Annotated in this window: 93 protein-coding genes, 5 tRNA genes and 2 pseudogenes; 54 read left to right on the top strand and 46 right to left on the bottom strand. The window is 37.1% G+C overall.

Translation table 11 applies throughout. From position 1 onward, the window contains the following. From ABJH90_RS04605 to ABJH90_RS04585, 5 genes and pseudogenes are all read right to left on the bottom strand, one after another. Positions 1-2,233 (bottom strand): annotated as a pseudogene (locus ABJH90_RS04605) (hypothetical protein); the annotation flags it as partial. 271 nt (positions 2,234-2,504) lie between these two features. Next, entirely contained in the window at positions 2,505-3,653 is a 1,149-nt protein-coding gene (locus ABJH90_RS04600; RefSeq protein WP_348136988.1) for a gliding motility-associated C-terminal domain-containing protein, read from the bottom strand. A gap of 1 nt (position 3,654) precedes the next feature. Then, positions 3,655-6,858: a hypothetical protein gene (locus ABJH90_RS04595; protein ID WP_348136986.1), complete on the bottom strand. Its 3,204-nt coding sequence runs from the start codon at positions 6,856-6,858 to the stop codon at positions 3,655-3,657. A 478-nt stretch (positions 6,859-7,336) separates the two neighbouring features. Then, the gene (locus tag ABJH90_RS04590; protein ID WP_348136984.1) at positions 7,337-8,485 is read right to left on the bottom strand and encodes a gliding motility-associated C-terminal domain-containing protein; all 1,149 of its coding nucleotides are present in this window, start codon (positions 8,483-8,485) and stop codon (positions 7,337-7,339) included. Further along, the gene (locus ABJH90_RS04585; RefSeq protein WP_348136982.1) at positions 8,482-12,249 is read right to left on the bottom strand and encodes a hypothetical protein; all 3,768 of its coding nucleotides are present in this window, start codon (positions 12,247-12,249) and stop codon (positions 8,482-8,484) included. The genes ABJH90_RS04590 and ABJH90_RS04585 overlap by 4 nt, the downstream gene beginning before the upstream one ends. Before the next feature lie 379 nt (positions 12,250-12,628). Between ABJH90_RS04585 and ABJH90_RS04580 the strand changes: the two genes are divergently transcribed. From ABJH90_RS04580 to ABJH90_RS04555, 6 genes are all read left to right on the top strand, one after another. Next, complete coding sequence (locus tag ABJH90_RS04580; protein WP_348136980.1) at positions 12,629-13,381, top strand: carboxypeptidase-like regulatory domain-containing protein; 753 nt, start codon at positions 12,629-12,631, stop codon at positions 13,379-13,381. Further along, positions 13,368-14,147 (top strand): carboxypeptidase-like regulatory domain-containing protein, encoded by a 780-nt coding sequence (locus ABJH90_RS04575; protein WP_348136978.1) that lies wholly within the window; start codon positions 13,368-13,370, stop codon positions 14,145-14,147. Before ABJH90_RS04580 ends, ABJH90_RS04575 begins: the two co-directional genes overlap by 14 nt. A gap of 36 nt (positions 14,148-14,183) precedes the next feature. Continuing rightward, the gene (locus tag ABJH90_RS04570) at positions 14,184-14,705 is read left to right on the top strand and encodes a DUF6702 family protein (RefSeq protein WP_348136976.1); all 522 of its coding nucleotides are present in this window, start codon (positions 14,184-14,186) and stop codon (positions 14,703-14,705) included. Between the two features lie 63 nt (positions 14,706-14,768). Continuing rightward, a complete protein-coding gene (locus ABJH90_RS04565; protein ID WP_348136974.1) occupies positions 14,769-17,078 on the top strand; it encodes a M1 family metallopeptidase in 2,310 nt (769 codons plus the stop codon). 87 nt (positions 17,079-17,165) lie between these two features. Beyond that, positions 17,166-17,447: a twin-arginine translocase TatA/TatE family subunit gene (locus ABJH90_RS04560; protein ID WP_348136972.1), complete on the top strand. Its 282-nt coding sequence runs from the start codon at positions 17,166-17,168 to the stop codon at positions 17,445-17,447. An 8-nt stretch (positions 17,448-17,455) separates the two neighbouring features. After that, entirely contained in the window at positions 17,456-18,016 is a 561-nt protein-coding gene (locus tag ABJH90_RS04555) for a phosphatase PAP2 family protein (protein WP_348136970.1), read from the top strand. Here the strand turns inward: ABJH90_RS04555 and ABJH90_RS04550 are convergent. Next, positions 17,994-18,635: an O-methyltransferase gene (locus ABJH90_RS04550; RefSeq protein ID WP_348136968.1), complete on the bottom strand. Its 642-nt coding sequence runs from the start codon at positions 18,633-18,635 to the stop codon at positions 17,994-17,996. The genes ABJH90_RS04555 and ABJH90_RS04550 overlap by 23 nt on opposite strands. 58 nt (positions 18,636-18,693) lie before the next feature. Here ABJH90_RS04550 and ABJH90_RS04545 point away from each other — a divergent pair, with 58 nt between their 5' ends. The 4 genes from ABJH90_RS04545 to ABJH90_RS04530 all read left to right on the top strand — a co-directional run bounded on the left by ABJH90_RS04545 (position 18,694) and on the right by ABJH90_RS04530 (position 22,156). Beyond that, positions 18,694-19,152, top strand: a complete 459-nt coding sequence (locus ABJH90_RS04545; protein WP_348136966.1) for a GNAT family N-acetyltransferase — start codon at positions 18,694-18,696, stop codon at positions 19,150-19,152. 65 nt (positions 19,153-19,217) lie between these two features. Beyond that, positions 19,218-20,498, top strand: a complete 1,281-nt coding sequence (kynU, locus tag ABJH90_RS04540) for a kynureninase (protein WP_348136964.1) — start codon at positions 19,218-19,220, stop codon at positions 20,496-20,498. 67 nt (positions 20,499-20,565) lie between these two features. Then, complete coding sequence (locus ABJH90_RS04535; protein ID WP_348136962.1) at positions 20,566-20,970, top strand: VOC family protein; 405 nt, start codon at positions 20,566-20,568, stop codon at positions 20,968-20,970. A gap of 34 nt (positions 20,971-21,004) precedes the next feature. Beyond that, positions 21,005-22,156, top strand: coding sequence for an MFS transporter (locus ABJH90_RS04530; RefSeq protein WP_348136960.1), 1,152 nt, complete (start codon positions 21,005-21,007; stop codon positions 22,154-22,156). Between the two features lie 14 nt (positions 22,157-22,170). Here ABJH90_RS04530 and ABJH90_RS04525 read toward each other — a convergent pair whose 3' ends face one another. Further along, entirely contained in the window at positions 22,171-22,845 is a 675-nt protein-coding gene (locus ABJH90_RS04525; RefSeq protein WP_348136958.1) for a hypothetical protein, read from the bottom strand. Positions 22,846-22,964: 119 nt separating this feature from the next. On the opposite strand from ABJH90_RS04525, the gene ABJH90_RS04520 reads away from it, so the two are divergent. Beyond that, positions 22,965-23,513, top strand: a complete 549-nt coding sequence (locus ABJH90_RS04520) for an ATP-dependent Clp protease proteolytic subunit (protein WP_348136956.1) — start codon at positions 22,965-22,967, stop codon at positions 23,511-23,513. A 315-nt stretch (positions 23,514-23,828) separates the two neighbouring features. Next, on the top strand, positions 23,829-25,178 hold the full coding sequence (locus ABJH90_RS04515; RefSeq protein ID WP_348136954.1) for an NAD(P)/FAD-dependent oxidoreductase: 1,350 nt from the start codon (positions 23,829-23,831) through the stop codon (positions 25,176-25,178). Between the two features lie 13 nt (positions 25,179-25,191). Here ABJH90_RS04515 and ABJH90_RS04510 read toward each other — a convergent pair whose 3' ends face one another. The 3 genes from ABJH90_RS04510 to ABJH90_RS04500 form a co-directional block, all read right to left on the bottom strand. Next, a complete protein-coding gene (locus ABJH90_RS04510; RefSeq protein ID WP_348136952.1) occupies positions 25,192-25,551 on the bottom strand; it encodes a DUF4174 domain-containing protein in 360 nt (119 codons plus the stop codon). Positions 25,552-25,675: 124 nt separating this feature from the next. Then, the gene (locus tag ABJH90_RS04505; protein ID WP_348136950.1) at positions 25,676-26,455 is read right to left on the bottom strand and encodes a C4-type zinc ribbon domain-containing protein; all 780 of its coding nucleotides are present in this window, start codon (positions 26,453-26,455) and stop codon (positions 25,676-25,678) included. 2 nt (positions 26,456-26,457) lie between these two features. Continuing rightward, positions 26,458-27,552 (bottom strand): Nif3-like dinuclear metal center hexameric protein, encoded by a 1,095-nt coding sequence (locus tag ABJH90_RS04500; protein WP_348136948.1) that lies wholly within the window; start codon positions 27,550-27,552, stop codon positions 26,458-26,460. 217 nt (positions 27,553-27,769) lie between these two features. Here ABJH90_RS04500 and lpxK point away from each other — a divergent pair, with 217 nt between their 5' ends. Continuing rightward, the gene (gene lpxK, locus ABJH90_RS04495; RefSeq protein ID WP_348136946.1) at positions 27,770-28,768 is read left to right on the top strand and encodes a tetraacyldisaccharide 4'-kinase; all 999 of its coding nucleotides are present in this window, start codon (positions 27,770-27,772) and stop codon (positions 28,766-28,768) included. Here the strand turns inward: lpxK and ABJH90_RS04490 are convergent. The 8 genes from ABJH90_RS04490 to ABJH90_RS04455 all read right to left on the bottom strand — a co-directional run bounded on the left by ABJH90_RS04490 (position 28,757) and on the right by ABJH90_RS04455 (position 36,956). Next, on the bottom strand, positions 28,757-30,922 hold the full coding sequence (locus ABJH90_RS04490) for a response regulator (RefSeq protein ID WP_348136944.1): 2,166 nt from the start codon (positions 30,920-30,922) through the stop codon (positions 28,757-28,759). The genes lpxK and ABJH90_RS04490 overlap by 12 nt on opposite strands. A 416-nt stretch (positions 30,923-31,338) precedes the next feature. Further along, on the bottom strand, positions 31,339-32,214 hold the full coding sequence (gene lipA / locus ABJH90_RS04485) for a lipoyl synthase (protein WP_348136942.1): 876 nt from the start codon (positions 32,212-32,214) through the stop codon (positions 31,339-31,341). 93 nt (positions 32,215-32,307) lie between these two features. Continuing rightward, a complete protein-coding gene (locus ABJH90_RS04480; RefSeq protein ID WP_348136940.1) occupies positions 32,308-32,874 on the bottom strand; it encodes a sigma-70 family RNA polymerase sigma factor in 567 nt (188 codons plus the stop codon). 37 nt (positions 32,875-32,911) lie between these two features. After that, positions 32,912-33,121, bottom strand: a complete 210-nt coding sequence (locus ABJH90_RS04475; protein WP_348136938.1) for a membrane or secreted protein — start codon at positions 33,119-33,121, stop codon at positions 32,912-32,914. Between the two features lie 73 nt (positions 33,122-33,194). Beyond that, positions 33,195-33,953, bottom strand: a complete 759-nt coding sequence (locus ABJH90_RS04470; RefSeq protein WP_348136936.1) for an anti-sigma factor — start codon at positions 33,951-33,953, stop codon at positions 33,195-33,197. Then, positions 33,950-34,516 (bottom strand): RNA polymerase sigma factor, encoded by a 567-nt coding sequence (locus ABJH90_RS04465; RefSeq protein WP_348136934.1) that lies wholly within the window; start codon positions 34,514-34,516, stop codon positions 33,950-33,952. Before ABJH90_RS04465 ends, ABJH90_RS04470 begins: the two co-directional genes overlap by 4 nt. Before the next feature lie 233 nt (positions 34,517-34,749). After that, positions 34,750-35,766, bottom strand: coding sequence for a UDP-N-acetylmuramate dehydrogenase (murB, locus tag ABJH90_RS04460; RefSeq protein WP_348136932.1), 1,017 nt, complete (start codon positions 35,764-35,766; stop codon positions 34,750-34,752). Further along, positions 35,763-36,956: a pyridoxal phosphate-dependent aminotransferase gene (locus ABJH90_RS04455; RefSeq protein ID WP_348136930.1), complete on the bottom strand. Its 1,194-nt coding sequence runs from the start codon at positions 36,954-36,956 to the stop codon at positions 35,763-35,765. Before ABJH90_RS04455 ends, murB begins: the two co-directional genes overlap by 4 nt. 152 nt (positions 36,957-37,108) lie before the next feature. Between ABJH90_RS04455 and ABJH90_RS04450 the strand changes: the two genes are divergently transcribed. After that, positions 37,109-38,446 (top strand): aspartyl protease family protein, encoded by a 1,338-nt coding sequence (locus ABJH90_RS04450; RefSeq protein WP_348136928.1) that lies wholly within the window; start codon positions 37,109-37,111, stop codon positions 38,444-38,446. Between the two features lie 49 nt (positions 38,447-38,495). Here ABJH90_RS04450 and ABJH90_RS04445 read toward each other — a convergent pair whose 3' ends face one another. Beyond that, positions 38,496-38,882, bottom strand: coding sequence for a DUF1573 domain-containing protein (locus ABJH90_RS04445; protein ID WP_348136926.1), 387 nt, complete (start codon positions 38,880-38,882; stop codon positions 38,496-38,498). Between the two features lie 202 nt (positions 38,883-39,084). On the opposite strand from ABJH90_RS04445, the gene ABJH90_RS04440 reads away from it, so the two are divergent. From ABJH90_RS04440 to ABJH90_RS04425, 4 genes are all read left to right on the top strand, one after another. Continuing rightward, positions 39,085-41,721, top strand: a complete 2,637-nt coding sequence (locus tag ABJH90_RS04440) for a valine--tRNA ligase (RefSeq protein ID WP_348136924.1) — start codon at positions 39,085-39,087, stop codon at positions 41,719-41,721. A 77-nt stretch (positions 41,722-41,798) separates the two neighbouring features. Further along, positions 41,799-42,392 carry a hypothetical protein gene (locus tag ABJH90_RS04435; RefSeq protein ID WP_348136923.1) on the top strand — a complete coding sequence of 198 codons (594 nt, stop codon included), beginning with the start codon at positions 41,799-41,801 and terminating at the stop codon, positions 42,390-42,392. A 173-nt stretch (positions 42,393-42,565) separates the two neighbouring features. Further along, positions 42,566-43,834: a sterol desaturase family protein gene (locus tag ABJH90_RS04430; protein WP_348136921.1), complete on the top strand. Its 1,269-nt coding sequence runs from the start codon at positions 42,566-42,568 to the stop codon at positions 43,832-43,834. Between the two features lie 9 nt (positions 43,835-43,843). Continuing rightward, entirely contained in the window at positions 43,844-44,611 is a 768-nt protein-coding gene (locus ABJH90_RS04425; protein WP_348136919.1) for a creatininase family protein, read from the top strand. Positions 44,612-44,617: 6 nt separating this feature from the next. Here ABJH90_RS04425 and ABJH90_RS04420 read toward each other — a convergent pair whose 3' ends face one another. The 6 genes from ABJH90_RS04420 to rsfS are packed head-to-tail and all read right to left on the bottom strand — an operon-like array spanning position 44,618 to position 49,385. Beyond that, positions 44,618-44,884, bottom strand: coding sequence for an acyl-CoA-binding protein (locus ABJH90_RS04420; RefSeq protein WP_348136917.1), 267 nt, complete (start codon positions 44,882-44,884; stop codon positions 44,618-44,620). Continuing rightward, positions 44,874-45,542, bottom strand: coding sequence for a phosphatidylserine decarboxylase family protein (locus tag ABJH90_RS04415; RefSeq protein ID WP_348136915.1), 669 nt, complete (start codon positions 45,540-45,542; stop codon positions 44,874-44,876). Before ABJH90_RS04415 ends, ABJH90_RS04420 begins: the two co-directional genes overlap by 11 nt. Continuing rightward, positions 45,532-46,335, bottom strand: a complete 804-nt coding sequence (locus tag ABJH90_RS04410) for a phosphatidate cytidylyltransferase (RefSeq protein ID WP_348136913.1) — start codon at positions 46,333-46,335, stop codon at positions 45,532-45,534. The genes ABJH90_RS04415 and ABJH90_RS04410 overlap by 11 nt, the downstream gene beginning before the upstream one ends. A gap of 1 nt (position 46,336) precedes the next feature. Beyond that, a complete protein-coding gene (locus ABJH90_RS04405) occupies positions 46,337-46,948 on the bottom strand; it encodes an LUD domain-containing protein (protein ID WP_348136911.1) in 612 nt (203 codons plus the stop codon). Positions 46,949-47,006: 58 nt separating this feature from the next. After that, positions 47,007-48,998: an ATP-dependent zinc metalloprotease FtsH gene (ftsH, locus tag ABJH90_RS04400; RefSeq protein ID WP_348136909.1), complete on the bottom strand. Its 1,992-nt coding sequence runs from the start codon at positions 48,996-48,998 to the stop codon at positions 47,007-47,009. Positions 48,999-49,007: 9 nt separating this feature from the next. Beyond that, positions 49,008-49,385 carry a ribosome silencing factor gene (rsfS, locus tag ABJH90_RS04395; protein WP_348136907.1) on the bottom strand — a complete coding sequence of 126 codons (378 nt, stop codon included), beginning with the start codon at positions 49,383-49,385 and terminating at the stop codon, positions 49,008-49,010. Between the two features lie 94 nt (positions 49,386-49,479). Here rsfS and ABJH90_RS04390 point away from each other — a divergent pair, with 94 nt between their 5' ends. Beyond that, positions 49,480-50,211: a biotin--[acetyl-CoA-carboxylase] ligase gene (locus ABJH90_RS04390; RefSeq protein ID WP_348136905.1), complete on the top strand. Its 732-nt coding sequence runs from the start codon at positions 49,480-49,482 to the stop codon at positions 50,209-50,211. 30 nt (positions 50,212-50,241) lie between these two features. Here ABJH90_RS04390 and ABJH90_RS04385 read toward each other — a convergent pair whose 3' ends face one another. Both ABJH90_RS04385 and pyrE read right to left on the bottom strand, forming a co-directional pair. Next, positions 50,242-50,634, bottom strand: a complete 393-nt coding sequence (locus ABJH90_RS04385; RefSeq protein ID WP_348136903.1) for an SRPBCC family protein — start codon at positions 50,632-50,634, stop codon at positions 50,242-50,244. Between the two features lie 4 nt (positions 50,635-50,638). Beyond that, a complete protein-coding gene (gene pyrE / locus ABJH90_RS04380; RefSeq protein WP_348136901.1) occupies positions 50,639-51,280 on the bottom strand; it encodes an orotate phosphoribosyltransferase in 642 nt (213 codons plus the stop codon). Between the two features lie 7 nt (positions 51,281-51,287). On the opposite strand from pyrE, the gene ABJH90_RS04375 reads away from it, so the two are divergent. Next, entirely contained in the window at positions 51,288-51,875 is a 588-nt protein-coding gene (locus tag ABJH90_RS04375) for an NUDIX domain-containing protein (protein ID WP_348136899.1), read from the top strand. Positions 51,876-52,034: 159 nt separating this feature from the next. On the opposite strand, the gene ABJH90_RS04370 is transcribed toward ABJH90_RS04375, so the two are convergent. The 4 genes from ABJH90_RS04370 to ABJH90_RS04355 form a co-directional block, all read right to left on the bottom strand. Then, positions 52,035-52,439 (bottom strand): response regulator, encoded by a 405-nt coding sequence (locus ABJH90_RS04370; protein WP_348136897.1) that lies wholly within the window; start codon positions 52,437-52,439, stop codon positions 52,035-52,037. Further along, positions 52,426-55,083, bottom strand: a complete 2,658-nt coding sequence (locus ABJH90_RS04365; protein ID WP_348136896.1) for a PAS domain S-box protein — start codon at positions 55,081-55,083, stop codon at positions 52,426-52,428. The genes ABJH90_RS04370 and ABJH90_RS04365 overlap by 14 nt, the downstream gene beginning before the upstream one ends. Before the next feature lie 189 nt (positions 55,084-55,272). Further along, positions 55,273-55,728: a pantetheine-phosphate adenylyltransferase gene (gene coaD / locus ABJH90_RS04360; protein ID WP_348136894.1), complete on the bottom strand. Its 456-nt coding sequence runs from the start codon at positions 55,726-55,728 to the stop codon at positions 55,273-55,275. A 35-nt stretch (positions 55,729-55,763) separates the two neighbouring features. Then, positions 55,764-56,738, bottom strand: coding sequence for a D-alanine--D-alanine ligase (locus tag ABJH90_RS04355; protein ID WP_348136892.1), 975 nt, complete (start codon positions 56,736-56,738; stop codon positions 55,764-55,766). 111 nt (positions 56,739-56,849) lie between these two features. On the opposite strand from ABJH90_RS04355, the gene ABJH90_RS04350 reads away from it, so the two are divergent. The 4 genes from ABJH90_RS04350 (at position 56,850) to ABJH90_RS04335 (ending at position 59,748) form a co-directional block, all read left to right on the top strand. Continuing rightward, positions 56,850-57,437 carry a PASTA domain-containing protein gene (locus ABJH90_RS04350; protein WP_348136890.1) on the top strand — a complete coding sequence of 196 codons (588 nt, stop codon included), beginning with the start codon at positions 56,850-56,852 and terminating at the stop codon, positions 57,435-57,437. A gap of 3 nt (positions 57,438-57,440) precedes the next feature. Beyond that, positions 57,441-58,466: an RluA family pseudouridine synthase gene (locus ABJH90_RS04345; RefSeq protein WP_348136888.1), complete on the top strand. Its 1,026-nt coding sequence runs from the start codon at positions 57,441-57,443 to the stop codon at positions 58,464-58,466. A gap of 97 nt (positions 58,467-58,563) precedes the next feature. Then, the gene (gene yaaA, locus ABJH90_RS04340; protein WP_348136886.1) at positions 58,564-59,325 is read left to right on the top strand and encodes a peroxide stress protein YaaA; all 762 of its coding nucleotides are present in this window, start codon (positions 58,564-58,566) and stop codon (positions 59,323-59,325) included. Between the two features lie 57 nt (positions 59,326-59,382). Beyond that, complete coding sequence (locus tag ABJH90_RS04335; protein ID WP_348136884.1) at positions 59,383-59,748, top strand: hypothetical protein; 366 nt, start codon at positions 59,383-59,385, stop codon at positions 59,746-59,748. Here ABJH90_RS04335 and ABJH90_RS04330 read toward each other — a convergent pair. Continuing rightward, a complete protein-coding gene (locus ABJH90_RS04330) occupies positions 59,745-59,873 on the bottom strand; it encodes a 30S ribosomal protein THX (RefSeq protein ID WP_348137957.1) in 129 nt (42 codons plus the stop codon). The two genes, ABJH90_RS04335 and ABJH90_RS04330, sit on opposite strands and share 4 nt — an antisense overlap. 132 nt (positions 59,874-60,005) lie before the next feature. On the opposite strand from ABJH90_RS04330, the gene ABJH90_RS04325 reads away from it, so the two are divergent. Continuing rightward, a complete protein-coding gene (locus ABJH90_RS04325) occupies positions 60,006-60,674 on the top strand; it encodes a uracil-DNA glycosylase family protein (RefSeq protein WP_348136882.1) in 669 nt (222 codons plus the stop codon). 265 nt (positions 60,675-60,939) lie between these two features. Continuing rightward, positions 60,940-63,486, top strand: coding sequence for a phosphoenolpyruvate carboxylase (locus ABJH90_RS04320; protein WP_348136880.1), 2,547 nt, complete (start codon positions 60,940-60,942; stop codon positions 63,484-63,486). Between the two features lie 77 nt (positions 63,487-63,563). Here the strand turns inward: ABJH90_RS04320 and ABJH90_RS04315 are convergent, their stop codons facing one another. From ABJH90_RS04315 to ABJH90_RS04255, 13 genes are all read right to left on the bottom strand, one after another. Further along, a complete protein-coding gene (locus tag ABJH90_RS04315) occupies positions 63,564-65,057 on the bottom strand; it encodes a M20/M25/M40 family metallo-hydrolase (protein ID WP_348136878.1) in 1,494 nt (497 codons plus the stop codon). Positions 65,058-65,097: 40 nt separating this feature from the next. Next, positions 65,098-65,322 (bottom strand): hypothetical protein, encoded by a 225-nt coding sequence (locus ABJH90_RS04310; protein ID WP_348136876.1) that lies wholly within the window; start codon positions 65,320-65,322, stop codon positions 65,098-65,100. Further along, positions 65,319-66,092, bottom strand: a complete 774-nt coding sequence (trpA, locus tag ABJH90_RS04305; protein WP_348136874.1) for a tryptophan synthase subunit alpha — start codon at positions 66,090-66,092, stop codon at positions 65,319-65,321. The genes ABJH90_RS04310 and trpA overlap by 4 nt, the downstream gene beginning before the upstream one ends. A gap of 14 nt (positions 66,093-66,106) precedes the next feature. After that, complete coding sequence (gene trpB, locus ABJH90_RS04300) at positions 66,107-67,288, bottom strand: tryptophan synthase subunit beta (RefSeq protein WP_348136872.1); 1,182 nt, start codon at positions 67,286-67,288, stop codon at positions 66,107-66,109. 13 nt (positions 67,289-67,301) lie between these two features. Continuing rightward, positions 67,302-67,943, bottom strand: a complete 642-nt coding sequence (locus tag ABJH90_RS04295) for a phosphoribosylanthranilate isomerase (RefSeq protein ID WP_348136870.1) — start codon at positions 67,941-67,943, stop codon at positions 67,302-67,304. Beyond that, positions 67,940-68,725: an indole-3-glycerol phosphate synthase TrpC gene (gene trpC, locus ABJH90_RS04290; RefSeq protein ID WP_348136868.1), complete on the bottom strand. Its 786-nt coding sequence runs from the start codon at positions 68,723-68,725 to the stop codon at positions 67,940-67,942. Before trpC ends, ABJH90_RS04295 begins: the two co-directional genes overlap by 4 nt. Beyond that, entirely contained in the window at positions 68,725-69,717 is a 993-nt protein-coding gene (gene trpD / locus ABJH90_RS04285; protein WP_348136866.1) for an anthranilate phosphoribosyltransferase, read from the bottom strand. The genes trpC and trpD overlap by 1 nt, the downstream gene beginning before the upstream one ends. 37 nt (positions 69,718-69,754) lie before the next feature. After that, the gene (locus ABJH90_RS04280; protein ID WP_348136864.1) at positions 69,755-70,318 is read right to left on the bottom strand and encodes an aminodeoxychorismate/anthranilate synthase component II; all 564 of its coding nucleotides are present in this window, start codon (positions 70,316-70,318) and stop codon (positions 69,755-69,757) included. Positions 70,319-70,338: 20 nt separating this feature from the next. Further along, entirely contained in the window at positions 70,339-71,736 is a 1,398-nt protein-coding gene (locus ABJH90_RS04275) for an anthranilate synthase component I family protein (RefSeq protein ID WP_348136862.1), read from the bottom strand. Positions 71,737-71,999: 263 nt separating this feature from the next. Beyond that, a complete protein-coding gene (locus ABJH90_RS04270) occupies positions 72,000-73,541 on the bottom strand; it encodes an aryl-sulfate sulfotransferase (protein WP_348136860.1) in 1,542 nt (513 codons plus the stop codon). Positions 73,542-73,760: 219 nt separating this feature from the next. Then, complete coding sequence (locus ABJH90_RS04265) at positions 73,761-74,339, bottom strand: YceI family protein (RefSeq protein ID WP_348136858.1); 579 nt, start codon at positions 74,337-74,339, stop codon at positions 73,761-73,763. 45 nt (positions 74,340-74,384) lie between these two features. Further along, the gene (locus ABJH90_RS04260; RefSeq protein WP_348136856.1) at positions 74,385-75,017 is read right to left on the bottom strand and encodes an NAD(P)H-dependent oxidoreductase; all 633 of its coding nucleotides are present in this window, start codon (positions 75,015-75,017) and stop codon (positions 74,385-74,387) included. Positions 75,018-75,025: 8 nt separating this feature from the next. Continuing rightward, complete coding sequence (locus ABJH90_RS04255) at positions 75,026-75,472, bottom strand: MarR family transcriptional regulator (protein WP_348136854.1); 447 nt, start codon at positions 75,470-75,472, stop codon at positions 75,026-75,028. Positions 75,473-75,606: 134 nt separating this feature from the next. On the opposite strand from ABJH90_RS04255, the gene ABJH90_RS04250 reads away from it, so the two are divergent. The 27 genes from ABJH90_RS04250 (at position 75,607) to ABJH90_RS04120 (ending at position 98,825) form a co-directional block, all read left to right on the top strand. Continuing rightward, a complete protein-coding gene (locus ABJH90_RS04250) occupies positions 75,607-76,146 on the top strand; it encodes a TlpA disulfide reductase family protein (RefSeq protein ID WP_348136852.1) in 540 nt (179 codons plus the stop codon). A gap of 10 nt (positions 76,147-76,156) precedes the next feature. Further along, positions 76,157-76,771, top strand: coding sequence for a thioredoxin family protein (locus tag ABJH90_RS04245; protein ID WP_348136850.1), 615 nt, complete (start codon positions 76,157-76,159; stop codon positions 76,769-76,771). A gap of 58 nt (positions 76,772-76,829) precedes the next feature. After that, positions 76,830-77,138 carry a rhodanese-like domain-containing protein gene (locus ABJH90_RS04240; protein ID WP_348136848.1) on the top strand — a complete coding sequence of 103 codons (309 nt, stop codon included), beginning with the start codon at positions 76,830-76,832 and terminating at the stop codon, positions 77,136-77,138. Positions 77,139-77,196: 58 nt separating this feature from the next. Next, entirely contained in the window at positions 77,197-78,477 is a 1,281-nt protein-coding gene (locus tag ABJH90_RS04235) for a DUF2851 family protein (protein WP_348136846.1), read from the top strand. Positions 78,478-78,489: 12 nt separating this feature from the next. Continuing rightward, positions 78,490-78,717 carry a PspC domain-containing protein gene (locus tag ABJH90_RS04230; protein ID WP_348136844.1) on the top strand — a complete coding sequence of 76 codons (228 nt, stop codon included), beginning with the start codon at positions 78,490-78,492 and terminating at the stop codon, positions 78,715-78,717. 2 nt (positions 78,718-78,719) lie between these two features. Then, positions 78,720-79,727 (top strand): NAD-binding protein, encoded by a 1,008-nt coding sequence (locus ABJH90_RS04225; RefSeq protein WP_348136842.1) that lies wholly within the window; start codon positions 78,720-78,722, stop codon positions 79,725-79,727. Positions 79,728-79,815: 88 nt separating this feature from the next. Further along, complete coding sequence (locus ABJH90_RS04220) at positions 79,816-81,426, top strand: alanine/glycine:cation symporter family protein (protein ID WP_348136840.1); 1,611 nt, start codon at positions 79,816-79,818, stop codon at positions 81,424-81,426. Positions 81,427-81,434: 8 nt separating this feature from the next. Further along, complete coding sequence (locus ABJH90_RS04215) at positions 81,435-82,304, top strand: helix-hairpin-helix domain-containing protein (protein WP_348136838.1); 870 nt, start codon at positions 81,435-81,437, stop codon at positions 82,302-82,304. Between the two features lie 36 nt (positions 82,305-82,340). After that, positions 82,341-83,480 (top strand): acyl-CoA dehydrogenase family protein, encoded by a 1,140-nt coding sequence (locus tag ABJH90_RS04210; RefSeq protein WP_348137955.1) that lies wholly within the window; start codon positions 82,341-82,343, stop codon positions 83,478-83,480. Positions 83,481-83,551: 71 nt separating this feature from the next. Next, entirely contained in the window at positions 83,552-83,746 is a 195-nt protein-coding gene (gene rpsU, locus ABJH90_RS04205; RefSeq protein WP_019671394.1) for a 30S ribosomal protein S21, read from the top strand. Positions 83,747-83,834: 88 nt separating this feature from the next. After that, entirely contained in the window at positions 83,835-84,725 is an 891-nt protein-coding gene (locus ABJH90_RS04200) for a tyrosine-type recombinase/integrase (protein WP_348136836.1), read from the top strand. Between the two features lie 42 nt (positions 84,726-84,767). Next, a complete protein-coding gene (raiA, locus tag ABJH90_RS04195) occupies positions 84,768-85,085 on the top strand; it encodes a ribosome-associated translation inhibitor RaiA (protein ID WP_348136834.1) in 318 nt (105 codons plus the stop codon). An 86-nt stretch (positions 85,086-85,171) separates the two neighbouring features. Beyond that, positions 85,172-85,245 (top strand) — tRNA-Thr (locus tag ABJH90_RS04190). 24 nt (positions 85,246-85,269) lie between these two features. Beyond that, a tRNA-Tyr gene (locus tag ABJH90_RS04185) sits at positions 85,270-85,351 on the top strand. Between the two features lie 138 nt (positions 85,352-85,489). Next, positions 85,490-85,562 (top strand) — tRNA-Gly (locus ABJH90_RS04180). A gap of 84 nt (positions 85,563-85,646) precedes the next feature. Further along, positions 85,647-85,718: transfer RNA gene (locus ABJH90_RS04175), tRNA-Thr, on the top strand. A 60-nt stretch (positions 85,719-85,778) separates the two neighbouring features. Beyond that, the gene (gene tuf, locus ABJH90_RS04170; protein ID WP_348136832.1) at positions 85,779-86,966 is read left to right on the top strand and encodes an elongation factor Tu; all 1,188 of its coding nucleotides are present in this window, start codon (positions 85,779-85,781) and stop codon (positions 86,964-86,966) included. Between the two features lie 66 nt (positions 86,967-87,032). Beyond that, positions 87,033-87,105, top strand: a tRNA-Trp gene (locus ABJH90_RS04165). Positions 87,106-87,215: 110 nt separating this feature from the next. Continuing rightward, positions 87,216-87,404 (top strand): preprotein translocase subunit SecE, encoded by a 189-nt coding sequence (secE, locus tag ABJH90_RS04160; RefSeq protein ID WP_348136830.1) that lies wholly within the window; start codon positions 87,216-87,218, stop codon positions 87,402-87,404. Between the two features lie 11 nt (positions 87,405-87,415). Further along, on the top strand, positions 87,416-87,967 hold the full coding sequence (gene nusG, locus ABJH90_RS04155) for a transcription termination/antitermination protein NusG (protein WP_348136828.1): 552 nt from the start codon (positions 87,416-87,418) through the stop codon (positions 87,965-87,967). 71 nt (positions 87,968-88,038) lie between these two features. Continuing rightward, positions 88,039-88,476 carry a 50S ribosomal protein L11 gene (gene rplK, locus ABJH90_RS04150; protein ID WP_348136826.1) on the top strand — a complete coding sequence of 146 codons (438 nt, stop codon included), beginning with the start codon at positions 88,039-88,041 and terminating at the stop codon, positions 88,474-88,476. Positions 88,477-88,497: 21 nt separating this feature from the next. Then, positions 88,498-89,187 (top strand): 50S ribosomal protein L1, encoded by a 690-nt coding sequence (rplA, locus tag ABJH90_RS04145; protein WP_348136824.1) that lies wholly within the window; start codon positions 88,498-88,500, stop codon positions 89,185-89,187. A gap of 19 nt (positions 89,188-89,206) precedes the next feature. After that, complete coding sequence (gene rplJ, locus ABJH90_RS04140; protein WP_348136822.1) at positions 89,207-89,722, top strand: 50S ribosomal protein L10; 516 nt, start codon at positions 89,207-89,209, stop codon at positions 89,720-89,722. Between the two features lie 53 nt (positions 89,723-89,775). Next, complete coding sequence (gene rplL / locus ABJH90_RS04135) at positions 89,776-90,159, top strand: 50S ribosomal protein L7/L12 (RefSeq protein WP_348136820.1); 384 nt, start codon at positions 89,776-89,778, stop codon at positions 90,157-90,159. 132 nt (positions 90,160-90,291) lie between these two features. After that, the gene (gene rpoB, locus ABJH90_RS04130; RefSeq protein ID WP_348136818.1) at positions 90,292-94,101 is read left to right on the top strand and encodes a DNA-directed RNA polymerase subunit beta; all 3,810 of its coding nucleotides are present in this window, start codon (positions 90,292-90,294) and stop codon (positions 94,099-94,101) included. A gap of 43 nt (positions 94,102-94,144) precedes the next feature. Continuing rightward, a complete protein-coding gene (gene rpoC, locus ABJH90_RS04125; protein ID WP_348136816.1) occupies positions 94,145-98,443 on the top strand; it encodes a DNA-directed RNA polymerase subunit beta' in 4,299 nt (1,432 codons plus the stop codon). A 70-nt stretch (positions 98,444-98,513) separates the two neighbouring features. Then, entirely contained in the window at positions 98,514-98,825 is a 312-nt protein-coding gene (locus ABJH90_RS04120; protein WP_348136814.1) for a DUF3467 domain-containing protein, read from the top strand. Between the two features lie 57 nt (positions 98,826-98,882). Here ABJH90_RS04120 and ABJH90_RS04115 read toward each other — a convergent pair whose 3' ends face one another. Then, a complete protein-coding gene (locus ABJH90_RS04115) occupies positions 98,883-100,472 on the bottom strand; it encodes a peptide chain release factor 3 (RefSeq protein ID WP_348136812.1) in 1,590 nt (529 codons plus the stop codon). A 412-nt stretch (positions 100,473-100,884) separates the two neighbouring features. Between ABJH90_RS04115 and ABJH90_RS04110 the strand changes: the two are divergent. Further along, positions 100,885-103,329, top strand: a pseudogene (locus ABJH90_RS04110) (gliding motility-associated C-terminal domain-containing protein); the annotation flags it as partial.

The raw sequence follows: 103,329 nt of genomic DNA, 5'->3' as shown, positions 1-103,329 counted from the left end.
CTGTTAATCCTATGGGTCCTTGCGGTCCAACTGCTCCGTCAGCACCATCTGTTCCGTTTGTTCCTGGTATTCCTTGAGGTCCCTGAGGTCCGATTGCACCATCTGCTCCATCAGCACCTGCTGGTCCTGTTAACCCTATGGGTCCTTGCGGTCCAACTGCACCATCCGCACCATCTGTTCCTGTTAATCCTATGGGTCCCTGAGGTCCGACTGCACCGTCAGCGCCGTTAGCACCGTCAGCTCCTGCTGGTCCTGTTAAACCTATGGGTCCTTGCGGTCCGACTGCTCCGTCAGCACCATCTGTTCCGTTTGTTCCCGGTATTCCTTGTGGTCCAACTGCACCGTCAGCTCCTGCTGGTCCTGTGAGTCCTATTGGTCCCTGAGGTCCGACTGCTCCGTCAGCGCCATCTGCACCTGCCGGTCCTGTCAATCCTATGGGTCCCTGTGGCCCGACTGCTCCGTCAGCACCATTTGTTCCGTTTGTTCCTGGTATTCCTTGTGGTCCAACTGCACCGTCAGCTCCTGCCGGTCCTGTAAGTCCTATGGGTCCTTGAGGTCCAATTGCGCCATCAGCACCGTCAGCTCCTGCTGGTCCTGTGAGTCCTATGGGTCCCTGAGGTCCGATTGCACCATCCGCACCATCTGTTCCTGTTAATCCTATGGGTCCTTGCGGTCCAACTGCTCCGTCAGCACCATCTGTTCCGTTTGTTCCTGGTATTCCTTGAGGTCCCTGAGGTCCGATTGCACCATCTGCTCCATCAGCACCATCTGTTCCGTTTGTTCCCGGTATTCCTTGCGGTCCAACTGCGCCGTCAGCACCTGCTGGTCCTGTGAGTCCTATTGGTCCCTGAGGTCCGACTGCGCCATCAGCACCGTCAGCACCATCTGTTCCTGTTAATCCTATGGGTCCCTGAGGTCCGACTGCACCGTCAGCGCCATCTGCACCTGCCGGTCCTGTTAAACCTATGGGTCCTTGCGGTCCGATTGCACCATCTGCTCCATCAGCACCATCTGTTCCGTTTGTTCCAGGTAACCCCTGTGGCCCTTGTGCACCATCAGCGCCGTCTGTTCCGTTTGTTCCAGGTAATCCCTGAGGTCCTTGAGCGCCATCAGCGCCGTCTGTTCCGTTTGTTCCTGGTATACCTTGAGGTCCTTGCGGCCCGACTGCACCATCTGCACCGTCAGCTCCTGCTGGTCCTGTGAGTCCTATGGGTCCCAGTGGCCCGACTGCACCGTCTGCACCGTCAACACCATCTGTTCCATTTGTTCCCGGTATTCCTTGCGGCCCGACTGCACCATCCGCACCATCTGTTCCTGTTAATCCTATGGTTCCTTGCGGTCCAACTGCTCCATCAGCTCCCGCTGGTCCAACTGCACCGTCAACACCGTCAGCTCCTACTGGTCCTGTGAGTCCTATGGGTCCTTGTGGCCCGACTGCTCCGTCAGCACCATCTGTTCCGTTTGTTCCCGGTATTCCTTGTGGTCCTTGAGGCCCAATTGCTCCATCAGCACCCGCTGGTCCAACTGCTCCGTCAGCGCCATTAGCACCGTCAGCTCCCGCTGGTCCTGTTAATCCTATTGGTCCTTGAGGTCCGATTGCACCATCTGCTCCATCAGCACCATCTGTTCCGTTTGTTCCTGGTATTCCTTGCGGTCCAACTGCGCCATCCGCACCGTCTGCACCGTCTAATCCGTTTGTTCCCGGTATTCCTTGCGGTCCAACTGCACCGTCAGCTCCCGCTGGTCCTGTTAAACCTATGGGTCCCTGAGGTCCGACTGCTCCGTCAGCACCATCTGTTCCGTTTGTTCCTGGTATTCCTTGCGGTCCAACTGCTCCATCAGCACCTGCTGGTCCGACTGGCCCTGTTAGATCTGAAGAAGTAAAAGATGTTCCATCTGAATAATTTATAGTAAAAGTTCCATTTCCATTATCAACAAAAGTAAAAGTACCTGGAGTTGAACCGGATCCGTTACAGAGGTCATTCCATTGTGTACCATTGTACAAGAAGACGCATTGGTTATCTATATTGTATACCAGGGCACCTCGCAATGGCGTAATGCTTTGCATTTGAAGAGTAGTAAGTCGGGTAAGAACAAAAGCCTTATTGCTGCTTTCCAGCTCAAGTATGGAAGCTGCATCTATGCTATTGGGATTTTCACCTATTTTTACCTGTGCTGTTGCCAATGTTGAAGACGCAACTAACAGTGCAAAAAGCAATTTTTTTAGGTTCATTTTATTAAGATTTGGGCCAAAATCAATAATTCAATGTAAAAATAGCCCTAAGATGAGGACCTGGATAGAAAATGTTGTGTAGTTCTATAAATGTGTGGTGAAAATAGTAAGCGCCGTTTATAAGCGGAGAATATGGCCCTTTATCGACTTTCTAAAGATTTCAGAATTATCGACCCAATTACAAAAAACCCGATAAGATACTATTGGATATTACGGGGTATCCGGAAATATGAATTGCTTAACATAATTTATTTTCCTTAATGCCTGCAAATCAATCAAAAGCCAGATAAAAGTATCCCTGATACTTAAGGTTAAGATCCTTTAAATCAATAAGATAGAAGTAAACTCCCTCGGGTAAGTGATTATTGTTTTGGTTAATATTTCGATTTGGAATTCCTTGAAATTCATTTTGGTAATTGGTTTTTTCATAAACTAAATGACCAGACCTATTGAATACCTTAAATTCATTATTTGGCGATTGCCCCATAATTTTTAAACTAAAAAAATCATTTATTCCATCCCCATTTGGTGTTAAGGCATAGTTGCCAGGTTCGTTGGCTTTTGTATTAAACAAAAATCCCAAAGTAAAGATTTCATAATCATTGGCGTTAAAAATATTGGAAGTGACAGTCCCTTCCTCGGTATTCCCTTCATAATTAGCATTTCCCAAATTATCCCATTGTTCATTTTTCTTGCTCCAGCCTGCAACTGTGACACTTTCTATGCCGTCAACAGAAGCTTCCAGGTTAGTACCGGAGTTCCAATTAAGAGATATTTGAATCCTGCCTGTAGTTGTCAAATTCCAGAATTCCTGAGAATTTATACCTCCTAAACTGCTATCCCTATTGCTACTATTAAAACCTTGGGCAAAACTTCTGGGATAATCAGGGTTTTCAAAAAAGTAAGCGCATTTTGCCAGGAAAACATCATCGATAAATTGTATTTGAAGTGGCCTTAAAATATCATCATAACCCACAGGAAAACTAAATATCTTTTGCCCTTCAACGCCCACCTGACCGTCAATCTTTGAAAGATTTGCTACACCTTCATAATCCGCTTTGGCAGAAAACTTTGTATAGATATTTTTATTAGCTCTGGAAGAGATAATATTTCCATATATAATACCAAGTGAGTTATCTATATTGATAGGAAGTTCCAGATACAGATTGTTTTCAGCTGCCAATTCCAGATCATAAAATGTTGGACTAAAAGCTCCTGAAATATAAAGAGACTCTGTGTCCTGATAAAACCCAATTAGCCCTGAATTTCTGTCAAAACTGCCGTCGTTAGTAAAATCTGTATGGAAGCCCACATGACCTTTGGAATGCAGTTGCAAATTTCCATAATTATGCACTCCCACCTGTCCAATAAGGACTTGGCTAATTAGAGCAAGTAGTATGAATAATCGTATTGGAGACATATTATTGGATGTTTATTTGCTGCCAATTGGTACCGTCACTTTGTAGCCAAATAGCTTTATTCTTGTTTAAACCATCGTTTTGAGACCCCTTATTACATATATATTTTGTGGTTGTCTTGTTATTCCCTTTGCTGATATTTTTTAACACATAGATTCTCCCAGGACAACTACTGGCTGAAGGAAGACTAATATTGAGGTTTTGTTCTTTCATAACTAAGGTATAATCATTTTCATCTAAGGTTGTACTTGTGGTAGTAGTCCTTATTGGTGCCGCAATTGCCCCGCCAACATGTAATGTGGATGTAGGGGAGGGAGTCCTTATACCAATATTTCCATTAGTAAAAGCCAGGTTTTGATTATTTATGTTGTAAGTTCTGTTTTCTTCTTCCTGCCTAATATCAATGGAACCTAAGGTTGTATTATCATCCAGATCAACTCCGGGAGGACCTTGTGGTCCTTCAGGACCATCAGCACCTGTAAGTCCGGTTAATCCTATAGGCCCTTGCGGACCAGTTTCACCGGTATCACCTGTGTCTCCTTTATCACCCTTAGGTCCTTGTATGCCATCTGCCCCTGCTGGTCCGGTTAACCCTGTAGGTCCTTGTGGACCCATTGCACCGTCTACTCCGTTGGCGCCTGCTGGTCCCTGCGGACCGATATCACCTGTATCTCCTTTTACACCAATAGCGCCTTTAGCAGCCGTAGCTCCGGCCGGACCGGTTAATCCAATTGGACCTTGAGGACCAGTTTCTCCGGTATCACCTTTATCTCCTTTTTCACCTTTAGGACCTATTTCTCCGGGATCTCCTTTATCACCCTTAGGTCCTTGTTCCCCATTAACGCCATCTACACCATCCGCCCCTGTAAGTCCGGTTATTCCTATAGGTCCTTGTTCTCCTTGTTCTCCTTGAAGTCCTTGTGAACCGGTTTCACCGGTATCACCTTTATCACCCTGTATTCCTTGTGGTCCTTCAGGACCATCCGTACCTGTAATTCCGGTTAATCCTATAGGTCCTTGTGGACCAGTTTCACCGGTATCTCCTTTAGGACCTTGTTCACCTGCGGTACCATCAGCTCCTGCGGGACCCGTTTCACCGGTATCGCCTTTAGGACCTTGTTCACCATTAATTCCATCAGCTCCTGCGGGTCCTTGCGAACCAGTTTCACCTTGGACACCCTGTTCGCCTGTTTCACCTGTATCTCCTTTAGGTCCTTGTTCACCATTAATTCCATCAACTCCTGCGGGTCCTTGCGAACCAGTTTCACCTTGTATCCCCTGTTCGCCCTGGTCACCTTTTATACCTTGTGGGCCTGTATCTCCTATAGGTCCTTGAGCACCGTCGGCTCCTTGTGGACCAATTTCACCAGTATCACCTTTAGATCCCTGCGGACCAGTTTCACCTGTATCGCCTTTTGGTCCTTGTTCACCATTAATACCATCAGCTCCGTCAGCACCTGCTGGTCCTGTGAGCCCTATCGGTCCTTGCGATCCTGTTTCACCTTGGATACCCTGTTCGCCCTGGTCACCTTTTATACCTTGTGGACCAGTTTCACCTGTATCTCCTTTAGGTCCTTGTTCACCATTAATTCCATCAGCTCCGTCAGCGCCATCCACTCCTGCGGGACCTTGTGGTCCGGTTTCTCCAGCTAAGCCTTGTGGTCCTTCAGGACCATCAGCACCTACGAGGCCGGTTATTCCTATAGGTCCTTGTTCTCCTTGTTCGCCCTTTTCTCCTTGAAGTCCTTGTGGCCCCGTTTCACCTATTTCTCCTTTTTCACCATTTTCACCCTGAATTCCTTGTGGTCCCATATCCCCTGTTTCACCTGTAGGACCTTGTTCACCGTTAACGCCATCTACACCATCGGCACCTGCGGTACCATCAGCTCCTGCGGGACCAGTTTCACCGGTATCGCCTTTAGGACCTTGTTCACCATTAATTCCATCAGCTCCTGCGACTCCTATTGGACCTTGTGGTCCGATTTCACCTTGTATCCCCTGTTCGCCTGTTTCACCTGTATCTCCTTTAGGTCCTTGTCCACCATCGATTCCGTCGGTTCCTGCTGGTCCTGTGAATCCAATTGGTCCTTGTTGACCAGTAGCCCCGGTTTCTCCAGCTGAACCTTGCGGTCCTGCATCCCCAGTATCTCCTTTTTCACCTTGGATACCCTGTTCGCCCTGATCACCTTTTATACCTTGCGGACCTGTATCTCCTATGGGTCCTGTTGCTCCATCTGTACCATCCGCACCTGTAAGTCCAGTTTCGCCGGTATCACCTTTATCACCCTGTATTCCTTGTTCGCCCTTTTCTCCTTTAAGTCCTTGTGGCCCCGTTTCACCTTTTGGTCCTTGTGGTCCAACTGCGCCATCAACTCCATCAGCACCTGCGAGGCCGGTTATTCCTATAGGTCCTTGTTCTCCTTGTTCGCCCTTTTCTCCTTGAAGTCCTTGCGGACCAGTTTCACCGGTATCACCTTTATCACCCTGTATTCCTTGTGGTCCTTCAGGACCATCAGCACCTGCGAGGCCGGTTAATCCTATAGGTCCTTGCGGACCAGTTTCACCGGTATCACCAGGCTCTCCTTTCTCTCCTTTAGGTCCTTGTTCACCATTCGAACCTTTAGCTGCACTAGCCCCTGCGGGTCCTATAGGCCCAATGAGTCCCTGTGGCCCGGTATCTCCTTTGTCGCCCTTTATTCCTTGCGGTCCTTGTGGTCCCGTTTCACCAGTATCTCCTATATCTCCCTTTTCACCTTTGGGTCCCTGAGCTCCGTCAGCACCATTATTTCCATTAGTACCTGCGGGTCCTGTTAATTGCTCCTGGTCTGTCTCTCCTCTTTCGCCGATATTCTGACCATAAGTAAATGAAGATCCATCAGAATCTATAATGGTGAAAGTACCATTTCCATTATCTGTAAAAGAAATATTTGAATCATTAGAATTACCGCATAGGCTGCGCCAGGCTTTTCCATCATATTGATATACGCATGAAGTATCTGTATTATAAACCAATGCCCCGGCTAAGGGTTTGATCTTTTGCATCAGAGAAGTATTGACACGGGAAAGTACCAATGCTTTATTCCTGCTTTCCAATTCTAAGAGTGAAGCCCCATCAATCTCGTCAGGATTGTCACCTACTTTTAATTGTGCAAAACCTACATTAACCAGTAAGAACAGAAAAATAAAGGATAAGATATTTAATTTCATAGGGGTAAAATTTTCGGGCCATTTAAATGACTAAAGCTTGACTGATAACCTAGCGAGATTATAGTATTTGAAAATCATTGCAGGAACCCCAAAATATTTTAAAGGATAATTAGTCTGTCCATTCCGTTTATAATCAAATTCTATATCAGAATAGTGAAATACAAGACTAAAATCTTTACCAAATGTTGTTTGATAGGGTAACATTTAACTGCATTTAAAAAGTTTTCAAACTGATCTTAATATTGCATGGTTATGCTAATAAATATCTGGTTAAGCTACTTGAAGTAGCCAGAAAGGCGAAATTAAGGTTGTAAAAATGTAGGAAAATAGTGTAAACCACAGTAATTATGTGGTGACAAAAAAGTAAGTGAATACATAATTAGCAATTCAATTATGTATTTGTGCCGATGATTTTTAACACTTTATCGGTAAAATGAGGTTAATTTTGTTATTTGGACTTGAAGATAGTTTCCGAAATTTATTCACGATCTAAATATAAAAACCCCTGATAATTAAAACCCAAATCATCAAGAGAGATTACATAGAAATAAACACCTTCAGGCAGGCCTTGTTCCCGGTTAATTACCAGATTATCTATATTTGAAATACCTCCAAATTGATTCGTGTAATTGGTCATTTCAAAGACCTTCAAACCATTTCGGTCATAAATCTGAATGCTATTGTTAGGACTTAATTCCATTTCTTCAATTACCAAAACATCATTTATGCCGTCTCCGTTAGGGGAAACAAAATAGTTGTCCAGAGTTAAAATATCCTCTGGTTCGGCCAGACTTCCAAAGGTGATCACCTCAAAGTCATCCGGGACAAAGGTTTCAGAACTTATAAATCCGTTTGTAAGATCGCCGCCAATTGCAGCATTCCCGAGCGGAAGCCATCTGCCGGCCTGTTTATTCCACCCCATAATGGTAACCTCATTAATTTCGGTAGCCAGAGAGGCCATGTCGCTTCTACTGTTCCAGCTAAGTGAGATGGTAGAAGGCACATTGCCTTCCATACGCCAAAATTCCCGGTTACTTATCGCATTGATTGTTCTTGGTTTAAGGGCCGTATCGAAACCAGGAAAAGTTGAAGGATTATTGGGATCTTCATAAAAATATGCACATCTGGCAAAGGCATTTGGACTGTCTGAATTAAGGATCAAAGGCCTTAATTGTTGTGAATCTCCTACCGGAAATGTAAAACTTTGTTGATCAGTGATGGTAGTGTAGCCATCAATTTTAGAACCATCCCCAGAGCCCACGTAAAAGGCATCCCGGATAAAATTGTAATAAATATCTACCGAATTTCTAGGTGTTATAAAGTCGCCCACTACAAAGTTGGTATTATTGGTTACATTGATAGAAGTATTGAGTTGCACCCCCAGGTCATTTGCAATTTCGGTATCAAAAAAGATAGGCGCAAAAGCCCCGGTAACGGAGATCAGGGAACTGCCGTAAAAACCGGCGAGTCCCAGATTTTCATCAAAAGAGGCATTGTTGATAAGGTTCGTATGAAAACCCAGCTGCCCCTCCTCGTGTATACGTATGTTCCCACTGTTGTACAGGGCGGTTTGTGCTTGTCCGGCAAACATTATTATAAATACAACTATGTACTGTAGAGCTTTCAATTATTTTCTTTAATCAAATTCTTAATAGCCGCCAATTCCTTTTTAAGGGTATCAAGCTCTTTTATTATGGATTGGTTTTTTGTTTCCAGTTCATTGATTTTCTTCTCCTGATTTATGGTATGCAGGAACAATTCTTCAATTTTTTCGAGGTTTTGCAGATTGGACTCACTTAAATTCCAAAACCCATCTTTTTGAACTTCTTTGGCTGATTTTATACCGGGAAGGTGATGGTTTTTCTTTACAAAAGCCTCAATTTCTTCAAGGCTCGAGAAATTATAACTTTCTTTTATATCAGAGGATTCTAGAAAGTATTTTTGAAAGACATAGTCCGGTATAACCGCATTTCCATTTAGTAATATATCTGCGCCAACACTTAGGCCACCGGTTGTAATTATAGTTTGGGTACCAAAATCTGGATTTATTTTTGTGCCATCAATAGCAGCAGCATCGTCAATATCTGCATTTAATATGGTTCCATTAAGAATTTCAGTTGTTGTCACTGCATCATCGGCAATTTCAGATGATCCTACAGCATCAATTCTAATTTCCGAGGCATCCACTGAGTCAGGTTGTAAGTCTGACGCGGTTATTGAATTATCAACAATTGCTCCACCAGCTCCTCCGGAAATTGCACCAACAGCGATTTTAACCGCGGTTATACCTCCATCAGCTACATCCAGAACATTTCCGGGTGTACCGTCTCCTGTGATAGTAATCCCAGTACTAACTGCTCCGGCAGGCGGATCAACCCAATCTGTTTCAACTCCTGTAGAACTTAAAATCTGTCCGGGGGTACCTGCGTCACCATCCCCGTCAATGAATACATCATTTAATTGCAGGCTACCCGCAACATGCAATGTAGCACTGGGTGCCGGGGTTCCAATACCAATATCTCCATTTAAAAAGGCCAAATCCTGATTGACTAAATTATAGATTCTGTTTCCACCTGTTTGGATGAGATTTGTATTCGCCAGGTTATTTCCACCAGTTGCTACCGATAAATCATAGTCATCTCCAGTTTGGACCAGGGTAACGGATCCATCCGTAGAAGTTATTGCCTGAATTTCGTTGTTGGGATTTGCATCGGCATCATCGACATTTAGTGCCGCGAGTTCGGCATCTGTAGCCAGGCCACTAAGGTCTGCGATTGCCGGGTTTCCATCTTCAATAGCAATAGTGAGGTTAGTTCCAGTTAGAGTGGCTGAGGTGAGATTCTGATCATCTGTACTTCCGCCAGCTACCGATAAATCATAGTCATCCCCAGTTTGTATCAGGGTAACGGATCCATCTGTAGAGGTAATCGTCTGAATTTCATTGGTATCATCTGTATCACCGTCCGCAGCATCTGAAACAGCTATAGACGCCGTAACTTCTGTTTCAAGCGCAAAAGCTGCAAGGTTGACATTTTCTCCCGTGCCGTCTTCAATACCGATTGTTAGTAATTCACCTGCGAGTCCTGATCCTTGAATGTTCTGATCATCTGACCCTCCGGGAACGGATAAATCAAACCCTATTCCCGCAGGTGTAATAGCCACTGAACCGTCACCAGAAACTAAATTTTGAATTTCATTGGTATCATCTGTATCACCATCTGCAGCTTCGGAAGCAGCAATAGCTACAGCAAGCTCTGTTTCCAAGGCAAAAGGCGCGAGGCTGACATCTTGTGAAGTACCGTTTTCTATTCCAATAGTCAAAGTTTCCACGGCAAGTCCTGAACCCTGAATATTTTGGTTGTCAGACCCCGCTGGAACAGACAAGTCAAAACCTGTTCCTGCAGGCGTAATCGCCACTGAGCCGTCACCAGAAACTAAATTTTGAATTTCATTGGTATCATCAGTATCGCCATCTGCAGCATCGGAAGCAGCAATAGCTGCAGCAAGCTCTGTTTCTAAGGCAAAAGACGCAAGGCTGACATCTTGTGAAGTACCATTTTCAATACCGATAGTCAAAGTTTCTACGGCAAGTCCTGAACCCTGAATATTTTGATCATCTGAGCCAGCGGCAACCGACAAATCGAAGTCAATTCCTGCAGGCGTAATTACTACTGAGCCGTCACCAGAGGTGATGTTTTGAATCTCATTCACCGGATCCGCGTCTGCGTCATCAATGATACCTGTTAGATCTACATTATTTCCAACCGTCGCAGGATTGGTCAACGATAAGATATTTCCTGCCAGCTGCAAATCTTGTAGCTCGTCAATAGGGTTTCCTCCACCGGCAACTACAACAGCATCTAGTTCATCTTTCAATTGCACAACAGCACCTTGGACATTTGGAGAAGTTATTGAAAGATAAGCCGTAAAAGGAACTTCAGCTGCTACCTGATCGTCAGTGCCAGCGGCTGTTGCCAATGCAGTCAGATCTACCGTTTGTGTATTCCCATCTTCTAATGTAATGGTCAGTACATTAGTAAGATCATCAAACGCAAAGTTGGTAATGGTTTGATCATCGGTATTATCCAAAAACAGATTTAAATCCACGGTGCCTCCATCTTCAAGTGTTAATATGTTTCCTCCTGTCAATGTTAATTGTTGATCATCTGTGCCCGCACCGGTTGCCAAAGCAGTCAGGTCTACTGTCTGCGTATTGCCATCTTCTAAGGTAATGGTCAGCACATTGGTTAGATCGTCAAAAACAAAATTGGTAATGTTCTGGTCATCGGTATTATCTAAAAACGGATTCAGATCTACTGTTCCTCCGTCTTCGAGGGTTAGAATGTTTCCACCTGTCAATGTGAGTTGTTGATTGTCTGTCCCCGTCCCACTCAATCCGGAAAGATCAACGGAAGCGGATGTTCCATCTTCAATATCTATCTGTAGGATATTGGCCGGACTTAAGGTCGCAGCAGTTAAGTTTTGGTTATCAGTCCCGGTTCCGCTCAAAGGGGTAAGATCTACAGTGGCTGATGCTCCATTTTCAATATCTATTTGTAAAATATTTGCCCCGCTTAAGGTGGCTCCGGTTAAATCCTGTTCATCCGTCCCTGCGTTGTTAAAAACTCCCAAGTCTACCGTATTTGCTCCTGAAATTGTAAGGTTATTTCCGGCAAGAGCAAGATTCTGTATTTCATTCGTAGCATCCGTATCCCCATCCGCAGCTATAGCTGCCGTATTTGCTGCAATGTCATTTTGTAATGGGGTATCGTCATAAAACGCACCGGTATTGTCGGTAATGGAATTATTTGGATCTGGACTTACAATTTCTGCTCCCGTAATAAAACCTGCATCATTGTTAAAATCATTCAGGGTCACCTGGTTGTAGTCTATTTCGTCATCCGCAACTGTATTCGTTTGCAATTCTTCACTCCCAACAGAATCCGGAGCCAGTTTATCTGACGTAATAGAATTATTCTGAATGTCATTGCCACTGATGCTGAAATCCGTAATGTTTGCGCCAGTTATTTCGCCAACCTCAAAATTGCGATTATCACCGGTTTCGGTAATCACAATGGTGGGGGTAGGATTTACAATGGGGTCTGCCGTGAATGTCAGCCCAAAGGTTTCACACATATTCAGCCAGGAGGCGCCATCATAAAAGTATAAGCATTGTTCATCTGTATTATACACTATTGCACCCTGGGATGGAACTATGCTGTTCATTTGCGAGGTGTTGATCCTGGTAACGACGAATACCCTGTTTGAACTTTCCAATTCCAAAACAGAGGAAGCGTCAATATTTTGCGGATTATCACCAATTTTAATCTGGCCTGAAAGAACGTTGCAAACAGAAAAACTTACCAGGGCAATCAGGAATTTCATTTTCATTTTGGTATGTTTTAGGTTACCTGAAATCATATGTTTTAGTCATTTAATCATGATTTTGAAGACAATAAAATGGTTAAGAAACATTAGATATAAATCTCATTATTATTCTCGTACATCGGGGACTAACAAAAATAGAATTATATCGACATTAAGCTAACTTTATACTCCAAAATACTTGATTATGGGGTAAAAGGATATGTTGTATAGTTAAACATCCCAATTTATCTGATTTGACTGCATTTATTGTGCATGACAGGCTTAGGTTTTTAGGCTACACCTTCAGAAATTAACAAAAGTTTTATGATGCCAAATTTTTTTATGACAAGAACATACATTTTCTTTATAAATTAGAGCATTCTTTAAATAAGCACAGTTATCTATGAAGTTTAAATTACTTTTTATTTTATCACTATTTTGTATGGCCATAGGTGCTTCGCAGGGGGATGAACGAGTTATTCTACGAGGTAAGGTTCTTTACAGAAATGTAAACGTTCCCAATGAAAATGTAATTAATAGTACTTCTCAAAGGGCAACAATTACAAATGATAATGGTGAATTTGCTATCAGGGTAAAATTAAATGATGAAATAGTTTTTACTTCCATAAACTATCAGATCGAAGTTGTAAAAATAACCCAACAAATATTGGATAATAACCGGCTGGTGGTCGAGGTTAACGAGAAGGTTACTGAATTGGACGAAGTTGTGGTAAGTCCGGAGAATCAAAAGAAATTTCTTGAACTACAAAATGAGGATTTTAAAAAGTTTGAATACGAGACCGACCAGACTACAGAAATTGTAAATATTTCAGAGGACAAAATAACACGGGGTATAATGAAAGATGGAATTAATTTTGTCAACATATTTAAGGCCCTTGTGAATACCCAAAAGGACGAACCAAGTGAGGATAGTAAACCGTTAAAAGTTAGCGAAGTATTGCGTTTGGTTTATGACGATGAATTTTTTGTATTAGATCTGAACATACCTCAGGATCAGATAGACGCCTTTTTAATCTATTGTGATGAAAAAATACCCCCTCGCTCCCTACTGCAAAAAGACAATGAATTTGAACTCATTGATTTTCTGGTAAGCCAAAGTAATATATTTTTAAAACAGATGAATGCCGAGGAATAAGAAATTTTTCCTGATTTTTTTTCTGGTTGTTATAAATGCTTCTGCACAATCTATTTTTTCCAAATTAGAAGGAAAAGTTACCAACGTAAATAAGGGTATTGCAGATGTTCATGTTATGAATACCTCAGCCAATAGAGCTACTATTACAGATGCAGAGGGGCTGTTTTCAATTTCTGCTAAACTTAATGACACCATCTTGTTTTCTGCAGTTCAGTATAAACGCATGACCCTGGTAGTATCAAGAGCTATGTTGGAAAGTAGATCTATAATAGTGCCCATGGAAGAGTTTATTAATGAATTGGATGAAGTGGTCGTCCGGCCCTATAATCTATCAGGAGACCTCAGCAGGGATATGAATAGTTTAAATAGTGAAAAAGTTTACGTAGCATCTACATTAGGACTGCCAAATGCTTATGTAAAGCCAATCACCCAGGCAGAACGCAAGCTTAATGAAGCAACCACCGGAGGTGGATTAGTACCTTTGAACCCTATTATTAATGCAATTTCCGGCAGGACAAAATACCTTAAAAAAGTTCTGGCTTCGCAAGAAAAATATGCACGGACAAATAGAGTGAGAGACTATTATGCCGATTCTTTGTTCGTAAAGTATCTAAAAATTCCTGAGAGCAAAATAGAGGACTTCATGTATTTTTGTGAAGTGGATATTGCTTTCAGTGCTGTGGTAGACAGTCACGACAAACTTAAAATCTGGGAATACCTTAAATTGCGAAGCAATGCCTATTTAAAGGAGGCTGATGAAGAGTAATTTTTACCCATGGCACGAATCTTGCAAAATTAAAATATGAAACTACTTAAAACACTTCTTTTGCGATATAGTGTCATATTGATCCTAATGCCTCTTTTTGCATTTTCACTAATGCATAAGTTTTACGTGAGTGTGACCAATATTCAATATTCAGAGGAGGATAACTCTCTTCAAATTACCAGCCGCATATTTATTGATGATCTGGAAAATGTGCTTGAAGAACGCTATGGTGTTGAAATGAATCTGGCTACTGAGGAGGAATCTGAAGAGGCAAACTATTATGTTGAAAAGTATATGCGATCTAAATTGGTTTTAAGCGCAGATGGGAAAGACAGGGCTTTTGTGTTTTTGGGAAAGAAATACGATAACGACTTAATTATTTGTTATTTGGAAATTGAGGACATTGATCTACCTAACCATAAGACCATTGAAATTGAAAATGATATACTTACAGATATGTTTGAAGAACAACAGAATATAGTCCATTTAAGAATAAATGGTAAAAAGAAAAGTTTTGTATTGGTAAAGGGAAATAATAAAGGAATGTTAAACTTGTAACATTTTGAACTGCAATTAGTTAAAAAATTCTAAATTCGCCATTTCTAATAAGAATTCAACTACATGAACAAACTAAGTTGTTCCCTCACATTTGTATTGTGTCTGACTGTTACTTTGGGTTTTGCACAGCAGGAAATTAAAAAAGAAAGAGAACCTGGTCATTCTAATCAAAGTAAATTTAAACAGCTCTACGAGGAATTTGCAACTCCAAATACATACAGGTCTGCTTCCGGAACTCCGGGTCCTGATTATTATCAGCAGCAGGCAGATTATAAGATAGATCTTGAATTAGATGATAAGAATGCCAAAATTTATGGAGAAGAGACCATTACTTATTTCAATAATTCACCTGATAATTTAGAATATCTATGGCTTCAATTAGATCAGAATGTAAGGGCTAAAGATTCAAAGTCTCCGCTGAGAAATGAAAGTGAACTATCCATTGCTTACAGTTCGGAAAAATTTGTAGAGAAACTAATGCAAAAACCTTTTGAGGGAGGTTTTAATATAGAATTTATCAAAGATGCCAATGGTGAAAACTTACCATATACCATAAATCAGACTATGATGAGAATTGATCTTCCACAGCTACTTAAAAGTGGAAGCCAGGTTTCATTTTCAATAAAGTGGTGGTACAATATACCCGATCATACCTTAGACCGGGCCAGATCTGGTTACGAGTACTTTGCCAAAGACGGGAACAGGTCCTATGTGATAGCCCAATTTTTTCCGAGAATGGCTGTTTATAGCGATGTAGAGGGATGGCAGAATTATCAGTTTTGGGGTAGGGGAGAGTTTGCCCTTCCTTTTGGGGATTATGAGGTAAATATCACTGTGCCGGCAGATCATATCTTAGATGCTACCGGGGAATTAACTAACAGGAAGGAAGTATTTTCAAGGGTAATGATGCAGCGATATGAGAAGGCCAAAAAGTCTTATGACAAGCCTCTTTTGATTGTAACCCAACAGGAGGCGGAGAATTCTGAAAAAGGATTTTCTGAAGATAAAAAGACCTGGAAATTTAAGGCTCAGAATGTAAGGGATTTTGGATTTGCCACTTCCAGAAAATTTATTTGGGACATGCAAGCCGTTAAAATTGGGAATAAAGATGTAATGGCTGTTTCCTTATATCCGAAGGAAGGTAATCCGCTTTGGGAAGAATTATCTACCAGGGCTGTGGCAAGTACTTTAAAATCATATTCAGCACATACTTTTGATTATCCGTACCATAAAGCGATTTCTGTACATGCCAAAAATCAGGGAATGGAATACCCCATGATTTGTTGGAACTACGGTAGGCCGGAGGAAGATGGAAGTTATTCAGACCGTGTCAAATTCGGGATGATAAGCGTTATTATTCATGAGGTCGGACATAATTTTTTTCCCATGATCGTTAATTCTGATGAGCGCCAGTGGGGATGGATGGACGAAGGCCTTGATACCTTTATGCAGTACATGGCTGAACAGGAATTTGGTGAGGAATTTCCGGAAGTTATCGCGCCAAATAAAGCATACCCATCCAGAAGGGGGGCTCCTTCAAAGATAGTGCCTTATATGAGTGGCGATCAATCTACATTATCTCCTATTATGTCTAATCCGGAAAATGTATTTCAATTGGGGCCGAACGCCTATGGCAAACCTGCTACGGCGCTCAATATTCTTCGTGAAACCATAATGGGCAAAGAATTATTTGATCATGCCTTCAAGACCTATGCACAAAGATGGAAATTTAAACATCCCACGCCCGAGGATTTCTTTAGGACCATGGAGGATGCTTCGGCAGTAGATCTTGACTGGTACTGGAGAAGCTGGTTTTACACAACAGATTATGTGGATATTGGAGTAAAAGGAGTTAAAAAATACTACGTAAGCGATAAGCCAACAAAAAAAATGAAGGATTATATGACTTCAAGAGGGTTAACTGAAGCGAGTTTTCCTCCATTGGTATACCTTGTGGACGAAGAGAGTGAGGATTTTGAAGAAGGCCTTAAGGGTAGGGCACCTTTAGAAACTTCACAAACCTTGAAGGAATATATGATGGATAATATGACTGCCCAGGAACGTTCTCAGGTTCAAGAACCAAAGTATTTTTATGAGGTTGTTTTTAATAAACCCGGAGGAATACCAATGCCAATAATAGTTGAATACACATATGCAGATGGTTCCAAAGAAAATGTCACTTATCCACCGCAAATATGGAGAAAAAATGATCAGGAATTTAAACGAGTTATTTCTTCTGAAAAAGAACTTGTTGGAATTGTAGTAGATCCCAAAGCTGAGACTGCAGATATTGATGCAAGTAACAACTCCTGGCCTAAAAAGGAGCAGAGAACTGAATTTGAACAGTTTAAACAAAATATAAAAGGAAAGTAATAATTCTTCCTAAAAAAAGTTTATAGTCCTGATGTAGTACATCGGGACTTTTTTTATTTGGCACCTAAACTTCATTATATTTGTAATATGCTTGCGACTATAGTTTTATTTATAAGTGGAGCCGAAATATTCTTTATCATGTTTATCGTGGTAATGGTATTTGGGGCTGATAAAATTCCGGGAATTGCCAAAGGACTGGGCAAGGGGATGAGACAATTAAGAGATGCCACTGATGATATTAAGAAGGAAATACAAAAAAGCGCCGAAAAACAAGGAATTGATACCAGCTTTACAGACGACATAAAAAGTGAAATTGACAAAGTAAAGAAGAATGTTGACGATGTTACCGGTACAATTAAGCGTAAATAAGTGGGGCTATGCTCAAAGAGCTTCTGGAATGGGATAGGAGTACATTCTTATATTTAAATAATCTGGGAACAGAAGATTTCGATTTATTTTGGGTTGTAGCTACCAATATTTATTCCTGGATTCCCCTTTACATCTTACTTTTTGCACTTATTTTTCTGAAATACCCAAAAAAAGAAGCAATTTTCATTACATGTACAATAGTCATGTTACTAATTTGCATTTTAGGTCTTACTGATATAACCAAAACCTATTTTGAACGGCTCAGACCTAATAATGACGAAGAAATAAATTCTATCATCAGAATTTTATATAATGCACCGGGGTATAGTTTCTTTTCAGGCCATGCTTCTTCGTCCTTCTCTTTAACCACTATATCTTTTTTATTTCTAAGGAAAAAGGTTTCAATTATTTGGCTACTTTTTATTTGGCCTTTTTTATTTGCCTATAGCAGAATATACGTAGGGGTCCATTATCCTTTAGATCTTATAATTGGTGCAATAATGGGTATTCTTTTAGGCTTTCTGTTTTACCAGTTTTATCGTAGGTTTATAGAACCCTACATAGTGTAAGTCCATCTCTAATAGACAAGACAACCGTTTCCACTCTTGGATCGTTTTTTAGTTTTTTATTGTAAGCCAGAAGATTCCGGGTTACCATATCTTTTTTATCCAGCTGTTCAACTACTTTGCCGGACCAGAGGACATTGTCGGTTAAAATAATACTTCCCGGTCTTGTCTTTTCAATAACAGCTTCGAAATAGGCATCATACATCTTCTTTTCGGCGTCAATAAAGACCAGATCAAAAACCTGGTCCAATTCAGGAATAATTTTTAATGCATCACCTGTATGTTGTATTATTTTATCCCCAAATTCACTTCGGTCAAAAAATTCACGCTGCATCTCCGAAAGTTCCTCATTTATGTCAATAGTGTGTAATAACCCTTCATTTGTCAACCCTTCTGCCAGGCATATTGCTGAATATCCCGTATATGTGCCAATTTCCAAAATTCTGTTGGGTTGAATCAACTTAGAAAGCATGCTAAGAACCCTACCCTGATAATGCCCTGTAATCATTCGGGGTTGAATTACTTTAAGATGCGTTTCTCTCGTGAGTTCTTGAAGTAGCGCCGGCTCATCTTCAGAATGGTTCTGAATATAATTTTCTAAAGCATCGGATAAAAAATGCATGGTTTATTTTTTTGTAAATATATAGTACTTTAGAGTTTGTTCAAATAGCAAAAAAACTATGGATAATATTACGGTCAGAAAGGCCAAAATAGAAGATCTTGAAACCCTATTGAATTTTGAGCAGGGTATTATAAAGGTAGAAAGACCTTATGACCCTACTATGGCTAAAGACCCTATTACCTATTATGATTTAAAAGAATTGATTTTGTCAGATAAAGCAGAAGTTGTAGTCGCAACGTATAATTCAGAATTGATAGCCTCGGGTTATGTTCAAATTCGAAACGCAAAACCATATTTAAATCATGAGTTATATGCATATTTAGGCTTTATGTACACCCATCCTGATTTTAGGGGAAAAGGCATTAATAAAAAAGTGGTTGATACATTGGTAAAATGGTCAAAATCTAAAAATATACAAGAGGTTAGATTAACGGTTTATGAAGAGAATATAGGTGCTATAAAAGCCTATGAAAAGGTAGGTTTTAAAAAGCATTTGATTGAAATGCGCATAGAATAAATTGTGTAGAAAGACATAAATTAAAATATCCATACTGATGTTGTATTTTTGATTAAAAATTAGCCATGCCATTTCAAAATACATTATCCTACGCTAAGAAATTGGATAGCAATGATCCTCTTAAAAAATTCAGGGATAAGTTTTACTTTCCGCAATTAAATGGCAAAAATGTAATTTATTTTACGGGGAATTCTTTGGGCCTTCAACCTAAAAATTCACAGGAGTTTGTAGATGAGGTAATGGAAGATTGGAAGAATTTAGCTGTAGAAGGTCACTTTCATGCAAAGAAACCATGGTGGGACTACCACGAAAGATTAGCAAAACCATTAGCTAAGATAGTTGGGGCTAAACCTGAAGAGGTGTCTGTTATGAATACCCTTACGGTAAATTTGCATCTATTAATGGTTTCTTTTTACAGGCCTGTGAAAAAACGCTATAAAATAATATGTGAAGAGAAAGCCTTTCCATCAGATCAGTATATGCTTCAAAGTCAGGTGCGTTTTCACGGTTTGGATCCAAATGATGCTATTGTTGAAGTATGTAAGCGTCCGGGTGAACATCACTGGAATACCGAAGATATTGTTGAAAAAATTAATGAAATAGGAGATGAGTTGGCACTGGTACTGCTCGGGGGCGTAAATTATTACAATGGCCAGGTCTTTGATATGAAGACCATAACCAGTGCCGGTAAATCCGTTGGTGCTAATGTGGGATGGGACCTTGCTCATGCCGCTGGGAATATAGAATTAAAACTACATGATTGGGGTTGTGATTTTGCTGCATGGTGTAGTTATAAATATATGAACAGCGGACCGGGAAATGCCTCGGGAGTCTTTATTCACAAAAGGCATTTGGATCAGGATAAAATTATAAGATTTGAGGGTTGGTGGGGTACCAAAAAGGAGACGCGTTTTTTAATGAAACAAGAATTTGAACCTATTGATACGGCAGATGCATGGCAATTGAGTAACCCGCCTGTATTGACACTGGCACCCTATCTCGCTTCTTTAACCCTCTTTGAAGAAGCGGGAATGAAGTCTTTGATAGAAAAACGTAAAAAAATAGTATCGTATCTTGAATTTATCCTCCAGGAGATTGATAGTGAAGTGGATAGTAGTTTTGAAATTATTACACCTGATGAAAGAGGATGCCAGTTATCCGTATTGATCCACGGTGAGGGTAGGTCTTTATTTGATTATTTGATGGAAAATGGGGTGATTACAGATTGGCGGGAACCTAATGTCATACGACTTGCACCGGCACCATTTTATTGCAGTTTTGAAGATATGTATAACTTCGGACAAATTTTAAAAGCAGGGATACTTAGTAATATTAGCAAAGCGTAGTCAATATTTATGGAAATCCTTATAGGATCTATTATAGAAATCATTACTAATTGTTTAGCCTAACGCAATGAAATTAGAGCATGTAGCCATATGGACAAAAAAACTGGAATCCCTTAAGAGTTTCTATGTCACTTATTTTGGTGGAATTGCCAACACCAAATATTTTAACGAAACAAAAGGGTTTCAGAGTTACTTTCTCACTTTTGACTCCGGGGCAAGATTAGAACTTATGTATATGCCTGATATACCAGAAAATAGAAATGATACTCTCAGGAAACAGCATCTGGGAATAATTCATTTGGCCTTTGGTGTAGACAGTATGTCTGAAGTTGATAAAAAGGCTGCAGAGTTGAAAAAAGATGGTTTTAAAGTCATTAGTGGCCCAAGAAAAACCGGTGATGGATATTATGAATTTGAGGCGCTGGATCCGGATAATAATCGTTTAGAAGTAACAACATTGTTTATCAAATGATTGTATATTTTTGGCCTTTATTAAAAGGCAATTTATGAGATCTCTTAGACTAATCCTTTCAAATCCGAGATATTTTGGACCAGCCTGGGTTTTTGCCAGCTTAAATATTTTATTTGGTACCTGGGCCATTTATATTCCGGCCATTAAAGAGGATCTTGGAATTAGCAAAGCTACACTTGGGATTGCGATCTTCTTCCTTTCCCTTGGTGTTTTTACGATTTTCCCCTTAGCTTCTAAGATCATTAATAAAATTGGTGTGGGCAGGGCAACCTCAATTGGTATAATCCTTAGCTGCATAGCGGCTTTATTCCCTTTAATGACACCGGGCTTTATTAGCCTTACCGCGGCACTATTTTTCTTTGGAGCCACCAATGGATTTACAGATATTTCTATGAATACTCTGGTTACTGAAATTGAAAAGGAGGATAAACAAAATTTTATGTCAGCTGCCCATGGATTTTTTAGCCTCGGGGGAGTATTGGCGGGTTTGGGTAGTTTTTTAATTCCCGTTTTAGACAATAGAGGGTTACATATGTTTTTAGCGGTCTTGCTGGTTCTCTCGGTAAACTTTATTTTTTTTAAACAGTATCAAAAGGTCGTAGCTGCTCCAATTGAAAAGGAGGCTTTTAGCTTTAAAAATTTTAAACCTCTAATGTTAATTGGAGGTGTGTCATTTGTGGTTATGGGTAGCGAAGGAGCTATTGTAGATTGGAGTGGCTTATTTTTAAAAGAAGTTAGCCTGGCACCTGAAACTATATGGGGAGCCGGATTTTTAGGATTCCAGGCATTAATGACTCTTGGCCGCTTTTTAGGAGATTCAATTAGTGCCAGAATAGGATCAGTAAAAATAGTCGCTCTGGGGTCTATCATAGCTATAATTGGGTATCTTCTTGTCCTTACTACGGATATGTATTTGGCCATTCTTGGATTTGCTCTTACAGGCCTTGGGTTTTCAGTTATTGTCCCTGAGCTATTCAGAATAGGAGGTAATGTAAAGGGGGTAGAATCTTCTCAGGGAATTGCTTTTATAGCTGGTACAGGATATTCAGGCTTTCTTGTAGGGCCCGTTATTTTAGGTTTTATTGCAGAACAATTCTCGCTAAGTTCGAGTTTTATTACTTTAATGGTCTGCTCTGTAGCAGTTTTAGCGGCAACTTTCCTTCTGAAAAGAAAGAGCACCAAATAAGCTTTTTTTGTAATCTAATTAACTTTGATGTTTGTGAAATACAATTTAAAATTCCCTTCGGCTTTTTTATGTGTTTTTGCCAATATCAGGCCATTAAAGTCTGAATATTCTTCCCAGGTAGTTGCAAGTGAGGCCTCTGCCTGATTTCCTTTGCGAAATACCCATTCTTTTATTAAGTAATCATCCCCAAAATAAAAATCATAAGCATCCCCTGGGGTATAACCACCATCACCGGTATAAACAATGGTCAGTTTTTGCATTGATGTTTTACCTATTGGTGCTTCTGCAGCTTCTGTAACTTCATAACTGAAACTATCTTTATCCCAGACCAGGTTAAATGGTGCTAAAAACCAATATTTGTCATTGATAAAACCTGCATCAACTTTCGCTAAAGTGCTGTCTATCGCATTACGATAATATGTGGTCGATTCTCCAGCTGATATTCTTGTCACTTCATTTTTCTTAATATTCCATATCCAATCCCTTTCAAAATGAGTTGTATCCCGGTCTACATTAAAAGTAAATTTTAGTATTTCTACATTTTTCCATTCCTTCAGACCATGTGCATAGGCTATTTTTTCCGGAACGGTTTGTTCAATTTTTTCTGAATTTGCTTCTTTTTTTTGTTCGGTTTTACAGCTAAAAATGAGTACCAAAGAAAGTATAGCAAGCACGTACGGAATTTTCATAATAATGTTTTTTCAAATATAACTGCTTTTCAATTCTTAATTGATATTAATCCATGACTTTATTGGGGTATGAAATCCCAATAAAATGATTAATTTTGGTTTTTAACAAAAAGTAAAAAATGAGTAAAAAAAAGGGAAAAGTACAAGAAGCCATTGATGAAAGATTATTAGAAGAAAGAAAAGTATTTCTTTGGGGGATGGTTGATGATGATTCTGCCAAACATATTATTGATCGTTTATTATATCTTGATATGCAGAACAATAAGGAAATACAATTAATTATAAATAGTCCTGGTGGTTATGTAACCTCGGGATTTGCGATTTACGATACAATAAAATCACTTAAGAGCCCGGTCTCAACCGTTTGTAGCGGTTTAGCAGCTTCAATGGGTTCCATTCTCCTCTCTGTTGGTAAGAAAGGCCGTCGTTTTATTCAGCCTCATGCCCGGGTGATGATCCATCAACCAAGTGGAGGAGCAAGAGGTCAGGCATCGAATATTGAAATTCAGGCCAAAGAAATAATAAAGACAAAAGAGATTGGGGCCAAAATATTAGCTAAAAACTGCGGACAGACCTATGAAAAAATCTTGAAAGACTTTAACCGTGATTATTGGATGGATGCCGAAGAATCGATAGCATATGGAATAGTAGATGGCATTTTAAAATAGCATATATATACTTTAATAGAAAAAGACCTTCGTATAATAATATGAAGGTCTTTATAAATATATATGGACGCCTTGGCGGAAAATTCCCTATTCTTTATATATACGAATATTCCATCCAATCAGATCTCAAAGTGACCTAAAATATTAAAAGATAATTGAAAATTTGGCGCAGGCTAGAGGGTTTTATTTCCTAAAAGAATAAAAAGCTGGTACTGTATCTATTTTGATTTGCTAAGGCTTTAGGGCAGGATATTTGTATGGAAACATAATTTTGTACATTTACTTCCAATCTTAGCTATTCTCCTGGCTTATATTATGAATCAAACTCCAAAAGACATCGCTGTAGTGGGATCCGGATTAATAGGATCTTTATTGGCGATCTATCTAAAAAGATTAGGGCATGAGGTTACTGTGTTTGATCGACGTCCTGATATTAGGACGATTGAATTTTCAGGACGTTCTATAAATCTTGCACTTAGCGATAGAGGTTGGAAAACACTGAAAAAGGTCGGAATTGAGAAAGAGGTAAAGCAGATAGCAATACCTCTTTTTAAACGGGCAATGCATGTAAATAGTAATCCAATTTATTATCAGAATTACGGAAAAGAAGGGGAAGCAATCTGGTCTATCTCCAGAGGGTTGTTGAATAGAAAGATGATTGACCTTGCGGAAAATTCCGGCGTCAATTTCAGATTTAATGAAAGAGTATGGGATATTGATTTGCCGGATGCTAAATTGTATACAGGAGAAACAGAAAAAGGTGAATGGAAAGCTTATAATTATGATCTAGTGTTTGGTTGTGATGGTGCATTTTCAAGAATTCGTCATAAAATGCAGCGCAGAAGCCGATTTGATTATTCACAGGATTTTATTGATATCGGATATAAAGAACTGACAATTCCGGCTAATGATGATGGGACGCATAAACTCGACAAAAATTCTTTTCATATCTGGCCCCGCGGTAATTTTATGTTTATTGCTATGCCTAATCTCGATGGCAGCTTTACCTCTACATTGTTTTTACCATTTGAGGGAGAGATATCATTTGAGGGCATAAAAACCAAAACTCAGGCAAAGTCATTTTTCAAAACTTATTTTCCTGATGTATTAAATGAAATGGACAATCTTACTGAAGATTTTTTCAAAAACCCAACCAGTGCAATGGTTACGATGAAATGCTACCCCTGGACTTATTGGGATAAAGTAGCACTTGTTGGGGATTCTGCACATGCCATAGTACCCTTTTACGGTCAGGGAATGAATGCAGGTTTTGAAGATATTTATATATTAAATGGATTAATTTCCAAATATGGCGATGATTGGGAGCGTATTTTTCAGGAGTATCAGAAGAAAAGAAAACCCAATGCAGATGCTATTGCCGAATTGAGCTACAGAAACTTTATTGAAATGAGTTGCAAAACAGCCGATCCACTTTTTTTACTACAAAAGAAAATAGAAAAACATTTTGCTAAAAATAATCCGGACAAATGGATTCCGGTTTATTCCAGGGTTACCTTCTCGGACCAGCCTTATTCAGATGCTCTGGCCATAGGAGATGAGCAGGAAAGAATTATGCAACAGATTATGCAAATACCAAATATTGAGTTAAAATGGGATAGCATGGAAGTAGAAGAGAAGATGTTGGAGTTACTTAATAAAAACTGAACTTCTCGTATATTTATCTATTTTTCATTTCTGCCCTTCGCATAGGCATTTGGTCAATTAGATCAAAAACTTCATTTGCTTCCACAGTGTATTTCTTCCTGAGTTTCACACCACCATCTTTTCCAATTAAAATAATGCCCTGTAATTCACCATAAGCTATATTATCTGGATTTATATAGGTTATCATTCCATCCCTATCTAAAACTTCCTTGCCGTTGTAAACAAAAAGAACTAAATCCCTTTCCCTCATTTCGGCATGCAGGCCATTAAACTTATTCAATTGCAAGTTTCTGGTATCAAGATCATTCTTTGCGTCCATTACAAGAAGAATTCGTTTTTTCCACATAAATTCCGTCAACTCCCGTGAAGACATTGTATTTAATTGTAGTATTAAAACTAAAAGTGTTAAACATTTTAGATTAAAAATATCCATATATTGGACTAAAATAAAAAAACCACCTAATTACAGGTGGTTTTAAGTAAATAATTATATCGACTTAGATCTTTGAAAACATTTTGTGCATCTTTACCTGTTCTTCTTCAGCTAAAACTGGATCTACAAGAATTCTACCGCTATGCTCATCGGTGATAATCTTTTTTCTGGAAGCAATTTCTACCTGTACCTGAGGTGGTATGGTAAAGAAAGATCCACCTGAGGCTCCTCTTTCAACCGGGACAACGGCCAGACCGTTTTTAACGTTATTTCGGATTCGCTTATAAGCTTGTACTAATCTATCTTCAATTTGCTTTTCAAATTTTTCAGATTTAGCCAAAAGTGCTTTTTCCTCCTTATCAGTTTCCGCAAGAATCGCGTCTAATTCACTTTTCTTGTGTTTTAAGTGGGCTTCACGCTCTGAAAGTCTTTCTTTAGTCTCGCTGATCACTTCCTTTTTTTGCTCGATTTGAACTTTAAATTCTTTAATGTTTTTCTCAGCTAATTGAATTTCCAATTCCTGAAATTCAACTTCTTTCGCCAGTGAATTGAACTCTCTGCTGTTTCTTACATTTTTTTGCTGATCAGCATATTTTTTTATCAGTACTTTGGCTTCCTCAATTAAATTCTTTTTAGCACCGATTTCATAATTTATGGTTTCCAAATCGGACTTTAACTTATCCATTCTTGTTTTTAAACCAAGTACGTCGTCTTCAAGATCTTCAACTTCAAGGGGTAATTCACCACGTACATTTCTAATTTCATCAACTCTGGAATCTATTAATTGCAAATCGTATAATGCTCTTAATTTATCCTCCACGGTTGTTTCTACTTTTGTTGCCATATTTAATAATACTTGATAGGATTTGTAATACTCTCCGATAACGAGATTGCAAAATTAGGCATTTTTTTTGTAAGATAGTCTACCAATAAATTTTTTGTAAACTGCTCAGTTTCATAGTGCCCTATATCTGCAAGAAGTATTTTGTTTTCAGCTTCGAAAAACTGATGATACTTTATGTCCGATGTAATAAAAATATCTGCACCAGATTTTTTTGCCGCGGTAATAGCAAAGGCACCGCTTCCTCCTAAAACTGCTACTTTATGAATTTTTTTACCTAAAAAATCTGAGTGCTTTATACAGGACACATTCATTTTATTTTTTATGATATTTAGAAAGTCTTTTTCAGCTTGAGGTAATTCCAATTCACCTATCATTCCCATACCAATTTGGGAATCAACATTTTCTAGGGTGTTTATTTCGTATGCTACCTCCTCATATAAATGATGTTCAAATAAAGCCGTCAAAACACTTTTTTCTTTGCTTTTAGGAAAAGTAACATTGATCTGTGTTTCTTCTTCTAAATGCAGTTCACCCTTTTTTCCCTTTACCGGATTTGCATTCCTACCAGCTTTATAACTACCTGTGCCATCTACTGTAAAGCTACATTCACTATAATTTCCTATGCTTCCTGCACCAGCTTTAAATAGACCTTCCAATAGAACTTTGGAATGTGTTCTAGGTATATAAGTGGTTAATTTTTTTATGGTTCCTTGTTGCGGGACTAAAATCCGTGTGTTTTTTACCTCTAAAACTTCACAGATTTTGGCATTAACACCTTCAATTGCATTGTCGAGGGCGGTGTGCAGGCAATAAATGGAAATATTATTTTGAATGGCCTTTATAACGGCACGTTCTACATAATTAGAGCCGGTAAGACTTTTAAGACCTTTAAATAATATAGGATGAAAACTAATGATCAGATTGCATGATTTGCTTATTGCTTCATCAACTACATTTTCAAGTGAATCAAGAGTAACAAGAATATTAGTTACACTCATGTCCAGATCACCTACAAGAAGCCCAACATTATCAAAATCCTCAGCATATTCCAGAGGGGCCAATTCTTCAAGTATTTCAGCAACATCTTTAACCTTCATATTTAAAAATTTATGGCTATTAGAATAAGCCTTGTCTATTAATAGAATTTATGATAAAGCCTTTATAAAATTTAAGGTAATCTTCAAGAACATTCAATTTAATCTCGTTTAGCACTAATCTTAAACAAATTAAAATTAATACAATTGGGTATAATTTAATAGTATGTTTTAAAGTTAAGTGCGTGCATCAAAGATAAAATATTATATTTTCGTTCCTATGCAACTGCTAAGAATTCTAGCCTTCCCATTTTCTTTAATCTATGCCCTTGTGGTATATTTTAGGAATGTTTTATATGATTCAGGTATTTTACAATCTACAGAATTTAAAACTCCAATTGTTAGCGTAGGAAACTTAAGTACAGGGGGTACTGGAAAGACACCAATGATAGAATGGCTATTGAGTCATTTATCAGCAGGTTCAAAGCTTGCAGTTTTGAGTAGGGGATACAAAAGAAGAACCAGGGGTTTTGTTTTGGCCCAAACAACAAGTACGGCTGAAGAAATTGGAGACGAGCCCTTGCAGATATATTCTAAGTTTCCTGAGGTTTCAGTGGCGGTAGATGCGGATAGAATCAGGGGTATTAAACTGCTTGAGACCTCGAGGCATCCAAATCTTATACTTTTAGATGACGCATACCAACATAGAAAAGTGAAGCCACTATTTTCAATCTTATTGACATCCTACGGAAAATTATACACCAATGACTGGTACTTACCTACAGGAAATTTAAGAGACAATAAAAGTTCATCCAAACGGGCAGATCTAATTGTTGTGACTAAATGTCCCCCAGATCTTAATGATGAAAGTCAATTGAAAATCGCACGCAAGCTGAATCCTAGAAAAGATCAAAAGGTATTATTCTGCACTTTGGAATATGACATTAATTTAAAAGGAAAAAAAGAGAAAATATCACTCCATGGTTTACAAAATAAAGAAGTCAACTTAGTAACAGGAATTGCCAACCCCAAACCTTTGATTGATTTTCTAAGAAGTGCAGACATTACTTTTGATCATCATCAGTACAGAGATCATCATTATTTTTCCAGGAAAGAGATTGATTTTTTTAATTCCAAACCTTTAATACTGACAACAGAGAAGGACTATATGCGGTTGAAGGATAGCGTAGATAATCTTTACTATATTTCTGTCCGACATCGATTTTTAAGCGAAGGAGACGTAGTTCTTATAAAAAGCCTTGAAAAATTAGGATACTGATTTCTTTAATTTATGTTCAAGTATGTTTTCACCAATTTTTTGATAAAACACTTCTGGTTTAAAAGGTTTAGTAACTACGTCATTACATCCTGCTGCATAGAAACTTTCTAAACTGTCATCTAGGGATATTGCGGTAAGCGCTATAATTGGCGTGTCAGAATCAAATTTTCTAATCTGAATGGTAGCTTCAACCCCACTTATTCCAGGCATATGGATGTCCATTAGTATGCCGTCGTATTGACTTGAATTAGCCATTTCCACTGCCGTGTTTCCGTTTCCGGCAATTTCACAGCTAATACCTCTTTTCTCCAACATTTTTTTGGTTATGACCTGATTTATCTTATTGTCTTCAACAACGAGTACATGAAGGCCATTTAAATCATAGTCTTTTTGGGTTATCTCAAAAGGAATGTCATCTACAACACTTTCTTTACTTTTAAGGTCTAATTCAAAGAAAAATGAACTTCCCTGGCCCAAAGTACTTTTAAGCTGTATTTTACTGTCAAAAAGACCTAACAAACTCTTTACAATAGTAAGGCCAAGGCCAGTACCTCCATATTCCCTGTTAATTTGAATTGAGCCTTGTTCAAAACTATCGAAGATATTTTGCTGTTGTTCAATTGAAATACCTATTCCATTATCCTTGACTTCAAAATATATAGTCACTTCTTCCTCTTCCTTTTTCAGGAGTTTGGCTATTACATGTACTTCTCCATTTTTTGTAAACTTTAATGAATTACCAACCAGATTCATAAATATCTGGGATAATTTAATAGGGTCGCTCATTAAATGTTTAGGAATAGCCTCGTCGTAATCTAAGATAATTTTTGTTTTATTTTCTTTAGCACTTTGCTGTAAAGAGCTTATTACGTCTGCAAGCACTTTCTTCAGATTAAATTCCATATTTAAGGGCTCCAGTTTGTCGGCATCTATTTTATTTATTTGCAGGATATCATTTATAAAATTTAGTAAATAATCTCCCGAAAACTTTAAAGACTTTAGATGTTCTTTTTGATTATCGCTTGGGTTCTCTTCCAATAAGAGATGCGCCAAACCGGTAACGGCATATAGCGGTGTTCTCAATTCATGACTTACGGTAGACAGGAAGTTTGTTTTGGCTTCCATAGCCTGAACTGCAGCATCTCTGGCAGTTTGAAGCTGCCTGTTTTTGGTTTGCAGAAGATCATTGGTCTTTAACTTAATCTGATTGTTCCTGAATAGCGATACTGCTAATAAAGAAATAATAGTTAAAAAAGCCGAGGTTAGGATAGCAGTAATTTCCGATCTGTTCCGGGATTCATTTAACTCCTCTATTTTAGTATCCTGACGTTTAATTTCTTCCGACATGAATTCAAATTGAATCCTATCGGCTGTTTTGGCTTCGGCCTTAATTTTTTCTATGGTGAAAACAGAATCTTTTAGTTTTAAAAGATTCCTGTTATGAACAAGAGAGAGATTGTATTTTTCTCTATTTTCATAAGCCTGCCCCAGGATTTCATTAGCTTCAAATTCCTCTTTGGAGAAGTTATTTGCCTCAGCGATTTCTAAAGCACTAACCCCACTTTTAATACTTTCATCATAGTCTTGAGTTTTAATATATAATTTTGCTAATCCCAGGTGTGACCTTGCCATTAAGGATTCTTTTTCAAATACATCATTATTTACCACAAGGGAATTAAAATTTAATGCTGCACTTTCATATTTTTCTATAGTGAGGAATATATTGCCCTCCAACAATAATATGTTGTTGAGAAGATTACGGTCATTACTAAGCTGCTTTGATTCATTTAGCATGAAAATGGCCTGAAAGTTATTACCGCTGTCATAGAGTAAAATAGATTCTATGTATTTGTGAACTGCATGGCCATATGGATATTCCAGATCATTCAGCAGAACTGTTGCACGATCCCAATAAAAAAGGGTTGTTTCTCTTTTATCCAGCTCCATGTAAAGCAATGCGAATTTGTTATAACAATCTACAAGGGCCTTTTCGTCTTCTGTTTCTTCGGCCAAAGCAGCAGCTTTATCTAAGGATTCCAGCGCAAGATTTATTTTGTTCTGGTTTTTATAAGTCCTGGTTTCATTAAAAAAAGTATCTAAGGCATTTACCTGATTTGTCCGCTCTTGGGCCATGACAACAGGAAAGTAAGACATAAATACGAATAAGAAAAATGCCTTGGGAATTATTATATGTTGTAAAAAAAATCTCAAATGACTTTTTATTTAGCAAAGAAGTTAATAAAACACATAATTCTTTTGATGTACACTGTTTACTTTTTAATATTTGGAATTTTATAATAAATGTTTAATAAACCTCACCTTTGAATCAAACGTCTAGGATAAACAACTATTGTTTATTTGAATAGAAACTATAGGTTCTTTCCTATAAAAAGGGCTGTTTTTTAGGTCATTTTAGGAAAATCTTTTAAAAGTATCATTTATTTAATGAATAATCACTGCCTTTTTAACATAAAATAGCACCTCTAAGCGCATAGTTTATGGAAGGATATTCGTGCTAAACTAAATTTCTTCTTAAGAAATCTTTGGAATAAAAAATGTCTATAAACTCTTTAATGAATATGTTTATGTGCTTTGTAGGAAGACCGAACCAAAGCTCCACTTTCAACATGTCTGAATCCCATATTAAGCCCTAATTCCTCGTACTTGGCAAATTGTTCGGGTAAAATAAACTCTTTTACAGGCAAGTGCCTTTTAGAAGGTTGAAGGTATTGTCCAATAGTAACCACATCAACCTTGGCATTTCTAAGATCTTCCATGGTCTCGATAACTTCAGATTCAAGTTCTCCCAGACCCAACATAATTCCAGACTTGGTTCGTTTAACACCCTGCTCTTTCAGGTAATGCAGTACATTAAGGCTACGCTCATATTTTGCCTGAATCCTAACTTCACGCGTTAGTCTTTTAACAGTTTCCATATTATGAGAAACAACTTCGGGAGCAACATCTACAATACGATCCAAATGAATTCCATGTCCCTGAAAGTCAGGGATAAGGGTTTCCAATGTAGTATTCGGATTCATTCTTCTTATAGCTTTTACAGTTTCCGACCATATAATAGACCCCATATCTTTAAGATCATCCCTGTCTACAGAAGTAATTACAGCATGTTTAATACCCATAATCTTTATGGAACGCGCTACTTTTTCGGGTTCTTCCCAATCCACATTCTCGGGCCGGCCAGTTTTCACACCACAAAACCCACAGGATCTAGTACAGATATTTCCTAAAATCATGAAAGTAGCTGTGCCTTCTCCCCAACATTCCCCCATATTCGGGCAGCTACCAGAAGTGCATATGGTATGCAAATCATATTTATCAACAAGACTTCTTAGCTGCGTATATTTTTTCCCTGTTGGTAATTTAACTCTTAACCATTTTGGTTTGCCTTTAGGCGGTTGTATATGGGAAATAGTTTCAACGCTCATAGAAAAATTTTAAACAAATATACGACCAAATAGAAAAACAAAAGCTATTGGAAAAGGGCTCAAATATTTTGCAAAAACTTAACTGGCAAAAAACTATCTTTTGCTTTTGATGATTTCTGCTAATAATTTTTTTGCCCGGAGCAATTTTACTTTAACATTATTCACTGGTTCTCCCAATTCTTTGGCAATTTCTGTATAGGATAGTTCATTAAAATACCGAAGATTAATGACTTTTTGATAATGCGGCTTTAATTGTTTAATATTTTGAAGAAGCTTTGCGAGATTCTGATCGGTGATTAGTTGATCCTCGGCAGTTGGGGCATCATCAAGAACCTTTTTTATGGCCTCGTTATTGCCACTATCTGTGCCATCAAGAACATTCCTTTTTCTTTTTCTTATGAGGTCTACATGCAAGTTTTTTGAAATAGTGATTAGCCATGTTTTAAACTCATAAGCAGAGTCATATGAATCTAATTTGTCGAAAGCCCTGGAAAAAGTTTGTATCGTTATATCTTCGGCATCATTTTCATTTTCAGTCCGAATTAATTGAAAACCATATACATCATTCCAGAATGTGTCAAGTAAACTACTAAATGCAATCTGATTACCCGCCTTAGCCAGTTCAATAGTACTCTGGAGTGTTTCGTCAGTTTTATCCAAACCTTGCTCTTTAATAAACCTAAAGGTAAACTAAATGTTATTGTGATTTTGCAGAAGCCTCTTTTCTGCATTCCTGCTCGTCGGGAAGTTTACCACAATAACCGCAGGCTTCTCCACCGCTATTAAGATAAGGATTTTGACTAGCGCAAGTACCGGCAAACTTACCATCTTTTCTAGACCATATTTTAATTGCAATGCCTGCGAATGCCAGTGCAAGAAGACCTATAGTAAGTAAAATTAACATCATAAAGAAAATTTTCACAAAGATACAAAAATAAAGCCCCTAAAAGGGGCTGTATATTCTACAAATCATTGGTATCTCAATAAGAAATATTGGCTACAATATTCTGAACCGTAGGAGTGTCATTTCCGCCTTGAGGTTCTATAGTTATGTAACCAACTGCGTTTTCCGCATAAGGTAAGGGTCTGAGGTGATCTTTATCATCAACATTCTTAATTACCCCCAGATTGACCATTTCACCATTAACTTCAGCCCACATCTGATAACATTGGTTATCAGGCAAATTAGGTAAACTCCTAACGTTAATATAGGAAAGTTTTTTAACAGGATTAATATAGGCCACAGCTTTTAATTCCTTTGCCTTTTTATTCCCATTTACGGCATACTTTTTAGTCTGAGGATTATTTAGAACTATAAACTGGTTTCTTACATCTTCCAGTTGTTCTTTCATATCTTCTTCTAAGGTTCTGATCTTATTATTTACGATGACATTTTCATCTTGTAAATTTTGGTTTTGATTCCAAAAGAAATAAGATGATCCAGCAAAAAGTAAAGCCGTTATACTTGCAGCAATCGCATATCTTTGAAACTTTCTTCTACCTGTATTCTGTGCTTTAACCCTATTTAGGATCTTGGCCTTAAGACCTTCCGGGGTTTTAAGGGCATATAGTTTTGCAAATGTTTCAAGATTAGCTTGCAACTCATCATAGGTCTTCCTGACTTTAGGATACATTGCTATATATCGTTCCACTTGCATTGATTCTTCAAGAGTGGTAGTTCCCAATAGATACTTTTCAAGTAAATCAGTATCTAAAAATATTCGTATTTTTTCTTTCATGACATTAAAGTTAATAGGGGCAAAAGTATCATAGAATTTCCATAAATCTTTTTAAGTTCTCTTAGTCCAATTTTTAACCTGGATTTGATAGTTCCCAACGGAATATTTAATTCGTCGCTGGCTTCTTGTTGTGTCATGCCTTGAAAAAACAAGGCATCCAACACCACTTGATATTTATCTTCTATCTTCTCCATGTTCTCTTTGACATCCATGAACTCGGGTCTGATACTGTCTATTCCTAGATTATATACGTCTGAAATATCAATTTGGATTTCCTTATCAGATTTGGTGTTTACGCTACGTAGCTTGTCAATGGCCGTGTTTCTTGTTATCCTGAAGAGCCATGTAAATAATTTTGCTTTCGAGGAATCATAAGAGTCAGATTTTTTCCAGATCTTAACAAAACTCTCCTGCAATACATCCTGTGCCAGTTCTGAATCTCTAACTACTTTAAAAGCAACCCCGTAAAGTGTATCGCCATAATGTTCATACAGCAATGAAATAGCCTTCTCATTGCGCTCGTGCAACAATTCAACAATATGTTTTTCAAGTAGTGAACTCATATTAGATTAACGACATCAAATAATTCGGAAAGAAAGCATCCAAAATATTATTCTGACCCGTATATAGTGTAAACGCTAAATTATAAAATTGATTGTTAAGAAAGCGTTTTCTCAATTTTAATTAGATAAATGTGCAACTGGTTATTGTACATTTAATTTTTGGTTAGTTTGGTTTGGTATAACCCCCGTGAATTCTTTCTCGGGGGTTATTTTATGACTTTTTACTATTCTTTTTAGCTAATTATATTTACTTCAGGGTTAATTTCGATGCCAAATCGCGCTAATACGGCATCCTGAATTTTAGTTGCTAATAGTAGTAACTCCTGTCCACTTGCTCCTCCATAGTTCACCAGGACCAAGGCCTGGTTCTTATGAATCCCGGCATCACCAAATCTTTTACCTTTAAATCCGCATTGTTCAATAAGCCATGCGGCAGGTATTTTATAAGTAGTTTCTGAAATTTTATAAAAAGGAGCTTCAGGATTATTCTCCAAAAAAGTAATAAACTTCTCTTTTGTTATAACTGGGTTTTTAAAGAAACTTCCACTGTTGCCCAATTTAATTGGGTCTGGGAGTTTCTTTCTACGAATTGCAATTACAGCATTGGAAACATCTTTGATTGAAGGGTGGTCAATCTTATTTTCTTTCAATTCAGTTTCAATTGCACCATAGGAGGTATTTGGATTATGTGGCGGTTTATTTAATTTTAAATTTACCGACGTTATAATGTATTTACCCTTCCCTTCATTCTTAAAAATGGAATCTCTATAGCCAAACTGGCAGTCAGACTTAGAAAAAGTGATGAGCTGCTGAGTAGCAGCATCCATGGCTTCACAGCTTTCAAAACAATCCTTAAGTTCAACCCCGTATGCGCCTATATTTTGTATGGGTGAGGTGCCTACATTTCCTGGAATTAGTGATAGATTTTCCAACCCTCCGTAGCCATGATTAATCGTCCAAATTACTAATTCATGCCAGTTTTCTCCTGCCATAATCTTTAGGATTACGTGATTTTCATCTTCTGACAGTATTGTAATTCCTTTGATGTTAATATGCATAACTAATGCATTTAGATCATTGGTTATTAGCATATTACTTCCGCCGCTTAACACAAGTTTTTTCGGGTAACTCTTTAGTTGAAGTACTTCTTGGAGATTCTGGATTGTAGTTATTTCTACGAAATGGCTTGCCAGGGCTTCAATACCAAAAGTATTATACTTCTTCAAAGATATATTACGCTGTATTTTCACAAAGCCCTATAGGTTTTAAGTGCTTCTTTTAATATTTGCACTGCTTTTATTAAACGCTCTTTTTTAAGAACATAAGCAATGCGTATCTGATTTTTACCCATTCCCTCGGTTGCGTAGAATCCTGCAGCCGGTGCAACCATGACAGTCTCACCGTTTAAATCATATTTCTCCAGAAGCCACTGTGCAAAATGATCTGCGTCTATTATAGGTAATTGCGCTATACAGTAAAATGCGCCGTGAGGCCTACCGACAACAACACCATCTATATTATTTAATTCAGTTATTAGCAGATCACGCCTTTCTACATATTCTTCTATTACTTCCTTAAAGTACTCCTGTGGTGTTTCTAAAGCAGCTTCACTGGCAATTTGGGCATATGTAGGGGGTGAAAGCCTGGCTTGGGCAAATTTTAGGGCTGTTTTTATAATCTCTTCGTTTTTTGAGACAAGACAACCAATTCTTGCGCCACACATGCTATATCTCTTGGAAACAGAATCTATAACGATAGCGTGTTCTTCCAACCCGTTTTCCTGTAATATGGAATAGTGCTCTTTTCCATCGTATGTGAACTCTCTATAGACTTCATCTGCCACCAGAAAAAGATCATATTTTTTTACCAGCAACGCCAGTTTCTGAATTTCAGTTTTATTGTATAAATACCCTGTAGGATTTCCAGGATTACATATAAGGATCGCTCTTGTCTTATCTGTAATGAGCTTTTCGAATTCCTCAATTGGAGGTAGTGCAAAATTGTTTTCAATTCTCGAAAGTACAGGAGTCACTTTTATTCCCATGGCAGTAGCAAAACCATTGTAATTGGCATAAAATGGTTCAGGAATTATTATTTCATCGCGAGCATCAGCAATACTTCCCATAGCAAAGGTAAGAGCTTCAGATCCCCCGGTTGTCACTAATATGTCATTGTGCGTGACGTATATTTTTTGCTTTTTGTAATATTCACTTAATTTTTTACGATAGATTTCGGAACCTTCAGTTCTGCTGTAGGCTAAAACTTCAATTGTGTTGTTTTTGACCGCATCCAAAGCCTGTTTAGGGGTTTTAATATCTGGCTGACCAATATTTAGATGAATAACATCAACACCTCGTAATTTGGCAGCTTCCGCATAGGGAACCAATTTTCGGATTGGGGATTCGGGCATTAATTGACCCTTCCTTGAGATGGCTGGCATAGAATTCTAAATTTTAGCAAAAATGGGAAATCATTATGGACAAAACAACATAAAGTTAAATATTATCAGTTCATCTAATGGAATGTTAAAGTACTATAAACTTTCATTATTATTTTATATCTTTAGGATATATTGAACTAATTATTAGGAAGTTGCGTAAAATATTCAATTTATTTTTATTGTTAATTCTGTGGATTCCATCTTATGGTTTAGCACAAGGTTTTGCGTTGCCATATGGTAAAAAATTTGAAAAGGTTAATTTTAAATTAATCAATAACCTTATAATCATACCTATTGAAGTTAACGGGGCGAAGTTGTCCTTTATCTTGGATTCAGGGGTGAGTAAACCTATTCTTTTTAATGTCTCTGGCCAGGACTCCATTCAATTAAAAAATGTGTCAGAAATTACTATAAGCGGCCTAGGTGGTGGAGATCCAATTAAAGGGCTAAGTTCAAAAGACAATTTTTTCAAATTAGAGGAAATTAGGAATTTCAATCAATTATTATATGTTGTATTGGACAAGGATATGAATTTCTCACCAAGTTTGGGAATCCCGATACATGGAATCATTGGATATGACCTTTTCCGAGATTTTGTCGTAGAAATTAATTACAGTTCGGAATATATTAAATTTCATGATCCTGAATTTTATAAAGAGAAAGAAAATACTAAATCACAGACATTACCTTTATCCATTAGAAGAAACAAGGCTTATATTGAAGGAAGTGTTGGTTTAAATACGACAAACGATGTGCCCGTAAAACTTTTAATTGATACGGGTAGTAGTGATTCGGTTTGGCTCTTTAAGGATGAGGGAAAAGGACTTGGTATTCCTGAACAAAACTATCAGGATTTTTTGGGTCAAGGATTGAATGGAAGCATTTTTGGTAAACGCACCAAGGTAAATAAAATTAATTTAGGAAAATTTGCTTTAAAGGATGCGAAAGCGGCTTTTCCTGATATGGAGACCTTTAGTAGTACCTCGGTGATTACGGGGAATAGAAATGGTAGTATTGGCGGGGCCATTCTTAAACGCTTTAATATTGTTTTTAACTATCCTGCAAAAGAAATTACCTTAAAAAAGAATAGACATTTTAGTGCTCCTTTCCAGTACAATATGTGTGGTTTGCAATTACAGCATAATGGTGTTCGATATATCGCAGATCGGATTGCAGATAGCAGAGGTGTTGTTATGAATAGTGAAAAAACATTTGGAAATGTGCAGATTCTAATGGAAAACCAAACCCGACTTAGTTTGGTGCCCGAGATTATTGTATCAGGTATCAGAGCAGGTAGCCCCGCAGAAGAAGCCGGTTTACAAGAGGGAGACATTATTTTAGCAGTAAATGGTAAGCGCATTCATAGTTATAAACTTCAGGAAGTCATGAAAATGCTCAATGAAAAAGAAGGAAAGCGCATAAAGGTACTTATAGAAAGATACAACAAGGATTTGTTATTTTCATTTGTGCTTAAAAAAGCATTTAAATAAAAAAACCGGAATTTTCATTCCGGTTTTTTTTATCATAATACAAATTTTTTTATTTTCCGTCTACACTTTTCACTTCTCCTTTAATTTTTAACACCTTGGTAGGTGTATCAGCGTTGGATATTACTGTTATAGCTTTTCTAATTGGTCCAACTCGCTTAGTGTCATATTTAACTTGTATTTCTCCTGTTTTACCCGGCAAAATGGCCTCTTCAGGTTTTTTAGGAATAGTACAGCCACAACTGGAACTTACTTTACTTATAATTAAAGGTGCTGTTCCTGTGTTTGTAAATTCAAATACCCTAACGCCATCACTACCTTTTTCGATTACACCATAATCAACGGTTTCCGATTTAAATTCGATCTTAGCCGCTTTATCCTGGGCGTTTACACTTAATGTAAGTAGGCCTACAAATAATATTAATACTATTTTTTTCATTACTTTTTGGTTTTGGGTGAATCTCAAATGTAAATGTTTTGGTATCAACATCCAAAATTCTTTTGTTATCTTCTAACGTTACTTATTTTTGTTTCGTATTTCCAATCCGGTAAAAATTAAAGTGATTATCGCAAGTTTAACATTTTTAGTGATAATCATTTTTTGATACCGGTATGGATTAAACAAAAACTGTACCGAAATTATGGATATTCCATCAAAATATGAGCCTCAGATAGTAGAAGACCACTGGTATAACTATTGGATGGCCAATAATTATTTTCATTCAACGCCCGATGGTCGTGAGCCTTATACCATAGTTATACCGCCACCTAATGTCACGGGTATTCTGCATATGGGGCATATGTTGAATAATACCATTCAGGATGTGCTGATAAGAAGAGCGCGCCTGCTTGGTCTGAATGCTTGCTGGGTACCCGGAACAGACCATGCTTCTATAGCAACAGAAGCAAAAGTTGTAGCTAAACTGAAGGAGCAGGGAATAGATAAGAAAGATATTTCAAGAGAAGAATTCTTAGTTCATGCCTGGGAATGGACACACGAATATGGGGGTGTAATTTTAGAACAGCTTAAAAAATTAGGTTGTTCATGTGATTGGGATCGCACAAAATTTACGATGGATGAAGACATGTCTGCGTCCGTTATTAAAGTTTTTATTGAATTATTCAATAAAGGTTTGATCTATCGCGGATATCGTATGGTAAACTGGGATCCTCAAGCTAAAACGACGCTATCAGATGAGGAAGTAATATATGAAGAGCGCAATGGCGAGTTATATTACCTCGCATATTCCATTGAAGGTTCTGATGATAAAGTCACCATAGCAACCACACGTCCTGAGACCATTCTGGGCGACACTGCCATTTGTATCAATCCAAACGATGAACGTTTCAGCAATTTGAAAGGTAAAAAGGCAATCGTTCCTATATGCAATAGGGTAATTCCAATAATTGAAGATGAATATGTTACAATGGAATTTGGAACTGGTTGTCTAAAAGTGACACCTGCACATGACGAAAATGATAAGCTTCTTGGTGAGAAACATCAACTTGAAACCATAGATATTTTTAACGAAGATGCATCATTAAATTCTTTTGGAATGCATTTTGAAGGGATGGACCGGTTCATAGCGCGTAAAGCAATTGTTAAGGAATTAAAGGAAAAAGGTGTTTTAACAAAGGTGGAACCTTATGTAAATAAAGTTGGTACTTCCGAACGAACAAAAGTTGTTATAGAACCAAGACTTTCAGATCAATGGTTTCTTAAAATGGAAAATTTAGCAAAGCCCGCTTTAACTGCTGTTCTAGAAACGAGGGAAGTGAACTTTTTTCCGAGAAAATTTGAAAACACATATCGTCATTGGATGGAAAATATTCGGGATTGGAATATTTCCCGGCAGCTTTGGTGGGGACAACGCATACCCGCTTATTACTATGGAGATGGCGAAAATGATTTTGTTGTTGCAGAATCAAGAGAAGATGCTCTGGTCAAAGCAAGAGATAAATCTGGAAATATTGGGTTGGCTGCGGAAGATCTGAAACAAGATGAAGATGTATTGGACACCTGGTTTTCTTCCTGGCTCTGGCCAATTAGTGTTTTTGGTGGAATCATGGAACCAGATAATAAAGAGGTTAATTATTATTATCCTACAAGTGATCTGGTTACCGCACCCGATATTTTATTTTTTTGGGTAGCCAGGATGATTGTGGCCGGTTATGAATTTAGAGGAGAAAGACCATTTGATAATGTTTATCTAACCGGTATAGTTCGCGATAAAGAAAGGCGTAAAATGTCTAAATCTTTAGGTAATTCTCCTGATGCCCTTAAATTAATTTCGGAATTCGGGGCAGATGCTGTGCGAGTTGGCTTGTTACTAAGTTCTGCAGCCGGAAACGACCTTTTATTTGATGAAGCTCTTTGCCAGCAAGGAAAAAACTTTGCCAATAAAATATGGAATGCCTTTCGTCTTGTTAATGGATGGGAAATTGCCGAACTACCGCAACCTGATTACTCTTTAAAAGGAATTGAATGGTATACAGCCAGATTTAATCAAGTGCTTGAGGAGATAGAGGACCATTTTAGCAAATATCGTATATCAGAAGCATTAATGGCTATTTACAAACTGGTTTGGGATGATTTTTGCTCATGGTTGCTGGAAATAGTAAAACCAGCCTATCAGCAGCCAATTGATCAGAAAAGTTACATAGCAATCATAGCTATTTTTGAGAATAATTTAAAACTTCTACACCCTTTTATGCCTTTTCTATCGGAAGAAATATGGCAGCGTATCTCAGAACGTAGGCCCTCTGAGGCCCTGGTCATTGCTAGCTGGCCAGAAATAGAAAGTTATGACCCTGAACAAATTAAGGCATTTGATTTAGCGGCAGAAGTAATATCGGGCATTCGCAATATTCGCAAAGAGAAGAATATTCCTTTAAAAGAGACTTTGGAGCTTTCCGTGTTAAATAAAGAAGGAATAACTGAAGACTTGGATGTGGTTATCAAAAAACTGGCTAATGTGGAGCCAATTACTTCTGTACATACGGCTGTAGATGGTGCATTGTCATTTAGAGTTAGAAGTAATGAATATTTTGTACCCGTTGCCGGTACACTTGATGTAGATGCAGAAATAAAGAAGATCCGGGAAGAACTGTCATATACCAAGGGTTTCTTACAATCTGTCAATAAAAAGCTGGCTAATGATCGGTTTGTGAATAATGCCCCTGAAAAGGTTGTGGCTATTGAAAAAAAGAAGGCAGAGGACGCTGAGGCTAAAATTGAAACCTTGGAAAAAAGCCTGAGTAGTTTGGAGCAATCATAATATGTTATTTAAAGTAAATAATGTCATTATTTGAGGATTTCCCGGATGATGTTTATCTTTAGACAAAGTACATTTAGATGAAACCAATACTGATATCATTTTTCTTTCTATTTATTATATGCCTGGAGGCTCAAGAGGGCCAATTAAAGATATTGCCAGCAAAAATTCAAATAAATACTGCCGTCTTACCAGCACCTGAAGAAGATAGAGCAGATGCTATGGTATACGGCTATGATGAACAAGGCAAATTGGTAGTGTTGCGCGAAGGAACCAATAACCTGGTGTGCCTGTGCGATGACCCCACCAAAGAAGGTATTAGTGTCAGCTGCTATTCAAAGAAACTTGAACCCTTTATGGCCAGGGGGAGAGAACTTAGTGCTCAGGGTAAAAACTTTAAGGAAAAACGAGAGATTAGAGGGGAGGAAATAGCTTCAGGGAAAATAAAAATGCCTAAAGAACCTAGCATGATGTATATTTTTTATGGAACTGATGAAAATTATGATAAAACTACAGGTGATCTAAAAGACGGAAAGTTTCGCTATGTCATTTACACACCATTTGCCACAACAGAATCCACAGGACTTCCCAGTAAACCGCATGCACCCGGAATGCCATGGCTTATGGATCCAGGAACTCATAGAGCCCATATAATGGTTGGTCCTTTCAACTAATAGATACATGCTTAGTTTTAATTTGACTGTTTTGTTAGTGCTTGTTGAATTGCTGTTTGAGAAGAATTTAATTTTTTTATATCCCACGAAATAAGTAGTTAAAAGAAAGGACGATTTTACCAATACCTCTAATTGATGAATTTTTCTATCTTTGAGTGAAGCATCTTTTTTAAATGGAATCTTACGCAACTGCACTCCTTTATGCCATTCCTTTTTTTATTTTTTTATTGGGGATAGAAATTCTCTACGGATACTTTGTTAAAAATCAGAAGCACAAGGTTCTGGATACTGTAAGTAGTATTAGTTCCGGTCTTACTAATATTTTGAAGGATTCTCTTGGTCTGGGGGTCATAATCGTAAGTTATCCTTATTTATTGGAGCACCTTGCACTAACAGAAATAAAAGCCAGTTGGTTAGTTTGGGGTATCGCCTTTATTGTTATCGATTTTGCAGGTTATTGGAATCACCGCCTAAGCCATCACATCAACTTTTTTTGGAATCAACATGTTATACACCACAGTAGTGAGGAATTTAATTTGGCATGTGCCTTGCGACAGTCAGTTTCTAATTTAATAGGCTATTTCCCTCTTTTTTTAATTCCTGCAGCAATTCTTGGAGTTCCTACAAAGGTTATTGCAATTCTGGCGCCAATCCATCTTTTTGCCCAGTTTTGGTATCACACTCAGCACATAAGAAAAATGGGATGGTTAGAATATATAATTGTCACACCGTCTCAACATCGGGTTCATCATGCAATAAATCCGGAATATATTGATAAAAACCTTGGTCAGGTATTATGCATTTGGGACCGTTTATTTGGTACTTTTCAGGAAGAACTGGCAGAGGTGCCACCCCAATATGGAGTTTTGAAGCCTGCTCGTACCTGGAATCCGCTACTTATTAATTTTCAGCATATTTGGAGCTTAATTAAAGATGCCTGGCGTACAAAGAACTATTTGGATAAAATAAAAATATGGTTTATGCCTACAGGATGGAGGCCAGCGGATGTTAAAGAGAATTATCCGATAAGTGTAATTCAAGATGTATATCATTTTCAACGGTATCAAACAAAGGCTTCTTTTTCTTTTAAGGGGTATGTAATTTTTCAAATGTTAGCTACTTTAATATTATTGCTATTTATGTTTTATAACTATGCGGAAATAGGCTTCAATGGCTTACTTTTATTTGGAGCCTTTGTGTTTATGGGAATATATGGATATACTACCCTAATGGATAGAAGCAAAAATGCTGTATGGATAGAACTATGTCGGGGAGTACTTGGACTTTTTCTCATATATATTACGGGAGATTGGTTTGGTATTAATGCGCAATTTTCCGGAGGGGGTTATTATGTTGCAATGTATTTTGTTATTACAATTATCGGGGGTATTTATTTTACCTATATAGAAAGAGAATCATTATCTGCTAATGCAGTTTTATAAGAATAAATTATGGGGATAAGACCATACATACTTGCCGAATCTAACTGGGAAGTCATTAAAGATGCCGATTTTGAACTGGCTATACTACCATGGGGAGCAACAGAAGCGCATAATTATCATTTACCTTATGCCACTGATATTTATGAGGCTGATTATATTGCTGCTGCCTCCGCACAAATTGCATGGGAAAAGGGTGCAAAACCAATTGTTTTACCAACAATTCCGTTTGGGGTAAATACAGGGCAATCTGATATTTATCTTGATATAAATCTTAATCCCTCGACTCAACTGACCATCTTAAACGACATTATAGAGACGCTTAATCGTCAGGGGATATATAAGCTTTTAATCTTTAACAGCCATGGCGGAAATAATTTTAAGCCATTGGTTAGAGAATTAGGTTTAAAATTTCCGGATATGTTTATTTGTTTCTCCAATTGGTTTCAGGCCATGAATAGATCAGATTATTTTGAAAATGAAGGCGACCATGCGGAAGAAATGGAGACAAGTCTTATGTTATATCTTAAACCTGAATTAGTATTACCAAAAGATAAATGGGGGAAGGGTAAATCTAAAGGATTTAAGATCAAAGCGTTTACAGAGGGTTGGGTATGGGCAGAGCGAAAATGGTCAGAGATAAGTGAGGACACCGGAGTAGGGAATCCGGAAAATGCCAGCGTGGAAAAGGGTAAGCAATTCTTTGAAGATATATCTTTAAAAATAGGAAATCTAATTTATGATTTGTGCAAAGCCGATTGTGAAGATCTATATGAATAGTAGTCTTTATTTCTTGTTAACAATCACCTTTTCAACCAAATTCACATATAGGGCCATGGCTTCTTCACGATCAATATTCTGTGCCTGTATCAAGGCATTGGCCTTAAATGCATTTATTAATGGGGTCTTACTTCCAGGGTTATTGTAGTTTTTATTGGCTATTTTGTAATAGGCATATAACTTTAATAATAAGTCTGCTGGTATAGGCTTCTTATAGTCATTTACAAGCCGTACTGCTTCTAAAAAATCGCTATATAATTTTTCATTCTTCATCCCTGTGAGGAGTTGTGGCAATGCAGGTTTGGGCACCCACGACTTTCTGGTTTAATTTTACGGTGATTGCACTATCTAAGGGTAACAATACATCTACCCTGGACCCGAATTTAATAAAGCCCGAATCTTCACCCTGTTGAACGTTTTCTCCTATCTCTGCATAATTTATAATACGTCTCGCCATTGCTCCTGCTATTTGTCTGTAGAGAATATCCCCAAATTTTGGGGTATGAATTACAATAGTTGTTCGTTCATTTTCTTCACTTGATTTTGGATGCCAGGCAACAAGGTATTTACCAGGGTGATATTTGGAGTATTTGATGACCCCACTAGATGGATACCGTGTTATATGTACATTGGTTGGTGACATAAAGATGGAAACTTGTATACGTTTATCCTTAAAATATTCTTTTTCTTCTACTTCCTCTATAGCAACTACCTTCCCGTCAACAGGAGCCAATATATCATTAAAATTTTTATTAATAATTCTTTTTGGATTTCTAAAAAACTGGAGAATAAGAACTAAAATGATTAAAGCTAAAATTTGAACTGCATGCTTTAACCAGGGTTCAACTATATAAAAGTGAGCCAATACAATAATAATACCAACGCTAAAAAAAGTCGACAGTATAATTTTCTGGCCTTCTCTATGAAACATATGAAAACAACATTAAAGTTAAATAAGCAAAAGGGGCAGCAAATATTAAACTATCTAAGCGATCTAACATACCGCCATGTCCTGGTAAAATGGCGCCACTGTCTTTAACACCAGCCTGTCTTTTTAATTTAGATTCAACAAGGTCACCTAAACTTCCTGTTAGCACTATAACTCCGGCTAGAATGACCCATTGTACCGGGTTTACAATATCTTCATAATTTGCCATAATATAGGCGGCTCCCAAGGTAAAAACCAATCCTCCCAGTGAACCTTCAACAGTCTTTTTAGGCGATACCGCCGGATATAGTTTTGTACGCCCCAAAGTCTTACCCACAACATAGGCAAATGAATCATTTACCCAAATTAATATAAAAATCCCCATAATGAGGTATTTAGCAAATTCATTATCCTTATATGGGATCATTGTCAAAAAAATACATCCGCCACCAACATAGAAAAGACCCACAATAAATTTTTCGTAATTATAGTAGATTTTTTTCTTTTTAGAAAATAGGTAATAGATCAAACTAAGATCAACAATGATAGTTATAAGCATGAGCATATTGATCAATATTTTATCATCAATAAGATAAATATAAGCCCACCATAGACCTAAATAGGCTATAAAAACATAGTATCCCCTGAGAGATACCAATCTTTTATATTCATACAAACATGCCAGACCAAAAACCATAAAAAGAAAGTCAAATGCATCTGAACTTAGAAAAACGGCAGAAAGAAGTAGAATTACATAAACAGCTCCCGTCAATAATCGCCTAAGAAGTTCTTTCATATTAAAGGTCTTCCATAAGTAATAAGTACAAGTGTTTTGTGCTGCTACCGTAGGTTAGAAAATCATTCGCATTTTCTTCAGTTCCTTGAAAATGTTTAATAGTAGTAATATTTGCAGGGATAACTTGTCTGTACTTCTTTTTGATTGTTTTTAAACCCTCTCCAATTGTACCTACTAACTGGCTGGTTGTGGCGAAAACAATAACATTATCTGGCAATTCGTTAAGCTTCTTTTCTTTAAGCTGGTTTGAGCAAACTAAAATAGACCCGTTTTGGGCAACCAAATGTTCACAGGTAGTAAAGAAAATTTCACTATCGTTTGCCTTATCTGTAAACTTTAAATTGTCCTTATAAAATTTTTCTTTTAGGCGGGGATTCATTACAAAGAAAGGCAGTTCCTCCCAATGATTTTCTTCAATAATATTTTTTAAAGCTTCTGAAACTTCATCAAAGGAATCGCAATAAATGAATTTACCACCATTCTTTTTAAAATGAATAGTAAACTTCTCATCAACCGGGATATTTAGGTCGGGCATATGCATACCTCTGGTTTCCACAGTTTCTTTGGAAACTTTCTTTTTACCACCACCAAATAGCTTGTCAAATAGACCCATCGATATATTTAGGCTTCAAATAATGCTCGACTTATTAAAAAAACAACGCTTAGAATTATTATTTATTTTCTTTGGTAGATTCTTCAGGTGCTAGCTCATTAGTATCAACTATTTCCTGACCTTTTTTATCAAATACTTTTTCAAAAGGGCGACTGCCAAAAATTTTAACTAAATCCTCTTTAAAGATAACTTCTTTTTCCAATAAACGTTCAGCCAATTCTGTTAGTTTATCTTTATTTTCTTTCAATACTTCAACAGCTCGTACATACTGCTCTTCAATTAATTTTGAAATTTCTTTATCAATTACCTGTGCCGTTTCTTCACTGTATGGTTTGGTAAACCCGTATTCATTTTGACTTGAGGAGTCGTAGTAAGTAAGATTACCAATTTCGTCGTTAAGCCCATAAATGGTTACCATAGCACGTGCCTGCTTGGTTACTTTTTCCAAATCACTAAGAGCACCGGTAGATATTTTATCAAATATTACTTTTTCAGCGGCTCTGCCTCCCAAAGTAGCACACATTTCATCTTTCATTTGTTCAGGTCGAACTATAAGACGTTCTTCAGGCAAATACCATGCTGAACCCAGAGATTGGCCTCTAGGGACTATTGTAACTTTTACTAACGGCGCAGCATGTTCAAGCATCCAACTTACAGTGGCATGGCCAGCCTCATGATAGGCAACAGTCTTTTTCTCTTCCGGGGTAATAATTTTATTCTTTTTTTCAAGTCCACCAACAATTCGGTCTACCGCATCAAGGAAGTCTTGTTTGCTAACGGCCTTTTTTTCTTTACGTGCCGCAATAAGTGCAGCTTCATTACAAACGTTGGCTATATCTGCCCCCGAAAATCCTGGTGTTTGTCTGGACAGAAAATCAAGATCCAATGTCTCGGAAGTTTTTATTGGCCTAAGGTGTACTTCAAATATTTCTTTTCTTTCACGGATATCCGGAAGATCCACATAAATCTGTCGGTCAAATCTACCTGCACGCATCAAAGCTTTATCCAAAACATCAGCTCTGTTGGTAGCAGCCAATACAATTACATTGGTATTTGTACCAAAACCATCCATCTCCGTTAATAACTGGTTTAAGGTATTTTCGCGTTCATCGTTAGATCCCGTGAAATTGTTTTTACCTCTTGCCCGTCCTATAGCATCAATTTCATCGATAAAAATAATTGCCGGAGATTTGTCCTTCGCCTGTTTAAATAGATCCCTAACCCTTGACGCACCTACCCCAACAAACATTTCAACAAAATCTGATCCGGACAAAGAGAAAAACGGAACTTTTGCCTCTCCCGCAACTGCTTTCGCCAGTAAAGTTTTACCAGTACCGGGAGGTCCTACCAAAATCGCTCCTTTAGGAATTTTACCTCCTAATGAAGTATACTTATCAGGGTGCTTTAAGAATTCTACTATTTCTTCGACTTCTTCCTTGGCACCCTCTAAACCGGCAACATCTTTAAAAGAAGTTCTGGTGTCAGTTTTTTCATCAAATAACTTAGCTTTGGATTTTCCAATGTTAAATATCTGACCACCGGCCCCTCCTCCGGAACCCCCGGACATTCTGCGCATGAGATAAATCCATATACCAATAATCAGTACAAATGGCAGAATGGATAACAACAATTCCATGAAGACATTAGACTCTTTATCAAATTCTACTATGGTGTCTATATTGTTCTCCTTTTTTATTTCAGTTATTTCATTTTGAAAAATTTGCAAATCTCCATAATCCAATACATATTGCGGAATTGAACCTGTTGAAGGAAACAAAGGTTTTTCGGACACATCTTTATGTACATCCTTTGCAAGTGCTTCATCAGACAGGAAAACCTTAGCCTGATTGGTATTGGTGATAATCAAGATCTTGGTAATATCTCCATTTCTCAAATATTCCTGAAGTTCAGAAGTGGTAGTTTTCTTGGGAGAATTCAGATTATCGCTACCAAAGAATTGGAAAGCAATTAAAAATATTGCAATCAAACCATAAATCCACCAAGAACTGAATCTAGGTTTCTTTTGCGGGGTATTATTATCTTTTGCCATTGTTTTTTTTTACTGATTAAAACTACTTTCTACCATAGTAACCTTTGCGTCTCCCCAAAGCCCCTCCACATCATAAAATTCTCGAATATGTTTTTGGAATACATGAACAACAATGTTCACATAGTCCAGCAACACCCATTCTGCATTTTCAGATCCTTCAATATGCCATGGTTTGTCTTTTAATGTCTTACTTACTGTTTTTTGGATTGAGTTTACTATCGCATTAACATGCGTATTAGAAGTTCCATTACAAATTATAAAGTAGTCACAAACGGTATTTTCTATTTCCCTTAGGTCAAGTACATTTATCTCGAGTCCTTTAACTTCTTCTATTCCATCCAAGATTAAGGTAATTAACTCATCTGCACTAGCTTTCCTTTTCTGCATTCAATAATTTTAATTTATACAAAGTTATTGTTTTTTTGTTTCCTTAGCTATTGTTTTTAACATAACATTGTAGATCAAAAACGTACAAGCCTATATGCAAAGGATCAAACTTGATGCCACGGATTCGACAAACGCCTACCTGAAAAAGTTAATGCTTTCTGAGAAACTGGAAGATTTTACAATTGTTACTGCCAATGAGCAGTTGAATGGTCGCGGGCAAATGGGTACTCAATGGGAGTCAGAAGCAGGTAAAAACCTAACATTTAGCGTTTTAAAGTATTTTAAAAACTACCGGATTCATGAACAATTTTTGTTAAATATAATCACTTCATTAGCGGTTTACTATACACTTAAAAAATTATTTATACCAAATTTACGAGTTAAATGGCCTAACGACATTCTGTCAGGTAATTTTAAGATATGCGGTATTCTAATCGAAAATAATTTAAAGAATGATGTTATTCAGTCTTCTATAATTGGATTTGGATTGAACGTTAATCAACTAGAATTCAGAAACTTAAAAAAAGCATCATCGTTAAAAAAAATTAAGGGCAAGACTTTTAACATTGAAGAGGTACTCACGTCCTTAGTACTAAATCTTAAAACACTTTTTAATGAATTTGAATCTGGAAAAATTTCTAATATTCGGAAGCAGTATGAAATGTTACTATTTAGAATAGACAAACCGTCTACTTTTAAAGAGAGGGATTCCAAGTTGTTTACAGGATATATTCGTGGAATCTCTAAGGAAGGCAAATTAGTAGTAGAATTGGAAGATTCTGTTTTAAAGGAATATGCATTTAAGGAAGTGGAGCTACTTCACTAAAACTTATTGGTTATACTATAGAACGGATTGTTAAATTTTACTCAAATTATCAGACAACGCATTCATAAAATTAGTAATGGGCGTTTTTATCATCATAGCCATCATTGAATTAAACTCTCCTTCAAAGCGCAACATTACTTCGGTTTCGCTATCATTTTTAGAATCGATATCCAAAGTAAGTGTAAATGGCAATTTTTCACTAGCAGCTCCTAATACCAGTTTATTATGAGGTTGTTGATTTTTTCTTTTAAGCACAATTTGTGGCATCCCTTTAAGAGCAAATAAGAAAGTGTCTGTGTCTAAAACTTCAAATTTATCAATACTATCCGGCATTAATTGCTCAAAATTTTTAAGATCAATAGCGAACTCATAAACATCCTTTGCATTTTTTGAGACAGTTTTCTTTTCAGTTTCTATTTCCATTATTTCATGATTTCCATATTGAAGGATTGTTCCTCCATTCAATTAGTGTTTTAAGTTGATCTTCCTTAATATGTTTGCTGGAAGAGGCTTGCTCTATAAGAACTTCATAATTGCTAAGCGTATGAAGTTCTATCTCTTTATCTTTAAAATTCTCTTCAGATATACTAAAACCGTACGTAAAAATTGCTAACATACCCTTTACAACCGCCCCATTGAGCTTTAAGGCTTCTACTGCATTTAGGCTGCTTTTACCAGTGCTTATAAGATCTTCAATAACTACAACAGTCTGATTAGCTGATAACTGACCCTCAATTTGATTTTGTCTCCCATGTGACTTGGCTTCCGGCCTTACATAAATAAAAGGCAACCCCAAATAGTCCGCAACAAGCATCCCAATACCTATTGCCCCTGTAGCCACACCAGCAATTATATCTGGCTTCCCATATAAGTCGACAAGTTGTTTTGCCATTTGTTCTCTTATATAATTTCTGATCTCAGGAAAAGATAGGATTATCCTGTTGTCACAATAAATTGGAGATTTCCATCCCGAGGCCCAAGTAAAAGGATTTTCTGGTTTCAACTTAATTGCATTAATTTGCAGTAGGAGCTCGGCTGTTTTAGCCGCAGTGTTCTTATCTAAAACCATTTCACAAATGTATAAAGTTTTTGTTAAAGATGCCCCTTTGATTTTAACAAACAAACTATCGGATACCGTAAATGGGGAGTATTTTATGCTGAATGGCGAAGCCATTAATAATGCAATAGATGCATTGGCAAAAAAAAAGATGAGCAGAGCATTTATCTATCATCCGAACCACGAGGAAATATTAAAAAAATTCACAAAAAAAATTCCAATGGAAATTGCCGGTGGTGGTGTGGTGACCAACAAAAAAGGTAAAGTTCTTTTTATATATAGGAAGGACAAATGGGACCTGCCCAAAGGAAAACTTGACAAAGGTGAGTCTATTGAAGAATGTGCGCTTAGAGAAGTTGAGGAAGAAACCGGGGTAAAAGGGTTAAAGATTGAAAACTTTCTACGAACTACTTACCATATTTTTAAAAGAAACGGAATCTATAAGCTAAAGGAAGTTCATTGGTATGCAATGAAAACCGCTTACAAGGGAAAGTTGGTTGGTCAAAAAAGCGAGGGTATAGAAAAAGTAAAATGGAAAGGGCCACAGAAAATTCATAAGGCCCTGGAAAATTCTTATACCAATATAAAAGCACTATTTGCAGATTAGGTTTGTTTTACTTTATTAAATATATCCTTAGGAAAAACATATACCGGATATAGTAAATAGGAAGCTTAATAATATTTTGATAGAATATTTCCATTGCTATTGATCATATAAATTCTGATAAGTCCCTTATCAAAATAAAGCAAAATTCTGGCTTATAGTTTAAGCCGCCTTGGTAATCTCTTCAATTTCCTTTTTTTGTATAGGCTTGTTTTTGTAATCTATGATGTGGTGCGTCCTGGTCATATAATATTTCCAATTCTCCCTATCGGCCGGGTCTATAGATGAAGTTAAAATATTGATTCTTATCTTATGTGATATGGGTAGTGTTATGAATTCCTCTAGAAATTGCCATCCATCCATTATTGGCATGTTTATATCCAAAAATATAACCTCGGGTACTTCTTCGTTATTTTCTATAATACTTTTAAAAGCATCAATGGCTTCTTTCCCATTTACATAACTATTTATATTCTCACTTACATTCAAGGTACTAAGCATCCTTTTAATTCCGAAAACGGTTATTGGATCATCGTCTATAATCGCTATGGATTTAATTTTTGTCATTAAAATATATGTTAAACGTAGTTCCTTTACCTACCTCACTGCAAGCCATAACCTTCCCATTCATGGCTTCAATTTGATTTTTAGTAATATATAACCCAATACCCCTGGCGTCTGAGTTGTCATGGAACGTTTTGTACATTCCAAATAATTTTTCCCCATATTTATTCAAATCAATGCCAAGTCCGTTATCTTCGATACTTAAAATAGTATATTTCTCATTTTTGGAGACGGTTAATTTAATAACAGGATCTCGGCTGTCGTCCTTGTATTTTACGGCATTGGTTATAAAATTCATTATTATACTGTCAATATAAGCGGGTATTACATTAATAGAAGTGTCATCGGGTATATTATTTATAATTTTAGCATTGTTCTTTTTAAGATATGCTGCTAAATTTTGCTCCGCAGCTGCAATCTTTTCATTTAGATTAACTGGTTTTTTATCTAGATTTACGTTGGTACTAATGGCCACTACTTCATTTAGGTTGTCCAGGGTTTCCAATAAGTTATCTGATGCCTCGGTGAGCATTCTTACTATATTCTCCTGTTCATTAGCGTCTTTTTCCTCGATCAGAAACTCCAGTAACATGGAAAAATTTGCCGTATGAGATCTTAAATTATGTGATACAATGTGAGCAAAATTAATTAACTGTTTGTTTTGAATAGAAGTAACATTTATAAGGTCTCTAAGTTCCTGCTCCTGTTGTTTAAGATCAGAAATATCCATGCTTATCCCTATCAGACCATTGGCTTTACCATCCGGACCAATAAGTGGAATTTTGGAAGTCAAAAATTTCGTCAAACGCCCATCTTTCTTCACGCTTATTGTTTCTTTACCCAAAATTGGATTTAAGCTATTAATGACATCCAGGTCTTCTTCTCTGGAAATTAAAGCGGATTTTTCATCGTAAAGATCACTATCACTTTTGCCTAAAACCTCAGATTCTTTTTTAAATCCACAATAAGTCAATTCAGATTTATTCACTAGAATTTTCCTGGATTCCAGATCTTTTATGTATACATTAAGAGGTAAGTTATCTATTAATGTCTTTAATAATTTTTGCTCTTCCCTAATTTGCTTTTCTTTTTTCTTTCCTTCAGAAATGTCCTGTGCAGTAGACCAAAGTAATTTTCTCCCCTTTTTATTTCCTACCAAGGATCCACTTATTAAAACGGGGTAACTCGTTCCATCCTTTTTAGTAAATATATGTTCAAAAGGACCATAGGTGCCTTTTGAATCTACTTCCTCTAAGAAATTAATCAATTTATGCTTGGATGAATCCGGTATAATATCGGCATACTTTAATTTTGCCATGTCTTCTTTACTATAGGCTGTTGCCGATTCAAATGAACTGTTAAAATCCAGGATCTCCCCGGTATCAAAATCACTAAGTATATAAGCAATTGGAGACAACTCATATAAGGACCTAAATTTCTGTTCACTTATTTTCAGCTTCTGTCTGGCCTCCACCATTTCTTTGATCATACGACCCTCGGCCAAAAGGGATACTACTTTATTATTTTCGTTGTAAATAGGCTTTAAACTGAAATCTACAGGGATAGGTTGTTTATTTTTATCCAGAACCACTATCTCACTCCGCATAAACTCTCCCTGGGCTGCCGCAGCTATAACCTGCTTTAGCCCATCTTTTACCATATCCGGAATTGGCCACCAGTATGCTTCCCAAAATTTTTTATTAATTATATCCTCCTGTTTGAGGTCTGAAAATTGTAAAGCAGTATCGTTAACTTCCAGGAAAGTACCTTCGGTATCTAAAATACCTGTAAACTGATAAGAAGAATTAAAAATACTGCTGAAAATACGCTCTTGTTCTTCAGTTCTGGCTTTGGTTAATACTTCATCGGTAATATCTTTGAATGTGCCGATAAGACCCAAAAACTTTTCATCCTTAAAAACAGGTTTTCCTGCCGCTAAAACCGAGATTTCGTTTCCTTTGGCTGTTATTAATTGTAAAGTTTCACTCCAGGCTATCCCTTTAGCCATCGCTTTATCAACCGCCATGGCAATTGTATTTCTGCTATAACCTTCCTTATAAAAATTTATACCACTTTCAATATCGGGTACAAAGTCTTCAGGTACCTCATGAATACTTTTAGTTATTTGACACCAGGATAATTTATCCTGGACCGCATCGTACTCCCAACTTCCAATTTTTGAAATTTCGGATTTATCCCTAAGCAAAATTTCAAGTTTTTCCAGTTTAATATCATCAAAAATTGTATCAGAAATATCCTTTGTTTGAATAATGATGCCAATAATATTTTCTTTTTCGTCATACCACGGAACATTTACCCACTCAAACCACTTTTCATTTTTTTGAGTATCATAAAAATTTTCTATACCAGTTAGCCTGGCTTTGCCTTTAAGTACACCATTGAGGTCCTTTTTCCAAGATTTGCTAATATCTTCAAAAAGTTCAAATAGTGACTTTCCAAGTATATCTCTTTTGGTAAAATCAAAATCGGCAATCCACTTGTCTGAAGCGTGGATTATTTTGAATTTTTTATCCACAAATACCGCTGAAACTGGTAATTGCTTTATAAGGTAATCATAAGATGGTGTTCGGTTTTCACGCAACATTCTACCGTAATTTCTTACTAAAGTAATGTGATTTTCCATCATTGGTCAATGATTGTTGTGAATTAGTCCAAACTCGTTGTGTGACTCCAATTTTACATGGAGTACACGATAAAATAACTCAAAAAGTAAGTAATATCCTACTAAAATATAATATTTCGTGAAATTTTACGCATTAAATAAAAAAAAGAAAAAGCCCGTAGCAAAGGAAAGAAGGGGGCTAATCGATAAACATCAAGATAATTTAACAGTATCAGGTACTAAAACACTATAATCTCCTCCATTTCTGATTACGTCTCTTACAATTGATGAGCTGATAAATGATTTACCGGAAGCGGTAAGTAGAAAAACTGTCTCAATTTCTGAAAGCTTCCTATTGGTATGTGCAATTGCCTTTTCAAACTCAAAATCTCCCGGGTTTCGCAGTCCGCGAAGGATATATGTTGCATCTACTTTCTTACAAAAATCTATTGTCAGGCCTTCATAAGTCATAATTTTGACTTTTGGCTCGTTTTTAAAAGCCTCTGAAATAAACGTCATCCGCTCTTCAAGAGAAAACATATATTTTTTATCAGCATTTATTCCGATAGCAATAATCAGTTCATCAAAGAGGTATATTCCCCTTTCAATAATATCGGAATGACCCAACGTTATCGGGTCAAAGGAACCTGGAAAAATAGCGCGCTTCATTAGGATTTGTAGTTTACAAGTTAAATGTACTCAATTTACTTCAATGCTTCATTTATGGCGTTTTCAAAAAGTTCCGGTAAACTAATACCAGCAATTTGAGCCTGCTGGGGTAAGATACTCTCTTCTGTTAAGCCTGGAGTTGTATTCATCTCTAACATGTAAGGCTCGTTGCCGATAAAAATAAATTCGCTTCTGGAGAAACCTTTCATTTTTAAAACTTCATAAGCTTTTTTGGCCTGATATCTTATGTTTTCTTCCTGAGTTTTGGTCAAACGGGCAGGGGTGATTTCCTTTGATTTTCCCTCATATTTGGCTTCATAATCAAAAAAATCGTTATCTGTTATTATTTCAGTTAATGGCAAAACCATGGTTTCGCCTTTGAAGGTTATGACGCCAACGGAAACTTCTGTACCGTTGAGAAAAGATTCAATAATAATCTCATCGTCCTCAAGAAGTGCCTTGTCAATTGCTACTTGTAAATCTTTTTTCTCATAAACTTTCGAGATACCAAAACTACTTCCAGCTTTGTTTGCTTTTACAAAGCAGGGAAGGCCAACTTTTTCAACAATAGCCGAATGGTCAATAGAATCTCCCAGATTCAGATAATAAGAATTTGCGGCCTTAATTCCATAAGGTTTAAGTGTACTTAGCAAATCTCTTTTATTAAATGTCAGGGCTGCCTGATAATGACTGCATGAAGTATGAGGAATTTTTAAAAGGGCAAAATAAGCCTGCATCAATCCATCTTCCCCTGGTGAACCATGAATTGCATTAAATACGCAATCGAATATGAGAATACGATTCTGAATCTTTATCGAAAAATCGTGCCTGTTTACGATTGTTTCATTTTCGTCTTTATCCAGGTAAACCCATTTTTCTTTGGAAATTACAATACGATATGCATTAAATTTTTCCTTGTCTAAATGTTTATAAACCACATTACCACTCTTAATTGAGATCTTATACTCACTGGAATAACCCCCCATGATAATGGCAATATTCTTTTTCATGTAATGTTATATATATATGTAGTCATAACATGTTTAGACAAATATCACGATTTTAACGTAAATAAAAAATGATAGGGTTTCCTATATTTGTGCCATATATAAAAAAAAGCAATGAAGAATTTTTGGAATTTTCTTAGAAGTAAAGTTTTTCTGTTCAATATAGGGCTTGCTTTTTTAGTGATAGTTGTTTTATCCATATTAGCCTTGCAATGGTTAAACAAATCAACAAAACATGGAGAGTTTGTTGAGGTCCCGGATTTATCAAAGTTATCTGTTATGGAAATGAGAGGTGTAATAGAGGACGCGAATTTGCGATATGAAGTATTGGATTCAGCCAATTTTAATCCTGAATATCCCAGGTTTTCTATAATTGAACAGGATCCTCCCGCAGGAAATAAAGTAAAAGAAAATAGAAAAATATATATTACGGTTAACCCTTCCGGTTATAAAAAAGTAACAGTACCAAATATTATTCAGGTTACTCAACGCAATGCAGGGTCAATGCTCCGGGCAGTTGGATTAGATATTGAACGTGTCACTTATATTGATGAGTTAGGAAAGGATATGGTATATTATATTAGGTATAAGGGTAAGACCATAAATCCTGGCGACAAAATTCCAAAAACTTCAAAAATTGAACTGGTCTGCGGAAACGGAACAATAACGGGCCGGGCGCAGGTCAAAGCCGATTCGGAATAGGAAATGGCACTTGACAACACTTCAGATCCTGAAGAGGATGAGCTTTACGAGCATTATAATTTCGTTGCTTCCAAAGGGCAGGAACCCTTACGCGTAGATAAATTTTTAATGAATTTTATTGAAAATGCAACTCGGAATAAAATTCAATTAGCTGCAAAGGAAGGCCATATTTGGGTTAACGAATCTGTTGTAAAACAAAACTACAAAGTAAAAGCAGGGGATGAAGTTAAGGTGTTTTTTGAACACCCACCTTATGAGTTTTTGTTATCTCCCGAAGATATCCCTTTGAATATTGTCTATGAAGATGAAAGCCTTCTGGTTGTAAACAAACCTGCCGGAATGGTAGTACATCCTGGGCATGGTAATTATTCAGGCACTTTAATTAATGCCTTATTACATCACATAAAAGGCTTACCTGTAAATTCTGACGAAAGGCCAGGTCTGGTTCATCGTATAGACAAAGATACTTCCGGATTATTGGTAATTGCTAAAACAGAAATGGCCATGACTCATTTGGCAAAACAATTTTTTGATAAAACCAGCGAGAGAGAATATGTGGCACTGGTTTGGGGAAATATAGATGCGGACGAAGGAACCATCGAAGGGCATATTGACCGTAATCCAAAAAACCGACTTCAAATGCAAGTTTTTCCTGAGGGTGATAAGGGAAAAGCTGCAATTACACATTATAAGGTTTTAGAACGTTTGGGATATGTAACTCTGGTTTCTTGTAAACTAGAGACTGGAAGGACACACCAGATTCGGGTACATATGAAATATATAGGGCATACTATTTTTAATGACGAACGCTATGGGGGTGATAAAATATTAAAGGGAACTACTTTTACCAAATACAAACAGTTTGTAGAAAATGCTTTTAAAATACTGCCAAGACAGGCTTTGCATGCTAAGACCCTTGGATTTGTGCATCCTGCAAGTGGTAAAATGATGCGATTTGATAGTGAATTGCCCGATGATATGGCCAATTGTATTGAGAAGTGGAGGCATTATTCCCGGCATTCTCAATAGCAATAAATTTCGTTGATAGAGGTATTGATAAGTCTTTTCATTCTTATGAAGGAATTCACAAAAATCCTCTTTACTTTTATCTTAAAATTATTGAAATATGAAGATTGTGCTATCTCCCGCCAAGTCGCTAGACTTTGAACGTCCTATACCTACGGTAAAATTTACACAACCAGAGTTTCTTGAGCAGTCGGAAAAACTTATTAAGGTATTGGTAAAGAAAAACCCCAAGTCCTTATCCAAATTAATGAGTATTTCAAATGACCTGGCTGAATTAAACTGGGAACGCAATCAAAAGTTTTCACTCCCATTCACTCCGGAAAATGCCCGACCTGCTATATATGCTTTCAATGGGGATGTTTATCAGGGATTAGATGCATATAGTATTTCTGAGAATAAATTGGAAAAGTTGCAGGACACACTTCGAATCCTTTCAGGGTTATATGGCGTTTTAAAGCCTCTTGATCTTATTCAGCCATATCGTTTGGAGATGGGAACAAAAATAAAAATTGGTCGTAAAAAGAATCTTTATGACTTTTGGAAACAGAGTGTGACTAACTTTTTAAACGATGAACTGGAAGACGGAGAGCTTTTTATTAATCTCGCCAGTAATGAGTATTTTGGCGCTGTGGATGAGAAAAAATTAAAAACCAATGTAATTACTCCTGTATTTAAGGATTGGAAAAACGATAAACTCAAAGTAATTAGTTTCTTCGCTAAAAAAGCCCGGGGTTCTATGGTACGTTATATAGTGGATACGGATGCAAAAACTCTTGAAGACATCAGGGGATTTAATCTGGACGAATATATCTACAGTAAGGAGCACACTTTAAGAGAAAATCAACCTGTTTTTATTCGATAGAATAATTTTCTTAAGCAAACGTTTATAATATGAAGTTCTATTGATAAACAACTTGCAATGAAAAATATTGGTTTTATTCTACTGACCTTTTTAGTATTTACATTTAGCTGTACAGACAGAGATGATAATGTAGATACAGTCAATATCCGTATCACGAATGATAGTAATATTAATTTTGATGAAGTACAGGTAGGTACTAATGAAGAATTATATACAAATGTAGGACCAGGCGATTATTCAAATTATTTGGTATATGAGATTGCTTATCAGTATGCCTTTGTTGAAATCAAATCAGGGGAGGACATCTATGTACTTCAGCCGATTGATTTTGTCGGGGAAACAGAACTTCCCATTGGCTTTTACACCTATAAGCTAAGTATAAATGAAGAAGGAGAAGTTGGTCTGCAGTTTATTGTTGACTAGGCTTTGCCTTTAGTCTTTTTTTTCTTTACAACTACCACTTTTGCCTTTGACTTTTTCGGTCTTCGAGCTCCATACGATTTATTGGAAATCTTACCTCTCTTGGTTTTTATATCCCCTTTACCCATAAGTACTATATATTTCACTTAAAGTACAAAATTTAGTATTAAAAAGCAATCTGCCGTTTTTGCTTTTTTGCAAAATACTATCTTTATAACTTTGAGAGATTATTTAGAAATCAGCAAAAATTAGAATTCAAATTGTTTTTACATACCCATCCTTATAAACCTTTTTTATTTGATGATGCCACAAAACTCATTGTAGGGACACTACCACCGCCCAGGTTTACGACCAGGGATTTGAGGGAAAGAGATGTCGATTTTTGTTATGGAAGCAGGGATGGTCAGTTATGGCCAATTTTGAATCAAATTTTTGGATTGAATTTAAAGTACGAAACGACCAGTGAGGCCGTAAAACAGCGTATGGATTTTTTAATAGAACAAAAAATAGGAATCTGCGATATTGTTCAAAGTGCACAGCGAATAAAAGTAGATGCATCCGATTTGGGAATGAAGAATGTTACCCTTAGAAACCTTATTGCTTATTTACATAAATACAGTAAGGTAGAATGGTTATTGTTTACTGGAGGAAATAGCAAAAATGGACCGGAATATTTTTTTAGAAAACATATTAAGGAGCATGGTTTAAGGTTAGAGCCAATTTCTGAAGAGATTCCCAGGGTACATGAGTTTACACTTTCCGGGAATTTAAAAAGAACCATCAGAACGGTATCCTTAACAGCTCCATCCGGTTCCGCTAATAGGGCTATTGGTAGTTTTGTTTCTTATAAAAAGATAAAGGCGTTGAATCCAGATTATACAACATTGCAATTCAGAGTAGATCAATACCGTACTTTTTTTAAGAACTAAAATATTGTCGGGCATACAAGTTGATTAAATCTGGTGAATTAGTAAAAAATACTTTCGTAGAATTATCTTTTAAATTTTGGAAGGATTGTTTTTCAAATCGAAATTTAATTTGAGATATATGTTTGTTTTTTAATGAGGAAAAATTATTTTGTGATTTACTACTTTTAGGTTTAAAGATTATATTATTATGCGGATATTTAGAGGCTTAAAACCAATAATTAAGTTCGACAATTAAGAGGATTCAATTGAATAGTTAAGAAAATTTATGCATCAGACAGATAGATTAGAGGAATTTAAAAAATCGGTAAAAAATAAATTCTACGTTTATAATAGCTTGTTTTTAAATTTGCCCTATCAAGGTATCGAAAATGTGGGGATGCTCATTCCCCTTTTGTTCGATCAATGCGAAAAAGGATTGAAATCTGGCAAAAATCCACAACAAATATTAGATTCATTTTTCCAGAATTATGTAAATATTAATACTGAACAAGAAAGAATTGATTTTATGTTCAGTATAATTCAATATGTTGAGCGGCAGGTGGTATTGTATGATAGTGTAGAAGACGCCGCTTTTCCAAAGCTACATGAACACTCAAGCTCTTTATCCATAAAAGATTATTTTCAATTAGTTGATAAAAATAAGAGCTGGGAAAAAATTGCAAAGAAATTATCAACCTTTAGTGCGCGGATTGTTTTAACTGCTCATCCCACTCAATTCTACACCCCTGCTGTACTTGATATCATTGAAGAATTAAAATCGCTAATTCTTGAAGATAAGATCAATGATATTGATGTTGTTCTCCAACAGTTAGGGCTCACTTCGTTGATAAATACAAAGAAACCTACACCATTAGATGAGGCAAAAAATATTATTTACATTCTTAGAAATGTTTACTATGATGCAGTCGGGGATTTATTCACATATATTAAGAGCAATATAGAGAATGATGATTTTGACAATTACAATATTATTAAACTTGGGTTTTGGCCTGGTGGTGACAGAGACGGGAATCCATTTGTAACGGCAGATATTACTAAGGATGTGGCGGATGAGCTTCGTATTAATCTAATGAAATGTTACTATAACGACCTCAAAATTCTTCGTAAGAAACTTACTTTTAAATACCTTCGTCCTGACCTGAATGATTTAAGGGACAGGCTTTACGTCTCAATGTTCGATCGCAATAAAATAGTGAACTATGATGATATTATCGGGCCATTAATTACAGTGCGAGAAATTCTGATAGACAAGTACAATTCGCTTTACCTGAAACAACTGGATGATCTTATTGACAAAGTAAAAATTTTCAAGACACATTTTGCTACTCTGGATATTCGTCAGGACCACAGTAAACACAAACTGGTAGTTGAAACGGTTCTTAAGACCAATGGTTACATTAAAGAAAGCCTTGATGAACTTGAAGAAGATAAATTAACAAATTTACTTCTAAATGAAAATTTGAAATTAAATCCTAAGGATTTTAATGATGAAATTGTAAAAGATACCATTGCAAATATCTCCAACTTAAAAGACATTCAGAATAAAAACGGTGAAGAAGGTTGTAACCGATATATTATAAGTAACTCAGAGGATATTTATTCTGTTCTTTTTGTTTACGGGCTTTTCAGATGGTGCGGTTGGGAGAAGGGTAAAATTACTTTTGATATCGTTCCGCTTTTTGAAACAATGAACGGAATGGATACTGCCGAGGCCACCATGCAATACCTATTTGATTTACCTGACTACCGTTCGCATCTCGAACAGCGCGGAAGTAAGCAGACCATGATGCTCGGATTCTCGGATGGAACAAAAGATGGAGGTTATTTAAAAGCCAATTGGTCTATATTAAAAACCAAGGAAGTTTTATCCAAGGTTTGTTCGAAGAACAACGTCGATGCAATATTTTTTGACGGCAGGGGTGGACCACCGGCGCGAGGGGGTGGAAAAACTCATCGCTTTTACGCTGCACAAACTAAGGATATAGCCAATAATGAAATACAATTAACTATTCAGGGCCAGACCATCACAAGTACGTATGGCACCAAGGAGCAGTTTATGCATAATTCAGAACAGTTATTAACGGCTGGCTTATCAAACAACCTCTTTGGTAAAGAAAATGTGATCTCCAGGGAATCACGAAAGTTGATGGAAGAACTCTCTGATCTTAGTTTTGCTAAATACGACGACCTTAAGCAACATGAAAAGTTTATTTCATATCTCGAAAACAGGAGTACACTGAAATATTATACCAAGGCTAATATTGGTAGCAGACCTGGTAAGAGGGGTCAAAAAGCAAAATTAGAACTCACGGATCTGAGAGCAATATCTTTTGTAGGGTCATGGAGCCAACTCAAACAAAATGTACCTGGTTATTTTGGTATAGGTACGGCTATTAAAAAACTGAAAGACGAAGGAAGACTCAGAGAATTAAAGACGTTATTCAAGGAAGTACCCTTCTTTGAAACTTTAATGCTTAACAGTATGATGTCTTTGTCAAAGTGTTATTTTGAGCTCACAAGTTATATGAAGGATGATAAGGAATATGGCGATTTCTGGAATATCCTGCATAATGAATATCTGTTGTCAAAACAGATGCTATTGCTTATCAGCAATTCGGAAATACTTATGGAAAACGAAGCCGTTTCAAGAGAATCAATTAAAATCAGGGAAAATATTGTATTGCCTTTATTAGTAATTCAACAATATGCCCTGCATCAAATTAGCGAGAATTCTGATTATAAGGCACTTTACGAAAAAATAGTTACGCGTTCTTTGTATGGCAATATCAACGCAAGCAGAAATTCTGCATAACCATTGTTTGGAATGGGTTTTTAATATAATTTAAAGCACTTTGAAGATTCTTAACTCAAAAAAGACTGATAATCTTTTTATTCAATTTTGTTGCTCATAATTCCATAAAACACCTGAATACCATATGCAATCTGACCAATTTTTAAATTTTCGTTAGGGCTGTGTTGATTGTTATCCGGATTCACAAGAGGAACAAGAAAGGCAGGAATCTTAAGTTCGTTAATAAAGGGTGCAATTGGAACAGTCCCGCCCATGATCCTGATTTGTACTACATCCTCTGAGAATGTTTTTTTAAATGTTTCTGCCAGATAAATCCCGTATGGATTGTCCAAATCTGTTCTGAATGCGTCCGTTACTGTGCCCTCGGTAATGGTGATGATTTTATCGTGTTTCATTCTTTGGCTCTTATCCGGGACCTCGGCCATAACATAATACCCTTCATTTTCGACATGTTTCCTGACAAGGTTTTTTAGACGATTGCCATCGGATTCCGGTACAAGCCGAATGTCAATTTCAGCAGTTGCACTTGCAGGGACGATCGTCCTTGCTTTTTCACCAACCCAGCCCGAAGATAGCCCCCGAATATTTAATGATGGATATTGCAGGGCTTCCTGATAAAATGTGCCCACTTTTTCAGCCTGATTAATCTCAAGGTAAGAATTGATGACTTTTCCGTCATCAGGTACACTTTGTAGGATATTTAATATTGATTCATCAATACTTATACCATCATAGTAGCCATCAATCAGGACTTTGCCGTCATTATCCTTCATGCTGGCTAACACCTGGGCCAGTTGAAACCCGGGATTTGGGGCATAATTGCCATAATGACCACTATGCTGTGGCGCTATTGGACCATAGGTAGTTAGCGTTAAAGTTGTTATTCCTCTGGTACCATAAGCAATTGTTGGTTTGCCGGAAGAATGCACTGGGCCATCAGAAATTACTAAAAAATCTGCCTCTAACAATTCTCTATATTCCTTTACGGCCTTTGGCAAAGGGGCACTACTTTTTTCTTCTTCACCATCTAATATTACTTTTACATTAAATGGAATTTCCACATTGTTTTTTTTCAAAAGATCTATGGTGTTCAGGAACATAACAATAGGCCCCTTGTCGTCTGAAGTGGAACGGCCAAATAGACGCCAATCATAATTCACATCCTCCTTTAAATCATCAAATGAAAGCGTTTTCCATTCATCATTATCCTTTGTTTTAAGCACTACTTTATAAGGATCTGGTTGATCCCACTTGGAAGGATCCACAGACTGTCCATCGAAATGCATATAAAAGAGAATGGTTGGTTTATTATCTTCCATTGGGAGGGCTGCAAAAAAAAGCGACTCTCCTTCAGTGGGGAGTACAGATGAATTGAACCCCCTTTCATTAAATTTTGTGGTGAGCCATGAAAGATTTCTGTTGATATCTGAATGATCTAAAGCATCATTAGGGATCGCTATAAATTCTCGAAGTTCATCAATAGTATGCCTTACTTGAGATTTCAATTCAAGGTCTTGTGCGTTGTTACTCCAAAAAATGAGAAGAAATAATGGGGCTATTAATTTTTTCATATAGTCATGTGAATTGATAAAGATTTAAAAATAGGGATTTCTATGAGTTGAGCAAATGCTTTAGCTTTAAAATAAGCAAGCGAAATAAAAGTACAAATGGAATTCCATGTAAAGCAAGATCAAACCAATCCATAGGTTTCATGCCAATAGCTCCTCCAAAAACCCATTTTAATTTACCCCAAAAATGAGGTTCCGGAAAAAACGGAGCCAACCCTAAGGTTAGGCATAATAAGATTATAATTTTCCAATTGTTAATTATACTCATGACAGGGGTTTAATGGTTTTAATAAATTCTGAAATTCCAATCTTACCCTTTTTTGACAGCATTTTTATAAAAGCAGAACCAATTATAGCGCCCTTGGCAGTTTTTGTAGCCTGCTTAAATGTTCGGGCATTACTAATACCAAATCCTACAATTTGAGGGTTTTTAAGATTCATCCGGGCAATTCGCTCAAAATAAGCTTCTTGCTCTTCTCCCAATCCTTGTTTAGCTCCAGTGGTACTTGCTGAACTTACCATGTAAATAAATCCCTCTGAAGCGTCATCTATTTGTGAAATTCGGGATTCACTGGTTTGTGGAGTAATTAGAAAAATGTTGATTAAGCCATATTTCTTAAAAATAGTCTCATATTCTTCCTTGTATACGTCCAGAGGTAAATCTGGAAGGATAAGACCATCAATTCCAATTTCATGACATTTTTTACAGAAGTTCTCTACCCCGTACTGCAAAACAGGATTAAAATATCCCATGACGATCAAGGGAATTGAAACAGTTTTTCGAATTTCTTTTAATTGATTAAACAGTAACTCTGTTCCCATGCCATTTTTTAACGCTATTGTGGAACTTTTCTGAATTGTAGGCCCATCTGCCAAAGGATCACTGAATGGCAAGCCTATTTCTATCATATCAACACCGTTTTTTTCCAAATCCTGAATAATAGAAACCGTATCATTTAGGTTGGGATAACCGGCAGAGAAATATATGGAAAGTAGTTTTTTGTCTTCTCCCAGCTTTTTTTGTATTCTGTTCTTCATTGTATAGAAACCAATTATAATTTGAAATAATCTATATAGGTCTGTAAATCTTTATCACCTCTGCCTGATAGGTTTATGACAACAATATCGTCTTGTTCAAACTTTTTGTGGTCAAATATGGCGAAGGCGTGTGATGTCTCTATAGCAGGTATAATACCTTCTAACTGAGATACCATTAAACCTGCTGTCATGGCTTCCTCATCGGTAATAGAAATAAATTCACCCCTCCCGGAGGTGTAAAGATGGGCATGCATAGGACCTACACCCGGGTAATCCAGACCCGCAGAAATAGAATATGGTTCAGTTATCTGACCGTCTTGAGTTTGCATAAGTAGTGTTTTACTACCATGAATAATTCCGACCTTTCCCAGAACAGAAGTTGCTGCACTTTCTCCAGAATGAACTCCTTTACCGGCGGCTTCCACAGCAATTATCCCAACATCTTTATTATCCAGATAATGATAATAAGCACCAGCGGCGTTGCTTCCACCTCCTACACAAGCTACAACATAATCGGGGTTCGGAGTACCTTCTTTTTCTAGTAACTGAGACTGTATTTCCTCTGAAATTACCGACTGGAATCTGGCTACCATGTCTGGGTAGGGATGCGGACCAACAACCGAACCAATAATATAATGGGTGTTTACCGGATTATTTATCCAGTCGCGTATAGCCTCATTTGTAGCATCTTTGAGCGTTCTGCTTCCTGATAGGGCAGGCCTTACTTCTGTTCCTAACATTTTCATTCTGGCCACATTAGGTGCTTGACGTGCAATATCTATTTCACCCATATAAACCACACACTCAATTCCCATAAGCGCACAAACTGTAGCAGTAGCTACTCCGTGCTGTCCGGCGCCTGTTTCTGCAATGATTCGTGTCTTACCCAATCTTTTGGCCATTAAAATTTGCCCAATGGTATTATTGACCTTATGGGCCCCTGTATGGCATAAATCTTCCCTTTTCAGATAAATTTTTGTTTTATATTTATCCGAAAGACGTTTGGCAAAATAGAGAGGTGTTGGCCTTCCTACATAATCTTTTAATAAAGTTCGAAATTCTTTAATAAAAGATGGTTCTTCCATAATCTGAAGATAGTTTTGCCTGAGTTCTTCAGTATTAGGGTATAACATTTCTGGTATAAATGCCCCACCAAACTGCCCGTAATAGCCTTTTTCATCGGCATGATAAGTCATATTATTGTATTTTTTATGAGTTGGTTTCAAATAACCGATTCTTAAATTTCTTTAATTTATCTATATCCTTTAGGCCGGGAGATAATTCAAATTTACTGTTGACATCAATGGCATGACAATATTTAGATTCTTCTTTTTGAAGAAATTCTAAAACATTATCAAGTTCCTCGAGACCTATTCCACCACTTAGGAAATAGGGTTTTTTTGATGGATACCCCTTCAGGACTTCCCAATTAAATTGGTATCCATTGCCACCGGGTAACTTACCCTTTGTGTCGAATAAAAAGAAATCCGATGATTTCTCATATGGACTAAGTTGTGAGAAATCAAATCTGTCTTTTATACTAAATACCTTAAGAATGTCAATCTTGATATTTTGGTTTTCAAATTGCTCTTTTAGATTAGCACAGAATTCAGGGGATTCATTTCCATGTAATTGTATGGCATTTAACCCATATGTATTGGTGTAATTTAAAATTTCATCAATATTGGCATCAACAAAAACTCCAACTTTGCTGGTCGCCCTGTGCAATTTAGGAATGGACCCGTCAAAAAAACGTTTGGAAGGCTTCCAGAAGATAAACCCGAGGTAATCTGGTTGCAAATCTGCAACCTCCTCTATATTATGCTTCATGCCACAGATCTTTAGTTTCATGTCGTCATTTGGTTTATAAATTCCCTGGCACTCTCTCCAGGATTCGTTGTCTTCATAAAGTTTTCTCCAACGAGGAAACCCCTATATCCAAATTCTCTTAGTGTTTTAATAGCAGTAACAGAGCTAATGCCACTTTCGGAGACCTTGATAAATTCATCAGGAATCTGTTGTGAGAGTACAGCGCTGGTTTCCAAGCTAACTTCAAAGGTTTTTAGGTTACGGTTATTTACTCCTAACATATCTAAACTGGGCATCATTGATTTAATTAACTCTTCTTCATTATGGACTTCCAGTAAAACATCCAAACCTAAACTTTTTGCTAATTCTGATAAAACCTTTATTTGTTTTCTTGTTAAAATAGCGGCAATAAGTAAAATAGTGTCGGCCCCGTATGCACGGGCTTCTATAATTTGGTATTCGTCAATGATAAACTCCTTTCTTAATAGTGGAAAATCAACGGCGGCTCTTGCTATTATTAAATCATCAAGGGACCCTCCAAAATATTTGGCGTCTGTTAAAACAGACATGCCACAAGCTCCGGCATTCAAATACCCTATGGCAACGTCCTGTACACTTGAATTTTGATTGATCACAGATTTAGAAGGGGATCTTCTTTTGTGCTCTGCAATAATCCCTGTTTCACTTTTTCGCAATGCCTTAGACAAGGATACTGGTTGCCTTTGGAAAAGTAATGAAGCCTCCAATTGTCTAACCGGGATTACAGTTTTTTTTAGTTGTAACTCCTTTTTCTTATCTACCACAATTTTTTCTAATATATCCATCAGGCACTTAATTGCTGTAATTTTTTTAAGGCATTTAACCCATTTTTGTTAAGTAGGGATTCTTTCGCTTTTTCAAAACCTTGTTTTGGACTAATATCTAAAACTGTGGCGATCGCCACTCCGGCATTTGCACAGACAACATTGTTTTGAGCTTCTGTGCCTTTTCCCTGCAATATATCCATGAATATTTGGGCTGATTTGTCAATGCTTTCACCTCCTGCTATTTCATTTTCCTTTACAATTTCCACTCCAAAATCTGAGGGATTTAAAATGGCCTCCGTATTGTTTGAAATAGTTTTAGTACTCCCCGTCAATGAAATCTCATCATATCCGTCAAGAGCATGGAGAACTGTATATTTTTTATCGGTATTCTGATAGAGATACCCATACATTCGGGCTAATTCTAAATTAAAAACTCCAACTATTTGATTTTTAGGAAAGGCAGGATTTACCATTGGCCCAAGCATATTAAAGAAAGTCTTAACTCCAAGTTCACGCCGTATAGGTGCTACATTTTTCATGGCGGGATGAAACAAGGGGGCGTGCAATACACATATCCCAGCTTCGTCTATTGATTTTCTGAGAAAGTCAGGATCATTGCTGAATTTCACACCTAGAAACTCCATGACATTACTGCTCCCACAGGTAGAAGACACCCCATAATTACCATGTTTGGTTACCTTAATACCGGCTCCTGCTGTAACAAAGGAAGCCAGAGTAGAAATATTAAAGGTATCCTTACCATCACCTCCTGTTCCGCAAAGATCAATTGGATTGTATTCAGATAGATCTATGGCAAGACAAAGTTCCAACAGCGCATCCCGAAACCCTTCCAACTCTTCAATAGTAATACTGCGCATCATGTATACAGTAAGAAATGCGGCGATTTGGCTATTGTTATAGGTTCCTTTGGCAATATTAACCAATACCTGCTTAGCATCTTCTTTGGAGAGGATGTCATGATTGATCAATTTATTTAGAATCGTTTTCATTTGTTTTAAATTTAATAAGGAATCAAAAACAGCTTAATTAATTCATAAGCCAATTTTCAAGAATTTGCTTGCCTTGTGGAGTGAGTACAGATTCTGGATGAAATTGAACAGCGCAAACATCATAAGTTTTGTGCCTTATTGACATTGGCTGGCCATTCCCATCAAATGAAGTAGCTTCCAGAACGTCTGGGAGTTGAGGATCAACAACCCACGAATGATATCTGCCTACTTCAATTTCCTTTGGTAAGCCTTCAAATAAAGGCTCCTCATTTTCAAGAATTATTTTTGTTGCGACCCCATGATAAACTTCTTCCAAATTTATCAACTTACCACCAAAAACTTCGCCTATAGCCTGTTGGCCAAGACAAACTCCAAATATACTCTTAGTTGGTGCATATTTGGCAATTATTTCTTTAAGAAGCCCGGCTTCATCAGGGATTCCTGGACCCGGCGAAAGTACTATTTTCTCAAAATCATCAACTTCCTCCAATTTTAGCTGGTCATTTCGTTTAACCACTACTTCGCAACCCAAATCCTCCAGATAATGTACCAGGTTATAAGTAAAGCTATCGTAATTATCTATTACCAGTATTTTATTCATGACTTATTCATTGTTCTTTTTCAGATAGTTTCTGCAATTTCCAGAGCTTTATTAAGTGCTCCCAATTTGTTGTAAGTTTCCTGTAACTCTTTTTCCGGTTCAGAGGCAGCTACTAAACCCGCTCCTGCCTGGTAATGAAGTTGGTGATTCTTACTTAAGAAGGTTCGGATCATAATGGCGTGATTGAAATCTCCGTCAAAATCCATAAAGCCGATAGCCCCACCGTAATAATCCCGGTTCGTGGTCTCATACTTTTCAATTAACTGCATAGCCATATGCTTGGGGGCCCCGCTTAGGGTACCTGCCGGAAAAGTGTCAGCGACAACTTTCATAGTTGGTGTTTCTTGTTTCTTTTGACCTGTAACTTTGGAAACAAGATGAATAACATGAGAAAAGAACTGGACTTCCTTATAGTTTTCAACATTTACCATATTCCCATGTCGACTTAGATCGTTACGGGCAAGGTCTACAAGCATAACATGCTCGCTATTTTCCTTGACATCTTCTGTTAGTTTTTTAGCTAATAAAGCATCTTCTTCATCATTACCGGTTCTTTTGAAAGTACCAGCAATTGGATGTATTTCAGCCTTCCCGTCTTTAACAATTAATTGTGCTTCCGGTGAACTGCCAAAGATTTTAAAATCTCCATAGTCAAAATAAAACAGATATGGAGAAGGATTAATAGAGCGAAGGGCTCGGTATACATTAAATTCATCTCCTTTAAATCCTTGTGAAAACCTTCGTGAAAGGACTAATTGAAAAACATCACCTCTTTTACAATGCTTTTTGGCCAGGGATACATGTTCTTTGTATTCTTCATCATTGAGATTTGAGGAAGCTTTACCTTCTTTTCTGAAGTTATAGGAGGCAAAATTTCTTATATTAAGAAGTTGTTCAATTTCTGAAATATTATTATCAGAATCATAGCAATGAGCAAATATATAAGCCTCATTTTTAAAATGATTTATGGCTATTATATTTTGATAAACAGCATAATAAATATCAGGAATATCCAGGGAGCTGTCTTTTTTTGTGATAGAAATATCTTCGAAGTACCTAACTGCATCATAGGACATATACCCAAACAATCCATTATTTATAAATTTAAAACCGTTAGATTCGGTCTTGAATTTTTGGCTGAAGGCGTGTATAATTTCCACAACATCAGTTTCACTGTTTATAGTTATCTCATTAGCAGAGTTGTCCGGAAACAACTGAGTAATTTGTTCATCCTTCACCTTTATAGAGGCTATAGGATTACAACAGATATAAGAAAAGGTATTATCATTTGCCCTGTAATCACTACTTTCCAAAAGAATACTATTAGGAAACTTATCACGAATTTTTAAATAGACGCTAACCGGGGTAATAGTGTCAGCGAGTATCTTTTTATAATATGTTTTAAGTTCATATGCCATAATCTGCAAAAATTTAAATACTAACTAATTCTGAAAAATCAAAAAGGCTTGTCGTGATAGACAAGCCTTTTCGTATAGTAATACTACAATGGTGCTTAGCTCACGACTTTATACGTAAGTTATTCCACCACCAAGTATTTACTATTCTAAAATTCATTGAGTCAAATATAGAAAGGAATTTCATAATTACAAATCAATTTAAAGGAAATATAGATCCAAAACCCAATATTACATGAAGTGATTATAATTAATAGTGCCGATTCCTAATACTTCAATTCTAATCGCTCAGATCGATATAAAATATCTGTTTGACCCCAGGAACTGCTTTTGTTGCCATTTTCACTTTTAAAATGTAGTGTTGCTTCAAAAACCTCTTTATCAGTTTCATAGTCTACCTCAACTATTTTAGCAGATAGTTTTGTTCCTTGTTTTAGATAACCTGAAGTAACCAGAATATTATTTGAATTGTACAGATAGTCTGTATCACTTACAATAGTGGAGAAAAATTCGGACCCTCTTTCTTTGCCATATTGCCAAATCTGCTTAGTAGTTTTATCTTTTTCATTTATTTTATATATCACTGCACGGGAATAATGAATGTTATTTTCAAAATGTCTAAAGGTGCCATTATCAAATACCAAAAGATTGCCATCGGGCATTATAGACGGGGAATGCATTCCCCAGGGAAAGTCAAATTCTTCTGCTCTTTCACTCCCATCCTGAACAGCTTTGCCATATGGCCCCCCTTCAGAATCAACAGCTGTTAATATATAAGGCTTTGTTTCAAAACCCTTTCCTTCTCTGCCAGATTTACCCCAACCTTTTTTTGGTGCCATAATCCATTCCAGAGTGTCATTCCAGGAAATTTTGATCAATCCCTGATTTTTTCCAGATACAATAATTGAATTATCACTTTGATCAAAAGCCAACCCATTCATATGTAGCCAATCACCCGGTCTAAAAAAGTTCAAATCATTTCTACTCACATCTAAATGTTTGGCTAAATCCCATACCCGTAAAATTTTCGAATTTTTTCGGTCAAATGCCATAATGAAGTCACTATCCGATCTGACCTTCTTGCCATCCAAGTTTATGAATTGACCTCTTATACCAACACATATCAATAAATTTCCGTCTGGCAACTCAAGAACATCATGGTGCATACCATAATTTGTATTTATTTTAGTTTCTCTTAGTGGTTTACCCAACATATCAAATTCGTAAATAACATGCCTGCTCACCATTAAAATTGTTCCATCCTTAAGTCGTTGAAATGGACTAACCATTTTACCGGCAAAACTTAAATCTAAATACCAGCGTATCTGGCCCTGGTCGTCAAAAATTAAAGGCCCTGAATTGAATTTACCATTATTGGCAAAATGAATGTCACAAGCGTGCATGCCTGGTTCCATTTCATTCCGATTTAACTTGTTAATGGTTATATCTGGAAAATGACTAGGGTTGTTCTCTGTTTTTATTTTTATGGTATCTATTACTTCTCCACCTTCATAATCTAAAGTAACAAGAACATCGTTATTAGTATTAGGATATAAACCTACTACGGGAATCTCTAACCGGGTGGCGTTAAGTTCAAAAGTTTGCTCTACCGGTGTAGAACCCAGAACTTTAATAGTAACGTTGCAAGGTTTTTCTGCTTCAATATTTAAAATAGCCGTTAACGGCGATATTTTGTATGGGTTCAAAGTTGTTTCTATAGAATAACTAAACTCAGAACCGCAACTGCTAAAAAGTAATGGTACAAAAACCATTAAAAAAACCAAGCGAGATATTGCTTTTGATGTCATTTTTAATTTTTGTTTAAAAATATAGCTTTAGATCTGATTTTGCTTACTTTTTTACCAAAAGATGACTTAAAATATGTTGTGTTTATTAGGCGTATAGCAAGGAAATAACTCCACACGATTTACATGAAATCGTAGATTCTTATTTTTTGATTTTATCAAATAAAAAATCCTGAATATTATTAAGAATATTCAGGATTTAATAAAACGGGGGAATATGAACTAGAATTCCAGATCCACTACCAAATCGAATTCATCATAAATGGTTTTATCACCCAAGTCATCAAAGAAACTTCCTGATCCATACTTAACATCATATTGGGCTCTGTCTACTTTTAAAGTGGCTGTTGCTTTACTTCCATAAACAGAAACATCAAAAGTAACTGGCTTAGTTATCCCTTTAATGGTAAGATCTCCCTGTACTTCATAAGAATTTTTACCAGAGACTTTAACTTTTGTAAATACCAGGGTAGAATTTGGATGGTTTTCAACTCCAAAGAAATCGTCAGACTTAAGATGGCCTTCTAATTTACCTTTATATTCTCCTTCAAGATCTGTGGATATCAACGAGGTCATATCCACATCAAATTCTCCACCTGTCAGTGTTCCATCATCAAAAATTAAGGCTCCTGAATTAAGATTAACAGTACCTGTATGAGAACCGGTTACTTTGTAAGCTTTCCAGGTTACCTTACTCTCATTTGTTTTTACTTCTTTCTTTTCTTCCTTTATTGGAGTATTAGCAACAGCGGTTGCTCCAAAAACTATGGCCAGTGCCAGACTTAATACATTCTTTTTCATGTTTCTATATTTAATTTGTTCAAATGATTGTTTTAATATTAGGCTTTATATATGTGTGAATAATAATTCTTTTGATTGTCGAACTTTTTTATAATGCTGGGTGTCATCTTCCTCGGCTCTGTAACCTATTGCGGCTACTACGGATGAATTTAGTCCTTTGTTATTTAAACCTAAAAGTTCATTATAGACTTCAGGATTAAAACCTTCCATGGGGCAGGCATCAATTTTTAAACTCGCAGCTGCTGAAAGTAAATGGCCTAAAGCCAAATAGGTCTGCCTTGCGGTCCAAGTTTCTTTTGTTTTGTTAGGAAGATCTACCAATTTAGATTTCATAAAATCTCCATAAGGCTGTAAATTACTTAGTTCAATTTCTCTTGTGTCGCTAACATTAGTTAAATAGTTATCAATTAGCTCGGTGTCAAAACTAGTATTGTTAGCAAAGACGATTAAATGAGATGCATCTGTGATTTGCGATTGATCCCATGAGGCTGCTTTTAATTTTTCCCTTAGTTCAATATCCTTTATTATAAAGATATGGTAGGGTTGGAGCCCAAATGAAGAGGGACTTAAACGAATAGCTTCTAATAAAGTATTCAAATCTTCTTCAGATATTTGTTTTTGGCTATCAAATTTTTTGGTTGCATATCGCCAATTGAGGCTTTCAAGGTACTTGTTCATATTTGCTATTAAAATTTATTGAATAAAAGATTTAATTGTTCAAGTTCTAAGTCGGAAAAATTGGCTAAAATTTCTATTTCTGCTTTCTCCAGTACATGGTCCATTTCAGATAGCGCTTTTAATCCATCCTTGGTAATGGTAATCTCCACTTTCCGCCGGTTAGACAAGCATACAATCCTCTCAACATAACCCTTCTTTATTAATTTATCTACCAAACGGGTGGTGTTGCTCATTTTACTAATCATTCTCTCGTTTAAAGTCGATAGATTAGCCGGTTTACTCTGCTGACCTCTCAGTATGCGTAGGACATTAAATTGTTGTGTCGAAATTCCAAAAGGTTTAAGGGAATGTGAGATATTTTCAGAAACCTTGTTATGAATCAACATTAAATGAATAATAGTCCTGCTTCTTAAGGGAATCTTCTTCTCCGTTTTTATTAAAGCCTCAACATTCATGTACTTACAATATTTGTATATACAAATGTAAATAATCAATAATAACCAACAACATTTGAGCAGATAAAGTTTTGTTAAATTTATTATGTCTTATTTACAGTTGCTTAATTTTATAAGGATAAGAAACAATCTAAATGATCCGTCTTAGCCTGTGCTTAAGTATCCTGCTTTTTATAGGATGCGGAGTTAAAGAAAGTAAGAACACAAACTTTGAGAATTCAGATTTAGTTAAAAATGAATTCATTCCTGCTGATAGTTTGGGTATACCGGTATATAATTTTGATCAATTAGAACCTTTCTTGAATAAGAAAGATGATAACATTTATATTATCAACTTTTGGGCAACTTGGTGTGCGCCATGCATAAAAGAATTACCATATTTTGAAAAAATCAACCTGCAGGGAAAGGCGAATAATTACAAGGTGATATTGGTTAGCCTGGATATGCCTTCAATGTGGAAATCTAAGTTACTTCCTTTTATAAAAACTAAGAAAATACAATCGAAGGTGGTAGTGTTAAATGACCTGGATCAAAATAGATGGATCCCAAAAATTGATAAGAACTGGTCCGGGGCAATTCCCGCTACTTTGATCTACAATCGTAAAAAAAGAAAGTTCTATGAACAGGCTTTTACCTACGAAATGCTAAATAAAGAAATACAAGAATTCAGATAAATAAGTAAACATGAAATATCTCTGGGCAAATTTTATTTTAATCGCAATTTTTTTGAGCGATACTGGTTATTTTAAAGAAATTGACAAGGGTTATGATATTGGGGATTATGCAACTGACTTTAGTCTTCCTGATATTAATGGTAAAAACGTCTCATTATCAGATTATAAAGAAGCCATGGGGTTTTTAGTAATTTTTACCTGTAACACTTGCCCTTATGCAATCGCCTACGAAGACAGGATTATTGCCCTTGATAAAAAATACAAGACAAAGGGAGTGCCGGTAATTGCAATAAACCCTAATGACCCTAATTTGCAGCCCGAAGATGGTGTAACATACATGAAAAAACGTGCAATGGAAAAAGGGTTCACATTTCCATATTTGGTTGATAATGGACAGAAAATATTTCCCCAATATGGGGCAACTAAAACTCCACATGTGTATTTACTCGAAAAAACCAATCAGGGAAATGTTGTGCGTTATATTGGAACAATTGATGACAACTATTCCAATGCGTCTGCAGTTAAGATAAAATATGTTGAAAATGCTATAGATGCCATGTTAAAAGGAGAGGAAATATCAATTACAACTACCCGGGCTATAGGCTGTTCAATAAAGTCGCGATAACGGTAAATGTTTGCGAAAAGAGCAGGAGTTTGTACCTTCGCTGAGAAATTGAAATAAAATGGCAGATTTATTACAAGAGGAATGGGTGGAGCAATTCGAGAAGGATGATAAAGCTTTTATTCTGGATGTTAGAACCCCGGAAGAAGCAGATCAGGGACAAATTCCTGAGTCGACCAATCTAAATATTTATTTGGGACAAGAATTTTTAGAAGAGCTGGAGAAATTAGATAAATCTAAAAATTATTATGTTTACTGTAGATCTGGCCAGCGAAGCCGGCAGGCTTGTGCGATAATGAATAGTATAGGCATTCCCAATGCCTACAACCTCATGGGGGGAATTCTGGAATGGCAGGGTGATATAATCTAATAATCTTAAACCCTTAATGCTGCATCCCACTTTCAGTGGGTTCTTTTATTTTAGGAGCATGCGTGAAGATCTCCTACACTACATCTGGAAAAATGGAAAAATTCCATTTGCAAATCTATACACCTCCAGACAGAAAACACTTCAAATCATATCCCTGGGAATTCATAATCATGATGCGGGACCTGATTTTTTTCATGCTAAATTGGAAATTGATGGACAACTTTGGGTAGGAAATGTAGAAATCCATGTAAAATCTTCTGATTGGTATTCACATCAGCATAATATGGATACTAATTATGACAATGTAATTTTACATGTAGTTTGGGAAGAAGATACAGTGGTATATAGGAAAAACAAGGAAGAAATACCTGCTCTTGAACTTATAAATTTTATACCAGGATATATACTGGCAAACTATTATAAAATATTTAAGTCATCCAAAGATAACTTTATCAATTGCGAGAGGGAGATATATTCTATTGATAAATTTAAATTTTCGGCTTGGTTGGAACGGCTATATTTTGAGAGGCTGGAAGAGAAATCTAATGAAATAAACAGATTGTTGATAGAAGCGAAAAACGATTGGGAAAAAGTACTTTTCATACTATTATTGAAAAACTTTGGACTAAAGTTAAACAGCGAAGCTTTTTTAAGTCTCGGAAGAGCACTTGAATTTGGAATTGTCCGGAAGTTAAGCCAAAATGTTTTTCAGTTGGAAAGTGTTCTATTTGGTTTAGCAGGGCTATTGGATAATGAATCGTCTAAGGACAAGGTTTTAAGACAAATGAAAAGGGAATATTTTTATTTGAGGGATAAATTCAAGATTAAAGAGAGCAGTGTTCAGAGTCCGTCTTTTTTTAGATTACGCCCTGCCAACTTTCCTACTATCCGCTTATCACAACTTGCTAATCTATATGCCACATCTCCACAATTATTTGGAAATATCATGGCTATTAAGGAAGTCCACCAGGTTTATGAAATTTTCAGTATATCTACGAGTAAATACTGGCAAAAACATTATGTTTTTGGCAAGATATCACCTAAAAGAGAAAATAAACTTACCAAGAGTTTTATTAATTTATTACTTATAAATACTATACTCCCAATGATTTTTTGTTATTCCAAATGGCAGGGGATAGATGTAAGTTCAAGGATAATTATGATTATAAACAAACTAAAAAGTGAGGATAATAAAATTATTAGAAAATTTAATAATCTTGGAGTTAATTGTGGCAATGCTATGTATAGTCAGGCCATACTGCAACTTTATAATACTTATTGTACTGAAAATAGATGTCTGGAATGTGTAGTAGGAGATAGTTTATTAAAAGGAAAATAGTATTTTTAAAAAATGAATATTTTCTATCGCCTTTTATATTATTTTCAAAAACGCGGCTTTGAAGTATGCAGACGGATCGCGGAGAGTCTCGGTATTAGGGCACGTGTTGTAAGAACCACTTTTATCTACCTAACGTTTGTAACTTTGGGCTTTGGTTTTGCATTATACCTGTTTTTAGCTTTTTGGCTGAGAATAAAGGATTTGATCTATACCAAAAGGAATTCGGTTTTTGACCTTTAGCTATGATAAGACTTTTTCGCTCTAAAATTTACATCGCAATTGCATTGATGTTATCGGTTTTGCTGGTAGGCTCTATGGGATATCATTTTATAACCGGATTATCCTGGTTGAATGCCTTTTATATGACCATTATTACGGTTACAACCGTTGGATTTAACGAAGTTGGTCCTTTGGAAACAGAAGGTAAAATATTTACGATTTTTTTAATAATATTCAGTGTCTTTATATTTGCCTACGCCATTTCTGTGATTACGGAATATTTATTCAGCAAAAATCAATTACAGCTACTAAAAACAAAAAAGGTGAAAAAAATGATCAACGGTTTATCCAATCATGTTATTGTCTGTGGTTATGGACGTAATGGAATGCAGGCGGTGGAACGACTTAAGGCGTACAAAAAACCTTATGTTGTTATTGAAAAGGACAAAGATATTATTGAAAAGTTTGAAGAAGATGTCTTGTTTGTTGAGGGTGATGCTAACGAGGATGAAACTTTGATATCAGCCCGTGTACACGACGCTCAATATCTTATAGTTACCTTACCGGATGATGCCGCTAATTTGTTCGTTGTATTGTCTGCAAGACAACTAAATCAAAAATTATTTATCATTAGCAGGGCTTCTCAGGTTACCTCTCAAAAAAAATTAAGATTAGCAGGAGCAGACAATGTTATCATGCCTGATAAAATTGGAGGGGATCATATGGCATCTTTGGTTGTAATACCGGATTTGATAACCTTTATGGATAAATTATCTACCGAAGGTGAAAACACCACCAATCTGGAAGAAGTTGCCATTGAAGATTTTGCAGGTCAAATGGAATGCAATTCCTTAAGGGATCTTGATCTTCGAAGAAAAACAGGATGTACCATCATTGGCTATATAGAGCCCGACGGAAATTATATAATTAACCCTGAAGCGGATTTGCCTTTAGAGCCTAATAGTAAAGTAATCGTTTTAGGAAGACCAGAGCAGATTAAAAAGCTTAACGAAATGTTTCATATAAACTAGGCCGCAAGAGATAATTATATTTTTTTGTATTACTATTTTTTAGGATATTGCCGCCAATACAGACCAAATTAAACCAAAATTAACTCTTATGAAGTATAGACTTCTTTCAATTTTATTATTTTTTCTGCCAATTTTGACATTTGCTCAGGACAAAGGACTTGATGAAAAAGTAAATGACGCATTTATGCCGGTGGCAGTATGGTGGGAAGGCTTTGTCCTTACTTCGGTTCCTATTGCAGGATATAATCTGCCGGTAGTTCTACTCCTTTTGATTTTTGGAGCTTCATTCTTTACTATTTATTTTAAGTTTCCCAATATCACAAAATTTAAATTGGCCATCAATACAGTACGTGGTAAGTACGATGAACTGGATCATCACAGCGTAGAAAAGGCTGATTTAAACATTGTAGATGGTGATTTGGTTGATACCATTGCAGATGAAAGTAAAGAGGGGGAGGTAAGTCATTTTCAGGCTCTTGCTACCGCCGTTTCCGGAACAGTAGGTCTTGGTAATATTGCAGGCGTAGCAGTAGCTATTGCTATTGGTGGGCCCGGAGCCACTTTTTGGATGATTGTTTGTGGTTTAATTGGGATGTCAACGAAATTTGTTGAATGTACACTAGGCGTTAAGTACCGAGATGTGGGTGAAGATGGTACCGTTTATGGCGGACCAATGTATTACTTATCAAGGGGACTAAAGGAAAAAGGATTTACCGGCTTGGGTAAAGTTTTAGGTGCTGTTTTTGCTGTGTTATGTGTAGGTGCTTCTTTTGGAGGAGGTAATGCATTTCAGTCTAATCAGGCCGCAGTTCAACTTTCTTCTATGTTAGATCTGCAGGGCGGAGCAACCGGAGTTATTATTGGTGTAATCCTGGCTATTCTTGTAGGCATTGTTATCATTGGAGGAATAAAAAAGATTGCAAGTGTTACGGAAAAAATTGTACCATTTATGGCCGGAGTCTATGTTTTGGCTTCTTTAGTTATAATTTTTGCCAATATCGAATACATAGGCGATGCTTTTGCCATGATAGTTAATGGTGCGTTTACACCTGAGGCAGGTTTAGGAGGTGTTCTTGGAGTTATTATTGTAGGCTTCCAAAGAGCTGCTTTTTCTAATGAGGCTGGTGCAGGATCTGCAGCCATTGCCCATTCTGCCGTTAAAACAAAGTATCCGGCGAGTGAAGGTATTGTGGCGCTTTTGGAACCATTTATAGACACGGTAGTGATATGTACCATGACGGCATTAGTTATTATTTTCTTTAATATGGATGCCGGGGCCTTTGAGTATGGCAATGCCGTTAACAGTACTGTTTTAATAAGTGAAACTGGAAATTATATTGGTGGCGTTGATCTAACATCAATGGCTTATGATTCTGTTATTCCCGGATTCAGATACATCCTTACCATTGCAATTATTCTCTTTGCATTTTCCACAATGATTTCATGGTCCTATTATGGTCTTCAATCCTGGAAATACCTTTTCGGACGGGGCAGAAGAGCGGACGTTGTTTACAAAATTTTATTTTTATTATTTGTAGTTATTGGTGCCGGAGCTACTTTGGATGCGGTAATTAAGTTTTCTGATGCCATGATTCTGGCATTGGTATTCCCAAATATGATAGGCTTACTGTTTTTGTTTCCCAGGGTTAAAGAAGAGCTTAATAAGTATGTAATGGACATTAAAGGTGTAAGTAAATAAGAATACCCTTGAAAAATTTAAAATCCCACTTTAAGTTCAATAAACAGGAACGCAGTGGGATTTTCTTTCTACTGCTAATCATTTTTAGCCTGCAATTAGCCTACATGCTTTTTAAAAAAGATTACCTGCATACTTCGGAGGAAAGATTTGCATTAGATGTGAAAATTCAACGACAACTGGATTCAATACTAGATAAAGACAATAAAGAAAATTTATCAAAGGTTTACTCTTTTAATCCAAACTTCATTTCTGATTACAAAGGTTATACCCTGGGTATGTCTAATGAAGAGATAGATAGATTACACTTATTCAGATCTGAAAACAACTGGGTATATTCCGCAAAAGAATTTCAACAGGTTACGCTCATTTCAGATTCCTTACTACAAATATTAGCTCCATACTTTAAATTTCCTGAATGGGCAAATCGGCCAAAAAGCAGAAAAAATGAAAGAAAGGAAAAACCGGTAGTAACCGTCGTGGGGCATAAAGATCTAAATCAGGCTACCCCGGAAGAACTTAAGGGCATTTATGGAATTGGCGATAAATTATCGGCCAGAATTGTCAAGTTCAGAAACAGATTAGGGGGCTTTATGGTAAATGAGCAACTATATGATGTATATGGTCTGGAGGAAGAAGTGGTTTTAAGAATATTGGAAGAATTTCGGGTTAAGGGGCAACCCGTAATTGAAATGATCAATATTAATTCTGCTACAAGAAGAGAAATGCAACAACTCATTTATATAGATCAAAACCTTGCTATTCAAATAGTTACTTATAGAGATAGCGTTGGAATTATCAAATCTTTTAATGAATTATTGAAAATAGAAGATTTCCCGGCAGACAAGATTGATAGAATTAAATTATATTTGTCGCTCTAAAAAATTGCAACAATGACCACAGACACTATGTCTATTATTAGTTTTGATTATTCTGAGACCCAACACCATGTTGCCGAGTCTGCTAAGAAATTTGCGGAGCAATACATACGGCCTCATATAATGGAGTGGGACGAATCTCAGTTTTTCCCGGCTGATCTTCTAAAAAAAGCAGGAGAATACGGCTTTATGGGCGTACTGATTCCTCATGAATTGGGTGGGGCCGGTTTAGGCTATCATGAGTATATAGCCATCATAGAAGAGATATCAAAAGTAGATCCGGCAATTGGCCTATCTATAGCTGCTCATAATTCTTTATGTACAAATCATATTCTATCTTTTGCGAATGAAGAGCAAAAACAAAAGTGGATTCCGAAACTTGCTAACGGAGAGTGGATTGGTGCCTGGGGGTTAACAGAACATAATACAGGTTCAGATGCTGGCGGAATGAGCACAACAGCCATTAAAGATGGTGATCATTGGGTTCTTAACGGGGCAAAGAATTTTATCACACATGGTATTAGTGGAGATATAGCCGTTGTTATTGCAAGAACAGGAGAGAAGGGAGATAGTCGTGGGATGAGCGCTTTTGTTGTTGAAAAAGGAACATTGGGTTTTAGCAGTGGTAAGAAAGAGGATAAATTAGGAATGCGTGCCAGTGAGACTGCGGAATTGATTTTTAATAATTGCAGGATTCCGGATTACCAGAGGCTTGGGAATATAGGTGATGGCTTTATACAGTCCATGAAGGTTTTAGATGGCGGACGCATATCTATAGGAGCTTTATCTCTGGGAATAGCAAAAGGTGCCTATGAAGCTGCATTAAAGTATTCCAAGGAACGTATTCAATTTGGTAAGCCAATAAGTTCATTTCAGGGGATTTCATTTAAACTGGCAGACATGGCTACCGAAATAGAGGCATCTGAATTATTACTACACAAGGCTGCTTTCCTGAAAAATGAGGGTCGCGAAATGACCAAAATAAGTGCAATGGCAAAAATGTATGCTTCTGAAGTATGTGTAAAGGTTGCCAATGAAGCCGTCCAAATTCATGGGGGTTATGGTTACACCAAGGACTTTCCCGTAGAAAAATTCTATAGGGATGCAAAACTTTGCACAATTGGGGAAGGTACCACGGAAATCCAAAAAATAGTTATAGCGAAGAATATTTTAAAATAATTTGTTACCGTTTAATTTATTCATTCTATATTTGCATTCGAAAAATATTTAAAGAAAGGAGGTTGTAGCCTATGTTGATAATACCAGTAAAAGAAGGAGAAAATATAGACAGAGCTTTAAAACGTTTTAAACGAAAGTTCGATCGTACAGGTACAATGCGTCAGTTGCGAAAACGTCAGCAGTTTACCAAGCCTTCAGTAGAAAGAAGACAACAAATACAGAAAGCACAGTATATTCAAGGCCTAAGGGACCAGGAAGAAATATAATAAATAGCTTTTAGCATTATAATTTCCCGTCGCGATAACTATCGAGACGGGATTTTTTTATGAAAATAACTAGAGGTAACTTTGTGATATGTCTTTAACTGCTTTTATATCCTATCTTACTCATGAGAAGAACTATTCACCTAATACGGTGAAGGCATACGAAAAGGATATTCAGGCATTTAAAGATTTTTGCTTTAGGGAGTACGATTTGAAGCAAATAGATAAGGCAGACTATAATTTAATAAGAGGGTGGGTAGTTCAAATGGTCACAGATGGATTGTCCAACAGATCTGTAAACCGGAAAGTAGCTTCATTGAAAGCTTATTATAAGTTTTTATTGAAAACCGAAAACATTCAGGTTAACCCATTAGCTAAACATAAGGCCCTAAAGACACCTACAAAAATTGAAGTTCCTTTTTCTGAGACGGAAATGGAAATGCTTTTACAACAAGTGCATTTTGAAGATGGATTTGAAGGCAGTAGGGATAGGTTACTCATAGAATTACTATACACTACAGGGATAAGGCGGGCGGAGCTCATTAATCTTAAATTAAAGGATATTGAACTGTCTCAAAAAACATTGAAGGTATTGGGTAAACGAAATAAGGAACGAATTGTTCCGCTCTTGGACTCAACTATAAATCTGTATGAGATATATTTGGATGAAAGAATGAAGTTGGACACAATAAAGGAAAGAGACTTTATTTTTCTTTCCAAATCCGGGATTAAAATTTATGAAACACTTGTTTATAGAATTATTAATGGGTATTTTAGTAAGGTCTCTTCCAAAGTTAAAAAGAGTCCGCATATACTTAGGCATACCTTCGCCACACACTTGCTTAATAAAGGAGCAGATTTAAATTCGGTGAAGGAATTGTTAGGTCATTCTAGTTTGGCATCTACTCAGGTTTACACACATAATAGTATAGCTGAATTAAAAAAAGTACATGCATCTGCTCATCCAAGGAGCAAGAAATAGTATAACGTTCTTTTCTATTGTTTAACCTAAAATATTCAACTTATGAAGGTAAATGCGCAAGCTGTGAATTTTAATGCAGATTTAGAACTTCTAAATTTTATTCAAGGGCGTTTAGACAAACTAGAACTTTTTTATGATAAGATTGTCAGCTCTGATGTACATTTAAAGGTTGAAAATACGAGTGAAAAAGAAAATAAAATTGTCGAGATCAAGCTGTATATTCCAAAAGATAAGTTTGTAGTTAAAAAACAATGCAAATCTTTTGAGGAGGCAATTGATTCTGCATGCAGTTCTCTGGAGAGAAAATTGGTTAAAAAGAAGAAAAAACCAAGGTTCCAACCCTCCTTAAAATTTTTATAAAATAGTTTTGATTAAAAAAATAATTATCTACATTTGCAGTCCGTTAGAAATAGCGGACTTTTTTATGCGTTAAAAGGCTTTAAAAAGCCGATGTAGCTCAGCTGGCTAGAGCAGCTGATTTGTAATCAGCAGGTCGTGGGTTCGAGTCCCTCCATCGGCTCGGAAGAATATAAAATAGCAAGGAGGGGAGATACTCAAGCGGCCAACGAGGACAGACTGTAAATCTGTTGGTTTTACCTTCGCAGGTTCGAATCCTGCTCTCCCCACAACTGGTTTTTGAGAGCGGTTTTGTGAATATTGCTTATAGATTTCCAGGGTCAGATAAATTTGGAGTCTGGTTATTATTGCAAATCAGGACTTAGAAGATGTTCAGTAGGATTGGTGAAATATTGAAAATTAAAATTGCGGGAGTAGCTCAGTTGGTAGAGCGTCAGCCTTCCAAGCTGAATGTCGCCGGTTCGAACCCGGTCTCCCGCTCAAAGAAATTGAGTAAACGTTTCTTATTTTAATCAAGGTTAAAATTAACCTTAATATTAAGATATAAAACCTGTTGACCCACAAGCCGACGTAGCTCAGGGGTAGAGCGTTTCCTTGGTAAGGAAGAGGTCACGGGTTCAATTCCCGTCGTTGGCTCAAATAAATTAGGCATTAATTATTATACACTAATATAAACTAAGATTAAATTCACTCAAAATGGCAAAGGAAACTTTTGATCGTTCCAAACCGCACTTAAATATTGGTACTATTGGACACGTAGATCACGGTAAAACTACATTAACTGCTGCTATTACAACTGTTTTAGCAAACGCAGGATTATCTGAAAAGAGAAGTTTCGATTCTATCGATAACGCTCCGGAGGAAAAGGAACGAGGTATTACAATTAATACGGCACACGTTGAATACTCAACAGCGAATCGTCATTACGCACACGTAGATTGTCCAGGTCACGCGGATTATGTAAAGAACATGGTAACAGGAGCTGCTCAAATGGATGGAGCTATCTTAGTAGTTGCTGCCACAGATGGTCCTATGCCTCAAACCAGAGAGCATATCCTTTTAGGTCGTCAGGTAGGTATTCCAAGAATGGTTGTTTTCATGAATAAAGTAGACATGGTTGATGATGATGAATTACTTGAGCTTGTTGAAATGGAAATAAGAGAGCTTCTGTCTTTCTACGAGTACGATGGTGATAACGGACCAGTTATCTCAGGATCGGCTTTAGGCGCCTTAAATGGAGAGCAAAAGTGGGTTGATACAGTAATGGAATTAATGACTGCTGTTGATGAATGGATTGAACTGCCAAAAAGAGATATTGAGAAGGATTTCTTAATGCCCGTTGAAGATGTGTTTACTATTACTGGTCGTGGTACTGTTGCAACCGGTCGTATAGAAACTGGAATAGCTAATACTGGTGATGCTGTAGATATCATTGGAATGGGTGCTGAAAAATTAGCATCTACAGTTACCGGGGTTGAGATGTTCCGTAAAATTTTAGATAGAGGAGAAGCTGGTGATAATGTAGGTATCTTATTAAGAGGTATTGAAAAATCGCAAATTAGCAGGGGAATGGTAATATGTAAGCCAGGTTCTGTTAAGCCGCATGCTAAATTTGAAGCTGAGGTATATATCCTTAAAAAAGAAGAAGGTGGTCGTCATACGCCATTCCACAATAACTATCGTCCACAATTCTATGTTAGAACAACGGATGTTACAGGAACAATAAATCTTCCAAGTGGTGTTGAAATGGTAATGCCTGGTGATAACGTAACTATTACTGTAGACCTTATCCAGCCTATCGCTTTAAGCGTAGGACTTCGATTTGCTATCCGAGAGGGTGGTAGAACGGTTGGTGCCGGTCAGGTAACTAAGATTATAGATTAATCACGATATAATTTTTTACTCTAAGGGTGTCCCGTTTTGGCGGGATACCTTTCAGTGTAAATATAAACGGGTGTAGCTCAGTTGGTAGAGCACTGGTCTCCAAAACCAGGTGTCGGGAGTTCGAGCCTCTCCTCCCGTGCAGATCAGAAATAGGAGTGTGCAGAGAAGAATATATAGTTTTGGTCTAGTTTGTTGGCCGAGTAATTGAATTTTAAAATTGCATTCTTAATAAGGAATAAAATAATAGGTATGTTAACTTATATAAAGGAGTCCATAGAAGAATTAAGACACAATGTTACGTTGCCATCAAGGGCGGAATCGTCTAACCTTATGGTTATTGTTGCCGTGTTTTCTATATTGTTTGCTTTGGCAACTTGGGGCGTAGATACCGTATTCAGCAAACTTATACAACTTTACTTTAACACCTTAATAAATTAAGTTTGAGACCTATGTCTGAAGTATTAGAAAAGAAATGGTATGTAGTAAGAGCTGTCAGTGGTCAGGAGAATAAGATCAAGGGCTATATAGAAAGCGAAGTGGAACGTCATGGATTTGCTGATTATCTGGAAGATGTATTGGTTCCAACTGAGAAAGTTGTACAGATAAGAAATGGGAAAAAGATAAACAAAGAAAGGGTTTATTTTCCGGGATATATAATGATCAAAGCTAATTTGGGTGGAGAGATGATTCATATAATCCGGTCCATTACAAATGTGATTGGCTTTTTGGGTGAGACAAAGGGAGGTGATCCGGTTCCATTGAGAAAGGCAGAAGTAAACCGAATGTTGGGGAAAGTAGACGAATTAGCTATAAATACAGACAGCGTTGCCATACCATTTATTCTTGGAGAAACTGTTAAGGTTATAGACGGACCTTTTAATGGATTTAATGGTACGGTAGAAAAGATTAATGAGGAGAAAAGGAAACTGGAAGTAATGGTGAAAATTTTCGGAAGAAAAACACCATTGGAATTGAGTTACATGCAAGTAGAAAAAGTATAGAATATTGTTACGTATATATAAAAGTTGTGTTGCTTCCAAATTATAACACGCTTTAAATTTAATTTAAAACAATGGCAAAAGAAGTAAGTAAAGTAGTTAAACTACAAGTTAGGGGAGGTGTTGCGAATCCGTCGCCACCGGTTGGACCCGCTTTAGGTGCTGCCGGCGTTAACATCATGGAGTTCTGTAAGCAGTTTAATGCTCGTACGCAGGACAAACAAGGCAAAATTCTGCCTGTTGTTATCACCGTATATAAGGACAAATCATTTGAATTTGTTGTTAAAACACCACCAGCGGCAGTGCAACTTTTGGAAGCGGCTAAGATTAAGAAAGGATCTGGCGAACCTAACCGAGTAAAATCAGGGAATGTTTCATGGGATCAGGTGAAGAACATTGCAGAGGACAAAATGGTTGACCTTAATGCATTTACCGTTGAATCCGCAATGTCTATGGTAGCAGGTACTGCAAGATCTATGGGATTGAAAGTTTCAGGGAAAAGACCTTTTTAAAATCTTAAAAGCAATTTTAACATGGCAAAATTAACTAGAAAGCAAAAAGAAGCATACGCTAAAATAGAGAAAGATAAACTCTATTCTGTTGAAGAAGCTTCTGCGCTTATAAAGGAGATAACCAATACAAAGTTTGATGCGAGCATCGATCTTGCAATTAGGTTAGGAGTAGATCCACGTAAAGCTAATCAAATGGTACGTGGTGTTGTGACATTGCCTCATGGTACCGGTAAAGATGTAAAAGTCCTTGCTTTGGTAACTCCAGATAAGGAAGCTGAGGCTAAGGAGGCTGGTGCAGACTTTGTTGGTTTGGATGAGTATTTGGATAAAATTAAAGGTGGTTGGACAGATGTAGATGTAATAATCACAATGCCAAGTGTTATGGGTAAATTAGGACCCTTAGGACGAGTTTTAGGTCCAAGAGGATTAATGCCCAATCCAAAAACAGGTACGGTAACAATGGATGTTGCTAAGGCGGTATCTGATGTAAAAGCAGGTAAAATAGATTTTAAAGTAGACAAGTCCGGTATTGTACATGCAGCGATAGGAAAGGCTTCCTTTTCTCCAGATAAAATAGCTGGAAATACCCAGGAATTGCTGGATACTTTAAATAAGTTAAAACCGGCTGCGGCAAAAGGTATATATATGAAAAGTATATATATGTCAAGCACTATGAGTCCTAGTCTCCAATTAGATCCTAAAGCAGTATAACTGTAAACGTTTTAAAATCATGACAAGAGAAGAAAAAGCAACCGTTATAGAAGATTTGACGGCTCAGTTAGCTGATAATTCAACGATTTATTTGGCAGATATTTCCGGATTGGATGCCTTGGCAACCTCTGCATTAAGAAGGGCTTGCTTTAAAGCAAACATAAAATTGTCTGTAGTAAAAAATACTTTACTTGCAAAGGCAATGGAAGTCTCCGAAAAGGAATTCGGTGAATTACCTGAAACATTAAAAGGAAATACTTCTTTAATGTTTTCAGAAACTGGTAATGGGCCCGCTAAGCTTATTAAAAGCTTTCGAAAAAAATCAGACAAACCTTTATTAAAAGGCGCTTTTGTAGAAGAAGCAATTTATGTTGGTGATGAGAATTTAGATACTTTGGTTAATATTAAATCCAAAGAGGAGATGATAGGCGAAATTATTGGTCTATTGCAGTCCCCCGCCAAAAATGTTATTTCTGGATTAAAATCCGGAGGTGGTAAACTGGCAGGAATCATCAAAACATTATCTGAAAAATAATTAATACGCACTAAAAACTAGAATATTTAAGAATTTTATTAAACGATAGAAAAATGGCAGATTTAAAAGATTTCGCAGAACAATTGGTTAACTTAACCGTAAAAGAAGTAAACGAGTTAGCTGATATATTAAAAGAAGAGTATGGCATAGAGCCTGCTGCTGCAGCTGTTGCAGTTGCTGCAGGTGGTGGCGCCGCAGGAGGTGAAGCTGAAGCCGCTGAAGAAAAAACAGAATTTGATGTTGTTTTAACAGCTGCTGGAGGTTCTAAATTGGCTGTAGTTAAATTGGTTAAAGAATTAACCGGCCTTGGATTAAAAGATGCTAAGGATATCGTTGACAGCGCACCTAAAGCTGTAAAAGAAGGTGTGTCTAAAGACGAAGCTGAAGGAATCAAAAAATCATTGGAAGAAGCTGGAGCAGAAGTTGAGCTTAAATAATAGCAATGACCATACGGTTTTGGTTTAGGTCTTTCCGCCTGTCTGGTGGCTAGACCTAAACCCTTTTATATATAGTATATGATGTAATATACTACCCATATTTGGTATTCACGTTCAAAATTTTGTCCATTGATGTTCACAAAACAGACTGAAAGAGTAAACTTCGCATCCGCTAAGAACATTCCGAACTATCCGGATTTCTTGGACATTCAGATTAAATCATTTCAAGATTTTTTTCAACTTGAAACAAAATCTGACGAAAGGGGCAATGAGGGTTTGTACAACACCTTCATGGAAAACTTTCCAATAACTGACACAAGAAATCAATTTGTACTCGAGTTTCTTGATTACTTTATAGATCCACCCAGGTATTCCATCCAGGAGTGTATAGAAAGAGGTCTAACGTATAGCGTACCTTTAAAAGCGCGTTTAAAACTTTATTGTACCGATCCGGAGCACGAAGATTTTGAAACTATTGTTCAGGATGTTTATTTGGGCACTATACCCTATATGACACCAAGTGGAACATTCGTTATTAACGGTGCTGAACGAGTAGTTGTTTCGCAGTTGCACCGTTCTCCAGGAGTATTCTTTGGTCAATCTTTTCATGCAAATGGCACCAAACTGTATTCTGCAAGGGTAATTCCTTTTAAAGGATCCTGGATAGAATTTGCTACTGATATCAATAGCGTAATGTATGCTTACATTGACAGGAAGAAAAAATTACCGGTAACAACTTTATTTAGAGCAATAGGTTTCGAAAGAGACAAGGATATTCTGGAGATCTTTGACCTGTCTGAAGAAGTAAAGGTTTCAAAGACGGGATTAAAAAAATTCTTAGGACGTAAACTTGCTGCCAGAGTTCTTAACACCTGGCACGAAGATTTTGTTGATGAAGACACAGGAGAAGTTGTTTCCATAGAGAGAAATGAAATAGTCCTGGATCGGGATACTGTTCTTGAAAAGGAACATATAGATGAAATTATTGCTGCAGATGTCAAAACCATTTTGCTTCATAAAGAGAATAATGCCCAAAGTGATTATGCTATTATTCATAACACTTTACAAAAAGATCCCACAAATTCAGAAAAAGAAGCTGTTGAACATATTTATCGTCAGCTGCGTAATGCAGAACCACCTGATGAGGAAACTGCACGTGGAATAATTGATAAATTGTTTTTCTCTGATCAACGATATAACTTGGGTGAAGTTGGTCGTTACAGAATGAATAAAAAGCTTGGTTTGGATATCGGTATGGACAAACAGGTACTTACCAAAGAAGATATCATTACTATAATCAAGTATTTAATTGAACTTATCAATTCTAAAGCAGAAATTGATGATATTGACCACCTTTCCAACAGGCGTGTTAGAACAGTTGGGGAGCAATTATCATCTCAATTTGGTGTTGGTTTGGCACGTATGGCAAGGACCATACGTGAGCGAATGAATGTAAGAGATAATGAGGTATTTACTCCAATTGATCTGATAAATGCCAAAACACTGTCCTCTGTGATTAATTCATTTTTTGGTACCAACCAATTATCACAGTTCATGGATCAGACGAATCCTCTTGCAGAAATTACGCACAAGAGAAGATTATCAGCTCTCGGACCAGGTGGACTTTCAAGAGAACGTGCAGGATTTGAAGTTCGTGACGTTCACTACACGCATTACGGAAGACTATGTCCTATTGAAACTCCTGAAGGACCAAATATTGGACTTATTTCATCACTGGCGGTATTTGCCAAAGTAAATCCTATGGGATTCTTGGAGACACCATATCGCAAGGTTGATAGTGGAAAAGTAGATACTAAAGATTTTGTATACCTGAGCGCGGAAGAAGAAGAAGGCATGAAAATATCTCAGGCCAATATTCCACTCAAGAACAATGGAGCTATAGATCAGGAGAAAGTTATCGCCAGGGAAGAAGGAGATTTTCCGGTTGTGGATCCTAAAGAGGTGAACTATACCGATGTTGCTCCTAACCAGATTGCTTCTATTTCTGCTTCTTTAATTCCGTTCCTTGAACACGATGATGCGAACAGGGCTTTAATGGGTTCTAACATGATGCGTCAGGCTGTTCCTTTATTGAAACCGCAATCTCCTATTGTTGGAACAGGATTGGAAAGACAAGTTGCATCAGACTCAAGAGTATTAATAAATGCAGAAGGTGATGGCGTAATTGAATATGTGGATTCTCAAAAGGTCACAATTAATTACAAACGTAGCGAGAATGAACAATTGGTCAGTTTTGAGGAGGATTCCAAGACCTATCAATTGGTTAAATTCAGAAAAACTAACCAAGGTACCAGTATCAATCTTAAGCCAATCGTCCAAAAGGGAGATCAGGTTAAAAAAGGACAGGTACTTTGCGAAGGATATGCTACAGAAGGAGGGGAATTAGCGTTAGGTAGAAACCTTAAAGTAGCCTTTATGCCTTGGAAAGGATATAACTTTGAGGATGCTATTGTAATTTCCGAAAAAGTAGTCCGCGAAGATATCTTTACTTCTATACATATAGATGAATACGCTCTTGAAGTTAGAGATACTAAATTAGGAGCTGAAGAATTAACTAACGATATTCCTAATGTTTCTGAAGAGGCAACAAAAGACCTTGATGAATATGGAATGATACGAATTGGTGCGGAAGTAAAACCTGGGGATATTCTTATTGGTAAGATTACACCAAAAGGTGAATCGGATCCTACTCCTGAGGAAAAACTACTTCGTGCTATTTTTGGGGATAAAGCAGGGGATGTTAAGGATGCTTCTTTAAAAGCTTCACCTTCATTGCGTGGTGTTGTTATCGATAAAAAGTTATTCTCTCGCTCTATTAAGGATAAACGCAAACGTTCAGAAGACAAGGAAGCAATTTCCAGTCTGGAACTGGAATATGAGGTAAAATTCCAGGAACTTAAAGAAATCCTGGTAGATAAATTGTTTAAACTTATCAATGGGAAGACTTCTCAGGGAGTGTTAAATGATCTTGGTGAAGAGGTTTTACCTAAGGGTAAAAAATATACCATGAAGATGCTTAATTCAGTGGATGATTTTGCCCATCTTGTTGGAGGTAGCTGGACTACTGATAAAGGCACAAACATTTTGGTAGCCGACCTGCTTCACAACTATAAGATTAAGTTGAACGATCTTCAGGGGAATCTTAGAAGAGATAAATTCACCATATCTGTTGGGGATGAATTACCTGCTGGTATAATGAAGCTTGCAAAAGTTTATATTGCTAAAAAACGTAAACTAAAAGTTGGTGATAAAATGGCCGGGCGTCATGGTAACAAAGGTATTGTTGCCCGTATTGTAAGACATGAAGATATGCCCTTCTTGGAAGACGGAACACCTGTAGATATTGTATTAAACCCATTAGGTGTACCATCTCGTATGAATATTGGCCAGATTTATGAAACCGTTCTGGGATGGGCGGGTCAAAACCTCGATAAGAAATTCGCGACTCCAATTTTTGATGGTGCTACACTTGATGAGATTAATGAATTTACTGATGAAGCGGGGATCCCAAGATTTGGTCATACTTATCTCTATGACGGAGGAACCGGGCAACGTTTCGACCAGGCTGCGACTGTTGGGGTAATCTATATGTTAAAATTAGGACATATGGTGGATGATAAAATGCATGCACGTTCTATTGGACCATATTCGTTGATTACACAGCAACCTTTAGGAGGTAAAGCTCAATTTGGTGGCCAACGTTTTGGAGAAATGGAAGTTTGGGCCTTAGAGGCATATGGCGCATCTGCTACCCTTCGTGAGATTTTGACTGTAAAATCTGATGATGTTATTGGACGTGCCAAAACCTATGAATCAATTGTAAAAGGCGAAACCATGCCTGAACCTGGCTTGCCAGAATCTTTCAATGTATTGATGCACGAACTTAAGGGATTAGGTTTAGACATCAGACTTGAAGAATAATAGTTTTATTTACATATTTTAAATTTACTATCACCATATTATAATGGCTAGAATAAAAGATAATACCGCAATAAAAAGGTTCGATAAAATTTCAATTGGATTGGCATCTCCTGAATCAATTTTAGGAGAATCCCGAGGTGAGGTTTTAAAGCCTGAAACTATTAATTATAGAACTCATAAACCAGAGCGTGATGGATTGTTCTGCGAACGCATTTTTGGTCCTGTTAAGGATTATGAATGTGCGTGTGGAAAGTACAAACGTATACGCTATAGAGGAATTGTTTGTGACAGATGTGGCGTTGAAGTAACTGAGAAAAAGGTTCGTCGCGACAGGGTAGGACACATAAATTTAGTAGTACCCGTTGCTCATATTTGGTATTTCCGTTCCCTGCCAAACAAAATTGGCTACCTCCTGGGATTGCCTTCCAAGAAACTGGATATGATTATTTATTATGAGCGTTATGTGGTAATTCAGCCGGGTATTGCTCAAGGTCCTGAGGGAGAGGAGATTCATAAATTAGATTTTCTAACTGAAGAAGAGTATTTAAATATTCTTGATACTATCCCTCCGGAAAATCAGTATTTGGAAGATACAGATCCTAATAAGTTTATTGCCAAAATGGGGGCAGAATGCCTTATTGATTTGCTGGGACGAATTGATTTGAAACAACTATCCTATGATTTAAGGCATAAAGCCAATACGGAGACCTCTAAACAACGTAAAACGGAAGCCTTGAAGAGACTTCAGGTTGTTGAAGCATTAAGAGAATCTCAGGAAAACAGGGATAACAAACCAGAATGGATGATCATGAAGGTTATTCCGGTTATTCCACCGGAGTTGCGTCCACTGGTACCTTTAGATGGAGGTAGATTCGCGACTTCTGATTTAAATGATCTTTACAGGCGTGTAATTATAAGGAACAATCGTTTAAAGCGATTAATGGAAATAAAAGCACCTGAAGTTATCTTAAGAAATGAGAAACGAATGCTTCAGGAAGCAGTTGATTCTCTTTTTGATAATACGCGTAAGGCTTCCGCAGTGAAAACTGAATCAAACAGACCGCTTAAATCTCTTTCGGATTCCTTGAAAGGAAAACAAGGACGTTTTCGTCAAAACTTATTGGGTAAAAGGGTAGATTATTCTGCTCGTTCCGTGATTGTTGTCGGACCTGAAATGAACTTATATGAATGTGGTCTTCCAAAAGATATGGCTGCAGAACTATACAAACCTTTTGTGATCAGAAAACTGATCGAAAGAGGTATTGTTAAAACTGTTAAGTCGGCCAAAAAGATAATTGATAAAAAAGAACCGGTAGTTTGGGACATTTTAGAAAATGTTTTAAAAGGACACCCAGTGTTGCTCAACCGGGCCCCTACATTACACAGATTGGGGATACAGGCATTTCAACCTAAATTAATAGAAGGTAAGGCAATTCGTTTGCACCCTCTTGTTTGTACTGCCTTTAATGCGGATTTTGATGGTGATCAAATGGCGGTGCATTTGCCTTTAGGCCCTGAAGCTATATTGGAATCCCAACTTTTGATGTTGGCTTCGCACAATATATTAAATCCGGCTAACGGATCACCTATCACAGTACCTTCACAGGATATGGTTCTTGGGTTGTATTACATGACAAAAGAGCGAAAATCAACCAAAGAAGTTCCTGTAAAAGGTGAGGGCTTAACTTTTTACTCCTACGAAGAGGTAGTAATCGCATTTAATGAAGGGAAAGTAGAACTGAATGCCGGGATTAAAGTGAGAGCCAAAGACTTTAATGAGGAAGGTGAATTAGTAAATCAGATTATTCCTACTACTGTTGGTAGAGTACTTTTTAATATGGTTGTGCCGGAAGAAGCCGGATATATAAACGAAGTTTTAAACAAGAAGTCTTTACGTGATATTATCGGAAAGATTCTTGCTGTTACAGATGTACCCGAAACTGCGGCCTTTCTGGATTTGATTAAGACCATGGGTTATGATTTTGCTTTTAAAGGAGGATTGTCATTTAGTCTTGGAGATATTATTATTCCAAAAGAAAAGCACACCATGATTGCTGATGCCAATGAACAGGTAGATGGAATTATGATGAATTACAATATGGGTCTTATCACGAACAACGAACGATATAATCAGGTGATTGATGTCTGGACTTCAACAAATGCCATGTTAACTGAGTTGGCAATGAAGCGTATCCGGGAAGATCAGCAAGGATTTAATTCAGTGTATATGATGTTGGATTCTGGAGCCAGGGGTTCAAAGGAACAGATTAGACAGTTAACAGGTATGCGTGGTTTAATGGCTAAGCCTAAGAAATCTACTGCAGGTGGAGGTGAGATTATAGAAAACCCTATTCTTTCTAACTTTAAAGAAGGATTGTCTATTTTGGAATACTTTATTTCTACTCACGGTGCTCGTAAAGGACTTGCAGATACCGCTCTTAAAACTGCCGATGCAGGATATCTTACAAGACGATTAGTGGATGTTTCTCAGGACGTCATCGTTAATATAGATGATTGTGGAACCCTCAGAGGTATACAGGTTGAATCTTTAAAGAAAAACGAAGAAGTTGTTGAAACTCTGGGTGAACGCATATTAGGTAGAGTTTCTTTACATGATGTATTTAATCCATTAACTGAAGAACCGCTATTAACTGCTGGACAACAGATTCTGGAATCTGATGTGAAGAAAGTGGAGGCTTCACCTATTGAAAAAGTAGAAGTTCGCTCGGCACTCACTTGTGAGGCTGAAAAGGGTATATGTGCCAAGTGTTATGGTAGAAACCTTTCAACCAATAAAATGGTACAGCGAGGCGAAGCGGTTGGTGTTGTGGCTGCACAATCTATTGGTGAGCCGGGAACACAGTTAACTTTGCGTACTTTCCACGTTGGGGGTATTGCAGGTAACATTTCCGAGGAAAGTAAACTTGAGGCTAAATTTGCTGGTATTGGGGAGATTGAGGACTTGAGAACAGTTAAAGGTGAGAATTCTGAAGGGAAAAAAGTCGATATTGTTATTTCAAGAACTTCTGAAATTAAAATTGTTGATGCTACAACTGGAATTACACTTAGTACCAACAATATCCCTTATGGTTCTCAGATCTTTGTTAAAAATGGCAGTAAGATAAAAAAGGCAGATGTAATTTGCCAATGGGATCCTTATAACGGGGTTATTGTTTCGGAATTTCCTGGTAAAATTGCTTATGAAAATATTGAGCAGGGAGTTACATATCAGGTTGAGATTGATGAACAAACCGGGTTTCAGGAAAAGGTAATTTCAGAATCCAGAAATAAGAAACTGATTCCTACCTTATTGATACTAAATTCAAAGGATGAAGTTTTGCGTTCCTACAACCTTCCTGTTGGTTCCCATTTAATGGTAGATGATGGCGATAAGATTAAAGAAGGTAAAATCTTGGTAAAAATTCCTCGTAAATCAGCTAAAGCTGGTGATATTACAGGTGGTTTACCAAGAGTAACTGAACTATTTGAAGCTCGTAACCCATCTAATCCAGCTGTTGTATCTGAAATAGATGGAGTAGTTTCATTTGGTAAAATAAAGAGAGGTAATAGAGAGATCATTATTGAATCCAAACTTGGTGAGATAAAGAAATATTTGGTAAAACTTTCAAACCAGATTTTAGTCCAGGAAAATGATTATGTTCGAGCTGGTATGGCTTTATCTGATGGTTCAATTACTCCTGAAGATATCCTTTCAATTAAGGGGCCTTCAGCGGTACAACAATATCTTGTAAATGAAGTACAGGAAGTTTACCGTCTCCAGGGTGTAAAAATTAATGACAAACACTTTGAAGTAGTTGTACGCCAGATGATGAGAAAAGTTCGTGTTCAGGATTCGGGTGATACTACATTCCTTGAAAATCAACTGGTACACAAAGACGATTTTATAAGAGAAAATGATGAAATCTTTGGAAAGAAAGTAGTTGAAGAAGCAGGCGAATCAGAAAACCTCAAAGCAGGCCAGATAATTACACCCCGTGAATTGAGAGATGAGAATTCAATCTTGAAACGTGCGGATAAAACTTTGGTGACTGCGCGGGATGCTGTTTCAGCGACAGCTACACCAATTCTACAGGGTATCACAAGAGCTTCGTTACAAACCAAATCATTTATTTCTGCGGCATCGTTCCAGGAAACAACTAAGGTCTTAAATGAAGCGGCTGTAAGTGGTAAAATTGATCACCTGGAAGGATTGAAAGAGAATGTTATTGTAGGTCATAAAATTCCTGCCGGTACCGGTATGAGGGATTATGAAAATATAATCGTAGGTTCAAAAGAGGAGTACGATGAAATTATGGCCCGCAAAGAAGAATTGAAGTTTTAAAATCATTAACCCTCAATTATATAATTGAGGGTTTTTGTTTGTGATATTGGATTATTTTTTGAAGTGAACAATGGAAGAAAAAAATCAGAAACAACAACAGATAAATATTGAGCTGGACGAAAAAATAGCCGAAGGAATCTATTCCAATTTGGCAATAATAAATCATTCTGTTTCAGAGTTTGTTGTCGACTTTATTAGCATGATGCCTGGAGCACCAAAAGCGAAGGTGAAAAGTAGAATTGTACTTACTCCTCAGCACGCAAAGAAATTTTTGAAAGCGCTTAATGATAACGTAAGTCGTTTTGAAAAGGCTCACGGGACAATCAAAGATTACGAACAACCTCCAATTCCGTTAAATTTCGGTCCTACTGGAGAAGCTTAACTAAAAACCCATGAATACTTCATGGGTTTTTAATTTTTAGTTCATACGATGCCCTGATTATTCAAATTCTGAGGTAAAATGCAGTTTGACAGTGGGATATTTCTGTTGAGTCATTTGCAATGAAAATTGAGAATCTGCTAAAAACACTAATTGGCCGCGTTTATCCTTGGCCAGAAATTTCTGTTTTACTCTAATAAATTCTTTAAATTCTTCATTATTAGGATCTTCGGGATCAACCCAGCAGGCTTTGTGAGCAGGAAAATTTTCATAGGTACATTTTGCACCGTATTCATGTTCTAATCTGTATTGAATTACTTCGTACTGCAAGGCACCTACAGTACCTATAACTTTTCTGCCATTAAGTTCCAAAGTAAATAACTGAGCTACGCCCTCATCCATTAATTGGTCAATTCCCTTATTTAACTGCTTGGATTTCATCGGATCTGCATTGTTGATATATCTGAAATGCTCCGGAGAAAAGTTGGGGATACCTTTATAATGCAAAATTTCACCCTCTGTTAATGTATCACCAATTTTAAAATTACCGGTGTCATGCAATCCCACAATATCGCCAGGATAGGATATATCTACAATTTCCTTTTTTTCTGCAAAAAATGCATTGGGGCTAGAAAATTTTAATTTCTTATTATGCCTTACATGCAAATAGGGTTTGTTGCGTTCAAATGTTCCTGAAACAATTTTTACAAATGCCAAACGATCTCTGTGTTTGGGATCCATGTTGGCGTGGATTTTAAACACAAATCCTGAAAGCTCATTTTCATTTGCATGAACCAGACGCTCTTCGGCCATTTTCGATCTGGGATATGGAGCTATTTCAATAAAACAATCGAGAAGTTCTTTTACTCCAAAATTATTTAAAGCAGAACCAAAAAAGATCGGCTGAAGCGAACCTTCCAGATACTTCTGTTTGTTAAAAGAAGGATAGACCCCGCTTACCAACTCCATATTATCTCTTAAAGTTTCAGCAGCCTCAGTTCCAATAATTTTCTCTAATTCCGGACTCGTTATATCATCAAATGCAATTACGTCTGAAATGTTTTTTTTACTATCTCCACTAAAAAGGTTAATATTTTTCTCATAAACATTATAAATACCTTTAAAATCATAACCCATGCCAATAGGGAAACTTAGAGGAGTGACGGTTAATCCCAATTCCTGTTCTAATTCATCCAAAAGGTCAAAAGCGTCTTTTCCTTCTCTATCCAGTTTATTGATGAATACGATCATGGGAATATTTCTCATCCTGCAGACCTCTACCAATTTTTTGGTCTGTTCTTCTACACCTTTAGCAACATCTATAACAACAATTACACTATCTACTGCCGTGAGGGTTCTAAAAGTGTCCTCTGCAAAGTCCTTATGGCCTGGTGTATCAAGAATATTTATCTTCTTATCCTTGTACAAGAATGCAAGCACAGAGGTAGCCACCGAAATTCCACGCTGACGTTCAATTTCCATGAAATCGCTGGTTGCTGCTTTTTTTATCTTATTATTTTTTACAGCACCTGCCTCTTGTATTGCACCTCCAAATAAGAGTAACTTTTCCGTAAGTGTAGTTTTCCCGGCATCAGGGTGAGAAATAATACCAAATGTTCTTCTCTTTTCTATTTCTTTTAAAAAACTCACAGCAAAAATTTGAGCAAAAATAAGGCAAATAATATAGCTCTGGGAGAATAGAAAGAATTTTTTAAAATGATTCTCATAACACATAATAGTCTGTTTCCAATGGATTTAAGATTATTAATATATTTGATTTAAGGGTTATTATCGATTAACGGCCAGTAATCTTCGTTTTTTGAATTTTTGAGGATTTTTAATAGCTTTTTAGCACTGACTTTGTCTCAATATGGAATCAGGATTTTGGACGTTTAACGAGTTTTGAGGTCATTTAAAGATATTTGATAACTTAAGTTTTCAAATGGATTTGATGCTATGTAATTTAACTATATATTGCAATGATATATTTGAGAAGCCCTATCTCTTACATAGTTTTTTCCTACAAAGCCATGGTGATATGTTTAATTGAAAACTATCATTTATGGAAAACATTACCCCAGCCAAAATACGAGATAAGGCGACTTTCGGCTTTACCTTGATAACTGCCATTCTAGTTTTTGTCCTTTCTTCTTCTTTTGACACCAATCCGGCGGAGTTTGCCTTAATGACCAACTATACTGCGACTGATACGGATAATGATGGCGTAATGGATCATGCAGATATTGATGATGACAATGACGGGATAATAGATTCAATAGAAGATAAAAACCCGGACGGGGATAATGATCCATTAACACATCCAACGGACTCGGATAATGATGGGGTTCCCAATCACCTGGATGTCGATTCTGATAATGACGGAATTATAGATAATGTTGAAGCACAACCAACGGATGCTTATATCGCCCCTGGCGGGATTGATTCTGATGGCAACGGATTGGATGATAATTATGAAGAAACACCGGGTAGTTGTGGAGGATTAGTGCCCATAGATTCAGATTTAGATACTTATCCTGATTATTTAGATATCGATAGTGATAATGATGGGATATTAGACAATGTAGAAGCACAAACTACTGCAGATTTTCAGGCACCCTGCGGTATGGATTCCGACGGTAACGGCCTGGATGATCATTATGAAGAAACTCCTGGTAGTTGTGGTGGATTGATACCTGTAAACACAGATGGAGATTCTCAACCAGACTTCAGAGATATCGACTCAGATAATGACGGTATTCTGGATAATGTGGAAGCTCAGGAAACTGCGGAATTTCAACCACCATGTGGTATGGATAGTGATGGTAACGGTCTTGATGATCATTACGAAAACACACCTGGTTCTGGAGAAGGACTCCATCCGATAAATTCCGATAATGACCCAAATCCAGATTTCAGGGATATAGATTCAGATAATGATGGTCTCCCTGACAACATAGAGGCACAGACCACAAGTGGTTATATTCTTCCATCCGGAATGGATGATGATAAGGACGGCTTGGATAATGCATATGAAGGGTCAGGAGATCAGGGCCTTACTCCGGAGAATACTGATGGTACGGACGAGTTGGATTATTTAGATACGGATACAGACAATGATCTGGTGCCTGATAATAATGAAGGGAACGACTTTAACTTTGATGGGATCCCGGATCAAACCTTTACTGGCACAGATACAGATGGTGATGGCTTAGACGATGGCTATGAGGGCAGTGATATAAATGATGGTTATATTGTTAATGACGAAATAACAGACCCTGCAACTGATTTACCGGATACCGATGGTACGGAGGATGTCAACTACCGGGATATTGATGATGATGGCGATGGTCTGGATACTCCTGATGAGGATACTGATGGTGATGGCGATCCTACCAACGATGATGCCAGTGGCGATGGCACCCCTGATTATTTGGATCCTGATGTTACAAATACAACTACAGATCCTGACACCGATGGGGATGGCGTAAAGGATAGATCAGACCTGGATGATGACAATGATGGACTGCTGGATACGGAAGAAGATCCCAATCTGGATACTGATGATAACCCGTTAACCAATCCATTGGACAGCGATGGCGATGGTTTTCCAAACCACTTGGATATTGATTCAGATAATGATGGATTACCAGACAATATAGAGGCGCAGACTACCAGTGGCTATATTTTACCCAATGAAGATGATGAAGCTACATATGTGTCTAATGATGGTGTAAACTCGGCTTATATAGGTGGTCTAACCCCTGAGAATACGGATGGTACGGATGAACCTGATTATTTGGATACCGATACGGACAATGATTTGCTGCCTGATAATAATGAAGGGAATGACTTTAATTTTGATGGGATCCCGGATCAGACCTTTACAGGCACGGATACCGATGAGGACGGCCTTGATGATGGCTATGAGGGCAGTGATGTGAATGATGGTTTTGTGGTAAATGATGAAATAACAGACCCTGCAACTGATTTACCGGATACCGATGGTACAGAGGATGTCAACTACCGGGATATTGATGATGATGGCGATGGTCTGGATACTCCTGATGAGGATGCTGATGGTGATGGCGATCCAACAAATGACGATTGCAGTGGTAATGGAACGCCTAATTATTTAGATCCGGATACAACCACTTGCGATCCGGATACGGATGGGGATGGTGTAACCGATGAGGATGAAGTTACCGATGAAACAGATCCTTCAGATCCTTGTGATTTTATTTTAGCTAGCCAAACCATAACTCCTTCCGATGAATGGAACGACCTGGATTGCGACGGTGATGGGGTAACGAATGAAGATGAAGTTTCGGATGGAACGGACCCCTTAGATTCCTGTGATTTGTTACTAGCAAGCCAAACAGTAACACCAACCACAGATTGGGACAACCTTGATTGCGATGGAGACGGTGTAACTAACGGTGATGAAGTTACCGATGAAACAGATCCATTAGACTCCTGTGACTTTTTGCTGGCAAGCCAAACGGTGACT

Source organism: Eudoraea sp., assembly GCF_039969275.1.
Taxonomy (GTDB): domain Bacteria; phylum Bacteroidota; class Bacteroidia; order Flavobacteriales; family Flavobacteriaceae; genus Eudoraea.
Note: the sequence above shows the minus strand (reverse complement) of the source record. Positions and strands in the feature narration are given on the sequence as shown.

Excerpts from the sequence above, each read along its gene's own strand:
- ABJH90_RS04600 (WP_348136988.1), bottom strand. The coding sequence starts at position 3,653 with ATGTCTCCAATACGATTATTCATACTACTTGCTCTAATTAGCCAAGTC.
- ABJH90_RS04595 (WP_348136986.1), bottom strand. The coding sequence starts at position 6,858 with ATGAAATTAAATATCTTATCCTTTATTTTTCTGTTCTTACTGGTTAAT.
- ABJH90_RS04585 (WP_348136982.1), bottom strand. The coding sequence starts at position 12,249 with ATGAAAATGAAATTCCTGATTGCCCTGGTAAGTTTTTCTGTTTGCAAC.
- ABJH90_RS04580 (WP_348136980.1), top strand. The coding sequence starts at position 12,629 with ATGAAGTTTAAATTACTTTTTATTTTATCACTATTTTGTATGGCCATA.
- ABJH90_RS04575 (WP_348136978.1), top strand. The coding sequence starts at position 13,368 with ATGCCGAGGAATAAGAAATTTTTCCTGATTTTTTTTCTGGTTGTTATA.
- ABJH90_RS04570 (WP_348136976.1), top strand. The coding sequence starts at position 14,184 with ATGAAACTACTTAAAACACTTCTTTTGCGATATAGTGTCATATTGATC.
- ABJH90_RS04565 (WP_348136974.1), top strand. The coding sequence starts at position 14,769 with ATGAACAAACTAAGTTGTTCCCTCACATTTGTATTGTGTCTGACTGTT.
- ABJH90_RS04560 (WP_348136972.1), top strand. The coding sequence starts at position 17,166 with ATGCTTGCGACTATAGTTTTATTTATAAGTGGAGCCGAAATATTCTTT.
- ABJH90_RS04555 (WP_348136970.1), top strand. The coding sequence starts at position 17,456 with ATGCTCAAAGAGCTTCTGGAATGGGATAGGAGTACATTCTTATATTTA.
- ABJH90_RS04550 (WP_348136968.1), bottom strand. The coding sequence starts at position 18,635 with ATGCATTTTTTATCCGATGCTTTAGAAAATTATATTCAGAACCATTCT.
- ABJH90_RS04545 (WP_348136966.1), top strand. The coding sequence starts at position 18,694 with ATGGATAATATTACGGTCAGAAAGGCCAAAATAGAAGATCTTGAAACC.
- kynU (WP_348136964.1), top strand. The coding sequence starts at position 19,218 with ATGCCATTTCAAAATACATTATCCTACGCTAAGAAATTGGATAGCAAT.
- ABJH90_RS04535 (WP_348136962.1), top strand. The coding sequence starts at position 20,566 with ATGAAATTAGAGCATGTAGCCATATGGACAAAAAAACTGGAATCCCTT.
- ABJH90_RS04530 (WP_348136960.1), top strand. The coding sequence starts at position 21,005 with ATGAGATCTCTTAGACTAATCCTTTCAAATCCGAGATATTTTGGACCA.
- ABJH90_RS04525 (WP_348136958.1), bottom strand. The coding sequence starts at position 22,845 with ATGAAAATTCCGTACGTGCTTGCTATACTTTCTTTGGTACTCATTTTT.
- ABJH90_RS04520 (WP_348136956.1), top strand. The coding sequence starts at position 22,965 with ATGAGTAAAAAAAAGGGAAAAGTACAAGAAGCCATTGATGAAAGATTA.
- ABJH90_RS04515 (WP_348136954.1), top strand. The coding sequence starts at position 23,829 with ATGAATCAAACTCCAAAAGACATCGCTGTAGTGGGATCCGGATTAATA.
- ABJH90_RS04510 (WP_348136952.1), bottom strand. The coding sequence starts at position 25,551 with ATGTCTTCACGGGAGTTGACGGAATTTATGTGGAAAAAACGAATTCTT.
- ABJH90_RS04505 (WP_348136950.1), bottom strand. The coding sequence starts at position 26,455 with ATGGCAACAAAAGTAGAAACAACCGTGGAGGATAAATTAAGAGCATTA.
- ABJH90_RS04500 (WP_348136948.1), bottom strand. The coding sequence starts at position 27,552 with ATGAAGGTTAAAGATGTTGCTGAAATACTTGAAGAATTGGCCCCTCTG.
- lpxK (WP_348136946.1), top strand. The coding sequence starts at position 27,770 with ATGCAACTGCTAAGAATTCTAGCCTTCCCATTTTCTTTAATCTATGCC.
- ABJH90_RS04490 (WP_348136944.1), bottom strand. The coding sequence starts at position 30,922 with ATGTCTTACTTTCCTGTTGTCATGGCCCAAGAGCGGACAAATCAGGTA.
- lipA (WP_348136942.1), bottom strand. The coding sequence starts at position 32,214 with ATGAGCGTTGAAACTATTTCCCATATACAACCGCCTAAAGGCAAACCA.
- ABJH90_RS04475 (WP_348136938.1), bottom strand. The coding sequence starts at position 33,121 with ATGATGTTAATTTTACTTACTATAGGTCTTCTTGCACTGGCATTCGCA.
- ABJH90_RS04470 (WP_348136936.1), bottom strand. The coding sequence starts at position 33,953 with ATGAAAGAAAAAATACGAATATTTTTAGATACTGATTTACTTGAAAAG.
- ABJH90_RS04465 (WP_348136934.1), bottom strand. The coding sequence starts at position 34,516 with ATGAGTTCACTACTTGAAAAACATATTGTTGAATTGTTGCACGAGCGC.
- ABJH90_RS04455 (WP_348136930.1), bottom strand. The coding sequence starts at position 36,956 with ATGCCAGCCATCTCAAGGAAGGGTCAATTAATGCCCGAATCCCCAATC.
- ABJH90_RS04445 (WP_348136926.1), bottom strand. The coding sequence starts at position 38,882 with ATGAAAAAAATAGTATTAATATTATTTGTAGGCCTACTTACATTAAGT.
- ABJH90_RS04440 (WP_348136924.1), top strand. The coding sequence starts at position 39,085 with ATGGATATTCCATCAAAATATGAGCCTCAGATAGTAGAAGACCACTGG.
- ABJH90_RS04435 (WP_348136923.1), top strand. The coding sequence starts at position 41,799 with ATGAAACCAATACTGATATCATTTTTCTTTCTATTTATTATATGCCTG.
- ABJH90_RS04430 (WP_348136921.1), top strand. The coding sequence starts at position 42,566 with ATGGAATCTTACGCAACTGCACTCCTTTATGCCATTCCTTTTTTTATT.
- ABJH90_RS04425 (WP_348136919.1), top strand. The coding sequence starts at position 43,844 with ATGGGGATAAGACCATACATACTTGCCGAATCTAACTGGGAAGTCATT.
- ABJH90_RS04420 (WP_348136917.1), bottom strand. The coding sequence starts at position 44,884 with ATGAAGAATGAAAAATTATATAGCGATTTTTTAGAAGCAGTACGGCTT.
- ABJH90_RS04415 (WP_348136915.1), bottom strand. The coding sequence starts at position 45,542 with ATGTTTCATAGAGAAGGCCAGAAAATTATACTGTCGACTTTTTTTAGC.
- ABJH90_RS04410 (WP_348136913.1), bottom strand. The coding sequence starts at position 46,335 with ATGAAAGAACTTCTTAGGCGATTATTGACGGGAGCTGTTTATGTAATT.
- ABJH90_RS04405 (WP_348136911.1), bottom strand. The coding sequence starts at position 46,948 with ATGGGTCTATTTGACAAGCTATTTGGTGGTGGTAAAAAGAAAGTTTCC.
- ftsH (WP_348136909.1), bottom strand. The coding sequence starts at position 48,998 with ATGGCAAAAGATAATAATACCCCGCAAAAGAAACCTAGATTCAGTTCT.
- rsfS (WP_348136907.1), bottom strand. The coding sequence starts at position 49,385 with ATGCAGAAAAGGAAAGCTAGTGCAGATGAGTTAATTACCTTAATCTTG.
- ABJH90_RS04390 (WP_348136905.1), top strand. The coding sequence starts at position 49,480 with ATGCAAAGGATCAAACTTGATGCCACGGATTCGACAAACGCCTACCTG.
- ABJH90_RS04385 (WP_348136903.1), bottom strand. The coding sequence starts at position 50,634 with ATGGAAATAGAAACTGAAAAGAAAACTGTCTCAAAAAATGCAAAGGAT.
- pyrE (WP_348136901.1), bottom strand. The coding sequence starts at position 51,280 with ATGGTTTTAGATAAGAACACTGCGGCTAAAACAGCCGAGCTCCTACTG.
- ABJH90_RS04375 (WP_348136899.1), top strand. The coding sequence starts at position 51,288 with ATGTATAAAGTTTTTGTTAAAGATGCCCCTTTGATTTTAACAAACAAA.
- ABJH90_RS04370 (WP_348136897.1), bottom strand. The coding sequence starts at position 52,439 with ATGACAAAAATTAAATCCATAGCGATTATAGACGATGATCCAATAACC.
- ABJH90_RS04365 (WP_348136896.1), bottom strand. The coding sequence starts at position 55,083 with ATGATGGAAAATCACATTACTTTAGTAAGAAATTACGGTAGAATGTTG.
- coaD (WP_348136894.1), bottom strand. The coding sequence starts at position 55,728 with ATGAAGCGCGCTATTTTTCCAGGTTCCTTTGACCCGATAACGTTGGGT.
- ABJH90_RS04355 (WP_348136892.1), bottom strand. The coding sequence starts at position 56,738 with ATGAAAAAGAATATTGCCATTATCATGGGGGGTTATTCCAGTGAGTAT.
- ABJH90_RS04350 (WP_348136890.1), top strand. The coding sequence starts at position 56,850 with ATGAAGAATTTTTGGAATTTTCTTAGAAGTAAAGTTTTTCTGTTCAAT.
- ABJH90_RS04345 (WP_348136888.1), top strand. The coding sequence starts at position 57,441 with ATGGCACTTGACAACACTTCAGATCCTGAAGAGGATGAGCTTTACGAG.
- yaaA (WP_348136886.1), top strand. The coding sequence starts at position 58,564 with ATGAAGATTGTGCTATCTCCCGCCAAGTCGCTAGACTTTGAACGTCCT.
- ABJH90_RS04335 (WP_348136884.1), top strand. The coding sequence starts at position 59,383 with ATGAAAAATATTGGTTTTATTCTACTGACCTTTTTAGTATTTACATTT.
- ABJH90_RS04330 (WP_348137957.1), bottom strand. The coding sequence starts at position 59,873 with ATGGGTAAAGGGGATATAAAAACCAAGAGAGGTAAGATTTCCAATAAA.
- ABJH90_RS04320 (WP_348136880.1), top strand. The coding sequence starts at position 60,940 with ATGCATCAGACAGATAGATTAGAGGAATTTAAAAAATCGGTAAAAAAT.
- ABJH90_RS04315 (WP_348136878.1), bottom strand. The coding sequence starts at position 65,057 with ATGAAAAAATTAATAGCCCCATTATTTCTTCTCATTTTTTGGAGTAAC.
- ABJH90_RS04310 (WP_348136876.1), bottom strand. The coding sequence starts at position 65,322 with ATGAGTATAATTAACAATTGGAAAATTATAATCTTATTATGCCTAACC.
- trpA (WP_348136874.1), bottom strand. The coding sequence starts at position 66,092 with ATGAAGAACAGAATACAAAAAAAGCTGGGAGAAGACAAAAAACTACTT.
- trpB (WP_348136872.1), bottom strand. The coding sequence starts at position 67,288 with ATGACTTATCATGCCGATGAAAAAGGCTATTACGGGCAGTTTGGTGGG.
- ABJH90_RS04295 (WP_348136870.1), bottom strand. The coding sequence starts at position 67,943 with ATGAAACTAAAGATCTGTGGCATGAAGCATAATATAGAGGAGGTTGCA.
- trpC (WP_348136868.1), bottom strand. The coding sequence starts at position 68,725 with ATGGATATATTAGAAAAAATTGTGGTAGATAAGAAAAAGGAGTTACAA.
- trpD (WP_348136866.1), bottom strand. The coding sequence starts at position 69,717 with ATGAAAACGATTCTAAATAAATTGATCAATCATGACATCCTCTCCAAA.
- ABJH90_RS04280 (WP_348136864.1), bottom strand. The coding sequence starts at position 70,318 with ATGAATAAAATACTGGTAATAGATAATTACGATAGCTTTACTTATAAC.
- ABJH90_RS04275 (WP_348136862.1), bottom strand. The coding sequence starts at position 71,736 with ATGGCATATGAACTTAAAACATATTATAAAAAGATACTCGCTGACACT.
- ABJH90_RS04270 (WP_348136860.1), bottom strand. The coding sequence starts at position 73,541 with ATGACATCAAAAGCAATATCTCGCTTGGTTTTTTTAATGGTTTTTGTA.
- ABJH90_RS04265 (WP_348136858.1), bottom strand. The coding sequence starts at position 74,339 with ATGAAAAAGAATGTATTAAGTCTGGCACTGGCCATAGTTTTTGGAGCA.
- ABJH90_RS04260 (WP_348136856.1), bottom strand. The coding sequence starts at position 75,017 with ATGAACAAGTACCTTGAAAGCCTCAATTGGCGATATGCAACCAAAAAA.
- ABJH90_RS04255 (WP_348136854.1), bottom strand. The coding sequence starts at position 75,472 with ATGAATGTTGAGGCTTTAATAAAAACGGAGAAGAAGATTCCCTTAAGA.
- ABJH90_RS04250 (WP_348136852.1), top strand. The coding sequence starts at position 75,607 with ATGATCCGTCTTAGCCTGTGCTTAAGTATCCTGCTTTTTATAGGATGC.
- ABJH90_RS04245 (WP_348136850.1), top strand. The coding sequence starts at position 76,157 with ATGAAATATCTCTGGGCAAATTTTATTTTAATCGCAATTTTTTTGAGC.
- ABJH90_RS04240 (WP_348136848.1), top strand. The coding sequence starts at position 76,830 with ATGGCAGATTTATTACAAGAGGAATGGGTGGAGCAATTCGAGAAGGAT.
- ABJH90_RS04235 (WP_348136846.1), top strand. The coding sequence starts at position 77,197 with ATGCGTGAAGATCTCCTACACTACATCTGGAAAAATGGAAAAATTCCA.
- ABJH90_RS04230 (WP_348136844.1), top strand. The coding sequence starts at position 78,490 with ATGAATATTTTCTATCGCCTTTTATATTATTTTCAAAAACGCGGCTTT.
- ABJH90_RS04225 (WP_348136842.1), top strand. The coding sequence starts at position 78,720 with ATGATAAGACTTTTTCGCTCTAAAATTTACATCGCAATTGCATTGATG.
- ABJH90_RS04220 (WP_348136840.1), top strand. The coding sequence starts at position 79,816 with ATGAAGTATAGACTTCTTTCAATTTTATTATTTTTTCTGCCAATTTTG.
- rpsU (WP_019671394.1), top strand. The coding sequence starts at position 83,552 with ATGTTGATAATACCAGTAAAAGAAGGAGAAAATATAGACAGAGCTTTA.
- ABJH90_RS04200 (WP_348136836.1), top strand. The coding sequence starts at position 83,835 with ATGTCTTTAACTGCTTTTATATCCTATCTTACTCATGAGAAGAACTAT.
- raiA (WP_348136834.1), top strand. The coding sequence starts at position 84,768 with ATGAAGGTAAATGCGCAAGCTGTGAATTTTAATGCAGATTTAGAACTT.
- tuf (WP_348136832.1), top strand. The coding sequence starts at position 85,779 with ATGGCAAAGGAAACTTTTGATCGTTCCAAACCGCACTTAAATATTGGT.
- secE (WP_348136830.1), top strand. The coding sequence starts at position 87,216 with ATGTTAACTTATATAAAGGAGTCCATAGAAGAATTAAGACACAATGTT.
- nusG (WP_348136828.1), top strand. The coding sequence starts at position 87,416 with ATGTCTGAAGTATTAGAAAAGAAATGGTATGTAGTAAGAGCTGTCAGT.
- rplK (WP_348136826.1), top strand. The coding sequence starts at position 88,039 with ATGGCAAAAGAAGTAAGTAAAGTAGTTAAACTACAAGTTAGGGGAGGT.
- rplA (WP_348136824.1), top strand. The coding sequence starts at position 88,498 with ATGGCAAAATTAACTAGAAAGCAAAAAGAAGCATACGCTAAAATAGAG.
- rplJ (WP_348136822.1), top strand. The coding sequence starts at position 89,207 with ATGACAAGAGAAGAAAAAGCAACCGTTATAGAAGATTTGACGGCTCAG.
- rplL (WP_348136820.1), top strand. The coding sequence starts at position 89,776 with ATGGCAGATTTAAAAGATTTCGCAGAACAATTGGTTAACTTAACCGTA.
- rpoB (WP_348136818.1), top strand. The coding sequence starts at position 90,292 with ATGTTCACAAAACAGACTGAAAGAGTAAACTTCGCATCCGCTAAGAAC.
- rpoC (WP_348136816.1), top strand. The coding sequence starts at position 94,145 with ATGGCTAGAATAAAAGATAATACCGCAATAAAAAGGTTCGATAAAATT.
- ABJH90_RS04120 (WP_348136814.1), top strand. The coding sequence starts at position 98,514 with ATGGAAGAAAAAAATCAGAAACAACAACAGATAAATATTGAGCTGGAC.